Genomic DNA, 92,169 nt, shown 5'->3' with positions numbered 1-92,169 from the left:
GAAACCGACACAGGTGGTCAGGTAGAGTATACCAAGGCGCTTGAGAGAACTATGTTGAAGGAACTCGGCAAATTGCACGCGTAACTTCGGAAGAAGCGTGACCCCATTATACGCAAGTGTATTGGGGTGGCACAGACCAGGGGGTAGCGACTGTTTATCAAAAACACAGGGCTCTGCGAAGTCGATAAGACGACGTATAGGGTCTGACGCCTGCCCGGTGCTGGAAGGTTAAGAGGAGAGGTGCAAGCTTTGAATCGAAGCCCCAGTAAACGGCGGCCGTAACTATAACGGTCCTAAGGTAGCGAAATTCCTTGTCGGGTAAGTTCCGACCTGCACGAATGGCGTAACGACTTCCCCGCTGTCTCCAACATAGACTCAGTGAAATTGAATTCCCCGTGAAGATGCGGGGTTCCTGCGGTCAGACGGAAAGACCCCGTGCACCTTTACTATAGCTTTACACTGGCATTCGTGTCGGCATGTGTAGGATAGGTGGTAGGCTTTGAAGCGGGGACGCCAGTTCTCGTGGAGCCATCCTTGAAATACCACCCTTATCGTCATGGATGTCTAACCGCGGTCCGTTATCCGGATCCGGGACAGTGTATGGTGGGTAGTTTGACTGGGGCGGTCGCCTCCGAAAGAGTAACGGAGGCGCGCGATGGTGGGCTCAGACCGGTCGGAAATCGGTCGTCGAGTGCAATGGCATAAGCCCGCCTGACTGCGAGACTGACAAGTCGAGCAGAGACGAAAGTCGGTCATAGTGATCCGGTGGTCCCGCGTGGAAGGGCCATCGCTCAACGGATAAAAGGTACGCCGGGGATAACAGGCTGATGACCCCCAAGAGTCCATATCGACGGGGTTGTTTGGCACCTCGATGTCGGCTCATCGCATCCTGGGGCTGGAGCAGGTCCCAAGGGTTTGGCTGTTCGCCAATTAAAGCGGTACGTGAGCTGGGTTCAGAACGTCGTGAGACAGTTCGGTCCCTATCTGCCGTGGGTGTAGGAATATTGACAGGATCTGTCCCTAGTACGAGAGGACCGGGATGGACATATCTCTGGTGGACCTGTTGTCGTGCCAACGGCATAGCAGGGTAGCTATATATGGAAGGGATAACCGCTGAAGGCATCTAAGCGGGAAACCCACCTGAAAACGAGTATTCCCTATCAGGGCCGTGGAAGACGACCACGTTGATAGGAGGCGTGTGGACGTGCGGTAACGCATGAAGCTTAGCCTTACTAATAGCCCGATTGGCTTGATCGTTCTCATTGAAAATGCTCATCAGTGCTGCCCTGCAGCACAGATGATGCCATCTGTTTTGTCCTCACGCTGTCGCAAGCAAAGCTTGCTGCGGCTTAAGGACGGCGCGCCAAACGATTGGCGACGGCCGCTGGCCTGTAGGGGTGGCACACTCAAACAGGTCAAAGACAGAAAGAGACAAAACAAATAACGTGTTCAAATCAAAAACGAAGGCTCATACCTTCACCAGCTTCTCAATCACATTGCCCTTAGCCGACCTGGTGGTTATGGCGGGGCGGCCGCACCCGTTCCCATTCCGAACACGGCCGTGAAACGCCCCAGCGCCAATGGTACTTCGTCTTAAGACGCGGGAGAGTAGGTCGCTGCCAGGTCTGCTAAAGGCAATCAAAATCTTCTCAACACAAACTTCGGCCCAAGCCGACAGACAAGGGCCGCTGACAACGCGGCCTTTTTGCTGCAAAATAATCTAGAAGCGTCATACCAAAAATGCGACGCACAGGCCAAGAGCAGCCCTGTCCACCAAAGGACACCAAAAGTGGCCAAAGGCAGGACAAAACAATAAACAACCGGGCATGCGCCACGGACACAGAAACAACATAGTCTGGCAAATAACCAGACAATGCTCAAACATAACGCGGGGTGGAGCAGCCCGGTAGCTCGTCAGGCTCATAACCTGAAGGCCGCAGGTTCAAATCCTGCCCCCGCAACCAACAATCCAAACACAACAACACACACAAAAGCCCCAACAAGGGGCTTTTTGCGTTTCCAAACCAACGCTACACAAAGACGATCNACCAGACAATGCTCAAACATAACGCGGGGTGGAGCAGCCCGGTAGCTCGTCAGGCTCATAACCTGAAGGCCGCAGGTTCAAATCCTGCCCCCGCAACCATCTCTAATTGCGATCTAGCATCGCGCACATCAGCCGCCCCAACCGGGCGGTTTTTTTGCGTTTGCAAGTTCTGACCAGAGCAGGTCCCCGCAACCATCTCTAATTGCGAAGAGCCCGCCCTTGTGGCGGGCTTTTTCGTGTTCAGGGATATGGCCAATATGCCAGCGAGGTCCCCACGAACGTCGATCAGAAGCTCGTCTTCGACGGGCGTTAGAATGATCTCTTGCACCAGCGACCGGATAATGTCGGACGCTGTCATCCGCTTGGCCTCCGAATCCTCTTGCAAGGCGTCGTACAGGTCCGCGACCTGAAGGCGATAGTAGGTTGCCATGTTTGGATGCAGGAGGGGCGGAGGTTCATCCGCTTCTGCTAGAAACTGCTCCATTTCCTTTTTTCGGCGCTCAAGGCTCACCATCTTCTCATTGAGCCGATCGGCGGCTCCGCCCTTTAGGATCAGGTTCAGAAGGGTGTCCAGTTCCCGGTCGATCTTTTTGATTTCTGCTTCGGCCGAATCGATCGATGCACGTCCCTCCATGCGCAGCCGGTTCATCTCGCGGGTGAACTCGTCACAAAATTCCTTAAATAGGGCCGGGTCCATCAAATGGTGGCGAAGGGAGCTGAGCACGCGGGCCTCGAGCCGGTCACGGCGAATGTTCTTGCGATTGTCGCAGGTTCCCTTGTTCCTCGCTGTCGAGCAGCCGACCAGATCCGCTGAGATCATCGAGTAGCCGCCACCGCAGCGGGCACATTTCGTTAGGCCGGAAAAGAGGTATTTCGGTCGCCGGCGTTCACGGAAATGGTTCTCGACTGCCCCGCCATCGCCTCTCGTGTGCTTAATGGCGGCTTGGCGGCTCTTTGCCGCGTTCCACAGGTCCTCGTCGAGGATGCGGAGTTCGGGCACTTCTTGAATAATCCATTCGGATTCGGGGTTTGGCCGCGCTTGGCGCTTGCCAGTGTCCGGGTCCTTGATAAACCGCTGACGGTTCCAGACCAGTTTGCCAATGTACATCTCGTTGTTGAGAATGCCGTTGCCGCGCTTGGCATTGCCATTGATGGTGCTGAAGCCCCAATCTCCACCACCCGGCGCAGCGATGGCGTCCTTGTTCAACTCGACAGCAATGCGCTTTGGCGACTTGCCGGTGTTGTAGTCCCTGAAGATGCGACGGATGACGTCGGCTTCAATCTCGTTGATGGTCCGGTCCCCGCGTACTGGCTCGCCGTTGCCGTCCAGCTTCTTGACGACATCGTAACCGTAGCAGTTTCCTCCACCGGACTTACCGGCTTCTACACGGCCGCGCTGTCCGCGGCGCGTTTTGTCGGCAAGGTCTTTGAGGAACAGCGCATTCATCGTGCCCTTGAGGCCGACATGCAAATGAGTGATCTCTCCCTCGGAAAGGGTGACGATTTTCACGTCGGAATAGGTCATGCGCTTGAAGATGCCCGCAATGTCCTCTTGATCGCGAGACAGCCGGTCCATTGCCTCGGCAAGGATGATATCGAACCGGCCACGATTGGCATCGGTGATCAGTCCCTGGATGCCGGGGCGGAGCAGGGAGGCGCCGGACACTGCGTGATCGGTATATTCCTCGACAATATGCCAACCATGCTTTTCAGCATGGAGGCGACATACGCGCAGCTGGTCGGCGATGGATGCGTCCCGCTGGTTGTCCGATGAATAGCGAGCGTAGACAGCGACTTTCACGATGCAACCTCCTGAGATTTGATCAGGAGCGCGCTGTGTGGCGCTTCTCCCGCTCCTGCTCGTAGAGCTCGGTCGCAGCACGACGTGCGAGAAGGCGAACCATATCGACCAGGCGCGGATCTGGGCCAGCGCCCATGCGTAGGAGAGTGAGCTCGGGTTGCCCGAACTCCTTCTGCTCCTTCCGCTTGGTCTTTGTATCCCGTGCCATATTCGCGCTCATCCTGTGGGTCGCAGAACGACAATGGCGCGAAAATCTCTCTGTTTACAGAGAAGTAGACGGCGGAAAATGACCTTGAAACGGTTGATAAATCGGGCAATGGCGTAATCCTGCGAAGCATAGCGTCGCGCAAATACTGGCGCGAAAAAGTGCAGCTATAGGCTCACAGGGATAATGAGCGTCATCGTGCACACGACGACGCTCCAGCCATATCTTTGTTGCCAATTGTAGCTGGGAGTAGCCAGTTTCTCAAGGCCTGATTGACGTTTAGCGTGTCGCACTCTTTTGTGCTGGATGTTTCGGCGCATCGAACGAGAGTTGCGCAACTGACGAGTATGATGAGTGCGTTAGGAGACGCCCCATCCCGTTCCGGGGGCGGGACGGGATGGGGCCAACCGTCCGGATGGGGCGGTCCGGACGATATAAGCTTTCACGGATTAACACCGTGAGCGACAGCATGGGCGGCGTGGGTTGCGTAAGCGCATAACCTTCTTCAGATGCTCTGCTAGAAACTCCTCACCGAAGCTAGTCCGTCTCGGGATACGATTCGTATATCGCTCGAACTCCTTCGAATATTTTGGCTCGTTCCTCTGGATCCCAGCTATAGAATCCAATTATTTCAGTGAAATAGAAGCCTGATAATGCGAGGTATGCCATAAGAGCGGAACGTGGGCGCGCTCCCGATGCCATCTTCTGGAGATCAGAGAGCATCACATCTTGAATCTTCTTCCCTAATTTGCCGCTACGGGAAACGGATACTCTCATCACCATCGCCATGGCGTGCCTGGCCTCTTCATCGATTTTTTCCGCATCCCTGATCCGCCCAAACAGTTCTGGATTGGGCGCAGAACCAGCTGCCATTATCTCCAGAGCCTGCCGCTCGAATTTCTGGTTGATCCGGCGATCGATCAGCGCTTCAAGAAGAGCGGTCTTCGACTTGTGATCATAAAGTACGGTGGATTTGCTCACTCCGGCCTTCTGGGCTACCGCAGATATTGACAAGCCGGCGGTACCTAGTTCCACCAGTACACACTCGGCTGCATCGAGAATCTCATCCCTCATGATTCTACGATGCCGGCCCACATTACTCTCCAGTTTGTCACTCGGATCACTACAAGTGATCAACTGATGAAGCTTGCGTCTCCAGTACAGCCGGAGAACGTCGGCTTCTCATTAACGATCGGAATTGTCTCAATTCTTTGGCTTTAATTCTGAGGTGCATGGTAGTCGTCGCTCTTCCTCCTGAATGCCAAAGCATAGAGCGCGGGTATCAAAAACAGGGTGATCAATGTCCCGAGCGCCAAGCCGCCCATCATGACGGCCGCCATCGGCCGCCATAGAGGCCCGCCGAACATGAAGAGGGGTATTAGACCGGCGATACAGACCATCTTGGTCATCAGGATCGGACGGAGCCGAACTTCTGCGGCATGGCCCACCGCATCCAGCAGCTCGCGCCCGGATCTGCGTTCTTCGGCTATCCTGTCGAGCATCAGCACTGCATTGTTGACGATGATGCCCATGAGGGCGAGGAAACCAATCGTCGCCGTATAGCTCATCGGCTCGCCGGATATCAAAACACCAAGGGTGCCGCCAATTAAAACAAACGGCATGGATGCGATTACAATCAGCGCCTTCCTTGTGCTGCCGAACTGCCAAAGGAACAATAGAAACATGGCGATCAATGCCAGAGGAGCATATCCATAGAGCCCTGCATTGGTCTTTTGATTTTCCTCGATTTCCCCTCCGAACGCGACTTTGTGGCCCGGGGGGAGATGGAGTTCGGCCAATATCGGTTGGGCAGCGGCCATCAAGGCCGATGCATTCATAGTCTCGTGCCGCGCAGAGACCTCGATCGTCGGCAACAAATCGCGCCGGCTGACCACTGACTGCTGATGGCTTAGGTCAATTGTTGCCACTGCCCCTAGGGGAATACCAGCCTTGCTGCCCCCAACCGGGAGGGAGGCCAGTCGATCAATCGAAAGACGATCTCCCTGATCGCCGCGCACGAAAACGGGTATGTTTGAGTTGCCTTCACGGATTGTCGTCGCGTAGACCCCGCTCTGGGCACCGTTGACGGCTTCAAAGACCTCGTTATTGGATAGGCCGGCAGCAGCGACACGTTGTTGATCAACGCTAATTGACAGGCGTAGTTGGGGGGCTTCCATGTTGGTATCAACACGGGCCATCCCGGCTATCTGGTGAAGCTGTTCTGAAAGCTTTTGTGCGGCATTCTGCAGCGCGGTTCGATCAGCCCCTTCGAGACGAAACACAGCTGTTCCCGCCTCCGTAGCGCCGAGAGAAAAACGTTTTGGATCAAACTTTCCCTCGGGGAAATGCTCCTTCAAACTACTTTTTATTTGGGCGACAAGAGCATCAGGGTCGGCGTGATCCGCAATGTTGACGACTGCATAGGCTCTATTTGGCGCAGGCTTTGGAGGGTTGAGGCCGAGGATAAACCGAGGTCCACCGTCAGCGACATAAACGACATGGCTAGTGACTTGCGGAAACTCGTTTTTATCGGCCAAAGTTTGTGACAGACGCTGCGCCGTTTGCATCGTTTGAGCAGTTCCGATTCCAGGGGAGAACTCAATCGGAACCTGGATCTGCTTACGCTGAGAAAACGGAAAAAGTTCGGGCGGAATAGATTGGGAAACAACCCCGGCTATCACCAGCAGCGTGACCATTGTTGTAACAACAAGCCATGGCCAAACAACAATCTTGGTAACTATCCAATGATAGCCGCGGTTGATGCGGCTCATAATCGCACCTTCACTCTCATGCCCGTGCGTTTTTTTGATGAAGCGCGGCGCAAGCAACGGAATGACTGTAACACCGAGCACCAACGAAACGATGAGTGTTATCGCAAGGACAATCGCCAGGCTACGCATGTATTCCCCGGTCTCGGTCTGCCCGGCTACCAACGGTATGAATGCGAAAATAATAGCGAGCGACGATACCAGAAGAGGGACGAACATAGTCTCACCGGCCATGCGGGCCGCTTCAAAACGCGGTTCGCCTTCGGCGACGCGCCTTTCATAGTCCTCAACGACGACGATGCCGTTGTCGACAAAGATGCCGAGAGCAATGATGATGGCGGCGATGGAGATCTGATGCAGTTCGATCCCGATTGCTTGCATGATGAGGAGAGTGACAAGAACCGTCATCGGAACGATAGCGCCTGTTACAAGGCCGCTGCGCCATCCCAGGAACAGCACGACGACGCCCAGAACCACCACGACAGTTTCGAGGAAGACTTTCCCAACCTTCTGGAGTTCATCCGAGACGACTTCAGCCTGATTGGTAATTGCACTAACTTCCAATCCGGCCGGTAGCGACGAACGGACTTCGTTCAATTTCTCGTCCAAGCCTTCGGAAAAGCTTATCACGTTGAGGCCATTCAGCATCGAAATGCCGAGAACCACAGACGGCTGGCCGTTGAAGAATGCTCCGCCTTGTGGTGGATCCTGAGGGGTCTGTCGGATTGTTGCGATCGAGCCAAGCAACACGGTGGATCCATTCCCTGTTGAGATTGGGAAGGACGCCAGCTCGCTTACTCTGATGGGGTGGTCGCCAGACTGGACAGCGATCGACATCCCGCCTTGCGATATCTCGCCGGTTAGCAATCGCTGATCGCGACTGGCAAGGGCGCGCGTGACATTGGCGACGCCAATGCCGGCGTCACGAAGGCGGGCTGGATCGAGATCGATATAGGCGATATCGCGTCTCACTCCGTGAAGGGAAACGGTTGCAACACCTTTCACGCTTTGCAACTGATTGCGGATGTGCTTTGCCCATATCTCCAACTGGCCTGTGGTGTAACCTTCGCCAGTCAATGCAAGTGTCCTGACCGCGACCCGGCCAAAATCGCCGTTAAGACGCAGCCCGGTCGTGCCTGCGGGCAGTTCTCCTTGCGCGTCAGCGAGGCGCGCCCGGACCTGTTGCCAGATCTCGGGTACAACCTCGGCCGCGACATTTTCGTGCAGGAAAACATAGATAAGCACACTGCCCGGACGAATCTGGGTCTCGATCAGGCGTACCTCGCTCTGTCCTCGGATCGCTTCTTCAATTGGACGTGCGAGGCTGCTTTCGAGGCGATCAGCCGTTTCGCCGGGCAGATATGCTTCGACGGTCGCGACCCGGAGGGTGACGGTTGGTTCTTCCGTTGCAGGAAAATCAAGGAGTGCGATGAAGCCGACTATGCAAGCCAGAACGGCTGTGACCAGAACAAAGCGCGGACGTGAAAAAGCAGCGCCGGTCAAAGAAAATGGAAGTGATTTCATGTCGGCGTGCCTCACAAACCGGGAGTGACAATCTTGACGGATTGCCCATCTCGAAGGAACGCGCCGCCGGCTGCTACGACGGACGCACCGACAGGAAATGGAGCCGATATACGAGCGTCAGCTCCCTCCAGGCCGCGAAGCCTAACGGCAGTACGTTCGATCTGGCCGCCGTCTTTGATGAGGTAGACATAACTTGAGCCGCCGCCATCGAGGTTTATCGCCGTAGCAGGTACTCGCTTGATGGTTTGATCGCCCACATCACCGGCAATACTGACCTGCACGATAGCGCCGGGCAAAACGCCGCCGGTCTTCACTTCCAGTCTGACCCGCACGACGCCGCCGCTCTCCACTTTCGGCGAAACCGAAAGAATGACCGCTTCACCCTCGGTGGAGCCAGCCGTGTAACGGGCGCTCTGACCCGACTTGAGTTGGGCCGCCAGTGCCTGCGGTGCAGTGGCTGCGATGACCCGGCCGCTTTCATTTTCGATTGAGAACAGTACCTGCCCCGGAGCGACAACCGCACCGACCTCAGCCGTGCGTGTCGAAATCCGGCCGGCGCTTGACGCTCGAACAATAAAAAGGTCGGCTTCGTTCTTGGCAAAGGAGACCGCCGCTCGTGCGGAATCCAGAGCGGCTTGAGTTGCAGTGGCCTCAGCGACAGCGGCAGAACGCCCTGCCTCTGAAGCGGAGCCCTTGGCAGCCAGAGTGCTGATCCGCTGTGCAGCCGCCGCTCGGTCAATGGAGAGCGCCTCCACCCTCCGTAGTTCTTCCTCAGCCTGTCGGATCCTCAGTTTCGCGGAGGTGTCATCGATCATGGCGAGTATGTGACCCGCGTCTACCGCATCACCGACATTGCCATTGAGCTGGACGATGCGGCCGCCTTGGGCGGCGCTGGCCTGCAGCGGCTCCTTCGACTCTACGACGCCGGTAATCACTTCAGATGTGCCAAGATCCTTGCTGGCGACCGCGGCAGATACGAATGCGGACCCGCCGGTGCCAGTGGTGGATTTTTCTTCACCTTTGCACCCAGCAAGTGTCACTGCCAGCGCCACGGTGATGCCCGATAATAGGATCCGAACCTTCGATTTCGCTATGTCAGCGTGCCCGGAAGACGTCGTAGATCGCATGAGATTCCCATTCATCAACAAAGATTAAAACCTCAAAACCTTGAACGTCTCGGGTCAGTTCACGCACGGCGCCAGAAGCGTTCAGTGGGGACCGGAAGCCCCGAAGCGTCAGTCGCAGTGAGCCGTCGAGAACCACCATTCTCGATACGCATTTCCAGAAGATACCATCTGGATGGTTTGATGGCAATAGGTGGTGACGTGCCGTGTGCTGATGGCAAGAGAAACCACAAACATCGCTTGGCGGGGCGCTGTTGGAGATACCGCGGCAACATCTCTCGCGGTCATTCAGCATGTTTCAGTAGTAGTTTTGTATCCACACGTAGAGCGTTCAAGATACGTGCCGACGGGGCAGTGACGCCGTGTAGAGTGGAAAGACAGTGTCCCGCCTTAAGTCCGCCCTTGCAGCGTATATTAGCTCGCGTGGCTCCGGCTCGCGGAGTGCCTATAAGGCCGAAGAGGAGTGGGGATGGATAAAAATATCTACTATTGTTCGATGATTATCGTTGTGAAATCGTATTTTTCGCTACTCAGTAACCGCGCTTATAGCGTCGTTCGCTCGACTGCTATCCGACAGAATCTTTGCCAAACTGAGCATTCGACGAAGGGCAGGATTATCGTTGCTGGGCGACCAGACAGCGTAGAAGGAAAATTTCTCTCCAATAAGCGGACGGAACACGACACCGGGGAAGTGTGCTGCGACCATCGCTTCGGTGGTTATTGTAAGGCTTTCGGCGCTGGCCACGACTTGCATTAGAGTGTCTCGATAAACGGCGTGGCGCTCGATGTTCGGACTGTATCCCTGTTCAGCGAGATTCTTTACAAGATACTCTTGAATTTTAGAGCCCGACTGGGCCTCACTGATGACGAAACTTTGGTGTAAAAGATCGCCCCATCGCAGTTTGTCTTCTTTGGTCAGCTGATGGTTCGCTGACATTGCCACATAGACCTGCTCGTTCCAGAGATGCACCTCATCACAGTCCTCAGTATGGGAACCGCCGACCAGGAATGCTAAGTCGATTTGGTGCTGCTTGATTGCCGAAACATGCGCGTTCGTATCTCCTTCGACATATTCAATTCTCACCCCTATATGCTCGGCGGCGTAGGCTCTCAGCAACTCGGAAATGAAACCCGATGCCATTGAGGATATCAGACCAATTCGCACGACGCCGGACTGGCCTTGGCCAATCGTTCCAACATCCAGGGTGGCCTGGGTGAGTTGGTTCACAGCGTTTCGTGCCCGTTGCAGGAAACGTTCTCCAGCATGGGTAAGGGTGAGCCGTTGCTTTCCGCGGATAAACAGAGCTGTTCCGATGGAGTCCTCTAAATCTCGAATGCGCCGGCTGACCGTTGACGGCTCCACTGCAAGGATCTGGGCCGCACGGCGAAAACTATGATGATCTGCTGCGGCGATGACATAACGCAAATGCCGCAACTCGAATTTCAATAAAGAGGCGTTTGATTGTGAGATGATCACTTTCCTCCGATGATCTGTCCTGCCAGAACGAATGGGCTGGATAGCGTCGCCCCGACGGCGTTGAATACGAACGCTCCGGTATGTCTGAGACCGGGATCTGCCCGGTACGCGTCGGCGTCAGAAAATCCCCGATAGCGGGCGACGATGGCAAACAGTCCGCCGTGTTTGAAGGCGTCGTCTGTCGGCAGGTCAGTGATATCGACAACCTGTATGCCGGCCGCCCGAACCGCTGCCTGAACATCAGGTGCGTTAACATCCATCCGGCCCACCCGGTGTCGCTCGCTGGATAGAAACTCAGAGACCCGAAGGGCGACGTCATCGCGTGACACGAGGATCGTCATCGGCGGTGAAAGTTGTCCGATTGCGGTTATCTGTGCTGTGAACACATCTACATCAATGTCTGGTGCCGCGAGGATTACCTGGAGACGACGTATTGTGGCATTGTTCCCACTGATGCGAAGCTGACGCAGAGCCTCGACGGTTAGCCATGCCCCCATGCTGTGGCCCATCACCGTAATCGGTCCAGCCGTGCGGGTGCGAGCAAGGCTGGTCATGAGTTGAGTCAATTGGTCGCGCGAATAGGTGGCTGCATCCTTGTCGGTGACGTAGCCATCCACCGTTGCCTCCGATGGCCAGGCGAACAGAACCGGAGTTGCGTCCGGGTCTGCATCGAAAGCCACCTGGGCCGTTCTGAAGACGGATTGGGTGAAGTTGGTGTTGAAGCCGTGAATGAAAAGGCCGACGGTCGGCGGTTTGCCGTTGCGCTTGCGGGAAATCTCATTTTCGAAAGCAACGGGGTCGAGAAGCTGTTGTTCTACCGTCACGAAATCGGTTTTCGGATTGGGTCGTGATTTCGGCCATTCGACATTCCCGGCCTTGTGGCCGGGAGGAATCGATATCTTGTATCGGAGATAGCTGACCTGACGGGATCGGCCAGATGTGAAGGCACCGGTTTCGTCCCGTTCCCTGGTGGTGGCGACATAGACCGTCACGATCCGGGCACCTTCGACACTATTAACAGTGTTGAGCAGCAATTCTGGCCCCGGCTTTCCGGCACAGCCCGTCAAAATCATCACGAGCGCGAACACGAAGGCGATATGTGCGTGCGATGCGCCGAGAGATATCCGTCTTCTCGAAACGCAATTGGCAAATGCGTAACAAGCCCGGAGTGCTGGTCCGCGGTCGAAGCTCCTTATCCGAACAGGAAACGGCAGGGTGAAACTCATCGCAGGAACTGCCTGAAGCGATGGAACGCCAGGATGAACAGCACGGTGCCGATCACGAGAAGCGCCAGAAACGGCTTCCAGACCACGTCAAATCCGGCGCCCCGAAAAAGGATTGCTGCGCCTACTTCGACGAAGTGTGTGGTGGGTGCCGCCAGCATGATGGTTTGCACGAACTCTGGCATGCTTTCCCGCGGCGTCATGCTGCCCGAGAGCATTTGCAGCGGGACCAGTACCAGCACAAGAAGCATGCCGAACTGCGGCATGCTGCGCGCAACAGTGGCCATGAATATGCCCACGGCAGTCGTCGCAAACAGATAGACTGCCGTGCCCACGAGGAACAATGGGACTGAGCCCTGCACCGGCATGTGCAAAACACCGTGCACGACGAAGGTCAAACAGAACGTCACGGCGACGAGCACGACCGCGCCCATCGACCAGATTTTCGCCAGCATGATCTCGGATGGGGTGACCGGCATTACGAGCAAATGCTCGATGGTGCCGTGCTCTTGCTCACGGATCAGCGCAGCCCCGGTCAGGACGATCGACAGCAAAATGACGCTGTCCATCATTTCCATCAATCCACCGAACCATGATTTCTCAAGGGAGGGGTTGAACCGCGTACGCAAAGCGAGATCGACGGGTAGGGTATCCTTGGTGCCATATCGCTGCACGAAGGTGTCAATCTCATTCATGACGATCTGTTGTACGTAGCCGTTGCCGCTGAACGCCTGCGTCATGCGGGTCGCATCGACGTTGAGTTGGATCTGGGGCGAGCGACCGGCCAGCACATCGCTTTGAAAATTGGGTGGAATGTCGAGCACAAACGTGAAGCGGCCCTTGTCCATCCCCTTGTCCATTTCCTCGAGTGAAATCAGCTGTGGCGGACTGAAGTTTGGGGGGTAGAAGGCCGACACGATGCGCTGAGATAACGGCGAGCCATCCTCATCGACGATTGCGATGGGAGCGTTCTGGAGCGTTTCCGGCATCGAGGTTGCGGTGGTGTGCACCAGGGATGTGAAGGTGTAGACGATCAGCAGGAGCATCAGCGGGTCGCGCCAGAGGCTCCAGAGCTCCTTGACACCGAGACGGAAAATGTTGGCGAGGCGGCGCTTCATCGTCTCAGCGCTCCTGTTTCTTCAGAAGTGCAATCGCTACGCCAACGATCACCGGTGCTGAGAGCAATAGTGGCAGCAGGGTGTCATACAAATCCGGCATCGCCAGGCCCTTGCTGAACACGCCGCGACTGATGGTGAACATGTGGGTGGCTGGATAGATCTCACCAAACAGGCGGCCCGAGCCTTCCAGCGATGACACGGGGTCGAGAAGGCCGGCATAGCGCATGGCGGGTATCAGCGTGCCAATCATCGTGATGAACATCGCTGCGACCTGGCTCTTTGTGATCGCTGAGGCCAGGAGGCCCATCCCGGTCGCGCTGATGCTGAAGACAAGTGCTGCCAGCAGGAGAGGCCAAAAACTACCGGTCATCTGAACATCAAAGACAGTCACCGCGAGCAATGTCATAAGAAAGAAGTTGATCAGCGCCAGCACGACATAGGGCATTTGCTTGCCGAGCATGAACTCGGTGCGGGTTACGGGGGTGACATAAAGATTGATAATTGACCCCATCTCCTTTTCACGCACGACAGCCAGTGCGGTCAGCATTGCCGGCAGCATCAGGAGCAGGAGGGGGACGACGACCGGAACCATTGCGGGCAGGCTGCGGACGTCGGGATTGTACCGGAAGCGCGTCTCAATGACTGCATTGCCTTTTGGGGCGGTGCCCGTGCGATCGGTTATCTGCTGAGCCAGCCATTGGAAATGGATTCCCTGAACATAGCCCTGCACGGTTTCGGCGCGCATCGGCATTGCCCCGTCGATCCAGGCGCCGATCTGCACGTTTCGCCCACGCATGACGTCGCGCGCAAAGCCTGGTGGAATCTCTATTGCCAAGGTCAATTCACCGCTGCGCATGCGCGCGTCGAGATCGTCGTAGTCAATGATGGGTGGTTGCTCTTTGAAGTAACGCGAGCCAGTCAGGTTCAGGCTATAATTCTGACTGAGCGTGGTCTGATCGCGATCGAGAACCGCGTAACGGAGCTTCTCAACATCAAGACTGATCCCGTATCCGATGACAAACATCAGCAGCAGCGAGCCCGCAAGTGCCATCGTTGCGCGGATTGGATCGCGGCGCAGTTCCAGCGCCTCACGCCACATATAGCTGGCCATGCGTTGAAAGCTGAAGAACCGTTGCACCGGTGCATGTTCCATCCGCTGCTGCGACGTATCGGGCGTCTGAGGGGTGCCCGGTCCCGGCTCAGCCGCGCCGCCGCCCGCTTCGATCAGATAGCCGATGAAAGCATCTTCAAGGTTTTGCGCCTGACGTTTTTCGACCAGTTTCGCCGGTACGTCGCTATCGAGCACCTTGCCGGCGTGCATCATCGACATACGGTCGCAACGCTCGGCTTCATTCATGAAATGTGTCGAGATGAATATCGTAACCTTGTCGCGCCGCGACAGTTCGATCAGCAGCCGCCAGAAATTGTCGCGTGCTACAGGATCGACGCCGGATGTCGGCTCGTCGAGGATCAGCAACTCGGGCCTATGCACCATGGCGACAGCCAGCGACAGGCGCTGGCGGATCCCGAGAGGAAGGCTGTCAGGCAGACTGTCGAGCGCTTCCTGCAAACTAAAGCGTTCTGCCATCTCCTGGCATCGGGATGGAATTTCGGCTTCAGGCACATGGAAAAGCCGCGCATGCAGAACCAGGTTCTGCTGCACCGTCAATTCGCGGTAGAGCGAGAACGCCTGCGACATGTAGCCAACCTGTCGCCGGATATCGATATTGCTCGGATCGACCGGTTTGCCGAACAATGAAATCCGTCCTTCGCTGGCGGGCAGAAGGCCGGTCAGCATCTTCATCGTGGTGGACTTGCCGCAACCGTTGGATCCAAGGAAACCGAAGATCTCGCCCCGACGAATACGAAATGAGACATGGTCGACAGCGACGAAGTCGCCGAAACGCATGGTCAGGCCTTCAGCTTCAATTGCTATGTCGTCATCGCTGGCGTGGAGCGGCGGGATCTCCACCGGCGCATACCCGCTCTTTTTCTCGTCCGGAAGCATTGCGATGAACGCCTGTTCCAGATTTTGGCTATGTGTGCGTTCCAGCAATTCGATCGGTGTGCCGGTCGCGAGCACCCGACCAGCATCCATGGTCACGAGCCAGTCGAAGCGTTGAGCTTCGTCCATGTAGGCGGTGGCCACAATCACGCTCATATCGGAACGATCCAGACGGATGCGCCCGATCAGGTCCCAGAACTGGGCCCGCGCTAACGGATCGACTCCCGTGGTCGGTTCGTCAAGGATCAACAGGTCGGGGTCATGGATCAATGCGCAGCACAGACCGAGTTTCTGCTTCATGCCCCCCGAAAGCTTTCCGGCAGGGCGCGACAGGAATCCGTCCAGTCCCGTACTGCGGGTGAGATTATCAATGCGTCGGCGTCGTTCAGCGGCGTTGTGGCCAAAAAGCCTTGCAAAAAATTGCAAGTTCTCCTCGACCGAAAGCGTGGGATAAAGGTTCTTGCCCAATCCCTGAGGCATATAGGCAATGCGCGGGCACACTGCGTTACGGTGGTGCTTGCTACGCATATCGCCACCCAGCACCTCAACGGTCCCATCCTGGACGGCGCGCGCACCCGATATCAGCGAAAGCAGGCTGGACTTGCCGACGCCGTCAGGACCTATCAGACCGATCATCCCGCCTGCGGGGACGTCGAGTGTAATGCTGTCGAGGGCAAGCGTCTTGCCATAGCGCAAGCTGACGTCACTCAAGCTGGCAACCGTGCCGGCAGGTTCCCAGGCACCCGAGATCAAGGGTGAAGGGCTATTCATTTAACGAGGTTCCGGCTCAAGTTTTCCGGCCAGGCGGTCGCAGGATCAGTGCGGATGTAGGCTACGCCGGGAAGGCCGGTTTTGACGTGCTGAACATATCGGCGAAGCAGTTCCTGCGAGACTTTCGCCTTGATGCGGAACATCAGTTTCTGACGTTCCTCCGTCGTCTCGACGGTTTTTGGTGTAAATTGGGCGACGTCCGCGATGAAGCTGACCGTGGCAGGTATGGTGTATTCAGGCGCGGCATCCAGAACCAGCAGAACATCCGATCCGATGGCGATACGGCCTGCCGGGACGGTCGGCAGGAAGAAAGTCATGTAGACATCGCCGAGATCGACAAGATTGATGACCTTGCCACCAGGAGACAGGATTTCTCCGGGCTGTGCGATGCGATACTGGATGCGTCCGTCGCGAGGCGATCTGAGGGTGCCGTCGTCGATATCCGCTTCGATACTCTCAATCTCCGCCCGCGCCGCATCAACAGCAGCGCTGGCATCGACAATCATTGCTCTGGCTGCACTGATAGCGGCGTTCGAGGCTCCGACAGACGCCTCGGCTGCAGCAACTGCGGCGCGGGCGTTTTGCGCCCTGGCGCGATCGTCATCAAGGACCTGTTGCGACGTTGTGTTGGTTCGCATCAACTGCTCGCTGCGAGCGAGCCGCCCTTCCGCCGCGCCAAGCTCGGATTCACGTTGAGAAACGACGGCTAATGCCGCTTTTTTCTCAGCCTCCCTTTGGTCAAGGGTGCTTTTCGCTGTGTCTATACTTATAACGGCCCGCTGCAAGGCCGCTTCAGCTTGCCGGCGTCTTGCCTGAAGCTGAAGCGTGTCCATGTTGGCGAGCACATGTCCTTCGGTGACGTAGTCGCCTTCGTTGACAAGGATTTCCTTGATGCGGCCCCCTGCTTTGGCCGACACATCAACCTCGGTCGCTTCAATGCGACCGTTACCTCTCGCTATGCCATCTGGAAGCCCGGAGCTGCCATATATTGTCCATGCATAGTAACCGGCGGCAACAACAGAAATGCCGGCGATAATAAGAAGCCCGTTCCGCATGAAATTCAAAATATCGCCCTCCAAGGCTTTTCTCATCTGTCTGTGGGACCTGCTTGAGGTTCCCACAGTGTAAGTGTCATTATTCTTGCCCCAGACTGCCGCCCAATTCGTCGGAAGGCTTTCGAGTGCGTCATCAACCTGCATCGGCGCGCCGCACAAAAACGGCTCCCCTTGCATGCGCGAGCTCTCAGGAAAAGACGTCGGAGACGTATCGCCCCTGTTCCCGCTCGATCACGTCGGCCCAGACGTGCGCCTCGTCCTCGCTCGCCCCCGAGGCTTCGCGATAGGTCTTGATGAGCGTATCGCGTACGGCAGGAGCCATTTGCTTGCCGTCTCCGCAGACGAAGACGGTCGCCCCTTCCTGAAACAGTTTTGCGATGCGGGCACGCTCGGACCACACCCGATGCTGGACGAACGATACGTCGCCCTCAGGCCGAGCCGAGAAGGCAGGCAGTACGGTGACGACGCCATCGCGTTCCCAGGCGGCCAGTTCGTCGCGATAGAGAAAATCCACATCCGGGTGATCGACGCCGAAGAACAGGAGCGCGGGGCCAACCTTCCTTCCATTGGACTTCTGTATCGACCGCTCCTGAAGAAAGCCCCGAAACGGCGCTATCCCGGATCCCGCGCAGATCAACACGATGGGCTTAGATGTGTCTGTGGGGGGATGGAAACGGGAGTTTGACGGACGCACGGCGATGGAAACCCGGTCGCCTGGCGCGCGAGACGCCATGTAGCTGGAGGCCACGCCCCGATGACGACCCATACCGGACAGTGCCGGCGCGTCCACGACTGAGATGGTAAGTGTGACGTGCTGAGGGTTCCAGAGCGGCGATGACGAAATCGAATATTGCCGTATCGTCATGGGTGGCAGCATCTGCAACCATTCCGCAAAGCCAAGCGCGCACGAGGCGAAACGGTCCAGCAGATCCAGCACACTCAATCGCCGTGGGAGAACCTCCTCGTCGTAGCGCACCGCCGCCAGCAACTGAAGCTCGGCCTGCTCCGGTGGGCATTTGGTCGATATCGCAAGCGTGCGGACCTGCGCTTTTGTTGCAGGCGTTGACAGTTCGACATAGTTGGACAGGAGATCGCCGCAACTGATCGGGTGTCCAGCAGGCAGCCCTCGTGACGCGGCTTGGCTGCTGATTGTCACCATCACATCGGATGCAAGACCGAACCGCCGCAGCGCCCTGTCGACAAGGTCATCGGAATTGCGTGGGAGAACAGCCAGATAATCGCCCGCCCGGTACGTCACTCCCACCGGCAGCTTGAGCTCAATATGGCGCTTCGACCGCGCATCCGGTGAATGCAAGCTCACCAATTCCCGGTTTTCGACAACAATCCCTTGCCGCAGGTCCACAAGTCGAAGCAGTGCCTCACGCCTGCCCTTTATAAACTCCAGCTCAAGAGGCGAAGCGGTCTCGAGTGCAATTGCTTCCTTGCCGAACGCTACCGCAAGCGCAGACCACATTCCGGCGGACCATTCATCGAAGCTTCCGAAGAAATCCCCGCCGGAATCGCCTTCACCCCGTTCCCACACACGCTGTGCCCCTGCTTTTTCCAGCGCGGCATCGACACGCTTCGGAATGGCCTGCCAAGTGCGGGCCCATTGCTTGTTGCCGCAACCGAACACGGCAAAACGCAAGTCCCGCAGGCTGTCTGTGGGGCAGCTTTCGATTGCGGGTACGAACTGACGCGCATTGTCCGGCGGCTGACCTTCATATGAAGCTGTGACGACAATCACTGCTCCATTGCGAGGAATGTCATCGGCGAAACGATCCATGGGGGCCAGGGTCGGCGCGAATCCATGCGCGCGCGCTTCAGCGGCAATCCTGTTCGCCAAAGCCTCGGCTGAGCCCGCATTGCTGCCATAGAGAACCTTGAGCTGCGTCAGGCTTTCATCGTCGGCAATTGCAGGTGAGCATTCCGACGTTGTGGCGCCAGAGCTCGTCGCGACGATCGTCGCGCGCACGAGTTGGTCGGCAGGACGTCGAATGCGCGCCTTGATCCTGAGATTTTCCGGCTTGAGCGTCAGGCTTTCATGGATCTTGAGTTTGTAGGAAGGGTCTTCGAAACTAAAATCGAACCTCTGCAGCATCATCGACAGGACGAGCTGTGCTTCCTGCATCGCAAACGATCGGCCGATGCAGGCACGTTGGCCATTGCCGAATGGCTTCCAGGCATTGGCCAACAGCTTGTCGGCGTTTTCCGGAGCGAAGCGTTCCGGGCGGAACGCTTCAGGTTCGTCCCATGCCTTTGGATCCCGGTGTAGCGACGGCCCGAGGACCATCACCGTGTCGTCTGTCGTCACCGGATAGCGCCCCCCAAGGGTGGTGTCCTTCAAAGGCTTGACGGAATAGGCGGCGGCTGTCGGCCAAAGCCGCAGACTTTCCATCAGCAACTGTTCGATATAGCGGAGCTGGGCAAGATGCTCGATGCGGGGCATCTCGTCGCCCAGAACGTCATCGACGATAGCGCGAGCCTTCTGAAGCCCTTCGGGGTTACGCAGCAGAAGATAGGTCGCGAAGGACAGGAGCCCGCTGGTCGTTTCATGACCGGCGACGAGGAGGGTCACCATCTGATAGGCGATGTTCTCCTCCGAGAGCCTATCGCCGGTCTCGGGATCCGCCATGTTCAGCATGCGGCTGAGAAGGTCGTTCCGTTCAGCCGCATCGGGGTCGGCCTTACGGTCGGCCACGATTTTCTGGGCGACGGAATGCAGTGTCTCGGCGTCCTTGCGAAATTGCCGCGACTTGCTGAACATCAGAGCGGTCAGGAATTCGGGACGCATGGCTCTTTGGCCAGCCTCGGTCAGAGCGCCCGTCATTGCGCCCACGAAAGGATGCAATTCGTTCTGATAGAAACTGTTGAAACGATAGTTGAATCCGCACAGCGCAATCGTGTCGAGGGTCAGACGCGTCATGTTGTCGGCGACGTCGATGCCGACCTCGGGTCCGAAACGCTCCCAGCGGAGAAACATCTGATTGGCGATGTCCTGCATTTCGCCGAACATCGAGCGCACCCCGATCGGGCCGAGAGCCGGCATGAGGATGCGGTGCGCCTTTCCCCAATTCGGCTCTTCGGTATAGGCGGTGAACAAGCCATCGCGAGCGATGGGGCGCAATTGCTCAAGGGAAACATCGACGCGCTTGGTGAAGCGGCTCTCGTCGCTCAACTCATCAACGAGTTCCTGTGAACTGACGAGATGAAATACCTGATCGAAAACGCGTAGCCGGAAAAACGGACCATAGGTCTCGGCCAGCTTCATCATGCTCTGCACAGGAGCATTGACATCCATGTCAAACAGATTGCCGACAATGGGTCTGGTTGGTGGCTGAGGAATGCTGGCAGAAGAGGTCACGGCTACCTCACTTGCGACGCGTCATTGCGTTCAGTTCAGCGAGGAGTTCCTGGCGACGGTCCTGCAATTGTTTTGGGCCGTCTATCAACTCGACGAACCATAGTCCGTCCGCGGCAAGACGGACGATCACGGCCAGGAGCGCAGAGTCGGTATCTTCATGCTGACGATAGCGCTGTTCGAGCCAGTCACGCCACCGATCGCGCATGTTGGCCTCGGCAAAAAGCGCGGCGTAGAGCGTGTTGGTGCCGCCCGCTTCGGAAGCCTTGCGCGAAAAAACATCCAGGTAAGCGCGGGAAAACCGCCCCGTCGGTTCAGGATCATTCGCCATGACCTCGGCGATATGGTCATTCATCTGCCGCAAAAGTTCGTCGCACAAAGCCTCCAGCAGAGCATTCTTGTTGGGGAAATGATGCAACAGCCCGCCTTTGGTAACGCCTGCCTCGCGAGCAAGCAGATCGAGCGTCAGATGCGCCGTACCCTTGTCGGCCAATACTTGCGCCGTGACGTCGAGCAATTGCTGTCGCACAAGTTCGGGCTGCTTCTTGCGGTGATATCCTGTCGTCATTTTCGAATGGTATCCTTTGAGGGGGCGAGCTGCCGTTCTGACGGATTTGGGGCTGGCCCTGGCATTGTCAGTGGGTCACAGCCTTGGAGAACACATTCACCACGACGACACCACCCACGATCATCGCCAGCCCCAGCACAGCCGGGAGATCAAGCTTCTGCTTGAAGACGACAAGGCCGACGATCGAGATGAGCACGATCCCCAATCCGCTCCAGATCGCATAAGCGATTCCAACGGGAATGGTGCGCAGCGCCAGGGACAGAAAGTAAAAGGCGCTGAGATAACTCACGGCCATGACGATTGTCGGGACAGTGCGGGTAAACTGCTGTGATGCCTGCAAGGCCGAAGTACCGACGACTTCCAACGCGATCGCGATGCCAAGGGCAATGTAAGTTGTAAATAGAGACATGTTCAGGCTTCCATCCTTCGATCTGCCAGATAAGGCACATGATGCCAGGGAAGCGAGAACGCCACCCAATTACACAAACATACCATCTGGATGGTTGCCTGTAAAGAATGGTTTCGCCCCTTCGGCTGGTGAGGGCTTATGTCGACAGAACGCAGGCAGCTTGAAGATAGTAACTATATTGCCCGCAGGTTCGTGTTGTATTCGCTGGCGCTCAAAGTCGGTTGTGGGAGGATTGTTTTGGCCTCACTTATCCGGCTCAGGAATAACCAGAAAATGGCGCTCTCTCAGCGAAGGGAGCTAGCTGAAATTGCTTCATCCAAGCGGTGAGGCCGTGTTGGCCGCGGCCGCGCAACCGCTTTCAACGCAATTATAATTCGACGACACCAATCACACCCGCGTCTCCCGGAAAGCAAACGACGGCGCTCAGGAAGGAGTGCTTCTCAGCACGTGCAAGGATTCGTCGGCTATCACTCGCTCCTCATCAGTAGGGATTACCAGAACGGTGATCCGACTTGCCTGGCTTGTGATGACGGATTGGGATCCTTCATTTGCCTTAGGATCGAGGTCGATTCCAAGCCACATCAACCGCGTGCAGATCTCGGCCCTGACGGCAGGTTGGTTCTCGCCGATGCCACCGGTGAACACCAGAGTGTCAAGGCCGCCGAGAGTATTAGCGAGCCGGGCGATTTCGCCGGCGATGCGAAGGGTGAACAGTTCGAGCGCCTCCCGCGCTTCCTCTTTCTCGCTGTCAAGCAAAACCCGTGTATCACCGCTGATCCCGGAAACACCAAGGAGACCGGATTTGTGATACAACAAGGTCTCAAGTTGCCCAACGCTCTCGCCGTTTCGAGCAAGATGCAGCACAACGCCAGCGTCGAGCGTTCCGCAGCGTGTCGCCATAGGTACGCCGTCAAGCGTCGAAAAACCCATGCTGGTATCGCGGCTGACGCAGCTATCGAGGGCGCAGAGGCTGACACCAGAACCCATATGAGCGACCACGACTTTACCTGCCGCCTCCATGGGCCATTCCCGCGTTAGGGCGCCAGCGATAAACTTGTACGAAAGGCCATGGAAGCCATAGCGTTTGATCCCCTTGTCGTGCAGCGCTCGCGGAAGCGCAAAACGTCGAACGATGTCGGCGTTGGTACGGTGGAAGGCGGTGTCGAAAGAAGCTGTCTGGGGAATGTTCGGCCGGAGGCGCCTGATGGCGTGGATCAGATGCATGGCCTGAGACTGATGCAGCGGTGCAAGTGGCACAAGTGCCTGCATTTGGATGATCGTCTTATCATCGACAAAGACCGGTCCGTCAAAGATGTCACCGCCATGTACGACGCGGTGACCAATCGCGACCACGTTGGAAAGATCATAATGCCGGGCCAGGCGGCTGAAGGTCTCGCTGATGACTGTGTCCAGTTCTTCGTCCTGCTCGGCTTCGAGAATGATATCCAACCGATCCGGACCATCTGACAATTCCAGACGCAGCGGCGTCTCACGAAAATCTATTTTCCCCCTACCGGTTTGACGTAGAGACCCATCTTCCACGGTAAACAGACCGATCTTGATCGTAGAGGAGCCGGCGTTGAATGTGAGCAGCAGCTTATCATTCATGCGAATCGTCCTGCCGCCGGTTGACTGCGGGCAACCATAAGTCTGGCGAGCGCAGCGGATGCAATGCGGGCAGAAAGTGGATCGGCTCGGCTGGTGAGTACGATTGGAACACGTGCGCCAAGGACTACGCCGGCTGCGGTCGCGCCAGCAAAATAGATGAGTTGTTTGGCAAGCATGTTGCCTGCCTCCAGATCCGGTACCAGCAAGATGTCCGCTGTGCCCGCGACCGATGAGATGATGCCCTTAGTTCGCGCCGCATCGATACTGATGGCGTTGTCGAAAGCGAGCGGCCCGTCTACCTTCGCGCCAGTGATCTGCCCGCGCGCTGCCATCACTGTGAGTGCTGCGGCATCGAGCGTTGTCGGCATTTTAGGATTGACGGTTTCTACGGCGGCCAAAACGGCGACATGAGGTATTTTCACGCCAAGCGTATGCAAAAGATCGATCGCATTCTGGCAGATGTCGCGCTTTTGTTCGAGCGTAGGCTGAATATTGATCGCTGCATCGGTGACGATCAACGGCCTATCATAGGCCGGCACGTCGAGAGCAAAAACGTGACTGATGCGCCGTTCGGTTTTCAGGCCGGATTCTGGAGCGACAACTGCGGCAAGCAGTTCGTCGGTGTGGAGGCTACCCTTGACCAGCACGGAGATTTTTCCGGATACCGCCATGTCTACGGCTCGAGCGGCTGCTGCGTGACTGTGCGGTACGGCTACTATCTCAATGTCGTCTAGCGATACCCGCGCGGCCTTGGCGGCGGTGCGGATCTTATCTTCCGGCCCGACCAGCACCGGATCGAACAGACCTTGATCACGAACTTCTATGGCAGCCAGCAGAGATTCCGGCGAACAGGGATGGACGATAGCTGCCCGGATCCTGGGGAGATTTCGCGCCTCTTTTATGATTGCCTTGAAGGAGTTTTCTGTTCGTATCGGTACAGGAATTGGCCGATCAGCAATGCACTCCATCGTTTTGTAGGGCGCCAGCACAGTCGCCGTTCCCGTCAAAACGACTTCCCCGTCTTGGCTAGTGCAGGTGGTGTCGAGAATGACTGCTCGCTGCTCTGGTAACTTCCTTGTAACCCGGACAACGGCTGTAATGCTGTCTCCGGTTTTGACATGCCTGAGGAAGCGGAAGTCTTGTCCCAAATAGACGGTTCCGGGTCCCGGTAGCTTGGACCCAATCGCGGCAGAGACGAGGGCACCGGTCCATATGCCGTTTGTGACGACATTGTCGAAGAGCTTTGCAGCTTCCTCCACTGAGCCGGCCGCAGTTGAGTTGCCGCTTCCCACCATCACGGTGAGAAGGTCGGTGTCATCCTGACCCGCGACCCTTGTTAACGTTGCGGTCTCACCGATCTGGATTTCGTCGAACGTGCGGTTTTTTAGAAAACTCTTGTTCATCTCGTTTCCTGTGTCGAAAAGATAGAGAAACCGTTACCTTTTCGAGCTTCGACGCTACGTCGCTGCGAGCGTCCTTCCGAGGTTGACGGTCTGGCCTACTGTCAGGTCGCAAAGCTGGACATGAGCCTGCTGCGCCCGAACTAGGGCCAGCTCTCTGGAATGCACCACGACTATCGCGACATCCACGCAATGCGGGCGCGTTTTCGGATCAGCGGGACGCAGACCATTTCCAGTCGCGGATTTCTGGCATGTCTTCGCCGTATTCACGAACATGGGCATTGTGCAGCGCAAGTTTGCCGATCAGCATGTCGATTACATGCGGAACCTTTTCCTTCAGCCCCGGCACCCGCTCGATAGCTTCGAGCGCCAAATGATAGCGGTCGAGCTGGTTCAGCACCGTCATGTCGAAAGGCGTTGTGGTCGTGCCTTCCTCAACGAAGCCGCGAACATGCATGTTGCGGTGGTTGTTGCGCTTATAGGTCAGCCGGTGGATGAGGTAAGGATAACCGTGATAGGCGAAGATGACAGGCCGCTCGGTGGTGAAGAGCCTGTCAAATGTATCGTCAGAAATCCCATGCGGATGGTGCTCTTTTGACTGAAGCGTCATCAAGTCGACAACGTTGACCACACGGATCTTCAGTTCCGGGATCGCCTCGCGCAGTATCATCACGGCCGCCAGCGTTTCCATCGTCGGCACGTCGCCCGCGCAGGCCATCACCACATCCGGCGCAATCGCGTCATCCTCATTGCTGGCCCAGTCCCATGCCCCGATACCGGCCTCGCAATGTCTGGCCGCATCTTCGATCGAAAGCCATTGCGGTTCCGGCTGCTTACCAGCCACGATCACGTTGATACGGTCCCAGGTGTTAAGGCAATGGTCGGCCACCCATAGAAGCGTGTTGGCATCCGGCGGAAGGTAGATTCGCACCACGTCAGCCTTCTTGTTGGCAACCAGATCTACGAACCCCGGATCCTGGTGGGAGAAGCCGTTATGGTCCTGTCGCCATACATGTGAGGTCAGCAGGTAGTTAAGCGAGCTTATCGGCTTTCTCCACTCGAGATCGCGCGTCACCTTCAGCCATTTGGCGTGCTGGTTGAACATGCTGTCGATGATGTGGATGAAGGCTTCGTAGCAGGAGAAGAATCCGTGCCTGCCTGTGAGCAAATAGCCTTCCAGCCACCCTTGGCAAAGGTGTTCGGAGAGCACTTCCATCACCCGCCCATCGGGCGAGAGATGCACATCATAAGGTTCGATCTTTTCCATCCAGACGCGGTCGGTAACTTCGAATACCGCACCCAGCCGGTTAGAATCCGTTTCGTCGGGTCCGAATATACGAAAATTCTTCTCCTGGTCGTTGAGCTTCAGCACATCGCGCAGGTATTTGCCGAGCACTTCCGTTGTTTGGACGATCTTTTCGCCCGGCAAGGTCACATCGACGGCATAGTCGGAAATCGGCGGGCATTTCAGTTCCTTGCGAAGGATGCCGCCATTGGTATGCGGGTTTGCGCCCATACGGCGATTGCCGGTCGGTGCAAGAGCTTTCAACTCCGCCTTCAGGCTTCCGTCTGCGTTGAACAGGTCTTCCGGATTATAGCTTCGCATCCAGTCTTCGAGAACCTTGCGGTGGCTGTCGTTTTCACGGCAGTTGGCAACCGGAACCTGGTGTGCGCGCCAGAAATCCTCGACCTTCTTGCCGTCGACCTCTTTCGGTCCGGTCCATCCTTTCGGGCTGCGCAGGATGATCATCGGCCAGCGCGGTGCCTGCGTGGAAGCAGCTCCCGAGCGAGCCTTTTCCTGGATCGCGCGGATCATGTCCGTTGCCAGATCCATCGCATCCGCCATCAGCCGGTGCATCGCCTCCGGCTCGTGACCCTCGACGAAGATCGGCGCATAACCGTGACCCTCGAACAGCTTCCTCAGGTCATCGTGCGGAATGCGTGAAAGGACCGTGGGGTTGGCGATCTTGTAGCCGTTCAAGTGCAGGATCGGCAGAACCGCGCCGTCGCGTGCCGGGTTCAGGAACTTGTTCGACTGCCAGCTTGCGGCCAGTGGTCCGGTTTCGGCTTCACCGTCGCCGACGACGCAGGCAACGATCAGGTCCGGGTTGTCGAAGGCTGCACCAAAGGCATGCACCAGTGCATAACCCAGTTCGCCGCCCTCATGGATTGAGCCGGGGGTTTCGGGGGCCACATGGCTCGGTACGCCGCCGGGAAAAGAGAACTGCCGGAACAGCTTGCGCATGCCGTCCGCGTTTTCTGGAACGTCCGGATAGACCTCGCTATAAGTCCCTTCCATCCAGGTGTTTGCGACCATGCCCGGTCCGCCATGGCCCGGCCCGCAGATATAAATCATGTCGAGGTCGCGGTTTTTGATCACCCGGTTGAGATGCGTATAGATGAAATTGAGGCCGGGGGTCGTACCCCAGTGGCCCAGGAGTCGCGGTTTGATGTGCCCGGATTTGAGCGGCTCTCGCAGCAGGGGGTTGTCGAGAAGATAGATCTGCCCAATCGAAATATAGTTCGCGGCGCGCCAATAGCGGTCTAGAAGCCGTATGTCCAATGGCGGCGTGTTTGATACTGCAACTCGTTCAAGTAGCTCCATCTCTCATCCCTCTCAAAACAACCGTCAATCGCGTTTGCAACTTGCGTTATTCATTTCCGCGAAGACCTGAGAGACAGTTCCTCGATCAACCTTGCCACGCCGACCTTGCTGCCTTTTCTGCTTGCCCTGAATTTGGCTTGGGCAAACTGAATACGCAGCGTCGTCTCCCAGCGCTCCCAATATCCAACTTTGGCACGATAAGATACCATCTGGATGGTTTTGTAAAGCGTGTGGCCCCTGCGGATCGCGTACTCTGACTGATTGATCGAAATTCGCGGCATTCGAGAAAAAATGGAGAAAGAGAGGGGTCTTTGAATTTCTACTGTCACTATTTGGGTCAGCTAGTTGTTCTAAACCGGCTTACCCGGTTGTTTTGATCCCCGGCGCGCTGCTGAGAAGCCTCTGTCTGACGCAATGAACCGTTCCAGCATGGGTACAATCAGCTTCTTCGGATCCGTTGAGGCTCGACCGCTCTCGCGACCCAATGCTTCCGCGTATTCGATCAAGTCCCGATGCAGTCGACCCGGAAGATCTATTGTGATCCGTACAGGCTTCTCTTCAGTGAGTGGGCCAAGTTTGAGTTTGGTCATGTCAGCCTCCATATGGTTCCAGCACGAGGTCGCGGGTGACAACTATACGCACCGGGAAGCCCGGGCGGATGGTAAGGGTTGGCTGGACGTTGAGCTGGCGGCGCACTATCTGCTGACCAGCATCGTTGATGGTGTCTTGGCCTCCATCTCGGATCGCTCGGAGCAGCCGGTCCTGGTCGTCAACGGCGAGCTCGGCGCCAATGGACAATAGGGTTGAGAGACCGGCCGCCTTGGCGAGATCCCACCAGTGATAGTCCACGCCATCTTCCAGACCAGCGTAGCCCTGACTGTCCGCGCCCGGCTGGCGTTCCAGAACGATCGACCGGCCATTGGGCATGATCAGCCGGTTCCAAACCAGCAGCACGCGGCGTTGCCCAAACCCGACGCCATTGTCATATTCACCGATGATGCGGCTACCCTGCGGCAAGAGCAGGATGCGGCCGGTCGGGCTGTCATAGATGTTTTCCGTGACCTGCGCGGTGATTTGGCCGGGAAGGTCGGAGCGAATACCGGTGATGAGCGCGGCAGAGATTACCGCTCCAGCCTGAAGGATATAGGGCGATGCCGGGGCCGCGACGCGATCCGCCGACACGGTGCGCCGATCGACTGGGGCATTGATGAATGCCAACTGGCGATCCTGTCCCGTTTGTGGGCTGCCCTGACCTCCGGGAGCCATGCCTGCGAACCCCGAAGTGGTGCTGCCTGGCACAACGCCGGGTCGGGCTTCGGTCTGGAAGAACATCCGGCTGGTGCGGGCGGCTTCCTCTTCCGCGAGGCGGCGCTGCTCCTCTTGATCTATTCCTGGAGCGCCAGCCATTGTCGGTGGAATGACGGGCTGCCCCCGGTTCCGGGCGTCGAGTATCGGACCGCCAAGATCGCCGGGAAGGGGTGGGCCGAGAACCGGGCCGGTGTAGTCACGTGGCAGGCCCGCTAAGCCATCTGCGGTGCTGCGGTTGTCGATGGAATAGAGTTCCTCGCCGCCAGGACCTGCTCCGCGGGTCTGAAGCGCGTAAATCAGCGCACCACCAACGCCGAGCGCGGAGATAACGCCAAGTCCGGCCAGAACCTTACGCGACAGCCGGGTGACCCGTGGGGCCTCGGCGCGCAGGCGCATTGCCGGCGCGGCATCACCTGTCGCACCGGTCAGCGAGACGGCGGAATCGTCGTCGGGTTCGGTTAGCTCGTTTCGGCTGTTATCGATTTCGCTCATGATGCGGGCCTTCCGTCGGTGCGAACGATCCTGACGACTTGCTGGCGATCGCCGCTGCCAAGACGCAACTCGGCGGCGCCGAACATGCGATCCACGATCAGGATATGTTGGTGGATGCGACTGTTGACGATTTGCGCTTCGCCTTCAGGACCAATGACGAAGAGAGGAGGCATCTCGCCCTGGACGATGCCACGGGGGAATTCGACATAGACACGGCGACCGTCGTCATAAACAGACACGGGCTTCCAGGGTGGATTGCCCCCAGTGAGGCCATAGCGGTAGTTCCGGGCAGTGGCGGCCGGAATGATGGGTGTGGTGGGTACGGACTGCCTCGATCCCGGCTGTGCGGGATAGGCCCATGCGACCGCCGGCATGTAGAGGGTTTCGCGGGCACGAAGCTCGATCATGTATGTCCGGCGATCGGTGGTGATGATGAGGTTAGTGGAGATGTGGGGACGCGTCGGTTTAACCAGCACTTGCACACGCCGGGTCAGGCCAGCGCCGCTTTCAGTATCGCCGATGATCCAGCGTGCGGTGTCACCGGCTGCGATCGGACCTGCGCCAGTCAGGTTTTCACCGGGTTCAAGTGCGATCGTGGTGATCTGGCCGACCGCGGCGTAGACCTGATAAAGCGCCCCTTCGCTCCAGGGGTAGATCTGGATGGCATTGTAGTATCCCTCGCGCCTCGGCTCCACGCGGGCTGCGACGTTGGCGCTCTCGATACGTCCGCTGGGCGTTCCTGCCGCAGTCCCGCCCCGGCTCGCAGTCCAGCCAGGGGGCACATGCAAGGGCCGGGGCGCCTGTTCTGTCACGACGGCCTGAACGGCTGGCAGCGGCGGAACATCGGAATCGTAGCTTATTTCCGGCGGCTTCTGCATTGTTGCGCAGCCAGCGAGCATGGTTGCGGCGAAGAGAACAGCGAAAGGGGCAGCTTTTTTTCTTGCGGGTCGGTCCGATGCGCTGACGATAACGCTCATTGGCTCATCTCCCGCGACCAGGAGATCGCATTGACATAGATGCCTAGTGGGTTGGACTTCAGCCGTTCGGCGTTACGCGGAGGCTGCACGACAATCGTGAGGATCGCGGTCCAACGCTGCGTGCTGGAGAGTTGGCCGTTCTCGTAGTGGCGTTCTGTCCAGGCCACGCGGAAGCTGTCGGGCGATGCCCGGATGACGCTCGATACCTCGACGGTGACTTGGTTCCGGCCGACCTTCGTGAAGGGATCATTGGCGCGGGCGTAGTCGTTGAGCGCAGTTGCGCCGCGATCGGTCGTAAACTCATAGGCGCGCAGCCAGTTTTGGCGAACGATGATCGCGTCTGCAGGGATCGAGCGTACCTGCTCGATGAACCGTCCCAGATGCCAGGCCACCTGCGGATCGGTTGGACGGTAATCGCTGGCAGCAGGGGCGACGGCCTGCGATTGACCGAGATTGTCAACTTGTACGACCCATGGAACGACAGTGCCGCGTGCCGACTGCCAGACTAAAGCTGAAGCGAGACCGGCCGATAGCATCAGCGAGCCGAAGGCCATGTAGCGCCAGTTCTTCGCCTGAATGCGCGCGGAGCCGATACGGTCATCCCATACCTGAGAGGCTTTCTGGTAGGGCGTTTCGGGTTCGGGCGATTTACCATAGTGGGTAGCGGGGCGTTTGAAGATGTTCATCAGCGGTCACTTTCAGAAAGATTGATGGAAGAGCCACCGCCATGGGCGTCGCCGGAGCGCACCGCATGAGCGGCGGCCGAGACGCCGTGTGACATCGACTGCGAGCGCTTCATGCGCTTTGCCCAGGCGGGCTCGCCGCCGGATGCGGCGGGAGATGCAACCTGAGCGGATTCCCCGCCGATGGTGCCCATCGAGGAGGAGCCGCCAGTGGTCTCGAAGGCTGATTTGGCTCCCTCGGAGAAGCTGGTTTTGACGCTCTCGCTGGCTGTGGACGCAGCGCGCTTGAGGGGCGAGACGGTGGCGCTGCCAGCAGCTTTCGCAACGCCACCGAGACCGGAGGACACACTGCCGCCACCGAACTGGCCAGCGGAAGCAAGACTGTAGGCGGTGGATGCGCCGCCAGCAGCCGCGGCGGCGCCACGAACGGCGGCAGCCCCGCCAGACAGGGCAGCAGCGCCACCTCTGGCCGCGAGGCCTGCAGCACCAGCGCCAGCCATCATCGCACCGCCAACCGCAAGCCCGGTGCCGACGGCAGCCCCAGCGCCAAGCTGGGGGCCGCCTGACACGAGGCCATTGGCAATCCCTGGGCCGAAGATGCCGAGACCGAGAAGGGACAGCGCCGCCAGCACGATCGCCATGGCGTCGTCGATGCTCGGCGCCGCTCCCCCGAAGCCGGCGGTAAACTGGCCGAAGAGTGTCGATCCGATGCCGATGATGACGGCGAGCACCAGCACCTTGATGCCCGAGGAAACTACATTGCCCAGCACCTTCTCGGCCATGAAGGCGGATTTGCCGAACAGGCCGAAGGGAATGAGCACGAAGCCGGCCAATGTCGTCAGCTTGAACTCGATCAGCGTGACGAAGAGCTGGACGGCGAGAATGAAGAAAGCGAGCAGGACGAGGGCCCAGGCGAACAACAGGCAGGCGATCTGGATGAAGTTCTCGAAGAAGGACCAGTAGCCCATCAGGCCGGAGATGGATTCGAGAAGCGGTCGACCCGCATCGAGGCCGGTCTGGGCGACTTTACCGGGGCGCAACAATTCGGCGGTCGTAAAGCTGGTGCCTGAGCCTTTGAGGCCAAGTCCGACGAAACTGTCGAACACAATCTTCGCCAGATTGTTCCAGTTGCTGATAATGTAGGCGAACGCGCCAACGAACAGAGTTTTTTTGACGAGGCGTGCGATTATGTCGTCGTCAGCGCCCCAGGACCAGAATAGTGCGGCCAGCGTAACGTCGATGACGATCAGTGTGGTGGCGATGAAGGCGACTTCGCCGCCGAGCAGGCCAAAGCCGCTGTCGATGTAGCTGGTGAAGACCTGGAGGAATCGGTCGATGACGCCGGTGCCGCCCATTGTTATTGTCCTTCGTTCTGATGTGGCGCGGTCGGCAGTACGGGAGCTAGTGGTGAAGGGATGCCGAGGAAGCGGTCGCGGCTCTCGGCCCAGACGCCCAGGCATTCCGTATCGCGGGTCGCGGCTTCACCCAGAAGCTGGCATCGTCGCTGCCTGGCGCGCAGCGAATCGATACTGGACGGCTGAACATGCCGGGTAGACGGCTCTCCGGGCACCTCCTCCTCTCGGGTCATCTCGATAGCGGTCGCCGTGATAGCGATCGCGACGAATATGATGGCGCCCAGGCGGGCCAGCATCTTGCCGTCCATTGTATTTCCCTTCCGGGCTCAGTTGCCGTTGTTGAACATCTGCGCATTGCCCGGCTGGTAGCCGGAGCCGGGCGTCAGGAAGCGGCGCCGCTGCTCGCGGCCTTGTTCGGCGGCCGCGGCTTGTTCGGCAGTGGTGAGAGCGTCGGCACGGCCGTTTGCGGCCAGCAACGCGGTCAGATCGGAAAGTTGCTGGGCCTGAAGCGCAAGGAGTTGGTTTCCGGCTTGCGTTGCCTGAAGCGCGCCGGTGGCCCCCTGGCTCTGGCCGACTAGCGCCGACATCTCGGCGCGGTTGGTGTCGATGTTGCTGACCACACCGGCCTGCACGCGCATGGCGTCCTGAAGACCGCCGACCGTGTTCTGCCAGCGTTCGCGGGCGCCGGCGACAAGCGCCTGATCAGACGCCGACATCGACGCATTGCCATATTGGGTTTGAAAGGCCTGATCGATCTTCTGAACGTCGAAGGCGATGTTCTGCGCCTGGCTGAGAAGCTGCTGCGTTTTCTGGACGGACTGCTGGAGTTGCTTGAGCGAGGTATAGGGAAGGCTCGCCAGATTGCGGGCTTGGTTGATCAGCATCTGTGCTTCGTTCTGAAGCTGGGTGATCTGCTGATTGATCTGTTGGAGCGTGCGCGCCGCCGTCAGCACATTCTGGCTGTAGTTGGTCGGATCGTAGACGATACGCCATGCATGCGCAGGCCTGATCACAACAAGCGATATCATCAGGGGCGCTGCGAGAAGGGTGGCCGCGACAAGGACCGAGCGCGAGCGACGGATAATCATCGTAAATTCTCCTGTAGGGTTAGGGTGGGGACGAGGTCGATGGCCCAGGCCACATCACGATGGCGCAGCCAGGCGGCAAGGAAGCCCTCGCGGCCGTGTTCAGCGACCAAGCGCTGGATCTCGGCCTGGTCGGTTTTGGAGGAGGCGGCGCAGAGCGCCAGTGCCACGTCGGACAGGCCGAGCTCGAACAGCCGATTGCCGCGGCGGGACTGGCAGTAATAATCCCGCTTGGGCGTGGCGCGCGCGAGGATCTCGATCTGCCGGTCGTTCAGACCAAAGCGTCTGTAGATCGCCGTGATCTGTGGCTCGATCGCCCGCTCATTCGGCAACAGCAGTCGGGTCTGGCAGCTTTCGATAATGGCGGGGGCGATGGCCGAGCCGTCGATGTCCGAGAGCGATTGGGTGGCGAAGACGACGGATGCATTCTTTTTGCGCAGGGTCTTCAGCCACTCGCGAAGCTGGCCCGCAAAGCCGTCATCGTCGAGCGCCAGCCAGCCTTCGTCGATGATCAGCATGGTCGGCGAACCGTCGAGTCGATCCTCGATGCGATGAAAGAGATAGGAGAGAACGGCGGGCGCAGCCCCCGTACCGATCAGCCCCTCGGTCTCGAAGGCCTGCACGGTTGCCGCGCCGAGATGCTCGGCCTCGGCGTCGAGCAACCGGCCATAGGGACCGCCGACACAATAGGGCCGCAGCGCCTGCTTCAGATCGTTGGATTGCAGCAGGACGGCGAGGCCGGTGATGGTGCGCTCGTTCACCGGGGCGGAGGCCAGCGAGGTCAGCGCCGTCCAGATGTATTCCTTCACCTCCGGCGTGATGGTCACGCCTTCGCGGGTAAGGATCGTGACGATCCAGTCGGCTGCCCAGGCGCGCTCAGGGACATCGTGAATGCCGGCGAGCGGTTGAAGGGAAACGCTGTCGTCAGCGTCCCCGCTCAGACCGCCGCCAAGATCGTGCCAGTCCCCGCCCATCGCGAGCGCCGCCGCACGGATCGAGCCGCCGAAATCGAAGGCGAAAACCTGAGCGCCCAGATACCGGCGGAACTGCAGGGCCATCAGGGCGAGTAGGACGGACTTGCCCGCGCCCGTTGGGCCGACAATCAGGGTGTGGCCGACGTCGCCGACGTGAAGGGAAAGCCGGAACGGGGTCGAGCCTTCGGTCTTGCCGAAGAGCAGTGGGGGCGCTGCAAAATGCTCGTCCCGTTCCGGCCCCGCCCACACCGCTGAGAGCGGGATCATATGGGCGAGATTGAGCGTGGAAATCGGAGGCTGGCGGACATTGGCATAGACATGCCCGGGCAAGGAGCCGAGCCAAGCGTCCACAGCGTTGATTCCTTCTGCCATCGCCGTGAAGTCGCGACCCTGGATGACCTTTTCGACGAGTCGGAGTTTTTCGGCGGCGATCCTGGGGTCGTCGTCCCAGACTGTCACGGTCGCGGTGACGTACGCTTGTCCGGCAAAATCCGCGCCGAGCTCTTGAAGCGCCAGATCGGCATCAGCGGCCTTGTTCGACGCATCGGTGTCAACGAGAGCCGATGCCTCGTTGGTCATGATCTCCTTGAGGATCGATGCGATCGACTTGCGCTTGGCGAACCATTGCCGTCGGATCTTGACCAGCAACTTGGTGGCGTCGGTCTTGTCTAGCATTACCGCCCGCGTCGACCAGCGATAGGGAAAGGCAAGCCGGTTGAGTTCGTCTAGAATTCCGGGCGTTGTCGCAGTCGGAAAACCGACAATGGTGAGGACGCGCAGATGGGAAGCGCCCAAACGCGGTTCCAATCCGCCAGTCAGAGGCTGATCGGCCAGGAGTGCGTCCAGATACATCGGCGTTTCTGGCACGCGAACGCGGTGACGTTTGGTCGAGATGCAGCCGTGCAGATATGTCAAGGTCTCGGCATCACCGAGCCACTCGCATTCCGGCATGAAGCCGTCGACGAGTTGGATCACGCGGTCAGTGCGGTCGATGAAGCCGCGCAGAATTTCGCCCGCATCGACGCCGGTTTGCTCTCGACCCTCATAGAGCCAGCTTTCGGCACGCGCCGCATCTTCAGCCGGCGGCAGGTATAGGAAGGTCAGGAAGTAGCTGGACTCGAAATGTGTGCCATCTTCTTCGAAGCCTGCTTTGCGTTCTGCATCGATCAGGGCCGATGCGGCATCCGGAAAGCGGCTCGATGGATAGATCGCTGCGGTGTGTCGCTGCGCCTCAACGAAGATTGCCCAGCCTGAACCAAGGCGGCGGAAGGCGTTGTTGAGGCGACTTGCTACGGCCACCAGTTCGGCGGGAACGGCGCTGTCGAGATCCGGTCCACGAAATCGCGCGGTTCTCTGGAAGGAGCCGTCCTTGTTCAGCACCACACCGTCGTGGGCCAATGCTGCCCATGGCAGAAAGTCGGCGAGGCGGGTCGAGGTGCGGCGATATTCTGCGAGGTTCATCATGATGGTAGGACTCCTCAAACGCCGAGGTGACCGGGGATGCGCAGATGGCGGCGCACCACATCGACGAACATCGGATCGCGTTTAGCTGCCCAAACGGCAGCGAGGTGCCCGAGCAGCCCGAGCGCGATGCCGACCAACCAAAGTCGCAGGCCGAGGCCGAGAGCGGCGGCAAGCGTTCCGTTGACGATCGCGATTGAGCGCGGAGCGCCGCCGAGCAGAATGTGCTCGGTCAGCGCCCGGTGGACCGGCACGACGAAGCCCGGCACATCGGCCAGGTTTTCAAATGAGCCAGCCATCAGACGAGTACTCCGCCGCCAAAGCTGAAGAAGCTCAGGAAGAATGAGCTGGCAGCAAATGCTATAGAGAGACCGAAGACGATCTGGATCAGCTTCCGGGCGCCCCCAGAACTGTCGCCAAAGGCGAGCGTCAGGCCGGTGACAATGATGATGATCACTGCGATGATCTTGGCGACCGGGCCTTCGATGGATTGAAGGATGGATTGCAGCGGTGCTTCCCACGGCATGGATGAGCCGGAGGCATGGGCTGCAGGCGCCAAGAGCAAGGTCGCGTAGGTAACAGCGGCGGCCGTCGCGATGTGGCGGCGGATACGCAATGAGCGGCGGATCATTATAATTCTCCTGTTGGACTTGAGGAATGGGCTGCGGGGCTGACGCGGTAATCGCCGTCGGTGCCGAGGCCATGGACGCGGGCGAGCTCGGAAAGGCGGCGCAGGGATCCGCGGCCCGACAGCACGGCGACAAGATCGATGGTCTCTGCGATCAGTGCGCGGGGCACCGTGATGACGGCTTCCTGAATTAGTTGCTCGAGGCGCCGCAGCGCGCCGATGCCGGTGCTGGCATGGATGGTGCCGATCCCGCCGGGGTGGCCGGTTCCCCAGGCCTTCAGGAGATCAAGAGCTTCAGGGCCGCGCACTTCGCCGATCGGAATACGATCGGGCCGCAGACGTAGGGATGACCGGACGAGATCGGAGAGCGATGCCACGCCATCCTTCGTCCGCATGGCCACAAGGTTCGGCGCGGCGCATTGCAGCTCACGGGTGTCCTCGATGATGACGACCCGGTCCGAAGTCTTGGCGACTTCGGCGAGCAGCGCATTTGTGAGGGTGGTTTTGCCAGTCGAGGTGCCGCCCGCGACAAGAATATTGGCGCGAGAGGCGACGGCCTGCCGCAGCATCTCGGCCTGGTCGGCATCCATGATCCCGGCGGCGACATAATCGTCGAGGGTGAAAACGGCGACGGCGGGTTTGCGGATCGCAAAGCTCGGGGCAGCGACAACAGGGGGTAGAAGGCCTTCGAACCGCTCTCCCGTTTCGGGGAGTTCGGCTGAGACACGAGGAGCGCCGGAATGCACTTCGGCGCCGACATGGTGCGCCACCAGACGGACGATCCGTTCGCCATCCGCAGGTGACAGGCGCTCACCGGTATCGGCGAGGCCTTCGGAAAGCCGGTCGATCCAGAGCCGGCCGTCAGGATTGAGCATCACCTCGACGATCGACGGGTCTTCCAGAAACCGGGCGATGGCGGGGCCGAGGGCGGTGCGCAGCATGCGCGCGCCCCGCGTGATCGCCTCAGATTTCCGGTGATTTTCCGCCATGTCGTCCCCTTGCGTTCAGGGACCGTTCGGCAAGCCCTGGATCGGGGACGATTAAAAGAGCCAGAAATTAGGCTGATTCAACAAGTGTTTGGTGTCGTAGTAGTGTAGCGTGCAAATACAGGAGAAAGGCGGGATGCTCCTTTTGCCGAGGTAGCAATAACGTCCGGGTATTGCGCGAATCATGCAACGATGGAGGATCCTTATTCATGTCGTACATAACTTCTGGCAATGCACAGCATTAAGGCGACAGCCGGAAGTTTGCCGTCAATAGCGAGTATACCATGCCGAAATCGGCTGATGCGATCACCGAAGCATCTCAGGCCGGTAATGGTGTTCTTGAGGTTGGCAAGGAAAGCGGCGGTTCATCAGCCGGAAGGTGGCTTGAAATGTCAGTTTCGGGATTATCGCGACCAATATAGGGAACGCCATGCTGTTCAAGAGCCGGTTTCTCGACGGTATCAAGACGGGCAGGATAACGCTTTCCTTTTCCTGCAGCAGGCTTGCGGCTAGGGCGAGGCCGAAAAAGGGTTGGAGCAATTGTAGTTGTCCCACGGCAGCTATGCCACCCTGCGCCAGTCCGCGATACCAGAACACGAAGCCAATCAACATGCTGAACAGCGATACATAGGCGAGTGAGGCCCAGGCCGCACCGCTGATGCTCGCAAGCGATGGCGGCATGGTGAATACCGTCAGGATCAGCATAATCGGCAAGGACAGGACGGGCGCCCAGGAAATCACCTGCCAGCCGCCAAGCTGACGCGACAGCTTAGCACCTTCAGCATAGCCAAGGCCGCATACGATGATCGCGGCCAGCATGAGCAGGTTGTCAGTGGGAGAGCCGGTAATTCCTTGCGACAAGGCGAATCCTGCGACGAGGGCGCTGCCGAGACAGGAGAAAAGCCAGAAGGCAGGGCGTGGACGCTCGCCGCCTCGCAGAACCCCGAAAATCGCCGTCGCCAGCGGCAAMAAGCCGATGAAGACGATGGAGTGAGCGGAAAAGCTGAGATACTCGGCAACCGCAAGTGTCTGAACCAATGCGGTCATGGGGATGCTGATGCGGCCACGTAAAAGCAAAGGCGCGGGTGTGGCTTCCGACTCTCTGCTGTTTCGTCTGCGCCGCATGGGGTTGTGCCTAGCCCGATATGGAGCCTCACCCGTAACGGCTGAACACCAGCGCCGCGTTGACGCCGCCGAACCCGAAAGCGTTGGACAGAACATGATCGACCTTGGCCGGGCGTGCGCCATAGGAAAGCAGATCAAATCCTTCCGCGTCCGGCATTGGTTTGTCGATATTGAGGCTTGCCGGAAGTATCTGGTTCTGAATTGCGAGAACCGAATAGACCGCCTCTATCGCGCCTGCGGCCCCGAGCATGTGCCCGGTCGCTGATTTGGTCGATCCAACGGGCGTGTTCCTCTTGCCTGCTCCAAAGACCTTTTCCAACGCGGCCAGTTCAGCAGCATCGCCAACCGGCGTGGAGGTTGCATGAGCGTTGACATAGCCGATGGCATCGCTATCGATTCCAGCCATCGCGAGTGCGATTTCCATCGCCCTTGCCGCCTCACGCCCATCGGGCCATCCGGCCGTGACATGATGGGCGTCGGTTGTGGTGCCGTATCCTGACAAGATTGCCAGCGGACGCGCGCCGCGCCGCGCCGCGTGGCTAAAGCGTTCGATAACCAGCATGGCGGCTCCTTCAGAGAGCACAAAGCCATCGTGGTCGGCATCGAAGGGTCGTGAAGCCCGATGAGGTTCGTCGTTGAAGTTGAAGGAGAGCGCCTTTGCAGCGGTGAACCCGCCAATAGCAACAGGATCGACGCACGCCTCCGTGCCGCCACACAAAGCGATGTCGGCCTCGCCGGTGCGGATCAGCCGGAGGGCATCGCCAATCGCCTGCGCGGATGCGGCGCAGGCCGTAACCGGCGCACCAGCAGGTCCGTGAAAGCCAAAACGGATGGCGATTTGCCCGGTTGCGAGGTTCGGCAGAAACGACGGCACCACGAACGGAGAAAGGCGGCGCACCCCTTCGGTGCGGATGGTCTCGGCCGCACCCGTGATCGCCGGAACACCGCCCACCCCGGTTCCGATGACCGTGGCTGTGCGTATCCTGTCCTCGGCGCTTTCTGGATGCCAGCCCGCCTGATCCAATGCTTCTCGTGCGGCAGCCATCGCATAGTGAATGAACAGATCGGTTCGGCGCAAATCCCGTGGGTCCATTACCGTTTCCGGGTCAAAGCCTTCGGCGTCTTCCGCCTGGCTGGGCACAAGGCCCGCGATCCGGCATTTCCATCCATCCGTCTCAAAGCGCGTGTTCGTCCTGACGCCGGATTGTCCCGCGATAAGCCTTTTCCAGTTCGTGGCGACGCCGGCCCCGAGGGGAGACACCGCGCCAAGCCCGGTTATGACAATAGGTTCATGCATCGAACGCCCTCATGTGTATATACACACCATATAGCACATGAGTGGGTTTAGGCAATCCCGTAGGTTCTCGCGCCGCCTATAGGTGTTTGGCGACTCGAAGGTAGGTCTCGGCATCCTGATCCGAGAGACCTTCCATGAGTTCGGACTGGGCTTGCTGCCATTCCGGCAGAAGGCGATCCAGCACCGTGTCTCCCGACTCTGTCAGTTCACAAAGGCGAGCGTTGCCGACCGCACCCGAGACACGCCGCACAAGCCCCTTGCGTTCAAGAAGATCGAGGTTCCGTGTCAGGCTCGTGCGATCCAAAAACACCCGCTGCGCCAGCGTCGCGACCGGCTCGCCCGGATAGAAGCGGATCGCTGCGAGTAGCCAGAATTGCTGAGCCGTGACGCCGAACGGTTTCAGCTTCGCATCATACCGCCGCAGCAACGTGCGGGCGGCTGCGATGGTGTTCAGAACGAGGCACTTCGAGAGGTCGTTAGGTAAAGTCATGCCGAACGTTACCATAACCCGCGCTGGCTAAGTCAATCGGTGTCGATGATGGCGTCTCGATGTTCGCATGTAGGCATCCGCTACTCTATCTAAAATCAGCCAAAAACAAGGTATTTTTAGACAATAGTTCCTATAGAAACCGCGCAACACCAATGGTTTGATGGGACCAGCGGCGCTATGGGGGGCAAAAATGGGGTACCATTCGTGGCGCACCTAAACAGTGTGCAGACAACGATATTTTCTAGAACATCAGCGACGTAGCGCCATCATCTTGGAATCTGTCGCGAAAATCCCAAAACCTGCGACACCAGAAACTCAATCGAGCGATGCGCCCTCATCGGGAAGGCTGTGGTCAACCATTCTGGGGTCAGTTCGCATCTAGTTTTAGCTCGAACCAATCCCGCCTTCTGTGCAACGCCGCGCTCCCCGCCGAAAAGGCGTTCCTCGCCACTTTAGGGTCCGCCATTGCATAGGCTACGGCGCGATCCGGCCGAAGCTCCTTCTTCGCCTTTCGGCCTCACGGGCCAGCAAGGACCTTCTCTGACAACTTGCGGGACGGCTTTCCCACGAATGCTGAGTTAGCTTCTGTCATTCAGGGACATCACCGGCAACATCATCGGGAATTTCACGCAGAAAGCTCTGTCCCTTCTGAAGGCGCACGCCGAGGGTCTCGATGAAGCCCTCGTAGCGTTCCCGGCCTTTGGCCTGAGCGGCAGCGTGCGCATCGCTTGGCAAGGGCGGTGTGATGGTCAGCCAGAAGCGAACGAACAGCGCCACGGTTTCGGCGGTGACGCCAAGGTCGCGTTCGATCCGCTGGACCTGCCTGGAAAGTCTGTCCATGCGGCGCGCGAAAGCGGCCTCGCGCCGGTCGGCGTTGTCGGGTGAAAGAAAGGACGCAACGGCCGCTTCGACGATCGCTGAGCGCGAGATGCTCTTGCGCTCAGACAGGTCTCTGATCTGCTCGATCATCTCTACAGGCAAGGTGAGGTTAAGGCGGTCACGCATGGTCACAGATCCATATTGTCGTTGGGGTTCATCGACACCTGCCGGGCGATGCCGGTCATCTGCCGGCGCAGAACCTGGCGCTGGCGGGCGGCGTCTTCCGGTTCGTCATCTAGTAGGACAGAAAATTCCTCGGACGGGTTCGGATCTCTCGTCTCTTTGACGATGGCGACGTGATCCGGCAGTTCCGGCTCGCGGCGCAGTCCGCTGTTGGCGGCATCCTTTTCCGTCTTCTGGATTTCAGCGAGCAGACGAGCATCCGGCGCTTGCGGTTTCAATTCCGTCCAGGCGTCTTTACGGGTGGTTCGTCGGGTCTTGGCCGGATCGGGTGGGGGCAATACGCGCTCGTTGAAGCGTCTGTCCTCGTAGTATCGGGCCTTCTTCGCCCGAACGGGCGGCGTTGCCGCCAGCATGACGATTTCATCGTCGGGCGGGAGCTGCATGATCTCGCCAGGAGTGAGGAGCTGGCGCGCGGTTTCCGAGCGCGAGACCATCAGATGCCCGAGCCAGGGCGATAGGCGATGCCCGGCATAGTTCTTCATCGCCTTCATCTCGGTGGCGGTGCCGAGCGCATCGGAGACGCGCTTCGCCGTCCGTTCGTCGTTGGTGGCGAAGGAGACACGCACATGGCAGTTGTCGAGGATCGAGTTGTTGGCGCCGTAAGCCTTTTCGATTTGGTTCAGCGACTGGGCGATGAGGAATGCCTTGAGCCCATAGCCTGCCATGAAGGCCAGAGCGCTCTCGAAGAAGTCGAGACGGCCGAGGGCCGGAAATTCGTCCAGCATCATCAGCACGCGATGCCGACGCTCCTTGGTGTGAAGGTCTTCCGTCAGGCGCCGCCCGATCTGGTTAAGGACAAGGCGGATGAGCGGCTTGGTCCGCGAAATGTCAGATGGTGGCACGACTAGGTAAAGCGTGGCCGGTCGGTCGTCCTCGATGAGGTCCGCGATGCGCCAGTCGCAGCGGCTTGTCACCTCGGCGACAACAGGATCGCGATAGAGGCCGAGGAACGACATGGCGGTGGACAACACGCCGGAACGTTCATTGTCGGATTTGTTGAGCAACTCGCGCGCCGTGGATGCGATGACCGGATGCGGGCCTTTTTCGCGGAGATGCGGCGTGGTCATCATCGCCGCCAGTGTCGTCTCGATCGGGCGCTTAGGGTCGGACAGGAATCCCGCGACACCGGCGAGCGTCTTGTCCTTCTCGGCATAGAGGACGTGGAGGATCGCACCAACCAGCAGCGAGTGGCTTGTCTTCTCCCAGTGGTTGCGTTTTTCCAGCGAACCTTCCGGATCGACCAACACGTCGGCGACGTTCTGTACGTCGCGCACTTCCCATTCGCCGCGGCGCACCTCGAGCAGGGGATTGTAGGCGGCTGATTTGACGTTGGTCGGATCAAACAGAAGCACGCGGCCGTGCTTTGAGCGGAAGCCGGCGGTGAGCTGCCAGTTCTCGCCCTTGATGTCGTGAACGACAACTGAGCCCGGCCAGGTCAGGAGGGTCGGGACGACGAGTCCGACGCCCTTGCCGGATCGCGTCGGCGCAAAGCACAACACATGCTCCGGACCATCGTGGCGGATGTAGTCGCGGTCGAGCTTGCCGAGCACTACGCCATCCGGGCTGAGCAAACCCGCAGCCTTGATCTCCTGTGGGTTTGCCCATCGTGCCGAACCATAGGTCTCGATGTTCTTGGCTTCACGGGCACGCCATACCGACATGCCGATGGCGACAGCGATAGCGATGAAGCCGCCGGATGCTGCGATCATGCCACCTTTGGCGAAGATATCTGGGGCGTAGGCGTCGAAGAAGTACCACCACCAGAAGATGGCGGGCGGATAATAGAAGGGCATATCGCCGAACGCGAACCAGGGTGTCCCAAGCTGCGCCTGAAACCCGAGCTGCCAGGCAACATATTGTGTGGCTCCCCAGGTGGTGAACAGCACGATCAGGAAGACGATGAGTATTTGGCCCCAGAGGATTTTGGTTGCGGACATTATCGTGGTCCTTGTCTGTTGGGGTTGAGGGTCACAGGCCAAGCGCGCGCTGGCGGCCGAGGCTCCAGTCGATCCCTCCGCCGCTTTTGGCGACGCCGACGATGTGCTGGCCGAGTTTCTTTTCCAGCGGCGGGGTCCAGGGGACGAGCTGGAAGCCAAGTCCGTTGTCGATCATGGCGAAGCGGCCGGAGGAGAGGGCGAGCCGCTGGCGGTAGATGCCGGTGACGTGCTCGCCGGCCTGCGCTTTCTGGAAGGCGAGCCCGGTTTCGGTGGCCAACTTTGCCCCAACGGCATCTAGCTCGCGCTGGCGCAGGGTATTGAGAAGATCGCGCTGCAGGATGATACGCTGATCTTGGCGGCGGGCGAGGCCTTCCTCGGCCAGATGCTCAGCGCGTGCCTGCATCGCCTCGCGGACCTCGCTTCCGAAGCCGCCGGCGGACATGGGCATTGGCTCGCGTTCGACCAGGCGATGATCGAGCCAGGTGGCGCCGGGCGCGGTGATTTGCCGGTTGAGGTCGAGATCGGATCTGTTGGCGAGCACAAGTGTCGGGCGGTCATCATCGGGGCCGCCGAAGCGCCTGACTTCCACGATGCCGCCGATGGCAGGGGAATGCTCGAAGGCCTCGATGCCGCGGAAGCGTACATGATGGGCGCGGCCGTCGGTGGCATCGATGACGGCGTAGGCTTCGCCGGTGAGTTCGTCGTGCAGGCCGCGATCCACGAGCCGGCCCATGACGGGCGAGCCTGCCGTGCCATCGATCACATAGTCGGTGAAACCGCGATCCTGTCCGCGCTCTGTGAAGGCACGGTGCATGGTTTTGATGATGTCGCCGCGCATGCCGAGATCGCGCAGGGATTTTTCCGCCTCGAGGCCTACCATCCATTCGCCGGGACTGGCGGGCGCGGCGAGGCCCATCTTCTCCAGATGCTGAAGTCGCCCGACCATGAGACGGCGTAACGATGGATCGGACACGCCGGGCGCCTCCGGCCGCAGATCGATCAAGCCGGTTTCGTCGGCGGCGAGGCGGATCTCGACATCGAGGCGGGTCCAGCGTTCTGCCGTGACTTCCTTTTCCAGCGCGCTGCGGATCTCGTGCTCGGGTTTGGGGCCGAGTTCGATGGAGACCAGATCCTCGGCGCGGGAGCGCAGGCCGCGGCTGATATAATCGCGTGAGATCACCAGATCGGCGCCGGTCTGGTCGACACCGCGCACGATAAGATGGACGTGGGGATTGTCGGTGTTCCAGTGATCGACGGCCGCCCAGTCGAGTTTGGTGCCGAGGTCGGATTCCATCTGCCGCGCAAGGTCACGGGTGAACTCGCGCAGATCGGTCATGTCGGCCGCGTCTTCAGGCGAGATGATGAAGCGGAAATGGTGCCGGTCGTCTTTGCACCGATCAGAGAAGGCGAGATCGTCAGCGCGCTCGTTCTCGGCGTCAAACATCACGCCTTTCTCTCCGTCCCGGCTCACGCCCTCGCGCTTGAGGTAGGAGAGGTGGGCTGACAGGGGCGCCGAGCGAAACGACTTGCCTTGATGGCGGACGACGCGGGCCTTCACTACGACACGGCGGGAAGAGCTGAACAGACGGTTGCGGCTGAAGCTGCCGCGGCCGCGGCCGAAAGTCGAGCGGCCATAACCGGAAGCGCGCTTGCCGGAGGCCGACGGCGAAGCGACATGCCCAGACTTCTTCGCGGCGCGCAGCACCTGGTTGATGAAGCTCTTTGGCTTGCCGGCACGGGGGCTCTTGATGCGCCCAGGACGGACGCGGAATTCGCTGTCGCCCTCGCTCATGACGCAGCTCTCGCAAGCCAAAAGCAGGAGGCGTGCATAAAGGGGTCTTGAAATTGCTTGAAAAAACCGTGCAGCATGCACGCGACCGACCGCCATGCACGAAAAAACGCCAGTCTCGTCAGAGACTTACAGAGTTTCGGGCATGGCCTTTTATCTCGCCGTCCTTCTGTCGTTCCTTCCTGCTCTCCCCCCAATTCCACACAGCCCTCTCCAGACCACGCCACGCTGCGCCAGACCACGAGACTCTTCATGGCCGGTCTCCATCACCGGGCCGAGCGACAAACAGGTCGCCAGATTGCAGTGCATCGGCGGGGTCAGCGTGCCCGGCCTGCGCAGCGGCCATGCCGTTGGAGTGCTCGGCTTGCGACGGTTGCCTTGCATCCGAAGTGCTGAAAGACGGCGTGACGAAGAGCGGTGCTTGGCGCCATGCGTTCGGATTGGAGGTGGCGACGACGGTTTTTCCTCGCGTCGCCGGTGCAAGTTCACCGCCACCGACAAGGGGCGCGAGGGTCGCGACATAGGCGCGGGTTTCCGCCGGAAGGCGACGGCCTGCGAGGTATTCATCGTAGCGTCCGGGACCGGCATTATAGGCCGCCAGAAATCCCGGCGAACCGTAGCGATCGTGCATTTCGCGCAGATAAGCGGTGCCTGCGAGGATGTTGTCGCGGGGATCGTATGGGTCACGGCCGAGGCCATAACGGATACGCAGCTCCGCCCAGGTATCAGGCATGACCTGCATCAGGCCCATCGCGCCCGCAGACGATATTGCGCGCACATCGCCGGCGCTTTCGACGCGGCGAACGGCGCGTATCCAGTGCTCGGGGATGCCGAAACGCTGCGAAGCTTCGGTAACGAAACCGGCATGCGGATCGGCGACTGAGGACCTGATGTGCGGGGCGCTTTGCGCCTGCACCTCGACCGACGGCGTTGCAGAAAGGCAGAGGCCGGAAAGGAGAAGAGGGATGATGCGCCGGGCAGCGCGAGGCCGCCAGGCTAACATCAGTGGTACGGGGTTCGGACGAAGGATTCGCATGATCTATTCCCGTTCGCCGCGCTTTTGCGGACGGTTCCAGTGTAGGGACCATGAGGTTGCATCCGCGCCGTTCTGGAACAGGCGCGCGCGGATCGGCTGTGGGAAGGTCGGATCATCGATGAGCAGCGATAGATACTCGCCGGCCTTCTCGCTGGTCTCCGTCCAGGCCGCCCCGATCTCTGGCGCATTGTCGTCAGCGCCATGGTGGACCCGGTAGTTCGGTGCGTTCTCCACTTCCGAGGGTTCGACAGGGAGAATGGTGATTTCACGGTAGAGGGTGAGCGTATGAATGCGGCCCGTGAAACCAAATTCTTCGCGCGTGAATTCGCCGATTTGCGGCATGGCGATGTCCTTTCATCGTGCGGTGGGGATGGGATCGGCGGGCGTTACGCGCGCCGAAGGCGTGACGCTCACCGCGTTGGCGTCCGCCATTCGAAGCGGCCTTCGCCGTCATTGTCGGTCCACAGCGGAACCGCGCGACCGATGATCGAACTGGAAGGAATCGAGCCGAAATACCGACCGTCGAGGCTGTCGGGCACCTCCCAGTTCATCAGGAAAATCTCGCTGTCCGCGATCACGCGGCAGCCCTGCCAGACGGGCAGTGGTCGGCCAATGCGGTCGTGTTCGAGCGCCGTTCCCATCTCCACGTCATCGACCGTGATGAGGAGATTCATGCGGCACACGGTCTGTCCGGGCAGGCCCAGAACGCGCTTCAGGAGTGGCGTTCCGCGCGGCAGATAGCCGCCATCTGTCAGGAAGGTGGCGAGCGGTTCGGGCGCATCGACCGCAACCAGTTCGGTCACATCGAGGCCATCGGCCGGTTCGACGGTATAGAAGCCGATCGGCGCGCTGGCGGATGCGTTCCAAATTAGCTTCGGCCCGTTGGATACGAACGACAGCCCAGCAACGGCGAGCACGGAGAAATACGTCGTCATGACGTAGCCGAAGCGGGTCATGGAGCGATCCTCCGGCGCTTCAACCAGGCCCGATGCTGGTCGTGGCTGTAAGCGCGCGGTTGATGGCCGGCGGTCAGGCGGTTGTGGACGTGCCGCCAATAGTCGGGCGCTGCATCGGCAGGGGCGATGCCCATCGCCTCGATGGCGTCGACCAGGTGCAGCACAGTCTCGACTTTTGGCCAGCCTTCGATCTTCAGCAGAATGTCGCCGCCGGGACGCACGAAGGGCAGTGTCTGATAGGCCTCACCGGGTGCAATTGCGCGCACGATGTCGATGCGCGAAATGATCGTGCCGAAGTCGTTCGAAGCCCAGCGGACGAACGCGAAGATCGTGTCTGGCTGAAACGAAAGGATACGACGACGACGATCAAGGATTGTTTCGCGCGTATGCTGGCCGAACCTGATCCAGTATTCGATCTTCTTTTCGATCCACGTCAGTTCGACGTGGGTCAGGTGGTCTGGTGATACGGGCAACGGCACTGCGCTGCCGCGCATGCGGGAGGCCGCAGTGCCGGTCATGAAGGATCTCCTGAAGGTGGCGGGAATTCGCGCGCGAGCAGATCGCGCAGCATTTCCGTGACGGTTGTACCGCGCTCGAATGCGGTGATCTTGATGCGCCCGCGCAGCTCGGGCGTGATGTCGATGGTCAGTCGGGCGGTAAAGCCAGCGTCGCGAGACGGTAGAGACGGCGTCGCTTCCAGCGACTTGATCCAGCTTTCCGGATCAGCAGGACGCGCTGCAAAGCTACGCTTGCGGGGCTGGCCGGTCATGGCGCCAACCTCCGCACTTCGGCGGCGAGGGCTGCGATCTCGCGGGCGGCCGTGCTGTCATGGTTGGCTTCGATGACCAGGCGGCCAGACTGCGCCATGTCGGCGAAGGCGACACGCTGGCCGACGGTCGAAGTCAGCAAGGGCGGATCGTGATCCGCAAGCGTCTCGGCCGTCTCACGGGCGATGACGGTGCGGGCGCCGCAGCGGTTGAGGACGAAGCGGGCGACCAGCTGCGGGCGATAGATGCGCGCCTCGTTCAGAAGCGCCAGCATCTCGGCTGAAGCCCATCCGTCGAGCGGCGATGGTTGCACCGGGATCAGCACAAGATCGGCGGCGAGGAGAGCAGAGCGCATCAACCCGGCGACACGGGGCGGACCGTCGATGATGACATGATCGACATCACGGGCCAGCTCGGGCGCTTCCCGGTGCAGCGTGTCACGCGCAAGACCTACAATGCCAAACAGGCGTGGCAGGCCCTCGCGTGAGCGCTGCTGTGACCAGTCTAGTGCCGACCCCTGCGGATCGGCATCGATCAGGGTGACGCGCTTGCCTTTGGCCGCCCATTGACCGGCGAGATGTAGAGCGAGCGTCGTCTTTCCAACGCCGCCTTTCTGATTGAGGAGCGCGACAATCATTCCGCCCCTCCCGGCTCTTTGCCAAAGGAGAGTTTCAGGTTGTCGGAAGAAGACCGGTCAAGAAGGCCGGCTTCAAGGAAAGCCGGAGCAGAGGTGGAGTTTTCTCGGACTGATTTATTGGCTTTTTCAGGCCGGTCAGCGATGTTTTCCACATCGCGCGCGCGCTCTTCAGAGTTAGATTCTTGGTTAGACTCTAAGTTAAGGGCCGGATTTTGTGTTTTATTGTCGTAGGTTATGCCCGTTTTGGGTTCCCGATAGCACGAGCCCCCGGTTCCCGATAGCACGACACGTCGGGTTCCTGATAGCACGAGGCTATCCACAGATTGTCCACAGGGCGGTGACGGCTCAAAGGCGAGCAGATTGCGACCGCCGATTTCGGCCTCAAGGAAGAGCGTGTAGCCAGGCAATGGCTGGCGCCGGATGATGTCGCGCAGCTCGAAGGCGAAGCGCTTGAATGGCGACAGGCTGCCCGACTTCTGATGGAGATGTCGGAAGTCGAAGCGCCAGCCATTGCGCTGATGCCCGCCATGTTTGCGCACGATGCGGTAGAGCCAGCGGTCAAGGCCGCCGGTGAGATCGAAATAGGTGCGGTCGATCGTGAGGACGAGCGCGTCGTCGAGAACTGCGCGATAGAACCAGTCAGGCACGATCAGTTCGAGGCCCGCGGGCTTGCCGTAGCGGTCGGTGCGCTCCTGCCATTCGTTGATCCAGGAGAAGCGATGGCGGCGCCCTTCGGTCAGCTGGCGGATCGATGTCGCGACCGTCGTGGATTGCAAGCGATCCAGCGCTGCCTTCAGGCGCTGGTAATCGCGAAGCGAGACGCCACGACCGATAAAATTGAGGATTTCGTAGGGTGTGGCCGCCATGAGGCGCGAGGTGCGCAGGCCCTTGTCGCGGGCTTCAACGATCTGGCTCGCGGCCCAGATCAGGATGTCCGCATCCCAGATCGTGGCCATGCCATGATCGGGAACGGCTTCGACCCGGATCGAAACGCTACCGGCGACGAAATCGATTGGCGCGATTCGGTGAGATTTTGAGAGGGAGAAAAACGGATAGGCCATGAGATCCTGCGCGTCTCTTGGAGCGAAGTCGCCGGGGAGTGCGTGAAACAGATCGAGCTGTCCGCGCTCCGGGGATGGGCGATGTCGCGCCGTCATGATGAGGGGAACCGCGTGGATCAGCGGGCGTGACGGCTGGCATGGACTGCCGGCGTGGTCTCATGGCGCTTGGCCGGAAGGACGCTGCCGCGTGGATCGGACGTCGACGTGACGGCACCGCGCCCGGCCCAGGCCTGCAGCTCATCAATGGCGTAAACGACGCGACCGCCTAACTTGCGATAGGAGGGCCCCGTTCCGTAGGTGCGATGCTTTTCCAGCGTGCGAGCTGAGAGACTGAGAAACTCGGCGGCTTCCTTGGTGCGAAGGAAGCGGGGCGGGAGTGTCGCAAGATCGGATTTCATGGTGGCCTCCGTGGGGTTCTCTGGAGCCGCCGGTGTTCGGCGGTGGACGAGGGCCACGATGGCGGAGAACAATTGGCTGGGGGGAGTGCGAACTTGAGGTGGCCAAAATCGCACACCCCGGGTCGTGATAAAGGTCAGTTGCGGCGGCGGTGGCGTAAGAGCTTGCGATATCCGCCATTGATCATGGCGAAGCCATCCTTGACCAGATCAAGGACCGCGTCGCGTAAAGCGGATGTTTTCCAAGGTTCGGCCGCGACCCGTTCGACTCCGAAAATGACTTCGGCAATTTCGCGATAGTCGGCGTGGTTCATGCGACCATCGACGGCGCGCAGCATGTTTTTCAGTCGGCGGCGCTGCTGAGCGGTCATCCGGGTGTCGGGTGGCACCTTGTGGCCGTGTAGCTTTCGCCATAGTCGAGACAGAGCGTCGATCCTGTCGAGGCCTACGGCATCAAGGGGAACGTGGGCGCTGATCGGTTGGCCGGGCTGAAGGCTATCAAGCAGGATCAGATGTATGTGTCCTGTGCCGGCTTCGTAAGACAAGTGCAGTCCGTCGATAGCAGGCTGTGAACTTGAAGGATGCAGATCCGACGAAAAACGCGGATCGGTAAGGACCATCTCTGGCGATGGCCCAATATGCAGGGCGCTAGTGTTGGTTTCAGCCGTCCAGAAGACGTTTTGTTGGAGACCGGTTAGGCTGGGCCGCGCAAGGAAATCGCAACCCCCACCCGGAAGAAATGCGTGCAACCTCATGAGGTTGCTTTGCTGAACCGACAGACGCTAGGAAGTCCTTCTGATAGAGGGGGCTACGGCGCAAGCACTCCCATGCAAGATTGTTGGCATCGACCTCGTCCATGAAGTCATATTGCGTTGATGTCCGCCATTCTCTTGTATCGGGTACCATTAACAACTTCCCGTACTGACTGAATACACGTCTGCCGGAATTGATTGCGGGGATTAGAGAGCCTGCATAGATCAGGAAAGAGCAACAGGTGTTGTCGTTGCGGCAACGGCCCCAGCTAATTCGGCAACCCACGGCGTAACTGGCGGTAGCCGTGCTGGGTCATCCAGTGAGCGCGAGCGAGGTGGCTGTCATGAACACGACGTGCCCGCTCGGGTTCGCTGTCAGGGCAGATTTGAAAGAGGATTTCGACGGCTTCCTGCCAGGAGGCGCCGTCGTTCTCGGCATCGAGGAGTCGCATATAGAGTTTAATGTGCTGGCGGTCATACTCGGTGAGCGCTGGGCCTTCAGGGGCTTGATCGATATAATCGAGTTTCGTCATCGAGAGCGCTGCTGTGCTCTTTATTTAGGTTGATATTTGAATTGGATTGGTATCACGATAATGTGACGCAAAAAAAGGTCTCTGCGGCGCCAGTAAGACGACGGCAATCAAAGCTAGCCACGTTTCGCAGATTCCTGCCCATCGACAATCATCACTCCTTCGTTGCGCCCCGAATTTATGAAGACAATGCCTTCGGCTTCGAGCGCCCTGCGTATCTGATCGCTGGTGCTTTCGAACACGCGCATTCCTATCGCCGACTCCATGCGCTTAAGCGCGGTCAGCGATACTTTGGCCTTGTCCGCGAGCATCTCCTGCGTCCAGCCGAGCAATGCGCGCGCGGCCCGTGTTTGTCGGGCGGTGATCATGCATGATCACCTCCCACCAGCTCAGTCCTTCACGCCAGAACTACGGCTATTATAGTCGTAGTTTTCCAGAAAGGCGACCTGAAATCGCTGTTCTGCGCAGCAAAGTCCGGGAATGTGCAGGGAGTGATTCGTTCGCGGCAACAGCGCAATACGAGGTAAAAAAGAAGCCCGGCGGCTCTTGCCGCCGGGCTCTCCGGCTCCCGCTCAGAACGGGATGTCCTCGTCGTCAATGAACTTGCCTTCGCTGTTTTCGGTCTGCTTCACCCGGCTAAGGAAGTCTACTGTCTCGGCGATGATTTCGCAGCCGTAGCGATCGACGCCCTGTTGGTCGGTCCATTTGGTGTAATGGATGCGGCCGCGGACCAGAACCTTCATTCCCGTGCTGCAATGTTCGTCGATGGTCTTGCCGAGGCCGTTGAATGCGGTGATGCGGTGCCATTCGGTGTCCTGAACCCGGTGGCCGTTTTCGTCGCGGACGACCTTGCCTTCGGAGTAGCGGGGACGCGAGGTGGCGAGGGTGAAGTGGGTGATCTTGGTGCCGCCCTGGGTCGAGCGGGTTTCTGGGGTCTGACCGATGTTGCCGGCGAGAATGACGATGTTCTGCATTTTAGTGCTCCGTTGCTTCCGTCCGAGGGACCGTCCCTCCGACGAGACCCGGCCAAGTCCCGTCGGGAGACTCTGGCATCGACGCTTCAGCGGAGACTTGACCCCCAAGGCCCGGAGTGGTGCGGGCAGGCGCTTTGCGCCAACTCGGTACGGAGCTGCGGGGGTTGCTGGTGGAAACAGAACGGGCTTAGGGGATCAGTCAGTCGGAGGGATATGTCCTTCGGCGAAGCTTGCCTCGGAGCAATGTGCAGAACCTTCGTGTTTCCCGGCAATCTGGTGGCGTGACCAGTATCTGACCTGCGTTACTGGGGAGAAGTTCCACACGATGCTTTTCGCGCCGTGTCTCTTCTTACGGAGGGCATGGTTCCCGGAGACAGAGGCTGGCATTGGTGTGGCAGAAGGACTGCATCATTGACGCTACCGGCTGCACGGAGGATATGGGCAACGGGAGAGGTTCTGGATCGCCACCGCAGCCCGCCACGAACATGGCGACAAACAGCCTGACGATGCTGTCGCCTCACAGATTGGCGTCGACCGAGTTGTCGTCTGCGGGCCGAGAAGACCATCTGATGCGACAGGCAGCTTCGACGGAAAATTATGCGGTTCGGCTTTGAACGGGAGCCGGAGAGCCCGGCGGCCATTGCCGTTGGGGCTGGTCCCTGGAGAGCTTGTGCCTGCTCAAGTTGGAGATCAGCGTGAAAGGGCGCTTTCCCCGATGGCATTGAGGTTCAGCATGGCCGCAATACCGATGAACAGGCCGCCCGCGCCACCAAGCAAGTTGAGGGCGATGGTCGAGTCGATCGCATTCTTGGTGATGCCGTAAACGAGCGCGTAGCCAGCGATGGCGGCAGGGACGGCGAAGATCGCAAGCGCGACGAGCCGCAGGGCCGGATTTTTCGCGAAGGCCAGAACGGCGATGACTAATCCGATTGAGAGCAGCGCGGCGACGGTGGCTGCGAAGCCCGACATCAGGAAACCGCCTCCTGTTCCATAGACATGCTGAAATGCCGTGAGCCCGACCATAAATGGCAAGGCGTAGATAGCAAAATTGAAGGCAATCACGCAGAGCGCGATCGAGAGGGAGATGGCGAGCAGGATCAGCGTCATGGAAACCTCCACATGATCGATTGAGTGATCACGACAGGCTACCCGAGGATACGCTCCGCCTGCGACTATGCCAATTACCGTTGCTTCAATAAGTCGCTAGTTGAGCCAGATCAGTAGGTCGCCGTCAAGTGCTAGTGCTTGCTTCACCGGAATGTCGGTGACTGTCTGACCCGAGAAGTTTGGGTATTTACTTGGCGTTCGAGCGGCTCGCAGAGCCTGAAACGGAAAGCGCCCGGCTGCTATCAATTCGTGATTTCCGCAAATCAGAGGACGACAGAATATAATTCTAGCGCTTTGTTACATCCACCAAGACGTTTTTATGGAAATGCCGAAAAGCGCGCTTATCTTTGTGATGTAGCGATATGGAGAAGGCGATGATCAATGCTGGCGATTCCGGCGCGAGCTACACCATCAGAGATGGCCTCCGGACAGAGCACCGAGCGATTGCCGCGGCGGGCTACTGGGAGGCCTTCTCGCGTAAACTCCGCTATCCGCTAGGCCCAGAGAACAAGGCCCTTGTCTTTCTTGAACGGGTTTTCGACGCCGACCATGCCATCAGTGCGGTTTCACGGGACGGTGCCTTTCTGGGCGTTGCTGGCTTCAAGACACCGGCTGGCGCCTTTGTCGGTGGTGGTTTGGAGGAAATGGCCAAGGTCTATGGCTGGCTCGGCAGTGTCGCTCGAGGCTGGCTGATTGGCATTCTGGAACGAAAGTGCGAGCCCGGCACGCTGTTGATGGACGGAATCTTTGTGCGTCCGGAAGCTCGCAGCCTTGGTGTCGGGTCGGCGTTGCTCGAAGCGATAGAGCGTCGTGCCGTGGCGAACGGATTGAAGCAGGTTCGCCTGGACGTGATCGACGAGAACCCCAGGGCGCGGGTTCTCTATCAGTCGCGAGGCTTCGAGGCGCGATCCCACGTTTCGATGAGCGCTCTGAAACCTGTATTCGGATTTCGGTCTACGACGACGATGATAAAGACCGTCGGCTAATCTGGCCTCGATGACCGGCGGCGTTGCGGTCAAACGAGGCGCTTGATGACAGGCGGCGCTTTACGCGCCGCCGTCGAACTTCATGACCGGAATACCAAGCTTGCGGGCCTTGTCCGCGAGGTTCTCCTGAATACCCGTACCGGCAAAGACCATGACGCCCACGGGCAGGACGTTGAGCATGGCGTCGTTGCGCTTGAATGGCGCAGCCTTCGCATGCTTCGTCCAGTCGGGCTTGAAGGCAACCTGCGGAACTTTGCGATTGTCGGCCCATTTTGCCGCGATCAGCTCGGCGCCCTTCGGTGATCCCCCGTGCAGCAGCACCATATCGGGGTGCTTGGCGTGGACCTGATCGAGCTTGACCCAAATCATGCGGTGATCGTTGAAGTCGAGACCGCCCGTGAAGGCGACCTTGGGACCGGCTGGCAGCATCACCTCGGTTTCAGCCCGGCGCTTGGCGGCGAGGAAGTCCCGGCTGTCGATCATTGCTGAGGTCAGGTTGCGATGGTTGACCATCGATCCGGAGCGCGGCCGCCAGGCCGATCCGGTGTGGCGCTCGAATTGCTCGGCGGCGACGTCGCGGAAGAGTTCCATGCTGTTGCGCCGCTCAAGGAAGGTCTGCCCCTCTGCCGTCAAGCGCTCCAGCTCGACCGATTTCACCTCCGAGCCGTCCTGTTCCCTCTGGCCGCGACGTTGTGCCTGCTCGTTATCGTCGAGTTCGCGTTCGATCCGGGCGGTGGCGCGGTGGAAGAGATTGACGGTCGACCAGAGAAGCTCGTCAAGGTCGGGTTCGAGGCGGGTGTCGCCGAGGGTGACGATCAGGGCGTCGAAGATGTCGGCGACGGCGCCGGCGACGGCATTGCCTTCGGGAAGCGGCCTTGGGTCGGGTTCATCCTGAAACGGACGGTAGCCGTAGAGTTGGAGTTCGGTGAGGATGTGATCGGTAGGGGATGAGGTGTGCGGCGGCTCGAAGCCTGCGTCATCGTAGTCGGTCATCATGGTGTTCGCCCTTGTCGGATCGACCGCGCCCATCGCGGCCTTCGTGGCGACGAAAGCCGTCGAGCGGGCCGGACTGGCACCCGGAGCGCAGCGATGGGCCTGATGGCAAAGTCAGGCTATTTTGCTTCGCGCTGCAAAGGCGGGCTTGCCCGCCGGCGGAAAATAGCCGGGCGCCGCCATTGCCTTTCCGGCCCGTTTGACGGCCGATCGCCCTCTCAGAAGGCCGTGGGCTGCGGCTCTTGCGACCATTGAGCGGACATCCTGACCGGATACGGCAGGTTTCGGGCGGCCGTAGGCCTTAACCCCGGCACCACCGACGCGTTCTCACGCTGCCAGAAAACGGTCGACGTCTTCAGGCGCGACCTGAACTCGCAAGGCCGCGCGCAGAGCATCGATGCCGAGCTGGCGCAAATCCTCATTGAAGTCTCCGAGCATTGATGACAGGACAACCGCCTCGATCCCGACGCTTCTCGCCCGTTCGACCAGGCTGTCTCGCGCGCCATCGCCTGCCGGATCGGAATCGCGCACGATATAGAGCCTCCGCAGCGTCGTGGGGAACAGGATGGCGGCAAGGTGAGCGGCAGAGAGCGCCGCCAACATCGGCATATTGGGAAGACCTGAGCGTGCCGATAGCACGGTTTCGATCCCTTCGCCGGCCGCCAGGACGTCCTGCGCCATACCGAAGCGGACGCCGTGCCCCAAGAGATTGCCCATCGCCCGCCGAGGTGTTTCGACAGGGGCTTTCTCGCTGCCATCGGGCAGGAGCCAGGTGCGATGCGCGCCGGTCTGGATGCCGCCAAGGTCGGTGACGGCAGCGATCATCGCGGGCCATGTCTCGGTCGGTCCGCCGCCTTCGGGCCGATAGTAGCAGCGGGGGTGGAAGCGGAGGCTTCCGGTATCGTGCAAAGCCGTAATCGCACGTTTCCGTAAGTGCGTTTCCACGACTGTCCGGGAAATCGGCTGTGCCATCGCAAACAGACGCCGTGCTGCTTCCGGCGATCCGGTCGGTGCCGTCCCCGAACGGGGTTTGGGAGCGGGATCAGGCTCGTGCCTTGGCAGGCTAAGGAAGGAACGGGCTTCTTCGGCAACGTCCTTGAAGTCGACGAGGCCGCAGCTCTCACGGATGATGTCGAGCAGATCGCCATGTTCGCCGGTTGCGGCGTCAGTGTATTTGCCCGCGGCACCCTTGCCCGATTCCGGACCGGTCAGTCGCACGAACATCGAACGGCCCGGACTGTTCTGCGCATTGCCGACCACCCAGTATCGCCCGGCGCGATGGCCGTTCGACAGATAGTGTTTGCACACCGCCTCGGCCTCTCGGCCGAGGCGGTGTGCAAGTTCGGAGGCGTCATGGCGAGCCATCTATGCGGCCTCCCGTTCGCCGATGCGCTGAACGGGATAGCGTTCCAGCACCTTGGCGAGGATGGCCGGGCCGGATGCATCTGTGGGGATGAACATCCGCAGCTTCCACGAGATGATCTCGTGGAACAGCCCATAGGCGTGAAGTCGGTCGCGCATGACGTCGGTGAAGCCCGACAGTTCGATGCGGTTGGCGCCCATGACGCGGCTGCGCCGAAGCTGAAGCCCCTCGGTGAGATCTAGGATGGTCTTGCCGTCCACCAGCGCCACGAAGGCGTCGTCCGGCGTCAGTGTCGATGTACCGGTGGCCATGGCACCCGCGACCCAGGCGGGCGAGACGCGGCGGCCGACGATGCGCTCACCGTCATCGGTCTGGAGCCGGTACACCCGCGTCGAGTCATTCGGCAGGCGCTTCCAGATCGGCAGCAGGAGGCCGCTGACGACGTGGATGGTGCTGTCGACGAACTCAGGAACCTCCGCGATCTCGGCGTTCCAGGCCGATGCGAACACGGTCTGGTCTACCTCGATCCAATGGGTCTCGCCCATCATCTTGACCGGAATGTTATGCGCCTCCATCGGCCGGATCAGCCGGACGCGCCGTTCAATCTCGCCGTCGTCCAGCATGACGCTGGTGGTCGGGATCTGGACGGCGGCGCGGCCCGACCGTTCATTGATCAGCAGCTTCGCCCGAGGATCGGCAGCCAGGTCGAGCGCCTCGGTGAGCGTGACCGGACGGTTGCGCTCGCGCTGCGTGATGGTGAGCAAGCGGGCCTCGGCGCCGGTGCCGGGATGGACATGGATGGTCTGGCGGTCGGTGACGACGAAGCTTTCCGCCCGCAGCGTTTCCAGCCCGACATCATAGCTGCCGGACGCGATGGCACCCTCGATCTTGGCGTTCAGCAATTGCTCGAAGGCCGTGAACAGGACGCCCTGCAGGTCGATGGTCAGCGCCAGCAGGCGGTTGAGGAAGGTGGTGATTGGCGGCAGCTCGTCCTTGATGCCGGTGTCGTCCATCAGCTTGAGGCCGGTGGCGTCCTCGAACATCTGGAGCGAGCAGCCTTCGACCTTGCCACGCACCAGCAGGAGATAGAGCTGGCGCAGAGCGTCGCGGGCATAATGCGATTCCAGATTGTCCTCGGGCCGGAACAGGCCCTGACCGCCGGTCTGGCGCTGGCCGCGCGTGATCGCGCCCAGCGTGTCGAGGCGGCGGGCGATCGTCGAGAGGAACCGCTTTTCCGCCTTCACGTCGGTCGAGATCGGCCGGAACAGTGGCGGTTGCGCCTGATTGGTCCGGTTGGTGCGGCCCAACCCCTGAATCGCGGCGTCGGCCTTCCAGCCGGGTTCGAGGAGATAATGGACACGCAGCCGCTGGTTCCTCGCGTTGAGATCGGCGTGGTAGCTTCGACCTGTGCCGCCCGCGTCCGAGAAGATCAGGATGTGTTTCTGGTCGTCCATGAAAGCGGCGGTTTCCGCCAGGTTGGCGGATGCGGCACGGTTCTCGACGGCGAGGCGATCGACACCGCCGGGGCTAGCCCTTCGGACGATCCGCCGCGAACGCCCCGTCACTTCGGCCACGATGTCGGTTCCGAAGCGCTGGACGATCTGGTCGAGCGCGCCCGGGACGGGAGGCAGGGAGGCCAGCTTCTCGATCAGCCGGTCGCGGCGGGCGACGGCTTCGCGGCTCTCGACGGGCTGGCCATCGCGAAAGACCGGACGCGACGACATATTGCCCTCGCTGTCGGTGAAGGGTTCGTAGAGCTGCACCGGGAAGGAATGGGCAAGGTAGTCCAGGACGTATTCCCTCGGAGTGATGTCCACGCGGACGTCGTTCCACTCCTCGGTCGGCAGCTCGGCCAGCCTGCGTTCCATCAGGGCCTCGCCCGTTGACACGATCTGGATCACGGCGGCATGGCCGTCCGCCAGATCGCGTTCGATCGAACGGATCAGCGTCGGCGTCTTCATGCTGGTGAGCAGATGGCCGAAGAACCGCTGCTTGGCGGATTCAAAGGCCGAGCGGGCGGCGGACTTGGCCTGCCGGTTCAGGGTGCCGGAACCGCTGTCGCCGCCGGTGATGTTGGCGGCCTGCATCGCGGCGTCGAGATTGTTATGGATGACGGCGAAGGCGCCAGCATAAGCGTCGTATATGCGGGTCTGTTCCGGCGTGAGCTGGTGCTCAACCAGCTCGTATTCGACGCCATCGTAGGAGAGCGAGCGGGCCGTGTAGAGACCGAGCGCCCGAAGATCGCGGGCGAGAACCTCCATGGCGGCAACGCCGCCTGCTTCGATGGCCTCGACGAATTCCGCCCTAGTCGAGAACGGGAAGTCCTCGCCGCCCCAAAGGCCGAGCCGCTGGGCATAGGCGAGATTGTGGACGGTGGTCGCGCCGGTCGCGGAGACATAGACGACGCGCGCGTTCGGCAGGGCGTGCTGGAGGCGAAGCCCGGCGCGACCCTGCTGCGACGCGGCGACATCACCACGTTCTACCTTGCCGCCTGCGGCGTTCTGCATGGCGTGGCTTTCGTCGAAAATGATCACTCCATCGAAGTCGGAGCCCAACCATTCGACGATTTGCCGGACGCGCGAAACCTTCTCCCCGCGCTCGTCGGAGCGTAGCGTGGCATAGGTCGTAAACAGGATGCCTTCCGGTAGCCGAATGTTCTTGCCCTGCGGGAAGCGTGACAAAGGCGTGACCAGCAGGCGCTCCATGCCGAGCGCCGACCAGTCTCGTTGCGCGTCTTCCAGGAGCTTGTCGGACTTGGAGATCCAGACGGCCTTGCGGCGGCCCTGCATCCAGTTGTCGAGGATGATCCCCGCCGATTGTCGACCTTTACCGGCGCCGGTGCCGTCGCCAAGCATAAAACCGCGACGGAAGCGCACGGCGTTTGCGGCATCTTCGGCTGCTGCGGAGACGAGATCGAAGGTCTCGTCCAGCGTCCATGATCCGGCGAGGAAGTCGGCATGGGCCTCGCCGGCATAGATGACGGTTTCGAGCTGGGCGTCGGACAGGATGCCATCGGCGGCGATGCTGGCCGGGAGGCGTGGACGATAGCTCGGCTTCGGCGGCGCGACGCTGGACATGGCCGCCGACTGCACCAGTTTGGTGGGATGGGCCTGAGATCCGGGAATACGGATTGCCTGCAATCCGTATTCTTCATAAATCGCATCGGTGATCCGGCCGTCCTCGGCAGCGGTCCAGTCGAGGGTCTCGTAGGCGAGTTCGACGCCTTCCGGTTCGGAGAGGCTGCGAGCGGGGCTGGAAGCGGCTGCGCGTGCCAGATAGCCGCGAACCGAGCGCGGTGCATCGGCGGTTGTGGCGGCAGGAACGGCGACGGAGGCATCAAACGGCAGGCGCGTGGGCACATGCTCCGCGATCCAGCCGATCAGTGTGGCGACATCGGGCGCGATCCCCGGCGAAGCCGGAAACGCGGCCGGGTCGTCGGCGGGCAATTTGTCGATGACCGTCAGGCGCGTGTCGATGGTGGTGCCATGCTTGGCATAGACGGAGCCGTCGATGGAGGCGGTGAACACCACGCGGCCGTGTTCCTGAAGCCGGATGAAGGCGTCGCGCCAGGCCGGCGTGTCGGGTGCGAAACTCGATCCGGTGATTGTCACCAGCCGCCCGCCGTCAGCCAGACGCGCCAGCGCCGAGGCGACGTGACGATAGGCGGCCTCTGCCATGCGGCCGGAGACATTGGCCATCACCGAGAATGGCGGGTTCATCAGCACGACGGTCGGAACGAGCGCGGGGTCGAGATGATCGTGGATCTGTGCCGCATCGAAACGGCTGAGAGCAATGGCCGGAAAGAGGTGGGAGAGAAGGTCGGCGCGGGTGTCGGCCAGCTCGTTGAGGACGAGCGATCCGCCGGCGATCTCGGCCAGGATGGCGAGCAGGCCGGTGCCTGCGGAGGGTTCCAGAATGCGGTCGGAGGGCGTGATGGCGGCGGCCGTCGCTGCGATCAGTCCGAGCGGGATCGGCGTCGAGAACTGCTGGAAGGTCTGGCTTTCTTCCGAGCGGCGCGTGTGGGTGGGGAGAAGCCCGGCGATCTTCGTCAGCAGCGGCAGGCTGGCCGCCTGAGAACCGGCTTTGCGGAAAAGTGCCTTTCCGTATTTGCGCAAGAAGAGGACGATCGCGGCCTCACAGGCCTCATAGGCGGTCTTCCAGTTCCAGGCGCCGGTTGCGTCGGACGCGCCGAAGGCGGTTTCCATCGCGCCGCGCAGCGTGGCGGCGTCGACGCGCTGGCCGCGCTCGAGATAGGGGAGAAGGAGAAGCCCGGCCTGATGGATGGCGGAGCCGGTATCGACGGCAGGGATGATCGGGGCCGCCGGAAGCGGTGCGGCGACGGAAGCGTGGGTCATGGGAGGAACCTCGGAGAGCGGGAACGGATCGAGCCGCGCAGCGCTCTCTCTCGACCGCACTGGCTCAAACCCGTCCCGGCCTTCCTCTTCCTCTGAAAGGAACGGCCGTGGCCGACATGAAAAAAGCGCCCGGCCGTGAGGCGGGGCGCTCAGTATGCTCAGTCGATGGCCTGAAAAATTTCGGACGCCTCGGAATGATCCGCAGCATATGCATAGAGGCGGTCATACCCCTCGACCAGAAGATCGGATTGGTACTTGAACGAGAGATGGGAGAAGGTGAACAGCGTGGCGATGATGCCGGCTGCCTCGGCGGGGACTTCGCCCTCGTAGCCGTTCGTCTCACAGACGATCCGGTAGCGGGGCCTGGAGGTTGGCACAAGATAGAGGGGCATGCCCTCCTGTTCGTAGAAGTCCCAGAGACCCCCGCCGTAATCCTGCGGACTGAGCCAGCCCATGAGATTGTAGAGGGTGTTCTCTGCGATGATCAGGTGCCGAGTGCCGAACATCGTTGGGAGGAAGGTTTGACGGCGGCGCTCAGGGACGAGTGTAGCAAGGCGTACTGCGGTATCGGATAAGGACATGGGGTTGATGCCTCCAGAGAGTCGGAAGGGTAAAGTTCCGGCGGCGCTCTCTCTCGACCGCACGGACTCGACCCCCTTCCAAAGTCCTCTTCCTCTTAAGGCTGTTGCCCTCACGCAGAAGCTTGGGTCAATTTTGGCCGCCCATTGCTGCCACTCGAACTTGCTTGCTCAATGCGGTGGCTGTTGGCTGCCTACGCTTCAATGATGTCTGCTGGCGACCTTTCGGGACCCCGCAAGAAGAAAGAATACCAGCACCGCCAGCATTCCGATCAACACCGCGGCAGTCATCAGCAGTACCGAATGGGTCATTGAAAACGCAGCTTTCCCCGCCGCGATCACTTCGCTCCCCTGATCTGCCACAAGCTGATGGGCCACCAAATAGCTGTCACCGATGGAGCGCGCGGCCTGTTGGGCTAGACCCTCCGGTATTTCCGAATGCAGTTCGAAGTTGCGCTCGTAAACGGCCGACATGAACACTCCGAACAGTGTGATCCCGAGGCCGGTACCAAGCTCATAGCCTGTGGCCTCCAGCGATCCCCCTGCGCCGGCCTTGCTGGCCTCGACAGATCCCATGATCGCGATTGAGGAAGACGTCAGACCGATACTTAGCGCCAGCCCCAGAATTGCCAGCAGTGCCGGCACGATCAGCCCCGGCGTGTGAAAATCCCTGACTGCGAGCCAGGCCAGCGCCAGTGCCGAGATCGCCATCGAAAGGCAGGCCACGGGTCTCAGCCCGAACCGGCCCGACAGCCAGCCCGCGAACGGCCCGCCCACCGCTGCGGCAGCCATAATCGGGATCATGAAGATCCCTGCCTGAAGCGGTGTCTTGTCGAGCACGTATTGCAGTTCTTGCGCCAAGGTCAGCTCGACCCCGGCCAACGCTCCGCTGGCAACCATCGCCATGACCATGCCCGCGACAATGAACGGGTGCGCGAATAGTGACAGATCCAGCATCGGTTGAGCCGTGCGCAGCTGCTTTTGGGCAAAGAGCACAAGCAGAACGACACCGAAGACCAGCACCAGCAGAGCCACCGCCGGCGGCTGCTTGGCACCGAACCCTGCCTTGATTGCATAGACTACCGAGATCATTCCGACGATCAGCAAGAGCGCTTGCCCGATTGCCCAGTGGCCAGGACTGGTTTCCTCACGCCGGGGTAAAAGGAACCAGCAGGCGGGGGCAACGACCAGCATCACCGGAATGTTGATGAGAAAAACCGAGCCCCACCAGAAGTGCTCCAGCAGTGCGCCACCGATCAGCGGACCCACCGCCGCGCCCGCGGCGCCGACTGTTCCCCAGAGGCCAAGGGCCAGACCGCGCTCAGACTCATCATCAAACGTGCGGCGGATGATGCCGAGCACGCACGGCATGATCATCGAACCACCAAGCGCCAGCAGCATCCGCGCCGCGATCAACATGGGTGCATTCGGCGCGAAAGCCGCCAATGCCGAGGCAACACCAAAGATTGTAAGCCCGGTCAAGAGGATGCGGCGATTGCCAACCTTGTCTGCCAACGTCCCCATCGGAACCAGAAGCCCGGCCATCAGCAGCGGATAGATGTCGATGATCCACAGTACCTGGGTGCTGGAAGCACCCAGTGCTTGAGTCAGCGTTGGCACCGCGACATGAAGGATGGTCATGTCCAACGCCACTGGCAGAAAGGCTAGCATTACGGCCAGCAGCACCAGCCAGCGTTTCGGATCGGGTTGAAGGGCGGCCATAGTCTATTCACCTAGAATTCTGTTGCAGGCTCCGATATAAATACATACGTATGGATTTCAATAGGCGAGTGAGCAGGCAGAGGACCGATGGGCAGGAAACCGACGATCAGCCGCGACAGGTTGCTGGATTTAGCCGAAGAGATTGTGTGTAGTGGCGGCGGGTCAGCGCTGACCATCGGCGCCCTTGCACAGGCGGCGGGGATTTCCAAAGGCGGGGTGCAATATTCCTTCGCTACCAAGGACGACCTGGTGCGCGCTGTAATTGATCGCTGGACCAGCCAATTCGACGCGATGCTGGGGGACGACGCTGCCGAGGACCCGGTCACGTTCGTCAGACGCTACATCGCGGCGACCAGAGCTTCACAGCAAGCAATGAATGCCAAGGTGGCCGGGCTTTTGGTCAGCTACCTGGAGGATCCGGTGAACCTTAGTGAAACACGCGACTGGTATCTCGGGATTTTTCGCCGGCTTTCGGGAGCGTCACCGGATGCACAGGCGGCGCGTGTGGCCTTTCTTGCGGTGGAGGGGCTGTTCCTCATGCGCATGAATGGCATTGACGAGGACGGCACCTGGACAGACTTTCTCGACGATGTCGAAGCAATTCTGGCGCGCTTGGCTGGGTGAGCGCCTCTGGAGCTCGATTGCAAGCTATGAGAAGTTGATCTGTCGGTTGCTGTTTCTGCATCAGAGCGGACATCCGCTTTTTTCGTATACGCGACGCAACAGAGCGGTAAGCTCCCGCCGGCATCGGAAAATAACGGAAGGACGGTTCGAGCACTGTCGCATTCGCCGTCTGCGACGATAGGGGCCGGGCTGCACCTCTCGGGAAATGCAGCCCAACCTTGTGTCATCCCTGCTGGTTCAGACCGAATGCCGAGTGATGGATCAGTTCACCACGCGGCTCAACGCCGTCGAATGGCAAGGCCTGAACAAACTCGGGAGGGCAACCGACGACGCACAGGTCAATGAAAGTCCGAAAACCGAACCTGCCGTAGTAGCCGGGATCACCCACCAATGCGGCGCCCCTGCTGGTTGCCCGAAGTCGCAGTAAAGCTTCGGCTATAAGGGCCGTGCCGATGCCTTGGCGATGCCTCGACGGTAAAACGGCAAGCGGACCGAGTAGCGCCCAGCCGTTCTGCATCCCGATCCGTGCGGCTGAGGCGGCCAGGTAACCGATCACTTCACCGTCGTCCTCGGCGACAAGCGAAAGGGTGAGCGCACCCTGCGCCCGCAGTGCCTCGACGATATTCGCCTCGGTGCCGCTTGATTGCGGAAGCGTCCCGAACGCTTCAGTGACAAGCTGGCTGACTGCCGGCGTGTCGCCTGTAATTTCGTTACGGATCTGCATGTCAGACTCCCTGATTGTCGAGTTGAGAGCGCACGGCGATGAGACCACGTCTGGAGATACGATAAGGCTGGCCTGATCTGGCTTCGATAAAGCTTTTTCGCCGCAGTCGGGAGAATGTAGCTGGGCCATAGTCGGCAAGGATTATCCCGTCGCGAACAAAGCAGCCAACGGTCTTAATCTTTGGGCCGCGGTCGCGTTCACGCAGAATATGGCCGCGAAGGGCGAGAGCGCGCAGAGCACGTGGGTCATTTCGAGAGATGTTCATAATAGGCTCGTGTATAGATGTGAAAAAACGCCCTGGCGCGTGAGCGCCCGGCGGCTTAGAATTTCACGAGGCTCTCTGATTTTCAGAGAGCCTTATCACACAAGCTCTGACATCCAGTCTCCGTTGTCTGAGCAGCAGATACACGCTCAGCACGAATACCGAATAGGGGCCCGTCGCAATTGTGGCAAGCGTTGACTCAGCCGATCATTCAAAACGATCGCCTGACTTTGTGAATGTGTGGCCGTTGATAGTGAGCATTTCATCGACAACTGCGTCAGACAGATGGTGCTCGTATTCGCGTTCGAGCTGGCGGTAGAGCCAGCGGGCAAGATCGCGCAGAAGTTCGGTCACGGTCTCCTCCGCATCGGTCGTCTTGTCCTGATAAGTCGGGCTGTCGCGCTCGACCGAAATCGACATGCAATGTTCGTGGTAGTAGTGACCGTGGTGGCTGGCCTCGGCGTTGAGCTGGAAGAAGTTGCGTTGCTGGATCGCCTGCAGCGCTTCCGCGATACGGTGCAGTTCGTAGTCCTTCGGCGCATGGCCCCGAATCTGGCGCGGCGCTACCTTCTGATAGGAATAGAAGGCTTCATAGCAAGCTCCGTCACCCTGGCTCCAGAACCCGCGAAACCAGATGCAAGGCTTCTGTCGGGTGCCGCCGCCATGAAGCCGTAACGGGCGGGTTTTCAGCCGCACACCGAGAATGGTGCAGATCGCCTCGAAATCCTCGAAGACGAACTCGTGCCAATCATCGTCGCCGGAGGCTTCCCGATACCAAGCGCGTGCTTTGTCCTTTGCGGCATCGGACAACTCATGTAGGCGATAGACGGTTGTTTCGATGATCTCAGGCATTGGAATCACCTCCGTCGAGGACTTCCGCGAGCCAGCCATCGGTGTAAGTCCAGGCGATCGTTTCCCCGGTTGCCAGATCCATCACATGCGCACCGCCGCCGAAAGCGTTGATACGAGCTTTCGAGCAGGTATTTGCGTACTGAAAACCCCATCTGCCGGTCAGCCGGAATTCCGTGGCGCAAAGCTTGACGAATTGGGTGAGGCGTTCGGGATCGCCGGTCACGTCATCGCGCATCCAGAGCTGCGTTCCGCCATGCTCGGGCTGGATGGACAGCAAGAAGCCGTTGGACGGCGGATCCTCGGAGGCGCCATCCTCGGACAGGCGATTATAGAGATCGAGCGCGTGCGCCGCATTGTCGGGTGTTCCGACATTGAGCAGGCAGGAGAAATGGGTGAAATAGTCGGCCATGTCGGGCTCCTGAAACAAAAACGCCCGGCGCGGCCGCCAGGCATGGGGTAGGGAATGAGTGTTGGTCAGGTGGCCTGGAGGAGCGCTTCGCGGGCAGGCTCGCGCCAGATACTGTCAACGAGCCGGCCTTCGAGAACACCGGCGCGGAAGCGCAGGCACCGCGCGGCGTCGGAATTGTCGGAGCTTGCTTCTGCGAAGGCCTTTCCCCGCAATTGGCTGGCTTCGGTGACGACCATGCGGGCCTCGCCGTCGGACGTCACGGGATCGCACCAACTGATGTTCTGTGCACGGACTTCGCCTGCGACAACAAGCCGTCCCTCGCGGTCGATTACGGTGACGATGCGCGGCGAGTAGCGAACGCCGGCGCCCGCACTGCCTTTGATATCGGCATGGGCGATGCGGGTTTCGGCGGTGATGATGGCATCTTGCAGAGAACCGCATTCGGCGAGATGGACGGTGCGGTCGTAGAAGATCAGCTCGGCCTGGGGATCGTCATCGATGAACGTGGCGGTCCCGATCATGACGATGCGGAGGGGAAAACGCGCCGCGCTGCGCAGATGTGAGACCAACTCGTCGAATGTGATCTTTTTGGCAGGTATGAAGGCGGCGGCCTGTGGTGTGCTGTGTCGCATGAGGATCACTCCGTGACAGGCGGCGGAAGTCTCTCTCCCAACCCTCATCCCGTCATGGCCTCCACCTCCGTCCTCTCACTCTTATTGCGGTGGTTGCCGAAGCTCAGGTTTCGGCTTTTATGGGTGTGGTGGAGTTGGCCGACCACGCCGCAAGGCCCGGGCGCAAGGTGCCACGGGCCGTTGATGTGAGGCGCTTGCGCCTCACTGGAAGGGATCGATCTCGAGCTCGACCATGTCTTCGTCGCCGTCGAACTCGGAGGCGACCATCGCCGCGTGGGTGCCGTCTCCTGCCTGGAAAACGACGATCGAGACCATCAGGGTGGTGGCGAGGCTGGCGGCGAAAGCGGTGGCATCTGCAAAGGACATGGTTCCGGCTCCTGTCTTGGGGAGGCGGGGGACCATCCCCCGCGCGACAGGCGCCCGAAGTGTCTGATCGGATCTGCAATCACCCTCGTGTGTTCGGGAATGCCCCGAATCCGCGAGGGCGGCACGCTCGCGTAAGCCGACCCTTCACGGGTTGATTGTCAAAGAGACGGATCGGACCAAGGTTTGCGAATGGAAGCGGGAATGGTATTTCGCATCTGACCAGAGCCGTAACCCCTTATGCAGATGCTGTGTTTCGTCAGTCTCGCCGATGCTCTGATCGGTAGTTAGCGTGTTTCCTGACAAATGCCGCGGGCGTTGCCGTCGGCTCTCTCGACCCTGCATGGTCAAAAGCCGAAATCTAATCTCTTCGCGGCGAAGACGCTCCGCTATCACATCGCCGCGCGGCGGTTCCTCTGGGCCGTGGTTTAGCACCACAGACCATCCGCAATTTCGCGGGCGATCATCCCCCTTGCCTTCATCATGACGTCATCGCCGGTAGTGTCGACATGGCCGATGAAACGGGCTGCCGATCCATTCTCGGTCCAGTCGCGATAGCAACAATACTCGCGGGACGTGAGTTTGTAGACCAGCAGATCGTTGGCCCAATGCGGTTTTGGCTCAACGACGACGGCCAATCCATTGCAATTGTCCTCCCACGGCAGCGAGCGTTCCGCGGGCGGCTGCTCACGATCGAGCGCAAAGATGGTGTCTATGTCGATCACGACGCGGATCCTCCGATGTGCGTACCCGTTGCATTGCCGTCGGCTGCGGCACACAGAGGCAGGTTGAAGTTGGCGCGGGCATGGTCGGCGATGGCCATGATGATCTCCCAGAAAAACGAAGTTGGCCCGCGATCTTTCGACAGCGGGCCTAGCTGGATGGAACGTTGTGATCAGGCGGCGATGCGTCCTTCGATGACATCGGCGCCAACCTCGTCAGCCGAAATCTCCTCGAGATGCGCGCGCGCGCATCCGGTCTTCGCCAACCAGAGTTCGGCGGCTTCACGGCTTTCGGCGAGATGGAGAAGCTCCACATTGTCGCCGATGTCTTGCACGACACGGACCTGGCCGATCTGAGGGCGTTCGATGACGCGGAAGATCAGGCTGCTGTCGATGCCGTAAGTCCGCATGATCGTGACGAGGATGATGCCGCTTTGGCCGAAATTGCCTTCATGCAGGGTGAAGCATGGAGGGGACGTGTAGGTTGGGCGTTCGCGCATGGGCTCCTTGCGGACAAGGCGGCCGACGCCATTGTTCCGTTCCCAAGCGGCAAGCTTCTTGGTGAAGCGCGCTGGCGGTTTGGGCTCTCCGTTGGCATAGGCCACAAGTGAGCCGAGCGGGGCGATATCGAAAACAAGTGATGCAGACACAGTCAGGTCTCCTGAAACGAGAATGGCCCGGCGGATGCCAGGCTTGGAGGGGCGAAGGGGAGCAGACGGGGCGACCGTGACCGCCCCGCTGTGGCTGATTATTCCGCCGCGATCAGGTGCGTCGGATCGGCGTCGATGTCGCCGGCATCCTCGTCGACGCCGGAGAGGAAGTCCGGCAGTGCCGCGGTCTCAGCTTCCACCTCAATGACCGGGGACTGTTCGGTCTCGATCAGACGCAGCGGCGAGGGCAACCAGCCGGTATCGGCTAGCAGGCGTTCGGCTTCCTTTGCCATGTCGCCTTTCTTGAGATGCTCGATGAGCTGGGCCGCGCGTTCGCCAGCGCCTTCACGGACAGCCTCGAGGATTCTCGGCTTGGTGACGCGACCAAGATAGTTCTCAACCGTCGGACGCCATCCTGCTTCGTCGACCATGTCGAGGGCGGTGGCGCGGGCCAGTCGATCGGCCTGCGTGATGCGCTGGTCGAGGCTGTGCTGCGAAAGCCCTGAGCCGCCGTAACGGTCGACCTTCTCGACGAGCGCATTGACGCCATAGCTGACGCAATGGGCGAGCAAGGCCATGCGGCTCGCGTCGTCGAGTGCTGCGATCCAGTCCCACAGGGCAGTCGGCTCGGTGGGCAGATCGGTCTTCCAGTCGTCGTAACGCTGTGCGATGGCCTTGGCGGAAGCGCTGTCCTTGAGGTCATTGCCCTGGGCCGAGAAGAAGTGATGACGCACGGTCACTTCCAAGCATCCGCTCGGCGCGGAATAGTGGTAGCGCTCCGTCACCAGCCTGTGCAGCAAGGCGGTCATTGCAACATGGGGATTATTCGCCAGCGCATTATGGAGCGCCAGCGTACGGTGCGCTGTCAGTTCTGAGACCAGCCGCTCGGGCAGCGGCTTGATGACATCCTCTTCGTCATCATCCTGTTCGGTCGGCTGGCCGCCAATGGTGATGACTGCGTGCTGTCGTGCCGAGATCGACGATGCCGAACCGCCGGGCGGCGTGACCGCGCCCTCAGTGTCGTCGCCGCCATCGACGGCGAGAGGGGCTTCATCCTCGGGGTGGACATAGCCGCGATCGATCGACATGCGGCCTTCGCGGTCGATGCTGATGAATACACCGGCGCGGGCGATCTCGGCTGGGTCGTAGACGACCGGACGATCGTCGAAGGCGGCAAGCGCCGTTTCGATCTCGCCAACACGCTCGTCAACTTCCTCAGGGTATTGTTCTGCCTCGGCATATTCCGCTTCGAGTGCCTCATATTCTGCGGTGAGGGCGTCGAAGGTCGCCTGTTCTTCATCGCTCAGGGGCGTGGTCGTGCCGATCAGCCGGCGCAGGCCGTGGCCATATCCATAGGGCGTCTCGGTGCGGGCATCGACCCATTTCCAGCCCTCAGAGCCGATCGCCTCGGCTTGCGCCTTCAGCTTGTCGTCGGTGAGCTGCTCAAGCAGGCCGACATCCTGCAGCCAGCCGCCATCGTCGGACTGGAAGAGGTCGTTGAGCACGATGCCGCCGGCTGCCTCATAAGCCTCGATGCCGACGAATTGCGCCCGCTTGTCGGAGGCGCGTACCGTTGTTTCGGTCAACATGCGGCGGATCTGGTGCGGCTCCTTCGACCAGCTATCCTTGATCGCGTCCCAGACCTGTTCCTGACGGCTGTGATCGGGATTGACGGTGAAAGCCATGAGCTGTTCGAGCGTCACGCCGTCCTCGGCATAGAGGTTGAGCAGCGAGGGCGCGACGGAAGCCAACCGCAGGCGCTGCTTCACGATATTGGTGGAAACGAAGAATGCCGCCGCGATTTCTTCCTCGGACATGCCCTTGAGACGCATATCCTGGAAGGCGCGATACTGATCGAGGGGATGGAGGGGCGCGCGCTGAAGGTTTTCGGCGAGGCTGTCGTCCTCAGGTAGGATGTCGCTACCAGCTTCGCGCACGACGCAGGGCACCGGCGCGGTCCTGGCGAGGCGCTTGGCCTTGACCAGAAGTTCAAGCGCGCGGTAGCGGCGGCCACCAGCGGGAATCTCGAACATGCCGGTCTGATTGCCCTCTGCATCGACGACAGGTCGGACATTAAGGCCCTGAAGCAGGCCGCGGCGGGCGATGTCCTGCGACAGTTCCTCAATCGAGATGCCAGCCTTGACCTTGCGGACGTTCGATTGGCTGAGGATCAGCTTGTTGAAGGGAATGTCGCGCGAGGACGACAGGGTGATTTTCTGAGCAGCAGGTGCCATCGTGATAGTCTCCGCGACGGGTGCCGAGAGCCTCTCTCCCGTCCTGAACCCGTCACGAAAATCCCCACACTCCTCTTACTCTCTTTCGGCCGCACAAGCGGAGAACCGGAAAGCCTGAGGAGCGCAAAGGCGCAAACCCGATTCACGCCTCTCCAAAGATCGGGCTGGCTGCGGGCGGCGCCCGTTCTGAACTCGACTTTGTCGAGCCTCACGGTAGAGCGATGCCGGTCTAGTTCACCACGAATAAAGGTTAGGTTCGGTGGCGGCCGTTAGCGTACCAATATTCCCAATTCTGACAGTAATTGACCTGCTTGCTGGCGTGAGATGATGGCGCCCTTGAACTTTCTGGCATCGACGAGCTTGATCCCGCCCACGTCAGCCCCTCGCAAATCGGCGCCTTCGAATCGGGTATCAACCAGATTAGCTTCCCTCAGACTACACTCGCGTAAAATAGCATCCCGAAAATCGCATCGCGACAGGTCTGCCATGCTGAAGTCCAGGCGTTCAAGCACTTGCTTGCGGAATGACATCGCTGGCAGCGCCGCCGCGGAGAAAATGCTTCCACTCAACTTTATGGCCAAAGCCGCTATTGAGGACATGTCCGCCCCCGTGAACTTGCAGTCGGCAATTTCGGCTTGGTTCAGCTTGGCTCGCCTAAGATTGGCATTGTTGAAATCGCTGTTGCTCAGCACCGCTTCCGACAGGTTGGCAGCCTCCAGGCTAGCGTGTCCGGCTCTACAACGTATAAATCTCGAGCCCTCCAACTGGGCACTATCGAATTTGGTGCGCACCAGCGAGGAGGCCTCAAAAGTCCATCCCGAAAAATTCAGTCTTGAGAGATCCTTACCTTCAAGTTGGCAGGATTTTATGTGATGCGGGAGCATCGTTTCAGACATCGAACGGATATCTTCTTCGTCTAACGAGCGTTCAACGATTTCTATGGGTTTGCTCATGATGGCCTCCAAGCCGCAGTGCCTGCCCATCGCCCGCTTTCCAGGGCGGGCGACTGCATACTTTTCAGTTACGCTTGGTTCATCAAAGCGAAGAGGGCCTCGCCCTGCTGCCGGCTCGCCTGTGCGATGCCGATCGCGATCTCGTCTTGGTCTTTGCCCAGGGCACCCACGACCTCCGCAGCAAACTCCTCTGGTTTAAGGACAGGCAGCCCAGCGGCGATTGCGTCCAGCGCCGCATGGCCGCCAAGGCTTGTGTCTACGGGAGGGGCAATGATCTCGATCACGCGGACCGCCTGAGAGGCGAGTTGGTGCCGCAGGCTCAGTGTCACCGAATGTAGCGCCGCTTTGGACGCGCTATAAACGGGCAGGGATGCGACCGGACAAAATGCCAGACCTGACGACAGGTTTATGATCATGGCTGCGTCCTGCGACTTCAGGATCGGCAGCAACTCCAGCGATAGCATCAAAGGCGCGAGGAAGTTGATCTGCATTTCTGCGGTGACCTGGGCTTCATCGAGTGGACGGCTGAAGTCTGTCTTGGTCTGCACTGCAGCGTTGTTGATAAGTGCGGAAAGGTCTGGATGCTCCTGAGCAATCCAATTCACCAGGGCGGTGCGATCTTGTCGATCCGAGACATCGCATTGTCTGGTCAACAATTCTGGAACCAAGGTTCTGGCCGCATCAAGTCGACCTTGGTCGCGACCACAAGCAATTACGGCGTTACCTTCGGCGATCAGCGCCCTCGCGAGCGCCAGACCGATGCCACCGGCACCGCCAGTAATGAGAAATTTCTTTGGTGTTGTCGTCATCGTGCATCCTTTCAAAAAAGCTAGGTGCGCCGTGACGTTGAAGATAGCCTCGGACACACCAGTGCGCCGTGGGATCACGGTTGGCACTGTCGTGGATGTCCTGGAGGACGAGAAACTTCCACATACGTGGAAGCGGCCGAACTACCAACGGCCTGCTCTCTTATCGACTGGAGGGTCGTAGCATGTGGGCAGGTAACGGGCAAGCATGTAGCCAGCGGTTGCTCAGTTTATGGCTGGGCTGGGGGCGTTGCGGGGTCTCCCCGCTGATGGGGGTGTGCCGGCGACCACGTCGCCGGCCAGGGGGAAGGCCTTCCCCCACAAAAACGCCTTTCTGTAATGCCTGAAAGCTGTCAATCCGGATGAACGCATTTCATCTTTCCAGTCTGACGCGCAGACGCCGTGCCCGCTCACGAAATGCCTCCTCGCCACCTTCAAGAATGTCACAAACTGCCTTGCGGATATTGGCATTTTCCAGACCCCCAGCCCTGTAGGTGATCGGGGGCAGACCGCCAATCTGATGCGGGCCGACTTCTGCAACGATGATCTGATCCGCATCCGTATTGATCACGAGGTTCGCATTGTGGGTGACCATGATCACCTGCCGCTTGGACTTCGCAGCTATGAACAGCGAGACGAGTTCGTCGAAGACGGACTTGGGATCGAGATTCTCCTCGGGCTGATCGATGATGAGCGGACGGTCATCGGCATCATCCAAAGCCAGATAGAGAAGAAGGAGAACGATGCCTCGCGTGCCGGGTGAGAGCTTGCGGATATCGATGCCGTCATAGACGATCTCGTAGCGCACTGAGATATGATCGGTTGCAAAGAGCCAATGGGCAAATTCCTTCAGCCAGGCGCGAAACTCCGCCTGTTGCGTTTGAGCGATTGGGGCGTGCCCGATCAAGTCTCTCAGATAGGTTGAAATGAAGGTGGCCATTGCGGTCTGCACATCCGCTGCCGTCCCATTTTCCCACGCCGGCTTGAGCGCTGTATTGGCCAACTGGATCAGCGATCCACGACCATTGAAGGGGCCGGCCTTTCTACGATCTAGGAGTTTCTCCTCGGCAATCGTTCCCCAGGCTTCGACATCAACGATACGTCGCACGGAGAAGCCGAGCTTTTGCAAGGTTCCCGATGACGCTGCCAGACGGCTCATAAGGGGAGCGTAGAGACTAGCGAGCGCCATCTGCTCATTGATGATCGCTTCGAACACACGGCCATAGGCTGCATCACGTTCGGTTTGCAGGTCCTTCTTGCGGACAGCGGCGCCCTGCGAATCGGTGAGACGGGTCTGCAGGCTCTGAAGGGCGGTGTTCTCCTGCGCGATACGGAGCGAAAGCGCGGAATACTGATCCCGGATCAATTTGTCTGCGCTGACCAGAGCTTCGAGCCGTGTCATCTCGGCTTGAAGAACGTTGAGGGTGAGTGTCGAAAGATCGGCACCGTCGGCGATGGGTGGCGCGGGAATTCCCGGTGGCAGAGGAACACCATTAAGGGCGGCGATCTGTTGATCCGCCCATGTGACGTAACCCGCCAGACTCTTGTCGACATCGCCTTTATAGACCAGCAGAAATTCGTCCCACTGCTGATCGTTCATATGGCCTTGCTGATGGCGTTCCCTGGCCTGCCGCAACAATTCGGGCGCCTTGGTCGCGCGGGTGCTTTTCACCTCATCCTGCAGGGCGAGGAAGGTCCGCCGCTGATTGCCGAACCCCTGAATCTTGCTGCGTACGGCCTGCACCGCCTGACTGAGTTGCGTGTGCCGTTGTGCCTGAGCTTCGGTGCCCTTGACGACGAGTTTGGCGAGATCTTCATTGTAGCTTTTGATCAGGCTGGTTTTCTGGGTCACCTGCGCAGTCAGAGTCGCGACCGAACTTTCCTTTTCCAGTTCCGTAGCGATGCGATCGGAAATGTCGGCAATAGCTTCGGCTTCTCGCTCACGGGCTTGCTGGAAGCGACTTGTGCTATGGCTGCGCAACTCGGCGAAGTCGATCGCACCGTCCCGCTGATCGTCGGAGTGGGATTCGAAAATCACACGTTCGATCTCGGCGATCAGACCGTCAGAGAAGCCGCCGGAAGAGCAGAGCTCTTCCACGAATTGCTGCGACAAATATCGGGCGCGCGGAAAGGATAGATGATTGTTGGCGTCCCGACCATCGAGCGCGCGTGTGATGGTGGCACCACCACCCCAGGTCAACGTGGCCGTCGCATTGCCGACCAGCTTGCGGGCGCGGACAAGGAAGGAGGGACTAGCATTCTCGCTGGCGCTCCATCCAGATGGCGTGATGGCATCGCATCCAGCAGCAATCATATCGGCGAGGGCCGTTTTCCCGGAACCGCGAGCCCCGATGATAGCCACCAGGCCGGGGTTTAGCGGGATTTTGGGAGTCGCGGCCCAATCTGCATCAGCAATGGAGATGTGCGAAATGACTTGCGAGGGCATAGCGGTTCGCGGCGGTTCCGTTCCGACGTAAGCGCGGCCTTCCGGATCGATGCAGGCTTGGCGCAGTGCATCGAACTCGAGCCCGCCCTTGATCCATGAGAAGCGCTCTTCGACGGGTTGGCCTACGCTCTTTTGATCATGGGCGTCACTTCCGTGCAGGCAGGGCTTGCAACCATCATAGTTTTCGCGGAGTTGCTCGACGCTCACACCTTTTTTGCCAAACCAGAATTCGCGCTGTGCGGGGCTGCTTGAGAAGATGATGTGGGCGAACCGCTCGATCTCCTGGCGCATCGTCGCATCGGCCGCCTGTCGCAACCCCGACGTTCCATCTCCCGCTGCGCCGGCCACTGCGACCAAAATGTTGGCCTTCGCCCAGTCGCTGTCTCTTAGCACCTGGCGCAGTTGAGCGAAGTTGACCTTGAACTGCGTGGCACCGTGGCGCAGAGCCGCGCCATCGTCGATGATGGCGGTGTCGGCGCGCTTGCCCAGAGCAATCAGGTCGTTGCGAGTACAGTTATAGGTGTCGCCATGCGCCTGGAACTGCAATCGTTGGAGAATGCGATGCAGTTCGGCCAAATGATTAGAATCTTCCGGACTAACTAGCAGGTGCACATTGACGAAGCCGGTCTTGGCGGCGATGTCGAGCCGCAGTTCGACATTTGGAAAGATGAGCTGGACGTTGGGCAAGCGCCCCGCCTGCTTGCGTCGCAACACCTCCTCATACGTGTCAGTAACATAGTAGTCGGTGACAGCTACCGCTCCGATCGTCGGCGTGCAGCTTTCCAGTGATGTGAGATAGGCCTCCCAGGGATCGCCGCCGCCGAACTGATTGTTCAGGATTGTCCCCGGCGCATGGATATGCGGCTCCCAACGCCGCCACTGCGAACCTCTACCGATCATTGCCCCTCCGCGTGTGTCGGCAGAAATAGATGGCCTATTGCTCTGTCCGAATCCATGTGACTTAAAAGCTTTTTAGCATCCACAGGTTGTTTTAAAGCAAGTCTTCTATGAAATCTGTTTTCATTATTTATCCAGAACCTCGAAGGCTTCAAAAATCGAGCGCGATCGCCGGGGTAGTGATGCTCCGAGTTCATCGGTGTCGAGCGCGTACTTCCGGAGGTGGAAAGTACCCGACACTTCGCGCATCTCGAAAAATCGCACGGGTCGTCCTCGGTTTGCCAGGGCCTGAACGATCGTAAACTTGACGGTGGATTTGCAGCGAATGCCGAAGACGACTTCTTCGAGTTCCAGCGGTGAATCCTGTGCGCCGCGTCTCCCGATCAGGCGCCATTCCCGCTCATAACGCCAGCTCGCGGCCTTGCGAAGCAGGACGGCTTCGTCAACGCGGCCTCGCGCCGCGCTGTCGATCTCCATCACGGCCACATCGCTGGCCAGTACCTTGCGACTGCCCCCATAGCGGATTTTATGAAGGTCGGCTTCCGCCCCGGCCGGAACGGAGTAGCCGGCACAAATCCCGTTGTGCTGATCGCCATAATGGCTCCACATCAACGGACATGTGGCGCGGACGCCGAACGAAACGATGCCACGGTCGTAGCGGCGAAGCAGTTCCTCTTCGAGATACTGCCGCAGAAGCGATTGCAGGGGATCGTCGATCTCGTAGCTGGGATCTGTGGCGTGGTAGCGGATTTCTTCAAGCAGCCGAGCGGCATCCTTCTGGCTGTGCCGCGCTATGTGATCGATGGTTTTGGGGCCACGATATTTGAGGGACTTTGCCGCTGCCTGCATTTCATCAAGGATGCGCTGCTCGCGGAGACGGCTAAGAACCTGTTCAAGCTGATCGTTGGGAATGTTCGCATCGAGCGTTGGTCGGCAGTCGAGAGGGTCGTTGAAGTCACCCGGGTCTGAATAGTACAGTTCATCGGCGACCAGCATGTCGAGCAAGCGATGGCTGAAACCTCGATATTTATACAGCAGTCTTGGTAACTTAATCAGCTCAGCCATGGTCACCCTCAGTCCCTCAGTATTTTCATTCCCGTTTCGAACGCGACTTCCCCGCTTTAAGCGCGATGGCGATCAAGATACCTCCGCCAACTCCGCGAGGAGATAGTTGATGTAGCTGCGTGTCAGGTTGCAGTAGAGATGGGCCTCCCTCAGCGACGGCGAAACATCGGCCGCGAGTTGCGTGCCATGTCGGACGCCGCCGCCGCCCGGCGAAGAGAGGAAACCGTGCATCTTGGTCATCCAACCGAGCGCTTCGGCCAGCGCGCTGCCGCCGTTATTTTTGCGCAGGGCGCGGATGATCTCGTTGAAGTATTTTCCTTCGACCGTTCCCGATCCGCTTTCCTGACCCTGGAATGCCGTCGACACCGTTTCAAGGAGCCAAAGAATTTCCTGCACTGCCTGCCGCGGCCGTTGTTCGAGAAGAAGGCGATCGGCTTGGTCGAGCGAGGTGTGAATAAGCTCATGCGCGCGTTGGCCCAGCGATTTCTGCGGCGTCTGGACGACAATAGGTGTCTGTGGATGGCGTGCCAGCAGGGCTGGGGGCCTCACCTCATAGGGCACTTCATGTTCATAGAGGATCTGGTTGACGACATCGGCGTCAGGGAGGCCTATTTCCGGATGCGCCGTCTGTATCTGCGCGCACCCATCCCAGAAGGCGCTGATAAATACCGGGGCATTGTCCCCGGCCGACATCATCGCACCATGAAGGTCGCTGATCGCCCAGCTTTCGCTGGAGCTCCAGGATTGGCCGCCAGTGAATTTCGCCTTGAACAGCTCAAAGATCGACCAGGACGATTCCGATTGGCTGGCGATGGAGTGAACAAGTGAATTAAAGGCATTCACCGCTACCGGGGGCATCGCACCGGGGGAGCCATAACGCCATGCTGTCGGCATCGTCAGGGCCATGCTGCCACCTCAGCTTTCTTCGGCAGGAAGCGCGTAGCGGAGCACGCGCAGATCATCGTCGTCGTCGAGCGTGATTTCGAGCACTTGGTTCACCAGATCAGGGTCGGCATCGAGTTCGAGCAGAGCCTGCTCGAAGAGTTCGATCTGCATATCGAGATCCATGCCAGGAGGGCCGTTGAGGCAGATCAGGCCGGCATGAATCGCGACATCGGCATACTGCCCCTTCGTTCCGGGCTTGTCCCTTGGCCCTCGGAAGTCGACCGAGTTCTTGGTGACGAAGATCCAGTCGCCATCCAGGATGATCGGCGTCAACTCCCAGTCTTTATATCCTCCGAGCCCCAGCCAAACGATATGGCTGGTTTCGCCGTGTTCTTTGTCGATTGCGATCTTCGCAAGCTCTGGGCTGAGACATTCGTCGATTAGAAGCTTCATCCCGCCTTCCTACGGCGAGGTACGCGCCGGTCAGTGACGATGGTCGAGCCTTCCGGGAGGTCGCCCGAGACGCGGGGCCGGCCGCGGAGCGGGTTGGCTTCCGCATAGATCGCGGCAAGGCGAACCTTCTCGGCATCGAGGCTTGGCCAGGCGTCAAGGATGCGCTCGATCGGGCGACCGGCCGCGACGGCGGCTGCGACATCGTAGACAGGAACGCGAGTGCCACGAATGACTGGCGTACTGCTGAGAATATCGTCGGAGGTACAGACGATTTCGCGCGCTGCTGCCAGATCGTCCAGCCGCTCGCTCGTGCCCTTCACGAAGGGCAACAGATCGATGGTCAGGAACTCGTCGCGCACGGTCCAGTCTTCGCGCAGCAATGCCGCCCAGGCGAGCGCACGGGAGCGCGTCAGCCTAGGGCCGGCGGTCTTAATGGCGAACAGCCGTTCTTCCGAGGTGAGGCGCTTGGCGCTCTCGAAGTAAAACGCAATGAAGGAGCATGCGCCAGCGAGAACATACCGCCCGTTGTCGAGTGACACGAAGGCATCTGGCAGGATGCGCTCATCGATGACGCGATTGATGTCGCGCAGGCTCACGCGCGAGACGACAGCGGCCTCGGTCGCCTTCAGCATTTCCGCGACAGCGGGCATGTAGGCCTCCTAATTTAATCTTCCGATGGATCGGAATATATATTCTCAGGGCGCCAATTTCAAGATAGAGGTTGATAGGTGCGAGGGAATCTCACTTATGCTGCGCTCCGGGCAAGAATCGCACGGGCCCTTGTCCGAGCTTATCGCCGGACAAGCAGCGGAAGAGTTTTTGGAGTCAATCAATCAGACGTTGACGCTGCTCCGGCTTCCCGATTCATACTAACATGAGCGTTTCTTGCTGAGTTTGAGCGAGAACTTGCAGTGAGCTGAATCTGTTGTTTTGGGGGGAGTTGTGACTAATCCAGCCGTGAGGCTTTCTCAGTTGCACGCTTGGCGTCATGAAGCCGAATTGCGCGGTTTACAGCCTCGGCTTGACGCTTACTGGGCGGTCGATAGCAATAGGCCGGACGGTACCGACGCAGAGCGGGAAAGCTATTACCGGCAGGTGGTGGCGCCTCACGAAGACGCCTTTCTCGCAGAGTTCCCTCACGGCGTGCCGGAAAGAACAGCCTGGGAGGTTATCTTGCGCGAGGGTAACTGGCGTTCCGTGCTCAGAAGCTGGCGCCACGATGGGCAACAGATATTTGAGTTTGCCCCCGACTTGTTGGCAATGCTTGCCGATACGGACGTGGATGAGTTGCCCGTCCAGAACCTGCGGATGCCGTACAACACATTCTATGTTGCTCTCACACCGGGACATTTTCTGCCCGACTACAATCGCGATTGGGTAGTCGATGGATTCTATGTCACCGCTGAAACCTGCCTGGTTGACTCTCTCCGGTTGATCCCCCGCCCTCCGAACGAACTGATCGCTGAGCAGAGAAAACAATGGGCGGATCTTGAGCGAATCCCAGGCGCTCTGGACAGCCTGCGCAAGGGCTCCGAAAGTTTTGCAAGCTTTGACAGTTACATTGCGAAGCTACTGGCTGACAATTCGGCCGCCCAACAGCTTTATGACCGATACCTGCTAGATCCCGATGCGGTGATGGATGAAATAGCAGCCAAGGTGGATATCCGCGGTTCGGGCGAGTGGCGCTCATACTTGATGTTCAGCGTGGATTTCACTTTCCGTCGGCGTGATCATGCTCCGACATCGCTTTCATTGACCGAACTTTTGGGCCAGCCAACACTCCGTGCGTATTACGATTTTGTCTCGCACCGCAATACGGTTGCAGATGGCATCGAGCGTGGTCGCCGCTCGGCCATTCCAATGGATACCTTTCGAGAAGAGGATGGGCATCCTGATGATCTTCACAACGTGATTTCCGACCCGACGGTTCTGGAGGAGGTCACGCGACTGGTGTTCAACCTCGTCTGCTATTTGAATTATCCCGATCGCGATCAGGAAAAACGACTAAGCGATCCGCGGGTCCATGAAAAGGTAAGGCGGGCCAAAGGCAAAGCAAGAAAATTGGCCGAAGCGCGAGCACGCCAGGATGGTTGTCGCTGGATCAATTTCTGCGGCTATCGAACTTCATTCGACAAGCGAAAGATGCTCGGCGGGACAGCCGTTGGCCATTGGCGGCGGGGACACTGGCGGAATCAACGGTTTGGGAAAGCGCTGGCAGAAAGCAGGTTGCTTTGGATTCGGCCAACGATGGTCGGGGCTGACAAGGACATCATTGATGGCCGTCCGACCGTTTACGGGGCGTCCTAGTAGCCTGCGGCTCAGTCCCTTAGTGGTGGCCTTTTGCTGTGTAAGGCCGATCGGGTCTGGAGCTGTTCGGACGCCTCGGCAAGCACCGCGAGGAGAGGTTTGTTAGTTCAATCGCCTTGCACCGGAATGCAATAATTAGAATGCGGTTTGATGGGGATGATTTGTCGCGATGGCTGGGAAGCAATTCAAGAGGACACTTAAACGAGCCATCGATCTGGAGACGATGCTTACGATTTCAAGCGATGCCTTGATGGGGATGCCCAAAGACGACTACCAGATTGTCAGGCGGCTTGCGACCAGAGCCCGGCTGGATCGTCGACCGCGTTACGTTTGTGGCTTATGCGGGCATGCGGTCTACGCTCCGCGTGAAGGTCGAACCGGACAGCCTTATTGGAAGCATCATCCGGGCGCTCCTGAGGACTGCTTATGGTGGACCGGGATGCCCTCCGGCGTGGACGTAGTCAGTGCGCAGCAGTTTGACGGCGCTCAAGAAAGTCCGTTGCATGCGAAGATCAAAAACATTGTTGGTGAACTCCTCACGGCGGATCGCCGGACCAAGCCGGAAAGCGTAATTATCGATGCATATCTCATCAGCGAAGGGGGCCGCCGGCGCCCCGATGTGCGTGCAGTTTATGATGAAGCGCCAGTTGTCGTCGAAGTTCAGCTTGCGACAACCCAGATTCCGATCATCATCCAACGCGAAGATTTCTATGACAGCGAGGCGTATCGGCTCCTGTGGCTGACCTGGAATTTTGAGCCGCCTCCGACAAACGGACGGCTTCTCAGTTCATTCGAAGACATTTTCTATTCGCATAATAAGAACCTGTTCTCGATGGACAACGAGACCGTTCAGCTCTCACGGCAGCGGAACGAGGTCATTCTTCGTGCTTTCTGGGTCAGGGAGAACCTGTGGCATTCCAAGCTCGTCGGTCTTCATGAATTGAATTGGCTTTCGAGTGGCCGCGCTTTTGCTGTGGCGCCTGAGCCTCATTGGCACGAGGACTTCCTGGCACGTTGGCGTGCGGCAACTGGCGAGCATGGTACTCAGAGGCCGGAACGAGGGGAGCTTCTTGCGGAGCTGGCTTACAAGCTATCGCTCATCGATGTCGACGACCGCACACTCGAGGAGGGCGATATCGACTCCTTGATCAACTGCTTGCTCTCCTTGCTTGACGGCCACCCGGTAGGGTCGCGCCAGAAGAATCTCGTGGAGGTGTTGAACACATTTCTTAACGTAGAGCGGCGGCATCGCTTTGCGCGCCTCATCCGTCGATTCGCTGAGCTTGCAGGCAGGAAAGACACTTTGGAAACAAAGAGCGTTCAGAGCAAGGTGGCGATTGCGCTCAAGGCGGAGCAAGACGATCCACAGAGCTTGACGGGGCGTATTGCTCTAACGCTCTTTCCAGAAGCGTTCGCTTCGAGGCATAAAGTAACGGATCGAAGGTGACTTCGATTCTATACGCAAAAGAGAGTATCGAAGTGTTATCTGATGAACGTCGCGGCCATGTATTTTTCGGTGAACAGCGTTTCGGCGCGGCGCTTCGGTTGATCAACAATCGACTTCGTCTTGAAGTGTCCGATCCGGAAGGACATTTCCGAGATGTCATCCCGGATAAGTTAGATTTGATTCATTTTCGAACCAATAGCAGCTATTTTTCTTTGTTACACCTTCGTCGAATAAGCTCGAAAACTAGGCTCGGCGTTGGCGGGATGAGCATGTTCAGCGTGTCCTTTGCGCTGGAAGAGGCTCTATTTCCGGCACTGGATGATGTTCGTTCTGATTGCTGGTGCGTGTATGTCGAGGATGTCGCGAAGATTCACCACGTTACGGGCCTGCAGCACTCGATTATGCTGTTGCCGGACAATCGAATTGCATTGAATTGGGCCTTCAATCCAGCGAAGCCGATCGAACTCGATTGTTCTGAAGCGAAGCTCATAGTGGAGCTTGGCCAAGACATGAAGACTAACGGTGACCTCGTTGGAGGCCCATCACTTGCTTTTAAGTATCCTGTCAAACTGCGCTTCGAGACGCCTGTCGATTTGGACACGGCGCTGAAAAAGATGAATCGGGTGAGGCAATTTTTTTCTCTGTTAATGGGGCGGATGTTAGGTATCAACGAGGCGTATCTCCGGCTGATCGAAGATGGTCGGCCCCATGATGTCGGTATCCACGGTCTCCGCGCAACGCAGCTTTCTGATAAGCCAGCTAACAGGATCGTGAGTTTTGACGATCCTGTTGAGCTGGCGGCGCTTCTCGACCGTTGGCTGGTTCGAGCAGATGGACTGGCAGATGCAGTCAGTCTGCATTTCCAGGGTTTAGAGCAACGGGATCTGGAGCCAGCATTACGATTTCAGCTTTTTGTTCAAGCGATCGAGGCTGCTCATCGTCGGACAGCGCCTCTGTCAGCAAGCCCAATTGCCGCAGTACCTATCTTGGATACTCTCCGGACAGCGGGCATTTCCGACGATGTCGTTGATCGTGTTGGCGGCGTATTGGCTCATGCGCACGAGCCAGGGCTTCGCCAACGGCTAAAATACTACTGGGAGCTCTTCGCGGCAGAAATCAAGGTACTTCGCCCTGGCCTGAAACAGAAGGCGGCTATTTCGCAACTGGCTGCCACACGGAATTTTTACGCACACCGGACGGACAAGACCTCGCAGATTCTTGAAGGCGCAGATCTTTGGGATGCCACTGAGCTTATGAAGGCGATTTCCCATATGGCGATTTTGCGTGAGATTGAAGCGCAGACAGTTGGCATCGGTCAGTCCATGTTGGACAACATGTTTGTGCAGTTCGCAGAGCGAACGGATCGAATACCGGCTGGCGAATGAACGATTGCCTACGCGGGCGAATTGGAGAAGTAGGATTTTGAGCGAAGAGAAAGAGAATGCAAGTCCACAGAAGATTTGCCAAGGCTGTGGTGAGGCGCTGACTGGCGAGAATGACTCCGAGGCGCACATCATCCCGAATGCGCTTGGTGGTCGGCTCAAACCGAAAGGCATAATTTGCCAGACGTGCAACACCAAGCTCGACGCTTTGGCTGATAATGCGCTGGTCAAGGCGTTTGGGGATTGGCCGACGCTTCTCGATTTGCCGAGAGACCGTGGGAAGAATCCGCCTAAACTGATCGAAACCCGCAATGGCCGCCGCGTCCGATTGGAGCGGGATGGTAGCATGACGGCAGTAAATGTTGTTTATGACGTCACGCCTATTGCTGACGGACACGAAGTGCACATTTCGGCTGGCGACATGACGACGTTCCGGCAGCTCTTGAGACGCGCGGAGAAAGAATTTCCTCAATTTGACGCAAACCAGGCTGAGCAGCATGCCCGCACGGTCGGGATTGAGGACGGCGACGAGTTAAGGATGGGTCTGGATTTCAGTCCGCAGGGTGTGTTCGGTGGTGTGACGACGGCTATTTGGTTGTATCTCATCCATACGACGGGCCGCGCCTTTATGGACTGGGAGCGTCTCGTAGCAGTGATCGGGGCCATGCAGAGTCATGGTGGGACGTTTCGATACATGGTTGAGGGTCTTCCCGGCCTGAAGGGGCCGGATATTCCTATTGGCCACAAAATCATCGTCCGTTCGGTGCCGATGAGCGGACAGTTGATCGCCTATGTCGAGATTTTGGGTGTTTTAAGAGTTGGTGGTCTGTTTGCCGATGCCAGAGGTCCGGTGGATTTGGTCGAACACATTTACGCCTACGATGTACTTGGCAAGCAGGACCGTAGCGACGAATTCACTATCGATGCCTCAGAGTTCGAGCGCCAGGATTGGAAGCAGACCGGTGTCGCGCCGACCGAGGGCGAACAGCTTCGGGCGTTGATGGCTGAAGCCATCCAAGCCACTTTCGAGACGCGGTATCGGAGCCGATTTGCAGAAGCAAGCAGCGGTCAGGAGGTCTTGGGCAAATCTGCGAAGTGATGTTGCCTCGGTTGCAGCAGCGGCGGCGGCGACCAGTCTGAAGCTGCCGCAGCTCGGCCTGAGCCTGGACAAGCGGAGGATCGTCGGATCCAAGATAGCTGAATCGATGGCGCCGGGGAAGCGAGCGTGCATTCGAGTAACGGTGAAGCAAGTCGGCTCTGATTAGTGCCCAACCTAGACAATGGAAAGACATTTAATATTATATAGATAGTGAGAATCCAGGTTATTCGGTGGGCTACGCCGCTGTACGAAACAGGTCGCCATGGTTACCGGCCGCCATCTGTTCCAGCACGCGTAGGCAGGTCGATAGGAAATGCAAGTTGAGATGGTTGCGTCCAAACACAACAACACACACAAAAGCCCCAACAAGGGGCTTTTTGCGTTTCCAAACCAACGCTACACAAAGACGATCCCAAACACCCGCGTCAACACGCGGATCGCAAAACTGAGCAGTCCGCATGGATGCGTTCGAGATACTGTCCGTCAGTCGTGAGAGCGACATCTCGAGGCAATCGACGGCGGCCCAAGGAGCGCACGAAACGCCACAAAACCCCATACGATACGATAATGTCTCACCCAGATGAGATGGCACTACACAACGTCAACGGCGCTCCTCCCCGCAAAGCCACCAGCCGTCACCAACAAAGCAAACCAATTGACATCGTCGACCAGCGCGGAAAACGGTGTGAACCCCTCAAGGGCTCACACCAAGGCATCCACTACCTCGCAAGCCAGCCGCCATCGACAGCCAGTACCTGACCGGTCACATAGCCACTCGCTGGAGAGGCGAAGAACAGTGCTGCCGTATCCAGGTCGGAGGGCGTGCCCCATCGACCAGCTGGAATACGCTCGAGAATCGAACGGTTCCTGTTCGGGTCGTTTCTCAACGCTTCCGTATTGTCCGTATCCATGTAACCCGGTGCAATCGCGTTGACCGTGATCCCCTTGGCCGCAAGCTCGTTGGCCATGAGTTTGGTCAGACCGGCAACCGCGTGCTTGCTCGATGTATAGGACGCAACGCGGATGCCGNTTGACCGTGATCCCCTTGGCCGCAAGCTCGTTGGCCATGAGTTTGGTCAGACCGGCAACCGCGTGCTTGCTCGATGTATAGGACGCAACGCGGATGCCGGTTCGAAGCAGGCTTCGGTTGCAGGCGCCTCTATCCGACTTTCGGGTATTTGGCCGTTGATCTGGGCCTGTTTTCCAAGAGCATCGTTTCGACACTTCTCAACCATTCAAGTCTTCCTTCCCGTAAAAACAAGTATTGGCTGCGAATGCAGGCTAGCCTTTGTAGATCAGGCAGAGCCTGGGAATATGACAGTGCTCGTCTGAGAGGGAGGATATTATGAAAGATTTTGAAGGCAAGGTTATCTTTGGCACGGGAGGCGCATCAGGCCTGGGCGCCAAGATCGTTGAGCCGCTGTCTGCAGGCGGCGCACGCATAGCGATCGCCGATTACGACGTCGCTGGTGCTCAGCGGCTTGCAGAGGAGACCAAGGGCGCAAAAGCCGATGACGGGTCCAGTGTTTGCCGACCCCGGCTTTCAGGAAATGCTGAAGATCAGACACCCCCTGCGATGAGCAGTGACCGTTAAGGAGGTCGCCGACAGCGTTGTCTTCCCGTTAAGCGATCAAAGCAGCGGCATGACCGGGGTTTCGTTGCAAGTCGATGCAGGCGCAAGCGTCAGCTGAAACCTATCATGCCTTGCCGTCCTTGGAGGAAGCTGGCTCGGCCTCTTATCTCCGGGAGAGGCAGATGAACAACGGTGACACGAAGCTGTCAGCGGTCGCTTTGATTGCCGAACACATGTGCGGCGCGAACGACACTGCGGCGTTTTCGGCCTGGTTCGACACGTTAAACGTCAGCATCATCTTTGAAATGTGCAGCTTTACGGCGGGCAGGCTAGCTGGCAATCGTCATTGGAAGCTTTGCGCTCTTTCTCTTTAGCTGCGCCAGAAGCGCGACCGCTGTGGCAAGAGCAGCGGCGTAATCAAATCCCGGTCCTTGAAAACTAGAATGGTAGAGCCTGTCCGATCTTCTCGCGGCCGGAACGTTCGTCACCTCAAGACAAACTCCAATAGGGATACCACGCATGTACTCAGAAGTTTCTTTCCAGACAGCTGACGGCACCATGTTGCGCGGGCGCCTTTACAGCGGCGCCGGTGATGCTACTGCAAAGCCTTTGATCATCATGACTGGCGGAATCAGTTCCACCGTCGATTTTTCGAATCATGAAGGCTTCTCCGAGTATTTTGCACGCGGAGGCTTTTCAGTTCTTCTCTATGATCACCGGAATTTCGGCCTGAGTGATGGTGCGCAACGGCAAGAGGTCCTGCCGCAACAGCAGGTCGAAGACATGCGCGATGCGATCACCTTCGCCCAATTGCAGCCGGAAATTGACGCGGAGCGCATTGGCGTCTGGGGGTCGAGCTTCAGCGGTGGTCATGCAATCAATATCGCATCGATTGATCATCGCGTGAAATGCGTTTCGGTGCAGGTACCCTTTGTCAGCGGCAGCCAAACCGTCGCGCGTCAGGTCCGCCCGGATTTTCTTGCCATGGTGCGGAAAATATGGGCAGGCGACAGATTGGGACGCATGGCGGGCCAGCCTCCCCAGATGATGCCTGTGGTAACAGAAAACCCGATGGAGCCGGCTGTTATGCCGATGGCGGATGCCTGGGCCTATACAATGGCTCATCGGGGTAAGTCGAAAACCTGGGAAAATCAGGTGACCGTGCGCTCCATGGAACTCGCCAGCACCTATGAACCGGCAGCCCTCATTCATCTGATTTCGCCCCGGCCATTCCAGATGATCATCGGCTCTACCGACCGCGTCACGACTCCCGACATCGCGCAGGCAGCCTTTGATCGGGCCGGCCATCCGAAGAACCTTGCTATCGTCGAAGGCGGGCACTTTGACCTTTACTACGACAAGTTCGATGAAGCCGCAGAGCTGGCGCTGGCATGGTTCAAGAAACACCTCTGACCGTTTGACGCAGTCGGCTTGGACTAGTTTCGGCGTCGCGGCGCATTTGACTGGACCCCATCCTTGGTCAGTTGATTGTCGCGACGCCAAGCGCTTGGCGTGACCCCGAATTTGGTCTTGAACGATCTTGTGAAGTGCGCGCCGTCGCTAAAATGCCATTTATGCGCGATTTCTGTAATACTCAGTGCGTCCTGACTTTCCTGCAGATCTTCGGCGCCGTGAACAAGGCGGCGCTCCCTGATCCAGCCAACAACAGTTTGACCGTGCTGATGGAAAAGAAAATTTAGGTATCGAGTAGAGATATTGTGTGCTCGCGCAATGAAAGCAGGCGTCAACTTGGCGTTCGCAAGATGATCTTCGATGAACGACAGAATACGGTCGTATCTTGCAGTTCGCGGTGTCGCCTCGACGTTTACATGCGTGCCCTTGATCGCCTTGCTCAGCATGGCGAGGAACATGTCGACCGCCGTCTCGCCTGACCGTCTGTCCAATAGCTCAATGTTCTGTGACAGCGCGCGCATGAACCCTGAAATGAGGCCGCCAACGGGGGTTCTACCCTGGAGCGCCCATTGTTTGAATGGCAGAGGACGGGCCATGTAAGTCTGGAAACGACTGGTTGGGACGATGATGATCAACTGTTGAACCCAGTCGCTGACATAAAATTCGTGGTTCCCTCTATTGCTCCATATCAAAGTGTCACCTTCGGAAAGCTCCATCTCGATCCCCTCGGTACTTACGAGCATGTTTCCCCGCATCAAGGTGACCAGACCCGTGTATTCACCACCATCGAGCGCATTGTGGAATTCTGAACGAACGCCCCTGCATATTCCGCCTTCGAGTGACGAAATCCGCACATCCCCGTAGTACCGGCACTCTAGTCGGGTGTCTTTGGCAGCTTCAGGTGAGATGTTGAGGTCCCAGTTCAGGAAGGCCTCACAAAACGACGCAAGGTTTGTCATTTTGTCTCTCCGCTTTGCATGCTGACATTGAGGCTTTGGTCCTCCTCAAGGTCAGCAAGTCCTCCCCCGTAAAGGGTGACCCTCCTGACCAAGAATATCAAGTTTTGATTTGAAATAGGTTGCCGCCTGAACAGCCGGATACGGCGGGTTCTCCGCCACCGCCTATGCGTTGAAATCGCCGAGCGGTCGACGCAACTTATCTGAGTGAACACCCGCTCGTCCCAGGACTGGATTGTTTGTGGCGGATTGGCGGTTCTGCGTGATGTGCTGGCTCAAGAACACCGTGATTTGACCAGTCTGTTGTCGGTCAGGTGAGCGACATGGATGCACGGTATGTGGCTGCCGACTGAAATCAATGAGCCGTCCGGCAACCACCCAGTAAAATGCCCTCAGGCAAAGATCGGCTGGATCTCTATCAGCTTGCGAGCGCCGCTATCCCCTGTCTCTATAATATCGAAGACGGCCTTGAGCATGCCCGCAACATCCTGCCTGGCCATCTCAATTTCGTGACCCATCAATGCCACGAACGGATCCCAGTCGAAACATCCAATGACTGGCTGGCTATTGACGCCCATCGGTGATGATTTGAGCCAGCGCATGACCCCTTCGAGCGAGATCGTCGAATTGACGAACAGTCCCGCAGGCACGCGGCCTTCCGACGTTACCAGTGCGTTCAAGGCGTCGGCTGCCTTTTCCGGAGCATAGCCGCAGGCGAGAATATGATGCTCTTCAATCGTGACGCCCAGATCCTGATGTGCTGCGCGAAAACCACGAATTCGTTCGGCCGTATTGTGGTCAGTGCCGCGACCGCCGATGAAGAGAAGAGGAAGAAGGGTGCCCTTTTTTCGCTGAAGATTGAGCAGAGTACGGCGGGTGAGTTCGCGCGCCCCGCTGAAATTGTCTGAGATGATCGAGGTTGCCTTGGAGCCCGGAAGATCGAGGTTCAGGCTGCGGGCCCCACCTGCAAGGCAAAGATCGGTAATACGATCCGGATCTGTTGCGCCGGTCGATATCAACCATTCGACCTGATAGGACAGCATTGTCCGGGCGGCTTCCACCTCGAGCTCAGGATTGCGGAGGGTGCATGTTATGATGGGGAACAATCCCCGCTCGCGCGCCATGATCTCGAAGGTTTCGACGATGGAGCCGAAGTACCGATTGTCATATTTCGGGACCAGCATGCCGATAATGCGTGACTTGTCACGACGCAGCAGGCTGGCCTGCATATTGACGGCATAGCCCTGCTCCTCGGCGATTTTCGTGATCTTGTCTGCAAGTTGACTGCTGATGCGCCGCTTTTTCCAGTTTCCGTTCAGTACGGCACTGACAGCGCTCGCGGATGTGCCCGCAAGCTCGGCGAGATCATAGATGGTCGTTTTTTTCTGCGGTCGTTGGTGATTCACGAATTCCTCCTGTGAGAGGCAACTTGACATTAAACGGAGAAGGTGGCAATTCTTGCTTCATCGATTGAGCAGTGTAGCTCAATCGATGATACAGGTTGGCTGTGGAGGGTTGACCGGGAGGCGTTCATTCAAAGTCCGAATTCTTCGGCGCCGCATTGCACGGCGACGACGGAAGATCTGCGCTTGCTTGGCCGGGCGCGGAATGGGCGTTGAGAGCGGAGGTCCGGGCTGGTCTTTCGAAGCAGACCCTTGCCCATTCAAGGAGGAGAAGATCTATGAAAACTGGTTCCATGCTGCTTGCGACTGCCGGATTGATGACACTGCTTTCCGGTTCTGTCTTGGCGCAGGAAGGCTCGACGGTCGCCTTTCTGATGCCTGACCAGGCGTCCACGCGCTACGAGAAGCACGATTATCCCGGCTTCAAGGCCGAGATGGCCAAGCTGTGCGCATCCTGCAAGGTCATTTACCAGAACGCGAATGCCGATGCTGCGCTTCAGCAGCAGCAGTTCAACTCGGTCATCGCCCAAGGTGCGAAGGTCGTCGTTCTGGATCCGGTGGATTCAGCCGCCGCTGCTGCACTTGTGGAAATTGCGCAGTCCCAGGGCGTTAAGGTTATCGCCTACGACCGCCCGATCCCGGACAAGGCCGCTGACTATTATGTATCATTCGATAACGAAGGCATTGGTCACGCCATTGCGAAGTCCCTGGTCGACCAGTTGAAGGCAACAGGTGTACCGGCCGGTTCCGGAGTTCTGCAAATCAACGGCTCTCCGACCGATGCTGCTGCCGGCCTGATCCGTGATGGTATCCATCGCGGACTGAAGGACTCCGGTTACAAGACGCTCGCGGAGTTTGATACGCCGGAATGGGCGCCGCCAAAGGCGCAGGAGTGGGCCGCAGGCCAGATCACCCGGTTCGGCGCGCAGATCAAGGGCGTCGTAGCGGCAAATGATGGCACTGGCGGCGGTGCGATCGCAGCCTTCAAGGCAGCCGGTGTCAATCCCGTCCCCCCGGTCACGGGCAATGATGCGACGATCGCAGCACTTCAGCTGATCATTTCGGGCGATCAGTACAATACCATTTCGAAGCCGTCCGAAATCGTGGCTGCTGCCGCTGCAAATATCGCCGTGAAACTGCTGAAGGGCGAGAAGCCGGAAGCCAAGACCACGCTTTACAAAACGCCGTCCCAGCTCTTCGTTCCCGCAGTCGTCACTGCGAAGAACATCAAGGCGGAAATCTTCGACAAGGGGATCCAGAAGCCTGAAGAAATCTGCACGGGCGAATATGCTGCCGGCTGCAAGAAGCTTGGTATTCTCCAGTAACATCCTCCCCGGAACACCCGGTCCGGAGCCTTCCGGGCCGGGTGCTGTCACGTCACAACAAAGAGCACTTCGTCATGCAACGAAATGACATAGGCCTACCGGCACCAAGCACGACCATCCTCAAGTTAAGCAACGTGTCGAAGAATTTTGGCGCGGTCTCGGCGCTGACGGACATAGAACTGGAGGTGAAGGCGGGGGAGGTTGTCGCCCTTGTCGGCGACAACGGCGCTGGAAAATCCACTCTGATCAAGGTTCTGGCCGGTGTTCACCAGCCTTCGTCCGGTCGCATCGAGTTCTGCGGCAAGGAGGTCAGCCTCGACAGCCCAAGCCGTGCTCTCGAACTTGGAATTGCTACGGTGTTCCAGGATCTGGCGCTGTGCGAAAATCTTGATGTTGTCGCCAATCTTTTCCTCGGTCACGAATTGTCACCCTGGAGTCTCGATGAAGTTGCGATGGAAGTACGCGCCTGGACGCTGCTTCGTGAGCTTGCCGCCCGCATACCGTCGGTGCGCGAGCCGATCGCCTCACTCTCCGGTGGTCAGCGCCAGACCGTTGCCATCGCACGCTCTCTCCTGCTGGATCCCAAGATCATCATGCTCGATGAGCCGACTGCGGCACTCGGCGTCGCCCAGACGGCGGAGGTTCTGAACCTGATCGAACGCGTGCGTGAGCGCGGTCTGGGGGTCATCATCATCAGCCACAACATGGAGGATGTGCGGGCCGTGGCGGACCGGATCGTCGTGTTGCGTCTCGGGCGCAACAATGGCGTGTTCACTCCCGATACATCCAATCAGGAACTCGTCGCTGCCATTACCGGTGCGACGGAAAATGCCGTTTCGCGCCGAGTGGGCCGCAAGGCGGACGAGCAGGCAGCCAATCGCGGGAGCCACGCATGACTACGCAAATGTCTTCCAAGTCCAGGTCCGAACCAGCCCCCCTGGCGCTCGACCGCAGCGATGAGCGTGTCAATCACGCAGATGGCCTCGCGGGCCTGCTGAAGGCCTTCATCGGTCGCGTCCGCTCCGGTGATCTGGGCATGCTGCCCGTTGCCGTGGGACTGATCGTCATCTCCACGGTGTTCAGCATTCTCAATCCGATCTTTCTTGCTCCCAATAATCTGGTGAACCTTCTGTTCGATTGCGCAACGGTCGGTATCATTTCGCTTGGCATCGTCTGTGTCTTGATCCTTGGCGAAATCGACCTTTCGGTCGGATCGATGAGCGGGCTTGCCTCGGCAATCATCGGTGTTGTCTGGGTCAATTCAGGCATTCCCCTGCCTCTGGCGATCGGCGCTGCGCTCGTAACAGGCGCTGCTGTCGGTGCGCTCTACGCCATGCTCTACAATCGCCTCGGCATG

Annotated in this window: 82 protein-coding genes, 2 tRNA genes, 2 rRNA genes and 2 pseudogenes (2 of these 88 cut by a window edge); 16 read left to right on the top strand and 72 right to left on the bottom strand. The window is 59.2% G+C overall.

The window, feature by feature from the left end; genetic code table 11:
- The 4 genes from ASD54_RS18240 to ASD54_RS18225 all read left to right on the top strand — a co-directional run.
- Positions 1-1,257, top strand: a 23S ribosomal RNA gene (locus ASD54_RS18240); it begins 1,547 nt to the left of the window's first position.
- Between the two features lie 253 nt (positions 1,258-1,510).
- A 5S ribosomal RNA gene (gene rrf / locus ASD54_RS18235) occupies positions 1,511-1,625 on the top strand.
- A gap of 262 nt (positions 1,626-1,887) precedes the next feature.
- Positions 1,888-1,964: transfer RNA gene (locus ASD54_RS18230), tRNA-Met, on the top strand.
- A 105-nt stretch (positions 1,965-2,069) separates the two neighbouring features.
- Positions 2,070-2,146, top strand: a tRNA-Met gene (locus ASD54_RS18225).
- Here the strand turns inward: ASD54_RS18225 and ASD54_RS18220 are convergent.
- The 47 genes from ASD54_RS18220 to ASD54_RS17980 all read right to left on the bottom strand — a co-directional run bounded on the left by ASD54_RS18220 (position 2,103) and on the right by ASD54_RS17980 (position 52,933).
- The gene (locus tag ASD54_RS18220) at positions 2,103-3,848 is read right to left on the bottom strand and encodes a recombinase family protein (protein ID WP_082546393.1); all 1,746 of its coding nucleotides are present in this window, start codon (positions 3,846-3,848) and stop codon (positions 2,103-2,105) included. The genes ASD54_RS18225 and ASD54_RS18220 overlap by 44 nt on opposite strands.
- Positions 3,849-3,870: 22 nt before the next feature.
- Positions 3,871-4,056, bottom strand: a complete 186-nt coding sequence (locus ASD54_RS18215) for a hypothetical protein (protein ID WP_062425056.1) — start codon at positions 4,054-4,056, stop codon at positions 3,871-3,873.
- Positions 4,057-4,590: 534 nt separating this feature from the next.
- The gene (locus ASD54_RS18210; RefSeq protein WP_082546390.1) at positions 4,591-5,127 is read right to left on the bottom strand and encodes a TetR/AcrR family transcriptional regulator; all 537 of its coding nucleotides are present in this window, start codon (positions 5,125-5,127) and stop codon (positions 4,591-4,593) included.
- Positions 5,128-5,270: 143 nt separating this feature from the next.
- Positions 5,271-8,345 (bottom strand): efflux RND transporter permease subunit, encoded by a 3,075-nt coding sequence (locus tag ASD54_RS18205; RefSeq protein ID WP_062425054.1) that lies wholly within the window; start codon positions 8,343-8,345, stop codon positions 5,271-5,273.
- A gap of 11 nt (positions 8,346-8,356) precedes the next feature.
- A complete protein-coding gene (locus tag ASD54_RS18200) occupies positions 8,357-9,472 on the bottom strand; it encodes an efflux RND transporter periplasmic adaptor subunit (RefSeq protein WP_162248430.1) in 1,116 nt (371 codons plus the stop codon).
- A 523-nt stretch (positions 9,473-9,995) separates the two neighbouring features.
- Positions 9,996-10,946, bottom strand: coding sequence for a LysR family transcriptional regulator (locus ASD54_RS18195; RefSeq protein WP_062425052.1), 951 nt, complete (start codon positions 10,944-10,946; stop codon positions 9,996-9,998).
- A complete protein-coding gene (locus ASD54_RS18190; RefSeq protein WP_225244831.1) occupies positions 10,943-11,980 on the bottom strand; it encodes an alpha/beta fold hydrolase in 1,038 nt (345 codons plus the stop codon). The genes ASD54_RS18195 and ASD54_RS18190 overlap by 4 nt, the downstream gene beginning before the upstream one ends.
- 188 nt (positions 11,981-12,168) lie before the next feature.
- Positions 12,169-13,287, bottom strand: a complete 1,119-nt coding sequence (locus tag ASD54_RS18185; RefSeq protein ID WP_062425051.1) for an ABC transporter permease — start codon at positions 13,285-13,287, stop codon at positions 12,169-12,171.
- Between the two features lie 4 nt (positions 13,288-13,291).
- Positions 13,292-16,063, bottom strand: a complete 2,772-nt coding sequence (gene rbbA, locus ASD54_RS18180; RefSeq protein ID WP_156379280.1) for a ribosome-associated ATPase/putative transporter RbbA — start codon at positions 16,061-16,063, stop codon at positions 13,292-13,294.
- Complete coding sequence (locus ASD54_RS18175) at positions 16,060-17,118, bottom strand: HlyD family efflux transporter periplasmic adaptor subunit (protein WP_062425064.1); 1,059 nt, start codon at positions 17,116-17,118, stop codon at positions 16,060-16,062. The genes rbbA and ASD54_RS18175 overlap by 4 nt, the downstream gene beginning before the upstream one ends.
- 187 nt (positions 17,119-17,305) lie before the next feature.
- Positions 17,306-20,482 carry a cytochrome P450 gene (locus ASD54_RS18170; RefSeq protein WP_062425050.1) on the bottom strand — a complete coding sequence of 1,059 codons (3,177 nt, stop codon included), beginning with the start codon at positions 20,480-20,482 and terminating at the stop codon, positions 17,306-17,308.
- 7 nt (positions 20,483-20,489) lie between these two features.
- Positions 20,490-21,047 carry a TetR/AcrR family transcriptional regulator gene (locus ASD54_RS18165; RefSeq protein WP_062425049.1) on the bottom strand — a complete coding sequence of 186 codons (558 nt, stop codon included), beginning with the start codon at positions 21,045-21,047 and terminating at the stop codon, positions 20,490-20,492.
- Positions 21,048-21,114: 67 nt separating this feature from the next.
- Positions 21,115-21,456, bottom strand: a complete 342-nt coding sequence (locus tag ASD54_RS18160) for a multidrug efflux SMR transporter (protein WP_062425048.1) — start codon at positions 21,454-21,456, stop codon at positions 21,115-21,117.
- Between the two features lie 423 nt (positions 21,457-21,879).
- Positions 21,880-23,064 carry an acetate/propionate family kinase gene (locus ASD54_RS18150; RefSeq protein WP_062425046.1) on the bottom strand — a complete coding sequence of 395 codons (1,185 nt, stop codon included), beginning with the start codon at positions 23,062-23,064 and terminating at the stop codon, positions 21,880-21,882.
- Entirely contained in the window at positions 23,061-24,467 is a 1,407-nt protein-coding gene (locus tag ASD54_RS18145; protein WP_062425045.1) for a bifunctional enoyl-CoA hydratase/phosphate acetyltransferase, read from the bottom strand. Before ASD54_RS18145 ends, ASD54_RS18150 begins: the two co-directional genes overlap by 4 nt.
- A 208-nt stretch (positions 24,468-24,675) precedes the next feature.
- Positions 24,676-27,069: a phosphoketolase family protein gene (locus ASD54_RS18140; protein WP_062425044.1), complete on the bottom strand. Its 2,394-nt coding sequence runs from the start codon at positions 27,067-27,069 to the stop codon at positions 24,676-24,678.
- A gap of 350 nt (positions 27,070-27,419) precedes the next feature.
- A complete protein-coding gene (locus tag ASD54_RS18130; RefSeq protein ID WP_062425063.1) occupies positions 27,420-27,659 on the bottom strand; it encodes a DUF2274 domain-containing protein in 240 nt (79 codons plus the stop codon).
- A 1-nt stretch (position 27,660) separates the two neighbouring features.
- Entirely contained in the window at positions 27,661-28,773 is a 1,113-nt protein-coding gene (locus ASD54_RS18125) for a TrbI/VirB10 family protein (protein ID WP_225244838.1), read from the bottom strand.
- Positions 28,774-28,865: 92 nt separating this feature from the next.
- A complete protein-coding gene (gene trbG, locus ASD54_RS18120; protein ID WP_062425041.1) occupies positions 28,866-29,846 on the bottom strand; it encodes a P-type conjugative transfer protein TrbG in 981 nt (326 codons plus the stop codon).
- Positions 29,843-30,532: a conjugal transfer protein TrbF gene (gene trbF, locus ASD54_RS18115; RefSeq protein ID WP_062425040.1), complete on the bottom strand. Its 690-nt coding sequence runs from the start codon at positions 30,530-30,532 to the stop codon at positions 29,843-29,845. The genes trbG and trbF overlap by 4 nt, the downstream gene beginning before the upstream one ends.
- The gene (gene trbL, locus ASD54_RS18110; protein WP_062425039.1) at positions 30,532-31,884 is read right to left on the bottom strand and encodes a P-type conjugative transfer protein TrbL; all 1,353 of its coding nucleotides are present in this window, start codon (positions 31,882-31,884) and stop codon (positions 30,532-30,534) included. The genes trbF and trbL overlap by 1 nt, the downstream gene beginning before the upstream one ends.
- A 2-nt stretch (positions 31,885-31,886) precedes the next feature.
- Positions 31,887-32,192, bottom strand: coding sequence for a putative entry exclusion protein TrbK-alt (gene trbK-alt, locus ASD54_RS18105; protein ID WP_062425038.1), 306 nt, complete (start codon positions 32,190-32,192; stop codon positions 31,887-31,889).
- Between the two features lie 18 nt (positions 32,193-32,210).
- Positions 32,211-32,972, bottom strand: coding sequence for a P-type conjugative transfer protein TrbJ (gene trbJ / locus ASD54_RS18100; RefSeq protein WP_062425037.1), 762 nt, complete (start codon positions 32,970-32,972; stop codon positions 32,211-32,213).
- Complete coding sequence (trbE, locus tag ASD54_RS18095) at positions 32,969-35,407, bottom strand: conjugal transfer protein TrbE (RefSeq protein ID WP_062425036.1); 2,439 nt, start codon at positions 35,405-35,407, stop codon at positions 32,969-32,971. The genes trbJ and trbE overlap by 4 nt, the downstream gene beginning before the upstream one ends.
- Positions 35,408-35,421: 14 nt before the next feature.
- Complete coding sequence (locus ASD54_RS18090) at positions 35,422-35,703, bottom strand: VirB3 family type IV secretion system protein (protein ID WP_062425035.1); 282 nt, start codon at positions 35,701-35,703, stop codon at positions 35,422-35,424.
- A complete protein-coding gene (locus ASD54_RS18085; protein ID WP_062425034.1) occupies positions 35,703-36,035 on the bottom strand; it encodes a TrbC/VirB2 family protein in 333 nt (110 codons plus the stop codon). Before ASD54_RS18085 ends, ASD54_RS18090 begins: the two co-directional genes overlap by 1 nt.
- Positions 36,035-37,021 carry a P-type conjugative transfer ATPase TrbB gene (gene trbB, locus ASD54_RS18080; protein WP_062425033.1) on the bottom strand — a complete coding sequence of 329 codons (987 nt, stop codon included), beginning with the start codon at positions 37,019-37,021 and terminating at the stop codon, positions 36,035-36,037. Before trbB ends, ASD54_RS18085 begins: the two co-directional genes overlap by 1 nt.
- Before the next feature lie 303 nt (positions 37,022-37,324).
- Positions 37,325-38,065: a DMT family transporter gene (locus tag ASD54_RS26250; RefSeq protein ID WP_244484790.1), complete on the bottom strand. Its 741-nt coding sequence runs from the start codon at positions 38,063-38,065 to the stop codon at positions 37,325-37,327.
- A 106-nt stretch (positions 38,066-38,171) separates the two neighbouring features.
- Positions 38,172-39,440 (bottom strand): beta-ketoacyl-ACP synthase II, encoded by a 1,269-nt coding sequence (gene fabF / locus ASD54_RS18070; RefSeq protein WP_062425032.1) that lies wholly within the window; start codon positions 39,438-39,440, stop codon positions 38,172-38,174.
- A 76-nt stretch (positions 39,441-39,516) separates the two neighbouring features.
- Positions 39,517-39,930: a MarR family transcriptional regulator gene (locus ASD54_RS18065; RefSeq protein ID WP_062425062.1), complete on the bottom strand. Its 414-nt coding sequence runs from the start codon at positions 39,928-39,930 to the stop codon at positions 39,517-39,519.
- Positions 39,931-40,518: 588 nt separating this feature from the next.
- Positions 40,519-40,935, bottom strand: a complete 417-nt coding sequence (locus tag ASD54_RS18060) for a ribbon-helix-helix protein, CopG family (RefSeq protein ID WP_062425031.1) — start codon at positions 40,933-40,935, stop codon at positions 40,519-40,521.
- 2 nt (positions 40,936-40,937) lie between these two features.
- Positions 40,938-42,929 carry a conjugal transfer protein TraG gene (locus tag ASD54_RS18055; RefSeq protein WP_062425030.1) on the bottom strand — a complete coding sequence of 664 codons (1,992 nt, stop codon included), beginning with the start codon at positions 42,927-42,929 and terminating at the stop codon, positions 40,938-40,940.
- 31 nt (positions 42,930-42,960) lie between these two features.
- Positions 42,961-44,721, bottom strand: a complete 1,761-nt coding sequence (locus ASD54_RS18050; protein WP_062425029.1) for a DUF3363 domain-containing protein — start codon at positions 44,719-44,721, stop codon at positions 42,961-42,963.
- A 247-nt stretch (positions 44,722-44,968) separates the two neighbouring features.
- The gene (locus ASD54_RS18045) at positions 44,969-45,754 is read right to left on the bottom strand and encodes a lytic transglycosylase domain-containing protein (RefSeq protein ID WP_062425028.1); all 786 of its coding nucleotides are present in this window, start codon (positions 45,752-45,754) and stop codon (positions 44,969-44,971) included.
- A 3-nt stretch (positions 45,755-45,757) separates the two neighbouring features.
- The gene (locus tag ASD54_RS18040; RefSeq protein ID WP_062425027.1) at positions 45,758-46,096 is read right to left on the bottom strand and encodes a DUF736 domain-containing protein; all 339 of its coding nucleotides are present in this window, start codon (positions 46,094-46,096) and stop codon (positions 45,758-45,760) included.
- Between the two features lie 68 nt (positions 46,097-46,164).
- Positions 46,165-46,710, bottom strand: a complete 546-nt coding sequence (locus tag ASD54_RS18035) for a S26 family signal peptidase (RefSeq protein ID WP_062425026.1) — start codon at positions 46,708-46,710, stop codon at positions 46,165-46,167.
- Positions 46,707-47,228: a DUF2840 domain-containing protein gene (locus tag ASD54_RS18030; protein WP_062425025.1), complete on the bottom strand. Its 522-nt coding sequence runs from the start codon at positions 47,226-47,228 to the stop codon at positions 46,707-46,709. The genes ASD54_RS18035 and ASD54_RS18030 overlap by 4 nt, the downstream gene beginning before the upstream one ends.
- Positions 47,225-47,479 (bottom strand): hypothetical protein, encoded by a 255-nt coding sequence (locus ASD54_RS18025; RefSeq protein ID WP_062425024.1) that lies wholly within the window; start codon positions 47,477-47,479, stop codon positions 47,225-47,227. Before ASD54_RS18025 ends, ASD54_RS18030 begins: the two co-directional genes overlap by 4 nt.
- Positions 47,476-48,114: a ParA family partition ATPase gene (parA, locus tag ASD54_RS18020; RefSeq protein ID WP_062425023.1), complete on the bottom strand. Its 639-nt coding sequence runs from the start codon at positions 48,112-48,114 to the stop codon at positions 47,476-47,478. Before parA ends, ASD54_RS18025 begins: the two co-directional genes overlap by 4 nt.
- Complete coding sequence (locus tag ASD54_RS18015; RefSeq protein ID WP_082546386.1) at positions 48,111-49,271, bottom strand: replication initiator protein A; 1,161 nt, start codon at positions 49,269-49,271, stop codon at positions 48,111-48,113. Before ASD54_RS18015 ends, parA begins: the two co-directional genes overlap by 4 nt.
- A 20-nt stretch (positions 49,272-49,291) precedes the next feature.
- Entirely contained in the window at positions 49,292-49,573 is a 282-nt protein-coding gene (locus ASD54_RS18010) for a helix-turn-helix domain-containing protein (RefSeq protein WP_062425021.1), read from the bottom strand.
- A 134-nt stretch (positions 49,574-49,707) separates the two neighbouring features.
- Complete coding sequence (locus ASD54_RS26245; protein WP_235972491.1) at positions 49,708-50,115, bottom strand: DUF2285 domain-containing protein; 408 nt, start codon at positions 50,113-50,115, stop codon at positions 49,708-49,710.
- 115 nt (positions 50,116-50,230) lie between these two features.
- Positions 50,231-50,428 carry a DUF6499 domain-containing protein gene (locus ASD54_RS27325; protein WP_235972500.1) on the bottom strand — a complete coding sequence of 66 codons (198 nt, stop codon included), beginning with the start codon at positions 50,426-50,428 and terminating at the stop codon, positions 50,231-50,233.
- Positions 50,429-50,591: 163 nt separating this feature from the next.
- Positions 50,592-50,855 carry a DUF2285 domain-containing protein gene (locus tag ASD54_RS18000; RefSeq protein WP_062425019.1) on the bottom strand — a complete coding sequence of 88 codons (264 nt, stop codon included), beginning with the start codon at positions 50,853-50,855 and terminating at the stop codon, positions 50,592-50,594.
- Between the two features lie 113 nt (positions 50,856-50,968).
- Entirely contained in the window at positions 50,969-51,220 is a 252-nt protein-coding gene (locus ASD54_RS17995) for a helix-turn-helix transcriptional regulator (protein WP_062425018.1), read from the bottom strand.
- Between the two features lie 204 nt (positions 51,221-51,424).
- Entirely contained in the window at positions 51,425-51,826 is a 402-nt protein-coding gene (locus ASD54_RS17990) for a single-stranded DNA-binding protein (protein WP_062425017.1), read from the bottom strand.
- 690 nt (positions 51,827-52,516) lie between these two features.
- Positions 52,517-52,933, bottom strand: coding sequence for a hypothetical protein (locus ASD54_RS17980; RefSeq protein ID WP_062425016.1), 417 nt, complete (start codon positions 52,931-52,933; stop codon positions 52,517-52,519).
- A 374-nt stretch (positions 52,934-53,307) separates the two neighbouring features.
- Between ASD54_RS17980 and ASD54_RS17975 the strand changes: the two genes are divergently transcribed.
- Positions 53,308-53,919, top strand: coding sequence for a GNAT family N-acetyltransferase (locus tag ASD54_RS17975; RefSeq protein WP_062425061.1), 612 nt, complete (start codon positions 53,308-53,310; stop codon positions 53,917-53,919).
- A gap of 60 nt (positions 53,920-53,979) precedes the next feature.
- Here the strand turns inward: ASD54_RS17975 and ASD54_RS17970 are convergent, their stop codons facing one another.
- The 5 genes from ASD54_RS17970 to ASD54_RS17950 form a co-directional block, all read right to left on the bottom strand.
- The gene (locus tag ASD54_RS17970) at positions 53,980-54,915 is read right to left on the bottom strand and encodes a DUF2493 domain-containing protein (RefSeq protein ID WP_062425060.1); all 936 of its coding nucleotides are present in this window, start codon (positions 54,913-54,915) and stop codon (positions 53,980-53,982) included.
- Between the two features lie 324 nt (positions 54,916-55,239).
- Positions 55,240-56,277, bottom strand: coding sequence for a toprim domain-containing protein (locus ASD54_RS17965; protein ID WP_062425015.1), 1,038 nt, complete (start codon positions 56,275-56,277; stop codon positions 55,240-55,242).
- Positions 56,278-60,630 (bottom strand): strawberry notch family protein, encoded by a 4,353-nt coding sequence (locus ASD54_RS17960; protein ID WP_062425014.1) that lies wholly within the window; start codon positions 60,628-60,630, stop codon positions 56,278-56,280. It lies immediately after the preceding gene.
- 158 nt (positions 60,631-60,788) lie between these two features.
- Entirely contained in the window at positions 60,789-61,211 is a 423-nt protein-coding gene (locus ASD54_RS17955) for an antirestriction protein (protein WP_062425013.1), read from the bottom strand.
- 198 nt (positions 61,212-61,409) lie between these two features.
- Positions 61,410-62,930 (bottom strand): MFS transporter, encoded by a 1,521-nt coding sequence (locus ASD54_RS17950; RefSeq protein WP_062425012.1) that lies wholly within the window; start codon positions 62,928-62,930, stop codon positions 61,410-61,412.
- Positions 62,931-63,017: 87 nt separating this feature from the next.
- Between ASD54_RS17950 and ASD54_RS17945 the strand changes: the two genes are divergently transcribed.
- Entirely contained in the window at positions 63,018-63,554 is a 537-nt protein-coding gene (locus ASD54_RS17945; protein WP_062425011.1) for a TetR/AcrR family transcriptional regulator, read from the top strand.
- A 223-nt stretch (positions 63,555-63,777) separates the two neighbouring features.
- Here the strand turns inward: ASD54_RS17945 and ASD54_RS17940 are convergent, their stop codons facing one another.
- The 16 genes from ASD54_RS17940 to ASD54_RS17875 form a co-directional block, all read right to left on the bottom strand.
- Complete coding sequence (locus tag ASD54_RS17940) at positions 63,778-64,278, bottom strand: N-acetyltransferase (protein WP_062425010.1); 501 nt, start codon at positions 64,276-64,278, stop codon at positions 63,778-63,780.
- Between the two features lies 1 nt (position 64,279).
- Positions 64,280-64,543: a YjhX family toxin gene (locus ASD54_RS26240; protein WP_156379279.1), complete on the bottom strand. Its 264-nt coding sequence runs from the start codon at positions 64,541-64,543 to the stop codon at positions 64,280-64,282.
- 204 nt (positions 64,544-64,747) lie between these two features.
- Positions 64,748-65,392, bottom strand: coding sequence for a hypothetical protein (locus tag ASD54_RS17935; protein ID WP_062425009.1), 645 nt, complete (start codon positions 65,390-65,392; stop codon positions 64,748-64,750).
- Positions 65,385-65,801, bottom strand: a complete 417-nt coding sequence (locus ASD54_RS17930) for a hypothetical protein (RefSeq protein ID WP_062425008.1) — start codon at positions 65,799-65,801, stop codon at positions 65,385-65,387. Before ASD54_RS17930 ends, ASD54_RS17935 begins: the two co-directional genes overlap by 8 nt.
- A 65-nt stretch (positions 65,802-65,866) precedes the next feature.
- A complete protein-coding gene (locus ASD54_RS17925; protein ID WP_062425007.1) occupies positions 65,867-66,433 on the bottom strand; it encodes a hypothetical protein in 567 nt (188 codons plus the stop codon).
- A gap of 201 nt (positions 66,434-66,634) precedes the next feature.
- Positions 66,635-66,799 (bottom strand): hypothetical protein, encoded by a 165-nt coding sequence (locus tag ASD54_RS26990; RefSeq protein WP_171380208.1) that lies wholly within the window; start codon positions 66,797-66,799, stop codon positions 66,635-66,637.
- A gap of 425 nt (positions 66,800-67,224) precedes the next feature.
- Positions 67,225-67,530: a hypothetical protein gene (locus ASD54_RS17920; RefSeq protein ID WP_156379290.1), complete on the bottom strand. Its 306-nt coding sequence runs from the start codon at positions 67,528-67,530 to the stop codon at positions 67,225-67,227.
- A 161-nt stretch (positions 67,531-67,691) separates the two neighbouring features.
- Complete coding sequence (locus ASD54_RS17915) at positions 67,692-68,168, bottom strand: hypothetical protein (RefSeq protein WP_062425005.1); 477 nt, start codon at positions 68,166-68,168, stop codon at positions 67,692-67,694.
- A 98-nt stretch (positions 68,169-68,266) separates the two neighbouring features.
- Positions 68,267-70,402 (bottom strand): ParB/RepB/Spo0J family partition protein, encoded by a 2,136-nt coding sequence (locus ASD54_RS17910; protein WP_062425004.1) that lies wholly within the window; start codon positions 70,400-70,402, stop codon positions 68,267-68,269.
- Positions 70,403-70,671: 269 nt separating this feature from the next.
- On the bottom strand, positions 70,672-71,355 hold the full coding sequence (locus ASD54_RS17905) for a pentapeptide repeat-containing protein (protein WP_082546391.1): 684 nt from the start codon (positions 71,353-71,355) through the stop codon (positions 70,672-70,674).
- Positions 71,356-71,423: 68 nt separating this feature from the next.
- Complete coding sequence (locus ASD54_RS17900; protein ID WP_244484789.1) at positions 71,424-72,251, bottom strand: SDR family NAD(P)-dependent oxidoreductase; 828 nt, start codon at positions 72,249-72,251, stop codon at positions 71,424-71,426.
- A 283-nt stretch (positions 72,252-72,534) separates the two neighbouring features.
- Positions 72,535-75,507 (bottom strand): TrlF family AAA-like ATPase, encoded by a 2,973-nt coding sequence (locus ASD54_RS17895; RefSeq protein ID WP_062425001.1) that lies wholly within the window; start codon positions 75,505-75,507, stop codon positions 72,535-72,537.
- A 123-nt stretch (positions 75,508-75,630) separates the two neighbouring features.
- On the bottom strand, positions 75,631-76,569 hold the full coding sequence (locus tag ASD54_RS17890; RefSeq protein WP_062425000.1) for a DUF2971 domain-containing protein: 939 nt from the start codon (positions 76,567-76,569) through the stop codon (positions 75,631-75,633).
- A 72-nt stretch (positions 76,570-76,641) separates the two neighbouring features.
- On the bottom strand, positions 76,642-77,475 hold the full coding sequence (locus ASD54_RS17885) for a hypothetical protein (RefSeq protein ID WP_082546383.1): 834 nt from the start codon (positions 77,473-77,475) through the stop codon (positions 76,642-76,644).
- Positions 77,476-77,484: 9 nt separating this feature from the next.
- On the bottom strand, positions 77,485-77,907 hold the full coding sequence (locus ASD54_RS17880; protein ID WP_062424999.1) for a DUF5615 family PIN-like protein: 423 nt from the start codon (positions 77,905-77,907) through the stop codon (positions 77,485-77,487).
- Positions 77,904-78,557, bottom strand: coding sequence for a DUF433 domain-containing protein (locus tag ASD54_RS17875; protein ID WP_062424998.1), 654 nt, complete (start codon positions 78,555-78,557; stop codon positions 77,904-77,906). Before ASD54_RS17875 ends, ASD54_RS17880 begins: the two co-directional genes overlap by 4 nt.
- Before the next feature lie 292 nt (positions 78,558-78,849).
- Here ASD54_RS17875 and ASD54_RS17865 point away from each other — a divergent pair, with 292 nt between their 5' ends.
- The 4 genes from ASD54_RS17865 (at position 78,850) to ASD54_RS17850 (ending at position 84,142) form a co-directional block, all read left to right on the top strand.
- Positions 78,850-80,214 (top strand): hypothetical protein, encoded by a 1,365-nt coding sequence (locus ASD54_RS17865; protein ID WP_156379276.1) that lies wholly within the window; start codon positions 78,850-78,852, stop codon positions 80,212-80,214.
- Positions 80,215-80,383: 169 nt separating this feature from the next.
- A complete protein-coding gene (locus ASD54_RS17860) occupies positions 80,384-81,661 on the top strand; it encodes a DUF6035 family protein (RefSeq protein WP_062424995.1) in 1,278 nt (425 codons plus the stop codon).
- Positions 81,658-83,046, top strand: a complete 1,389-nt coding sequence (locus ASD54_RS26680) for a HEPN domain-containing protein (RefSeq protein ID WP_156379275.1) — start codon at positions 81,658-81,660, stop codon at positions 83,044-83,046. The genes ASD54_RS17860 and ASD54_RS26680 overlap by 4 nt, the downstream gene beginning before the upstream one ends.
- 37 nt (positions 83,047-83,083) lie before the next feature.
- Complete coding sequence (locus tag ASD54_RS17850) at positions 83,084-84,142, top strand: HNH endonuclease (protein WP_062424993.1); 1,059 nt, start codon at positions 83,084-83,086, stop codon at positions 84,140-84,142.
- 719 nt (positions 84,143-84,861) lie between these two features.
- Here ASD54_RS17850 and ASD54_RS17845 read toward each other — a convergent pair.
- Both ASD54_RS17845 and ASD54_RS27320 read right to left on the bottom strand, forming a co-directional pair.
- A pseudogene (locus ASD54_RS17845) lies at positions 84,862-85,171 on the bottom strand (SDR family oxidoreductase); the annotation flags it as partial.
- A 1-nt stretch (position 85,172) separates the two neighbouring features.
- Positions 85,173-85,285, bottom strand: a pseudogene (locus tag ASD54_RS27320) (SDR family NAD(P)-dependent oxidoreductase); the annotation flags it as partial.
- 202 nt (positions 85,286-85,487) lie between these two features.
- On the opposite strand from ASD54_RS27320, the gene ASD54_RS17840 reads away from it, so the two are divergent.
- From ASD54_RS17840 to ASD54_RS17830, 3 genes are all read left to right on the top strand, one after another.
- The gene (locus ASD54_RS17840) at positions 85,488-85,736 is read left to right on the top strand and encodes a hypothetical protein (RefSeq protein ID WP_062555940.1); all 249 of its coding nucleotides are present in this window, start codon (positions 85,488-85,490) and stop codon (positions 85,734-85,736) included.
- Between the two features lie 161 nt (positions 85,737-85,897).
- Positions 85,898-86,089 (top strand): hypothetical protein, encoded by a 192-nt coding sequence (locus ASD54_RS17835; RefSeq protein WP_156379274.1) that lies wholly within the window; start codon positions 85,898-85,900, stop codon positions 86,087-86,089.
- 145 nt (positions 86,090-86,234) lie between these two features.
- Entirely contained in the window at positions 86,235-87,128 is an 894-nt protein-coding gene (locus ASD54_RS17830; protein ID WP_062555938.1) for an alpha/beta fold hydrolase, read from the top strand.
- Positions 87,129-87,151: 23 nt separating this feature from the next.
- On the opposite strand, the gene ASD54_RS17825 is transcribed toward ASD54_RS17830, so the two are convergent.
- Complete coding sequence (locus tag ASD54_RS17825) at positions 87,152-88,087, bottom strand: helix-turn-helix domain-containing protein (RefSeq protein ID WP_062555937.1); 936 nt, start codon at positions 88,085-88,087, stop codon at positions 87,152-87,154.
- Positions 88,088-88,476: 389 nt separating this feature from the next.
- On the bottom strand, positions 88,477-89,490 hold the full coding sequence (locus ASD54_RS17820; protein ID WP_062555936.1) for a LacI family DNA-binding transcriptional regulator: 1,014 nt from the start codon (positions 89,488-89,490) through the stop codon (positions 88,477-88,479).
- Positions 89,491-89,804: 314 nt separating this feature from the next.
- Here ASD54_RS17820 and ASD54_RS17815 point away from each other — a divergent pair, with 314 nt between their 5' ends.
- The 3 genes from ASD54_RS17815 to ASD54_RS17805 form a co-directional block, all read left to right on the top strand.
- Positions 89,805-90,812, top strand: coding sequence for a sugar ABC transporter substrate-binding protein (locus ASD54_RS17815; protein WP_244484793.1), 1,008 nt, complete (start codon positions 89,805-89,807; stop codon positions 90,810-90,812).
- A 74-nt stretch (positions 90,813-90,886) separates the two neighbouring features.
- A complete protein-coding gene (locus tag ASD54_RS17810) occupies positions 90,887-91,708 on the top strand; it encodes an ATP-binding cassette domain-containing protein (RefSeq protein ID WP_062555999.1) in 822 nt (273 codons plus the stop codon).
- Positions 91,705-92,169, top strand: partial view of an ABC transporter permease gene (locus ASD54_RS17805; protein WP_062555934.1) — the 5' end (the start) only. Its footprint extends 804 nt past the window's final position; only the first 465 of its 1,269 coding nucleotides appear in the window; it begins with the start codon at positions 91,705-91,707; the stop codon falls past the right edge of the window. Before ASD54_RS17810 ends, ASD54_RS17805 begins: the two co-directional genes overlap by 4 nt.

Origin of the sequence: Rhizobium sp. Root149 (genome assembly GCF_001427345.1) — a bacterium.
GTDB classification, from domain to species: Bacteria; Pseudomonadota; Alphaproteobacteria; order Rhizobiales; family Rhizobiaceae; genus Neorhizobium; species Neorhizobium rhizoryzae.
Note: the sequence above shows the minus strand (reverse complement) of the source record. Positions and strands in the feature narration are given on the sequence as shown.

Coding starts and splice junctions, on each gene's coding strand:
- ASD54_RS18215 (WP_062425056.1), bottom strand. CDS start 4,056: ATGGCACGGGATACAAAGACCAAGCGGAAGGAGCAGAAGGAGTTCGGG.
- ASD54_RS18210 (WP_082546390.1), bottom strand. CDS start 5,127: ATGAGGGATGAGATTCTCGATGCAGCCGAGTGTGTACTGGTGGAACTA.
- ASD54_RS18205 (WP_062425054.1), bottom strand. CDS start 8,345: ATGAAATCACTTCCATTTTCTTTGACCGGCGCTGCTTTTTCACGTCCG.
- ASD54_RS18200 (WP_162248430.1), bottom strand. CDS start 9,472: ATGCGATCTACGACGTCTTCCGGGCACGCTGACATAGCGAAATCGAAG.
- ASD54_RS18185 (WP_062425051.1), bottom strand. CDS start 13,287: ATGAAGCGCCGCCTCGCCAACATTTTCCGTCTCGGTGTCAAGGAGCTC.
- rbbA (WP_156379280.1), bottom strand. CDS start 16,063: ATGAATAGCCCTTCACCCTTGATCTCGGGTGCCTGGGAACCTGCCGGC.
- ASD54_RS18175 (WP_062425064.1), bottom strand. CDS start 17,118: ATGCGGAACGGGCTTCTTATTATCGCCGGCATTTCTGTTGTTGCCGCC.
- ASD54_RS18165 (WP_062425049.1), bottom strand. CDS start 21,047: ATGACGACAGGATATCACCGCAAGAAGCAGCCCGAACTTGTGCGACAG.
- ASD54_RS18160 (WP_062425048.1), bottom strand. CDS start 21,456: ATGTCTCTATTTACAACTTACATTGCCCTTGGCATCGCGATCGCGTTG.
- ASD54_RS18150 (WP_062425046.1), bottom strand. CDS start 23,064: ATGAATGATAAGCTGCTGCTCACATTCAACGCCGGCTCCTCTACGATC.
- ASD54_RS18145 (WP_062425045.1), bottom strand. CDS start 24,467: ATGAACAAGAGTTTTCTAAAAAACCGCACGTTCGACGAAATCCAGATC.
- ASD54_RS18140 (WP_062425044.1), bottom strand. CDS start 27,069: ATGGAGCTACTTGAACGAGTTGCAGTATCAAACACGCCGCCATTGGAC.
- ASD54_RS18130 (WP_062425063.1), bottom strand. CDS start 27,659: ATGACCAAACTCAAACTTGGCCCACTCACTGAAGAGAAGCCTGTACGG.
- ASD54_RS18125 (WP_225244838.1), bottom strand. CDS start 28,773: ATGCGCCTGCGCGCCGAGGCCCCACGGGTCACCCGGCTGTCGCGTAAG.
- trbG (WP_062425041.1), bottom strand. CDS start 29,846: ATGAGCGTTATCGTCAGCGCATCGGACCGACCCGCAAGAAAAAAAGCT.
- trbF (WP_062425040.1), bottom strand. CDS start 30,532: ATGAACATCTTCAAACGCCCCGCTACCCACTATGGTAAATCGCCCGAA.
- trbL (WP_062425039.1), bottom strand. CDS start 31,884: ATGGGCGGCACCGGCGTCATCGACCGATTCCTCCAGGTCTTCACCAGC.
- trbK-alt (WP_062425038.1), bottom strand. CDS start 32,192: ATGGACGGCAAGATGCTGGCCCGCCTGGGCGCCATCATATTCGTCGCG.
- trbJ (WP_062425037.1), bottom strand. CDS start 32,972: ATGATTATCCGTCGCTCGCGCTCGGTCCTTGTCGCGGCCACCCTTCTC.
- trbE (WP_062425036.1), bottom strand. CDS start 35,407: ATGATGAACCTCGCAGAATATCGCCGCACCTCGACCCGCCTCGCCGAC.
- ASD54_RS18090 (WP_062425035.1), bottom strand. CDS start 35,703: ATGGCTGGCTCATTTGAAAACCTGGCCGATGTGCCGGGCTTCGTCGTG.
- ASD54_RS18085 (WP_062425034.1), bottom strand. CDS start 36,035: ATGATCCGCCGCTCATTGCGTATCCGCCGCCACATCGCGACGGCCGCC.
- trbB (WP_062425033.1), bottom strand. CDS start 37,021: ATGGCGGAAAATCACCGGAAATCTGAGGCGATCACGCGGGGCGCGCGC.
- fabF (WP_062425032.1), bottom strand. CDS start 39,440: ATGCATGAACCTATTGTCATAACCGGGCTTGGCGCGGTGTCTCCCCTC.
- ASD54_RS18065 (WP_062425062.1), bottom strand. CDS start 39,930: ATGACTTTACCTAACGACCTCTCGAAGTGCCTCGTTCTGAACACCATC.
- ASD54_RS18060 (WP_062425031.1), bottom strand. CDS start 40,935: ATGCGTGACCGCCTTAACCTCACCTTGCCTGTAGAGATGATCGAGCAG.
- ASD54_RS18055 (WP_062425030.1), bottom strand. CDS start 42,929: ATGTCCGCAACCAAAATCCTCTGGGGCCAAATACTCATCGTCTTCCTG.
- ASD54_RS18050 (WP_062425029.1), bottom strand. CDS start 44,721: ATGAGCGAGGGCGACAGCGAATTCCGCGTCCGTCCTGGGCGCATCAAG.
- ASD54_RS18045 (WP_062425028.1), bottom strand. CDS start 45,754: ATGCGAATCCTTCGTCCGAACCCCGTACCACTGATGTTAGCCTGGCGG.
- ASD54_RS18040 (WP_062425027.1), bottom strand. CDS start 46,096: ATGCCGCAAATCGGCGAATTCACGCGCGAAGAATTTGGTTTCACGGGC.
- ASD54_RS18035 (WP_062425026.1), bottom strand. CDS start 46,710: ATGACCCGCTTCGGCTACGTCATGACGACGTATTTCTCCGTGCTCGCC.
- ASD54_RS18030 (WP_062425025.1), bottom strand. CDS start 47,228: ATGACCGGCACTGCGGCCTCCCGCATGCGCGGCAGCGCAGTGCCGTTG.
- ASD54_RS18025 (WP_062425024.1), bottom strand. CDS start 47,479: ATGACCGGCCAGCCCCGCAAGCGTAGCTTTGCAGCGCGTCCTGCTGAT.
- parA (WP_062425023.1), bottom strand. CDS start 48,114: ATGATTGTCGCGCTCCTCAATCAGAAAGGCGGCGTTGGAAAGACGACG.
- ASD54_RS18015 (WP_082546386.1), bottom strand. CDS start 49,271: ATGACGGCGCGACATCGCCCATCCCCGGAGCGCGGACAGCTCGATCTG.
- ASD54_RS18010 (WP_062425021.1), bottom strand. CDS start 49,573: ATGAAATCCGATCTTGCGACACTCCCGCCCCGCTTCCTTCGCACCAAG.
- ASD54_RS27325 (WP_235972500.1), bottom strand. CDS start 50,428: ATGGACGAGGTCGATGCCAACAATCTTGCATGGGAGTGCTTGCGCCGT.
- ASD54_RS18000 (WP_062425019.1), bottom strand. CDS start 50,855: ATGACGAAACTCGATTATATCGATCAAGCCCCTGAAGGCCCAGCGCTC.
- ASD54_RS17995 (WP_062425018.1), bottom strand. CDS start 51,220: ATGATCACCGCCCGACAAACACGGGCCGCGCGCGCATTGCTCGGCTGG.
- ASD54_RS17990 (WP_062425017.1), bottom strand. CDS start 51,826: ATGCAGAACATCGTCATTCTCGCCGGCAACATCGGTCAGACCCCAGAA.
- ASD54_RS17980 (WP_062425016.1), bottom strand. CDS start 52,933: ATGACGCTGATCCTGCTCGCCATCTCCCTCTCGATCGCGCTCTGCGTG.
- ASD54_RS17975 (WP_062425061.1), top strand. CDS start 53,308: ATGATCAATGCTGGCGATTCCGGCGCGAGCTACACCATCAGAGATGGC.
- ASD54_RS17970 (WP_062425060.1), bottom strand. CDS start 54,915: ATGATGACCGACTACGATGACGCAGGCTTCGAGCCGCCGCACACCTCA.
- ASD54_RS17965 (WP_062425015.1), bottom strand. CDS start 56,277: ATGGCTCGCCATGACGCCTCCGAACTTGCACACCGCCTCGGCCGAGAG.
- ASD54_RS17960 (WP_062425014.1), bottom strand. CDS start 60,630: ATGACCCACGCTTCCGTCGCCGCACCGCTTCCGGCGGCCCCGATCATC.
- ASD54_RS17955 (WP_062425013.1), bottom strand. CDS start 61,211: ATGTCCTTATCCGATACCGCAGTACGCCTTGCTACACTCGTCCCTGAG.
- ASD54_RS17950 (WP_062425012.1), bottom strand. CDS start 62,930: ATGGCCGCCCTTCAACCCGATCCGAAACGCTGGCTGGTGCTGCTGGCC.
- ASD54_RS17945 (WP_062425011.1), top strand. CDS start 63,018: ATGGGCAGGAAACCGACGATCAGCCGCGACAGGTTGCTGGATTTAGCC.
- ASD54_RS17940 (WP_062425010.1), bottom strand. CDS start 64,278: ATGCAGATCCGTAACGAAATTACAGGCGACACGCCGGCAGTCAGCCAG.
- ASD54_RS26240 (WP_156379279.1), bottom strand. CDS start 64,543: ATGAACATCTCTCGAAATGACCCACGTGCTCTGCGCGCTCTCGCCCTT.
- ASD54_RS17935 (WP_062425009.1), bottom strand. CDS start 65,392: ATGCCTGAGATCATCGAAACAACCGTCTATCGCCTACATGAGTTGTCC.
- ASD54_RS17930 (WP_062425008.1), bottom strand. CDS start 65,801: ATGGCCGACTATTTCACCCATTTCTCCTGCCTGCTCAATGTCGGAACA.
- ASD54_RS17925 (WP_062425007.1), bottom strand. CDS start 66,433: ATGCGACACAGCACACCACAGGCCGCCGCCTTCATACCTGCCAAAAAG.
- ASD54_RS26990 (WP_171380208.1), bottom strand. CDS start 66,799: ATGTCCTTTGCAGATGCCACCGCTTTCGCCGCCAGCCTCGCCACCACC.
- ASD54_RS17910 (WP_062425004.1), bottom strand. CDS start 70,402: ATGGCACCTGCTGCTCAGAAAATCACCCTGTCGTCCTCGCGCGACATT.
- ASD54_RS17905 (WP_082546391.1), bottom strand. CDS start 71,355: ATGAGCAAACCCATAGAAATCGTTGAACGCTCGTTAGACGAAGAAGAT.
- ASD54_RS17895 (WP_062425001.1), bottom strand. CDS start 75,507: ATGATCGGTAGAGGTTCGCAGTGGCGGCGTTGGGAGCCGCATATCCAT.
- ASD54_RS17890 (WP_062425000.1), bottom strand. CDS start 76,569: ATGGCTGAGCTGATTAAGTTACCAAGACTGCTGTATAAATATCGAGGT.
- ASD54_RS17885 (WP_082546383.1), bottom strand. CDS start 77,475: ATGGCCCTGACGATGCCGACAGCATGGCGTTATGGCTCCCCCGGTGCG.
- ASD54_RS17880 (WP_062424999.1), bottom strand. CDS start 77,907: ATGAAGCTTCTAATCGACGAATGTCTCAGCCCAGAGCTTGCGAAGATC.
- ASD54_RS17875 (WP_062424998.1), bottom strand. CDS start 78,557: ATGCCCGCTGTCGCGGAAATGCTGAAGGCGACCGAGGCCGCTGTCGTC.
- ASD54_RS17860 (WP_062424995.1), top strand. CDS start 80,384: ATGGCTGGGAAGCAATTCAAGAGGACACTTAAACGAGCCATCGATCTG.
- ASD54_RS17840 (WP_062555940.1), top strand. CDS start 85,488: ATGAAAGATTTTGAAGGCAAGGTTATCTTTGGCACGGGAGGCGCATCA.
- ASD54_RS17835 (WP_156379274.1), top strand. CDS start 85,898: ATGAACAACGGTGACACGAAGCTGTCAGCGGTCGCTTTGATTGCCGAA.
- ASD54_RS17830 (WP_062555938.1), top strand. CDS start 86,235: ATGTACTCAGAAGTTTCTTTCCAGACAGCTGACGGCACCATGTTGCGC.
- ASD54_RS17825 (WP_062555937.1), bottom strand. CDS start 88,087: ATGACAAACCTTGCGTCGTTTTGTGAGGCCTTCCTGAACTGGGACCTC.
- ASD54_RS17815 (WP_244484793.1), top strand. CDS start 89,805: ATGACACTGCTTTCCGGTTCTGTCTTGGCGCAGGAAGGCTCGACGGTC.
- ASD54_RS17810 (WP_062555999.1), top strand. CDS start 90,887: ATGCAACGAAATGACATAGGCCTACCGGCACCAAGCACGACCATCCTC.